At 69.8% G+C, this 115343-nt stretch carries 99 protein-coding genes (1 of these 99 running past the window's edge); 55 read left to right on the plus strand and 44 right to left on the minus strand.

The annotated features are described in order from the left end of the window. Window positions 1–104: 104 nt before the first annotated feature. The 3 genes from ACFVW6_RS26570 to ACFVW6_RS26580 all read right to left on the minus strand — a co-directional run bounded on the left by ACFVW6_RS26570 (window position 105) and on the right by ACFVW6_RS26580 (window position 4414). The gene (locus tag ACFVW6_RS26570) at window positions 105–1931 is read right to left on the minus strand and encodes an AMP-dependent synthetase/ligase (protein ID WP_378825777.1); all 1827 of its coding nucleotides are present in this window, start codon (window positions 1929–1931) and stop codon (window positions 105–107) included. Window positions 1932–2063: 132 nt separating this feature from the next. After that, entirely contained in the window at window positions 2064–2810 is a 747-nt protein-coding gene (locus ACFVW6_RS26575; protein WP_378825780.1) for a GTP cyclohydrolase II, read from the minus strand. Between the two features lie 101 nt (window positions 2811–2911). Continuing rightward, window positions 2912–4414 carry a PfkB family carbohydrate kinase gene (locus ACFVW6_RS26580; RefSeq protein ID WP_378827000.1) on the minus strand — a complete coding sequence of 501 codons (1503 nt, stop codon included), beginning with the start codon at window positions 4412–4414 and terminating at the stop codon, window positions 2912–2914. Window positions 4415–4760: 346 nt separating this feature from the next. Between ACFVW6_RS26580 and ACFVW6_RS26585 the strand changes: the two genes are divergently transcribed. Next, window positions 4761–5147 (plus strand): hypothetical protein, encoded by a 387-nt coding sequence (locus ACFVW6_RS26585; protein ID WP_378825782.1) that lies wholly within the window; start codon window positions 4761–4763, stop codon window positions 5145–5147. Window positions 5148–5151: 4 nt separating this feature from the next. On the opposite strand, the gene ACFVW6_RS26590 is transcribed toward ACFVW6_RS26585, so the two are convergent. The 3 genes from ACFVW6_RS26590 to ACFVW6_RS26600 are packed head-to-tail and all read right to left on the minus strand — an operon-like array spanning window position 5152 to window position 7504. Then, window positions 5152–6231 (minus strand): quinone-dependent dihydroorotate dehydrogenase, encoded by a 1080-nt coding sequence (locus ACFVW6_RS26590; protein ID WP_355273029.1) that lies wholly within the window; start codon window positions 6229–6231, stop codon window positions 5152–5154. A gap of 8 nt (window positions 6232–6239) precedes the next feature. Next, window positions 6240–6485, minus strand: coding sequence for a DUF5703 family protein (locus ACFVW6_RS26595; RefSeq protein ID WP_355273027.1), 246 nt, complete (start codon window positions 6483–6485; stop codon window positions 6240–6242). Between the two features lie 8 nt (window positions 6486–6493). Further along, the gene (locus ACFVW6_RS26600; protein ID WP_378825784.1) at window positions 6494–7504 is read right to left on the minus strand and encodes a YncE family protein; all 1011 of its coding nucleotides are present in this window, start codon (window positions 7502–7504) and stop codon (window positions 6494–6496) included. Between the two features lie 162 nt (window positions 7505–7666). Here ACFVW6_RS26600 and ACFVW6_RS26605 point away from each other — a divergent pair, with 162 nt between their 5' ends. Genes ACFVW6_RS26605 through ACFVW6_RS26615 form a run of 3 tightly spaced genes read left to right on the plus strand, consistent with a single transcriptional unit; the run spans window position 7667 to window position 10662 of the window. Further along, window positions 7667–8023 carry a hypothetical protein gene (locus ACFVW6_RS26605; RefSeq protein ID WP_378825786.1) on the plus strand — a complete coding sequence of 119 codons (357 nt, stop codon included), beginning with the start codon at window positions 7667–7669 and terminating at the stop codon, window positions 8021–8023. Between the two features lie 6 nt (window positions 8024–8029). Then, entirely contained in the window at window positions 8030–8563 is a 534-nt protein-coding gene (locus tag ACFVW6_RS26610) for a hypothetical protein (RefSeq protein ID WP_355272166.1), read from the plus strand. 20 nt (window positions 8564–8583) lie between these two features. Continuing rightward, window positions 8584–10662 (plus strand): MMPL family transporter, encoded by a 2079-nt coding sequence (locus tag ACFVW6_RS26615; protein ID WP_387793028.1) that lies wholly within the window; start codon window positions 8584–8586, stop codon window positions 10660–10662. Window positions 10663–10981: 319 nt separating this feature from the next. On the opposite strand, the gene ACFVW6_RS26620 is transcribed toward ACFVW6_RS26615, so the two are convergent. The 6 genes from ACFVW6_RS26620 to ACFVW6_RS26645 all read right to left on the minus strand — a co-directional run bounded on the left by ACFVW6_RS26620 (window position 10982) and on the right by ACFVW6_RS26645 (window position 16497). Then, complete coding sequence (locus ACFVW6_RS26620; protein WP_378825791.1) at window positions 10982–11770, minus strand: SDR family oxidoreductase; 789 nt, start codon at window positions 11768–11770, stop codon at window positions 10982–10984. 71 nt (window positions 11771–11841) lie between these two features. Beyond that, complete coding sequence (locus ACFVW6_RS26625) at window positions 11842–12417, minus strand: TetR/AcrR family transcriptional regulator (protein WP_378825794.1); 576 nt, start codon at window positions 12415–12417, stop codon at window positions 11842–11844. 57 nt (window positions 12418–12474) lie between these two features. Then, window positions 12475–13374: a heme ABC transporter ATP-binding protein gene (locus ACFVW6_RS26630; RefSeq protein ID WP_378825796.1), complete on the minus strand. Its 900-nt coding sequence runs from the start codon at window positions 13372–13374 to the stop codon at window positions 12475–12477. Then, window positions 13371–14492 (minus strand): iron ABC transporter permease, encoded by a 1122-nt coding sequence (locus tag ACFVW6_RS26635; RefSeq protein ID WP_357346999.1) that lies wholly within the window; start codon window positions 14490–14492, stop codon window positions 13371–13373. The genes ACFVW6_RS26630 and ACFVW6_RS26635 overlap by 4 nt, the downstream gene beginning before the upstream one ends. Continuing rightward, window positions 14489–15502: a hemin ABC transporter substrate-binding protein gene (locus ACFVW6_RS26640; protein WP_378825799.1), complete on the minus strand. Its 1014-nt coding sequence runs from the start codon at window positions 15500–15502 to the stop codon at window positions 14489–14491. Before ACFVW6_RS26640 ends, ACFVW6_RS26635 begins: the two co-directional genes overlap by 4 nt. Window positions 15503–15519: 17 nt before the next feature. Continuing rightward, on the minus strand, window positions 15520–16497 hold the full coding sequence (locus ACFVW6_RS26645; RefSeq protein WP_378825801.1) for an aldo/keto reductase: 978 nt from the start codon (window positions 16495–16497) through the stop codon (window positions 15520–15522). Window positions 16498–16726: 229 nt separating this feature from the next. Between ACFVW6_RS26645 and ACFVW6_RS26650 the strand changes: the two genes are divergently transcribed. Genes ACFVW6_RS26650 through ACFVW6_RS26675 form a run of 6 tightly spaced genes read left to right on the plus strand, consistent with a single transcriptional unit; the run spans window position 16727 to window position 21032 of the window. Next, a complete protein-coding gene (locus ACFVW6_RS26650) occupies window positions 16727–17668 on the plus strand; it encodes an undecaprenyl-diphosphate phosphatase (protein ID WP_378825803.1) in 942 nt (313 codons plus the stop codon). 31 nt (window positions 17669–17699) lie between these two features. Continuing rightward, a complete protein-coding gene (locus ACFVW6_RS26655) occupies window positions 17700–18410 on the plus strand; it encodes a histidine phosphatase family protein (protein ID WP_357347005.1) in 711 nt (236 codons plus the stop codon). 50 nt (window positions 18411–18460) lie between these two features. After that, window positions 18461–19048 (plus strand): DUF3090 domain-containing protein, encoded by a 588-nt coding sequence (locus ACFVW6_RS26660; RefSeq protein WP_355272148.1) that lies wholly within the window; start codon window positions 18461–18463, stop codon window positions 19046–19048. A gap of 4 nt (window positions 19049–19052) precedes the next feature. Beyond that, the gene (locus ACFVW6_RS26665) at window positions 19053–19850 is read left to right on the plus strand and encodes an SCO1664 family protein (RefSeq protein ID WP_378825806.1); all 798 of its coding nucleotides are present in this window, start codon (window positions 19053–19055) and stop codon (window positions 19848–19850) included. A 59-nt stretch (window positions 19851–19909) separates the two neighbouring features. Further along, entirely contained in the window at window positions 19910–20713 is an 804-nt protein-coding gene (locus ACFVW6_RS26670) for an aldo/keto reductase (protein ID WP_378825809.1), read from the plus strand. A gap of 49 nt (window positions 20714–20762) precedes the next feature. Continuing rightward, window positions 20763–21032 carry a hypothetical protein gene (locus ACFVW6_RS26675; protein ID WP_355272142.1) on the plus strand — a complete coding sequence of 90 codons (270 nt, stop codon included), beginning with the start codon at window positions 20763–20765 and terminating at the stop codon, window positions 21030–21032. Between the two features lie 69 nt (window positions 21033–21101). Here the strand turns inward: ACFVW6_RS26675 and ACFVW6_RS26680 are convergent, their stop codons facing one another. Then, window positions 21102–21941, minus strand: a complete 840-nt coding sequence (locus ACFVW6_RS26680; protein WP_378825812.1) for an alpha/beta fold hydrolase — start codon at window positions 21939–21941, stop codon at window positions 21102–21104. Further along, window positions 21938–22366 carry a helix-turn-helix domain-containing protein gene (locus ACFVW6_RS26685; protein WP_355272139.1) on the minus strand — a complete coding sequence of 143 codons (429 nt, stop codon included), beginning with the start codon at window positions 22364–22366 and terminating at the stop codon, window positions 21938–21940. Before ACFVW6_RS26685 ends, ACFVW6_RS26680 begins: the two co-directional genes overlap by 4 nt. Window positions 22367–22661: 295 nt before the next feature. Here ACFVW6_RS26685 and mshC point away from each other — a divergent pair, with 295 nt between their 5' ends. The 6 genes from mshC to ACFVW6_RS26715 all read left to right on the plus strand — a co-directional run bounded on the left by mshC (window position 22662) and on the right by ACFVW6_RS26715 (window position 30393). Next, window positions 22662–23900, plus strand: coding sequence for a cysteine--1-D-myo-inosityl 2-amino-2-deoxy-alpha-D-glucopyranoside ligase (gene mshC / locus ACFVW6_RS26690; protein WP_378825815.1), 1239 nt, complete (start codon window positions 22662–22664; stop codon window positions 23898–23900). A 117-nt stretch (window positions 23901–24017) separates the two neighbouring features. Next, window positions 24018–26423 (plus strand): heavy metal translocating P-type ATPase, encoded by a 2406-nt coding sequence (locus ACFVW6_RS26695; protein WP_378825817.1) that lies wholly within the window; start codon window positions 24018–24020, stop codon window positions 26421–26423. A gap of 9 nt (window positions 26424–26432) precedes the next feature. Continuing rightward, window positions 26433–27131: a dienelactone hydrolase family protein gene (locus ACFVW6_RS26700; protein WP_378825819.1), complete on the plus strand. Its 699-nt coding sequence runs from the start codon at window positions 26433–26435 to the stop codon at window positions 27129–27131. An 84-nt stretch (window positions 27132–27215) separates the two neighbouring features. Further along, window positions 27216–28001, plus strand: a complete 786-nt coding sequence (locus ACFVW6_RS26705; RefSeq protein WP_378825821.1) for a universal stress protein — start codon at window positions 27216–27218, stop codon at window positions 27999–28001. Window positions 28002–28129: 128 nt separating this feature from the next. Continuing rightward, window positions 28130–29548: a hypothetical protein gene (locus ACFVW6_RS26710; protein WP_355272131.1), complete on the plus strand. Its 1419-nt coding sequence runs from the start codon at window positions 28130–28132 to the stop codon at window positions 29546–29548. A gap of 2 nt (window positions 29549–29550) precedes the next feature. Continuing rightward, window positions 29551–30393, plus strand: a complete 843-nt coding sequence (locus ACFVW6_RS26715) for an Abi-alpha family protein (protein ID WP_355273024.1) — start codon at window positions 29551–29553, stop codon at window positions 30391–30393. 6 nt (window positions 30394–30399) lie between these two features. On the opposite strand, the gene ACFVW6_RS26720 is transcribed toward ACFVW6_RS26715, so the two are convergent. Together ACFVW6_RS26720 and ACFVW6_RS26725 are read right to left on the minus strand one after the other, a co-directional pair. Next, the gene (locus ACFVW6_RS26720; RefSeq protein ID WP_378825823.1) at window positions 30400–31056 is read right to left on the minus strand and encodes an enoyl-CoA hydratase-related protein; all 657 of its coding nucleotides are present in this window, start codon (window positions 31054–31056) and stop codon (window positions 30400–30402) included. 13 nt (window positions 31057–31069) lie between these two features. Next, window positions 31070–31678, minus strand: coding sequence for a TetR family transcriptional regulator (locus ACFVW6_RS26725; RefSeq protein ID WP_378825825.1), 609 nt, complete (start codon window positions 31676–31678; stop codon window positions 31070–31072). Between the two features lie 214 nt (window positions 31679–31892). Between ACFVW6_RS26725 and ACFVW6_RS26730 the strand changes: the two genes are divergently transcribed. Beyond that, window positions 31893–32459 (plus strand): TetR/AcrR family transcriptional regulator, encoded by a 567-nt coding sequence (locus ACFVW6_RS26730; RefSeq protein ID WP_378825827.1) that lies wholly within the window; start codon window positions 31893–31895, stop codon window positions 32457–32459. Here the strand turns inward: ACFVW6_RS26730 and ACFVW6_RS26735 are convergent. Then, window positions 32435–34300 (minus strand): Na+/H+ antiporter, encoded by a 1866-nt coding sequence (locus ACFVW6_RS26735; RefSeq protein WP_355272124.1) that lies wholly within the window; start codon window positions 34298–34300, stop codon window positions 32435–32437. The genes ACFVW6_RS26730 and ACFVW6_RS26735 overlap by 25 nt on opposite strands. Window positions 34301–34336: 36 nt before the next feature. Next, window positions 34337–35041, minus strand: coding sequence for a histidine phosphatase family protein (locus ACFVW6_RS26740; RefSeq protein WP_357347030.1), 705 nt, complete (start codon window positions 35039–35041; stop codon window positions 34337–34339). Window positions 35042–35238: 197 nt separating this feature from the next. Here ACFVW6_RS26740 and ACFVW6_RS26745 point away from each other — a divergent pair, with 197 nt between their 5' ends. Next, on the plus strand, window positions 35239–35943 hold the full coding sequence (locus ACFVW6_RS26745; RefSeq protein WP_378825830.1) for a DsbA family oxidoreductase: 705 nt from the start codon (window positions 35239–35241) through the stop codon (window positions 35941–35943). Window positions 35944–35947: 4 nt separating this feature from the next. Here ACFVW6_RS26745 and ACFVW6_RS26750 read toward each other — a convergent pair whose 3' ends face one another. After that, window positions 35948–36997, minus strand: coding sequence for a glucose 1-dehydrogenase (locus ACFVW6_RS26750; RefSeq protein WP_378825832.1), 1050 nt, complete (start codon window positions 36995–36997; stop codon window positions 35948–35950). A gap of 256 nt (window positions 36998–37253) precedes the next feature. On the opposite strand from ACFVW6_RS26750, the gene ACFVW6_RS26755 reads away from it, so the two are divergent. The 8 genes from ACFVW6_RS26755 (at window position 37254) to ACFVW6_RS26790 (ending at window position 44058) form a co-directional block, all read left to right on the plus strand. Then, complete coding sequence (locus tag ACFVW6_RS26755) at window positions 37254–38039, plus strand: N-acetylmuramoyl-L-alanine amidase-like domain-containing protein (protein ID WP_378825834.1); 786 nt, start codon at window positions 37254–37256, stop codon at window positions 38037–38039. 29 nt (window positions 38040–38068) lie between these two features. Continuing rightward, entirely contained in the window at window positions 38069–38626 is a 558-nt protein-coding gene (locus tag ACFVW6_RS26760) for a cysteine hydrolase family protein (protein WP_365011761.1), read from the plus strand. Window positions 38627–38643: 17 nt separating this feature from the next. Further along, window positions 38644–39189, plus strand: coding sequence for a class I SAM-dependent methyltransferase (locus ACFVW6_RS26765; protein ID WP_378825837.1), 546 nt, complete (start codon window positions 38644–38646; stop codon window positions 39187–39189). 9 nt (window positions 39190–39198) lie between these two features. After that, window positions 39199–39678 (plus strand): MerR family transcriptional regulator, encoded by a 480-nt coding sequence (locus tag ACFVW6_RS26770; RefSeq protein WP_378825840.1) that lies wholly within the window; start codon window positions 39199–39201, stop codon window positions 39676–39678. After that, complete coding sequence (locus tag ACFVW6_RS26775; RefSeq protein WP_218720192.1) at window positions 39675–40115, plus strand: helix-turn-helix transcriptional regulator; 441 nt, start codon at window positions 39675–39677, stop codon at window positions 40113–40115. Before ACFVW6_RS26770 ends, ACFVW6_RS26775 begins: the two co-directional genes overlap by 4 nt. A 10-nt stretch (window positions 40116–40125) precedes the next feature. Beyond that, the gene (locus ACFVW6_RS26780; RefSeq protein WP_378825843.1) at window positions 40126–40536 is read left to right on the plus strand and encodes a VOC family protein; all 411 of its coding nucleotides are present in this window, start codon (window positions 40126–40128) and stop codon (window positions 40534–40536) included. 57 nt (window positions 40537–40593) lie between these two features. Further along, a complete protein-coding gene (locus tag ACFVW6_RS26785) occupies window positions 40594–42978 on the plus strand; it encodes an ATP-binding cassette domain-containing protein (RefSeq protein ID WP_378825845.1) in 2385 nt (794 codons plus the stop codon). A 297-nt stretch (window positions 42979–43275) separates the two neighbouring features. Next, entirely contained in the window at window positions 43276–44058 is a 783-nt protein-coding gene (locus ACFVW6_RS26790; RefSeq protein ID WP_378825847.1) for a carbonic anhydrase, read from the plus strand. A 6-nt stretch (window positions 44059–44064) separates the two neighbouring features. On the opposite strand, the gene ACFVW6_RS26795 is transcribed toward ACFVW6_RS26790, so the two are convergent. Next, window positions 44065–44655, minus strand: coding sequence for a TetR/AcrR family transcriptional regulator (locus ACFVW6_RS26795; protein WP_378825849.1), 591 nt, complete (start codon window positions 44653–44655; stop codon window positions 44065–44067). 77 nt (window positions 44656–44732) lie between these two features. Here ACFVW6_RS26795 and ACFVW6_RS26800 point away from each other — a divergent pair, with 77 nt between their 5' ends. Continuing rightward, window positions 44733–46040, plus strand: coding sequence for an ABC transporter permease (locus ACFVW6_RS26800; protein ID WP_378825851.1), 1308 nt, complete (start codon window positions 44733–44735; stop codon window positions 46038–46040). Window positions 46041–46080: 40 nt separating this feature from the next. Continuing rightward, window positions 46081–47859, plus strand: coding sequence for an AMP-dependent synthetase/ligase (locus tag ACFVW6_RS26805; protein WP_378825853.1), 1779 nt, complete (start codon window positions 46081–46083; stop codon window positions 47857–47859). A 445-nt stretch (window positions 47860–48304) separates the two neighbouring features. Here ACFVW6_RS26805 and ACFVW6_RS26810 read toward each other — a convergent pair whose 3' ends face one another. Beyond that, the gene (locus ACFVW6_RS26810) at window positions 48305–48661 is read right to left on the minus strand and encodes a hypothetical protein (RefSeq protein ID WP_378825856.1); all 357 of its coding nucleotides are present in this window, start codon (window positions 48659–48661) and stop codon (window positions 48305–48307) included. 104 nt (window positions 48662–48765) lie between these two features. After that, window positions 48766–50004: a PucR family transcriptional regulator gene (locus tag ACFVW6_RS26815; protein ID WP_378825858.1), complete on the minus strand. Its 1239-nt coding sequence runs from the start codon at window positions 50002–50004 to the stop codon at window positions 48766–48768. A gap of 268 nt (window positions 50005–50272) precedes the next feature. Here ACFVW6_RS26815 and ACFVW6_RS26820 point away from each other — a divergent pair, with 268 nt between their 5' ends. Continuing rightward, on the plus strand, window positions 50273–66469 hold the full coding sequence (locus tag ACFVW6_RS26820; RefSeq protein ID WP_378825860.1) for an amino acid adenylation domain-containing protein: 16197 nt from the start codon (window positions 50273–50275) through the stop codon (window positions 66467–66469). A 122-nt stretch (window positions 66470–66591) separates the two neighbouring features. Then, complete coding sequence (gene fdxA / locus ACFVW6_RS26825; protein ID WP_357347059.1) at window positions 66592–66927, plus strand: ferredoxin; 336 nt, start codon at window positions 66592–66594, stop codon at window positions 66925–66927. 4 nt (window positions 66928–66931) lie between these two features. On the opposite strand, the gene ACFVW6_RS26830 is transcribed toward fdxA, so the two are convergent. Further along, window positions 66932–67822, minus strand: a complete 891-nt coding sequence (locus tag ACFVW6_RS26830; RefSeq protein WP_387793051.1) for a ribonuclease Z — start codon at window positions 67820–67822, stop codon at window positions 66932–66934. 53 nt (window positions 67823–67875) lie between these two features. Then, window positions 67876–68874, minus strand: a complete 999-nt coding sequence (locus ACFVW6_RS26835; RefSeq protein WP_378825866.1) for a hypothetical protein — start codon at window positions 68872–68874, stop codon at window positions 67876–67878. 135 nt (window positions 68875–69009) lie between these two features. On the opposite strand from ACFVW6_RS26835, the gene ACFVW6_RS26840 reads away from it, so the two are divergent. Beyond that, window positions 69010–71205 carry a molybdopterin oxidoreductase family protein gene (locus ACFVW6_RS26840; RefSeq protein ID WP_378825868.1) on the plus strand — a complete coding sequence of 732 codons (2196 nt, stop codon included), beginning with the start codon at window positions 69010–69012 and terminating at the stop codon, window positions 71203–71205. A 47-nt stretch (window positions 71206–71252) separates the two neighbouring features. Here ACFVW6_RS26840 and ACFVW6_RS26845 read toward each other — a convergent pair whose 3' ends face one another. Both ACFVW6_RS26845 and ACFVW6_RS26850 read right to left on the minus strand, forming a co-directional pair. After that, entirely contained in the window at window positions 71253–72293 is a 1041-nt protein-coding gene (locus ACFVW6_RS26845) for a fused (3R)-hydroxyacyl-ACP dehydratase subunits HadA/HadB (protein ID WP_378825870.1), read from the minus strand. Between the two features lie 145 nt (window positions 72294–72438). After that, window positions 72439–72912 (minus strand): winged helix-turn-helix transcriptional regulator, encoded by a 474-nt coding sequence (locus ACFVW6_RS26850; RefSeq protein WP_378825872.1) that lies wholly within the window; start codon window positions 72910–72912, stop codon window positions 72439–72441. Window positions 72913–72965: 53 nt separating this feature from the next. On the opposite strand from ACFVW6_RS26850, the gene ACFVW6_RS26855 reads away from it, so the two are divergent. Then, a complete protein-coding gene (locus ACFVW6_RS26855; protein WP_378825874.1) occupies window positions 72966–73769 on the plus strand; it encodes a thioesterase family protein in 804 nt (267 codons plus the stop codon). A gap of 14 nt (window positions 73770–73783) precedes the next feature. Beyond that, window positions 73784–75205 carry an MFS transporter gene (locus ACFVW6_RS26860; RefSeq protein WP_378825876.1) on the plus strand — a complete coding sequence of 474 codons (1422 nt, stop codon included), beginning with the start codon at window positions 73784–73786 and terminating at the stop codon, window positions 75203–75205. A gap of 194 nt (window positions 75206–75399) precedes the next feature. Here ACFVW6_RS26860 and ACFVW6_RS26865 read toward each other — a convergent pair whose 3' ends face one another. The 6 genes from ACFVW6_RS26865 to ACFVW6_RS26890 are packed head-to-tail and all read right to left on the minus strand — an operon-like array spanning window position 75400 to window position 79394. Then, window positions 75400–75888 carry a hypothetical protein gene (locus ACFVW6_RS26865; RefSeq protein ID WP_378825879.1) on the minus strand — a complete coding sequence of 163 codons (489 nt, stop codon included), beginning with the start codon at window positions 75886–75888 and terminating at the stop codon, window positions 75400–75402. Then, window positions 75885–76298, minus strand: a complete 414-nt coding sequence (locus ACFVW6_RS26870) for an NUDIX domain-containing protein (protein ID WP_378825881.1) — start codon at window positions 76296–76298, stop codon at window positions 75885–75887. The genes ACFVW6_RS26865 and ACFVW6_RS26870 overlap by 4 nt, the downstream gene beginning before the upstream one ends. Window positions 76299–76322: 24 nt before the next feature. Further along, window positions 76323–76802: a carboxymuconolactone decarboxylase family protein gene (locus ACFVW6_RS26875; RefSeq protein WP_355272080.1), complete on the minus strand. Its 480-nt coding sequence runs from the start codon at window positions 76800–76802 to the stop codon at window positions 76323–76325. Continuing rightward, window positions 76799–77878 (minus strand): dihydrodipicolinate reductase, encoded by a 1080-nt coding sequence (locus tag ACFVW6_RS26880; protein WP_357347074.1) that lies wholly within the window; start codon window positions 77876–77878, stop codon window positions 76799–76801. Before ACFVW6_RS26880 ends, ACFVW6_RS26875 begins: the two co-directional genes overlap by 4 nt. Window positions 77879–77937: 59 nt before the next feature. Beyond that, entirely contained in the window at window positions 77938–79017 is a 1080-nt protein-coding gene (locus tag ACFVW6_RS26885) for a winged helix DNA-binding domain-containing protein (protein ID WP_378825884.1), read from the minus strand. Then, window positions 79017–79394: a BlaI/MecI/CopY family transcriptional regulator gene (locus tag ACFVW6_RS26890; protein WP_355272075.1), complete on the minus strand. Its 378-nt coding sequence runs from the start codon at window positions 79392–79394 to the stop codon at window positions 79017–79019. Before ACFVW6_RS26890 ends, ACFVW6_RS26885 begins: the two co-directional genes overlap by 1 nt. A gap of 118 nt (window positions 79395–79512) precedes the next feature. Here ACFVW6_RS26890 and dinB point away from each other — a divergent pair, with 118 nt between their 5' ends. Then, window positions 79513–80748 (plus strand): DNA polymerase IV, encoded by a 1236-nt coding sequence (gene dinB / locus ACFVW6_RS26895; RefSeq protein ID WP_378825888.1) that lies wholly within the window; start codon window positions 79513–79515, stop codon window positions 80746–80748. Between the two features lie 19 nt (window positions 80749–80767). Here the strand turns inward: dinB and ACFVW6_RS26900 are convergent, their stop codons facing one another. The 5 genes from ACFVW6_RS26900 to ACFVW6_RS26920 are packed head-to-tail and all read right to left on the minus strand — an operon-like array spanning window position 80768 to window position 85612. After that, window positions 80768–81646: a phosphoribulokinase gene (locus ACFVW6_RS26900; RefSeq protein ID WP_357347083.1), complete on the minus strand. Its 879-nt coding sequence runs from the start codon at window positions 81644–81646 to the stop codon at window positions 80768–80770. A gap of 9 nt (window positions 81647–81655) precedes the next feature. Further along, a complete protein-coding gene (locus ACFVW6_RS26905) occupies window positions 81656–82744 on the minus strand; it encodes a class 1 fructose-bisphosphatase (RefSeq protein WP_355272070.1) in 1089 nt (362 codons plus the stop codon). Next, window positions 82729–83748: an AAA family ATPase gene (locus ACFVW6_RS26910; protein ID WP_355272069.1), complete on the minus strand. Its 1020-nt coding sequence runs from the start codon at window positions 83746–83748 to the stop codon at window positions 82729–82731. Before ACFVW6_RS26910 ends, ACFVW6_RS26905 begins: the two co-directional genes overlap by 16 nt. Then, a complete protein-coding gene (locus ACFVW6_RS26915) occupies window positions 83738–84160 on the minus strand; it encodes a ribulose bisphosphate carboxylase small subunit (RefSeq protein WP_378825893.1) in 423 nt (140 codons plus the stop codon). Before ACFVW6_RS26915 ends, ACFVW6_RS26910 begins: the two co-directional genes overlap by 11 nt. 9 nt (window positions 84161–84169) lie before the next feature. Further along, a complete protein-coding gene (locus tag ACFVW6_RS26920) occupies window positions 84170–85612 on the minus strand; it encodes a form I ribulose bisphosphate carboxylase large subunit (RefSeq protein WP_378825895.1) in 1443 nt (480 codons plus the stop codon). Between the two features lie 198 nt (window positions 85613–85810). Between ACFVW6_RS26920 and ACFVW6_RS26925 the strand changes: the two genes are divergently transcribed. Further along, window positions 85811–86692 (plus strand): LysR family transcriptional regulator, encoded by an 882-nt coding sequence (locus ACFVW6_RS26925; RefSeq protein ID WP_355272063.1) that lies wholly within the window; start codon window positions 85811–85813, stop codon window positions 86690–86692. A 17-nt stretch (window positions 86693–86709) separates the two neighbouring features. On the opposite strand, the gene ACFVW6_RS26930 is transcribed toward ACFVW6_RS26925, so the two are convergent. Next, window positions 86710–87531 carry a TIGR02452 family protein gene (locus ACFVW6_RS26930; RefSeq protein WP_378825897.1) on the minus strand — a complete coding sequence of 274 codons (822 nt, stop codon included), beginning with the start codon at window positions 87529–87531 and terminating at the stop codon, window positions 86710–86712. A 110-nt stretch (window positions 87532–87641) separates the two neighbouring features. On the opposite strand from ACFVW6_RS26930, the gene ACFVW6_RS26935 reads away from it, so the two are divergent. The 18 genes from ACFVW6_RS26935 to ACFVW6_RS27020 all read left to right on the plus strand — a co-directional run bounded on the left by ACFVW6_RS26935 (window position 87642) and on the right by ACFVW6_RS27020 (window position 107797). After that, on the plus strand, window positions 87642–88847 hold the full coding sequence (locus ACFVW6_RS26935; RefSeq protein ID WP_378825899.1) for a hypothetical protein: 1206 nt from the start codon (window positions 87642–87644) through the stop codon (window positions 88845–88847). A 93-nt stretch (window positions 88848–88940) separates the two neighbouring features. Beyond that, complete coding sequence (locus tag ACFVW6_RS26940) at window positions 88941–90026, plus strand: hypothetical protein (RefSeq protein WP_378825901.1); 1086 nt, start codon at window positions 88941–88943, stop codon at window positions 90024–90026. 174 nt (window positions 90027–90200) lie between these two features. Then, window positions 90201–90527, plus strand: coding sequence for a hypothetical protein (locus tag ACFVW6_RS26945; RefSeq protein WP_355273021.1), 327 nt, complete (start codon window positions 90201–90203; stop codon window positions 90525–90527). Window positions 90528–90898: 371 nt separating this feature from the next. Next, entirely contained in the window at window positions 90899–91279 is a 381-nt protein-coding gene (locus ACFVW6_RS26950; protein ID WP_355272057.1) for an NADH-quinone oxidoreductase subunit A, read from the plus strand. Window positions 91280–91289: 10 nt separating this feature from the next. Further along, the gene (locus ACFVW6_RS26955) at window positions 91290–91844 is read left to right on the plus strand and encodes an NADH-quinone oxidoreductase subunit B family protein (protein ID WP_218720158.1); all 555 of its coding nucleotides are present in this window, start codon (window positions 91290–91292) and stop codon (window positions 91842–91844) included. Next, window positions 91841–92596, plus strand: coding sequence for an NADH-quinone oxidoreductase subunit C (locus tag ACFVW6_RS26960; RefSeq protein WP_355272055.1), 756 nt, complete (start codon window positions 91841–91843; stop codon window positions 92594–92596). Before ACFVW6_RS26955 ends, ACFVW6_RS26960 begins: the two co-directional genes overlap by 4 nt. Then, window positions 92596–93909: an NADH dehydrogenase (quinone) subunit D gene (nuoD, locus tag ACFVW6_RS26965; RefSeq protein WP_355272053.1), complete on the plus strand. Its 1314-nt coding sequence runs from the start codon at window positions 92596–92598 to the stop codon at window positions 93907–93909. Before ACFVW6_RS26960 ends, nuoD begins: the two co-directional genes overlap by 1 nt. Continuing rightward, on the plus strand, window positions 93906–94607 hold the full coding sequence (gene nuoE / locus ACFVW6_RS26970) for an NADH-quinone oxidoreductase subunit NuoE (protein ID WP_378825906.1): 702 nt from the start codon (window positions 93906–93908) through the stop codon (window positions 94605–94607). Before nuoD ends, nuoE begins: the two co-directional genes overlap by 4 nt. A gap of 1 nt (window position 94608) precedes the next feature. Next, window positions 94609–95934 carry an NADH-quinone oxidoreductase subunit NuoF gene (nuoF, locus tag ACFVW6_RS26975; RefSeq protein WP_378825909.1) on the plus strand — a complete coding sequence of 442 codons (1326 nt, stop codon included), beginning with the start codon at window positions 94609–94611 and terminating at the stop codon, window positions 95932–95934. Then, window positions 95931–98390, plus strand: coding sequence for an NADH-quinone oxidoreductase subunit G (locus ACFVW6_RS26980; RefSeq protein ID WP_378825911.1), 2460 nt, complete (start codon window positions 95931–95933; stop codon window positions 98388–98390). The genes nuoF and ACFVW6_RS26980 overlap by 4 nt, the downstream gene beginning before the upstream one ends. Beyond that, window positions 98383–100167 (plus strand): NADH-quinone oxidoreductase subunit NuoH, encoded by a 1785-nt coding sequence (gene nuoH, locus ACFVW6_RS26985; protein WP_378825913.1) that lies wholly within the window; start codon window positions 98383–98385, stop codon window positions 100165–100167. The genes ACFVW6_RS26980 and nuoH overlap by 8 nt, the downstream gene beginning before the upstream one ends. Beyond that, complete coding sequence (locus ACFVW6_RS26990; RefSeq protein ID WP_355272046.1) at window positions 100164–100979, plus strand: NADH-quinone oxidoreductase subunit J; 816 nt, start codon at window positions 100164–100166, stop codon at window positions 100977–100979. The genes nuoH and ACFVW6_RS26990 overlap by 4 nt, the downstream gene beginning before the upstream one ends. Continuing rightward, entirely contained in the window at window positions 100976–101275 is a 300-nt protein-coding gene (gene nuoK / locus ACFVW6_RS26995) for an NADH-quinone oxidoreductase subunit NuoK (protein WP_189028720.1), read from the plus strand. Before ACFVW6_RS26990 ends, nuoK begins: the two co-directional genes overlap by 4 nt. Before the next feature lies 1 nt (window position 101276). Continuing rightward, window positions 101277–103163 carry an NADH-quinone oxidoreductase subunit L gene (nuoL, locus tag ACFVW6_RS27000; RefSeq protein WP_378825916.1) on the plus strand — a complete coding sequence of 629 codons (1887 nt, stop codon included), beginning with the start codon at window positions 101277–101279 and terminating at the stop codon, window positions 103161–103163. Further along, window positions 103160–104782: an NADH-quinone oxidoreductase subunit M gene (locus ACFVW6_RS27005; protein WP_378825918.1), complete on the plus strand. Its 1623-nt coding sequence runs from the start codon at window positions 103160–103162 to the stop codon at window positions 104780–104782. The genes nuoL and ACFVW6_RS27005 overlap by 4 nt, the downstream gene beginning before the upstream one ends. After that, on the plus strand, window positions 104779–106401 hold the full coding sequence (gene nuoN, locus ACFVW6_RS27010) for an NADH-quinone oxidoreductase subunit NuoN (protein WP_378825920.1): 1623 nt from the start codon (window positions 104779–104781) through the stop codon (window positions 106399–106401). The genes ACFVW6_RS27005 and nuoN overlap by 4 nt, the downstream gene beginning before the upstream one ends. 1 nt (window position 106402) lies before the next feature. After that, entirely contained in the window at window positions 106403–107044 is a 642-nt protein-coding gene (locus ACFVW6_RS27015) for a class I SAM-dependent methyltransferase (RefSeq protein WP_378825922.1), read from the plus strand. 9 nt (window positions 107045–107053) lie between these two features. Next, window positions 107054–107797: a VWA domain-containing protein gene (locus tag ACFVW6_RS27020; RefSeq protein ID WP_378825924.1), complete on the plus strand. Its 744-nt coding sequence runs from the start codon at window positions 107054–107056 to the stop codon at window positions 107795–107797. Window positions 107798–107815: 18 nt separating this feature from the next. Here the strand turns inward: ACFVW6_RS27020 and ACFVW6_RS27025 are convergent, their stop codons facing one another. The 4 genes from ACFVW6_RS27025 to ACFVW6_RS27040 all read right to left on the minus strand — a co-directional run bounded on the left by ACFVW6_RS27025 (window position 107816) and on the right by ACFVW6_RS27040 (window position 113093). Beyond that, complete coding sequence (locus ACFVW6_RS27025) at window positions 107816–109339, minus strand: serine hydrolase domain-containing protein (protein WP_378827004.1); 1524 nt, start codon at window positions 109337–109339, stop codon at window positions 107816–107818. Window positions 109340–109344: 5 nt separating this feature from the next. Beyond that, the gene (locus ACFVW6_RS27030; protein ID WP_378825926.1) at window positions 109345–110892 is read right to left on the minus strand and encodes an alpha/beta hydrolase; all 1548 of its coding nucleotides are present in this window, start codon (window positions 110890–110892) and stop codon (window positions 109345–109347) included. A gap of 130 nt (window positions 110893–111022) precedes the next feature. Beyond that, on the minus strand, window positions 111023–112540 hold the full coding sequence (locus tag ACFVW6_RS27035) for an alpha/beta fold hydrolase (RefSeq protein WP_378825928.1): 1518 nt from the start codon (window positions 112538–112540) through the stop codon (window positions 111023–111025). A gap of 91 nt (window positions 112541–112631) precedes the next feature. After that, window positions 112632–113093, minus strand: coding sequence for a MarR family winged helix-turn-helix transcriptional regulator (locus tag ACFVW6_RS27040; protein ID WP_378825931.1), 462 nt, complete (start codon window positions 113091–113093; stop codon window positions 112632–112634). 112 nt (window positions 113094–113205) lie between these two features. Between ACFVW6_RS27040 and ACFVW6_RS27045 the strand changes: the two genes are divergently transcribed. Further along, the gene (locus ACFVW6_RS27045; RefSeq protein WP_378825933.1) at window positions 113206–114330 is read left to right on the plus strand and encodes an epoxide hydrolase family protein; all 1125 of its coding nucleotides are present in this window, start codon (window positions 113206–113208) and stop codon (window positions 114328–114330) included. On the opposite strand, the gene ACFVW6_RS27050 is transcribed toward ACFVW6_RS27045, so the two are convergent. Together ACFVW6_RS27050 and ACFVW6_RS27055 are read right to left on the minus strand one after the other, a co-directional pair. After that, window positions 114300–114635 (minus strand): hypothetical protein, encoded by a 336-nt coding sequence (locus ACFVW6_RS27050; protein WP_378825936.1) that lies wholly within the window; start codon window positions 114633–114635, stop codon window positions 114300–114302. The genes ACFVW6_RS27045 and ACFVW6_RS27050 overlap by 31 nt on opposite strands. A gap of 10 nt (window positions 114636–114645) precedes the next feature. Then, a complete protein-coding gene (locus ACFVW6_RS27055) occupies window positions 114646–115251 on the minus strand; it encodes a TetR/AcrR family transcriptional regulator (protein WP_378825938.1) in 606 nt (201 codons plus the stop codon). Between the two features lie 64 nt (window positions 115252–115315). Between ACFVW6_RS27055 and ACFVW6_RS27060 the strand changes: the two genes are divergently transcribed. Next, a protein-coding gene (locus ACFVW6_RS27060; protein WP_378825941.1) for a saccharopine dehydrogenase crosses the window boundary here: on the plus strand, window positions 115316–115343 show its 5' end (the start). It continues 974 nt past the right edge of the window; the window shows 28 of its 1002 coding nt (coding positions 1–28); the start codon lies at window positions 115316–115318; its stop codon lies beyond the right edge, outside the window.

Genomic DNA, 115343 nt, shown 5'->3' on the forward strand with positions numbered 1-115343 from the left:
ACGCCCGGCCTCCCCACCTACGCCCACCCCTCCCACAATCAATCACCGTCCCGGGGGGGCGCCCCGGGGGGCCTCACCGCCCGGGGCCACCGCCGTTGTCGTAGTTACTTCACGTTGACCACGTGATCGGCCGGGGTCGCGGCGTAGAGCTGCTCGATGTCCCCGGCGTACTTGGCCGCGATCGGGGTGCGCTTGAGCGACATCTTCGGGGTCAGCTCGTCACCGCCCGGCTCCCACAGGGTCTCCACGATCACGAAGCGCTTGATCTGCTCCACCCGCGAGAGTTTGCGGTTGCCCGCCGACACCGCGGCCTTGATCTCCTCGACGATCTCGCTGCGGCGGGCGAGCTCGGCGTGGGTGGCGTCGGTGGCGCCGAATTCCTTGGCGCGCAACGCCGCGACATCGGGGTCGAGCATGATCAGCGCGGTGATGTACGGGCGGGCCTCGCCGATCGCGACGGCCTGACCGATCATCGACGACGCCGCCTTCATCGCGTTCTCGATATTGGAGGGGGCGATGTTCTTGCCCGCCTCGCTGATGATCAGTTCCTTCTTGCGGTCGACGATGCGCAGGTAGCCGTCGGCGTCGAGGGTGCCGATGTCACCGGTGTGCAGCCAGCCCGCGTCGTCGATCGCCTCGGCGGTCTTGTCGGGCATGTTGCGGTAGCCGGGGGTGACGATCGGGCCGCGGATGAGCACCTCGCCGTCGGCGTCCAGCCGCAGCTCGACACCGTCCATGACCCGACCGACCGAGCCGGGGCGCGGCTTGTCCAGATCGGTGAAGGTGCCGACACCGGTGGTCTCGGACATGCCCCACACCTCGCTGACCGCGAAGCCGAGACCCAGGAAGTACTCCAGGGTTTCGGCGGGCACCGGGGCGGCGCCGGACGCGGCGACCTTCAGCTCACCGAAACCGAGCGCCTCGCGCAGCTTAGACAGCACCAGCGCGTCGGCGGCCTTGTGCTGCACGCCGAGCAGCAGCGAACCGCCCTCACCGGACAGCTTCGCCTTGGCCTGCGCGACACCGACGCCGATCGCCCAGTTGGCCAGGGCCTTCTTCACCGGGCTCGGCTCGACCGCGAGCTTGTTCTCGATGCCGGCCTTGATCTTCTGCCACACCCGGGGCACACCGAAGAACACGGTGGGGCGCGCGTCGGGCAGGGCGGCGGCGATCTCGCGCGGGTCGGGCACAGTGGTGATCTGGATGCCGGTGAGCAGGCTCATCGCGTGCGCGGAGATGCGATCGGCGACATGCGCGGCGGGCAGGTACGACACGGCGCGGTCATCGAAGCCGACCGGCAGCGGACCGGAAACCAGGCCGACGACCTGGGCGATCACATTGCCCTGGGTGAGTTCGACGCCCTTGGACGGGCCGGTGGTGCCGGAGGTGTAGATCAGGGTGGCCAGATCGCCCGGCTGCACGGCCTGCCACGCGGCGTCGAAGTCGAAGTCGGGCTCCGGATCCGATTCCAGCTGGGCCAGGCCGAGGGTGCCCTCGGCGGTGCCGTCGACCAGGACGGTGTGCTCGACGTCGGCGCCCGCCTCCCGGATGACGTCCAGGAACGCCTGCTCGGTGATCACGACCTTGTTGCCCGCGTTGGCGAACACGTGCGCGATCTGCTCGGGGGAGCTGGTGTTGTACACCGAGAACGGGGTCGCGCCCAGGTGCAGGGCCGCGGTGTCGATCAGGTTGAACTCGGGGCGGTTGGTGAGCATGATGCCGACCGCGTCACCGTGGCGCACACCGAGTTTCGCCAGGCCGGCGGCCAGCGCCCGCACCCGCGTCGCATACTCCGCCCAGGTGATCTGCTGGGTGCCGCCGACCGTCCGCAAGGCGATCTGGTCGGGCCGCAACGCGGCGGTCTGCTGGAAGGCGGCGGGCACGGTGTGCACCGTGACGCCCGAGGCGTGCGCGAAACCGATGTCTGTCATATCCCTGTTCCCGAATAGGCCGTTCCGGATGCCGAGCCAATGCGAGTGAATCCTTCTCATCGTCTCGAGCGATGGGCGTCACAGTGGCACAGCTCACTCATCGTAACCGGACATACGGGATTGTGGCGTCGGTTACCGCCGACCGAAGAGCCGTTGCCAGCGGCGCCTCGCACGCCGATCGTCGTCCACGGGCCGTTCCGGCGCGGGAAAAGGGGTTGTCTGCGGGGCCCAGGGCGCGAAATCGCGCGGAATCATGTGCTTGCGCCACCGCACTTTCGCATCCAGGTAGCGCCGGCCGCGATCGGTTGCCATGCGCACGGACAGCGGGATCACCTCGACCGCGATGCCGGCGTCGGCGAGCGCGCGCAGCTTGTCGGGATTGTTCGTCAGCAGGCGCACCCGATGGAAGCCGAGCCCGAACAGCGCCTTGGCGACGAGTTCGTAGCGCCGGGTGTCGGGTTCGAGGCCGAGGCGGGCGTAGCTCTCGAAGGTGTCGATGCCGTAGCGCTCGCTGGTGCCGTAGCCGATCGCCTTCCAGATCAGCCCGGCCCCACGGCCTTCCTGCTCGAGATAGACCAGGACGCCCGCGCCCTCGGCCTGGATCAGGTCCATCGACAGGGCCAGTTCGGGTCCGCAATCGCAGTCGTCGGAGCCGAGCGCGTCACCGTAGAGGCAGCGTGAATGCACCCGGACCAGCGGCTGTTCGCCGGGGGCGCCGAAGACCAGCACATAGCCACCGTCGGTGGGGTCGTCGATGGTGTGCACCTGCACGCGCAGCTGGGCGCCGTTGCGGCTGAACTGGTGCTCCGGTCGCGGATCGTCAACGTCTCGTCCGGTCGCCTCACCCGGCGGGAACTGGACGGGCTCGATGATCGTCAAGCGCTCCTCCGAGACAGTGTCGGCACCGGAAAACCCGCTGCGTGGACGGTGTGTGGGCAAGGCAACGGCGCGACTCTACTCCGGCTGTGATGCCAGGCACATCAACCGGGGGTCACGCCGGTGTTACGGGTGGTCGCACCGCCGCGCGCGTAGAGGTGCATGATCCGGTCGACCTCGGTGACGTCGGGGAACACCGCCGACACCGCGCCCAGCTTCTGGGTGGGGATCATCGCCGCCGTCGCCCACACGAAATCGGCTGCGGTGAGCGCGTCTTCGGACTGCACCACCCGGTAGGCCAGGGCCGCCGCGAACGCCGCCGCGGCACCGACCGCCGCCTTGAGGACCTGGGGGAAGTGGTCGACGACGATATCGTCGTCGTCGGAATAGACGGTGCAGCCGAAGCCGTCCACCGCGCACACGGCCGATACCCCGAGGCCGCGCAGGCGTCGCGCCGTGTCCGCCGCCGAGTCGGTGTCGACCTCGGGCAGCAGCGCGTCGAGTTCGACGGTGCTGCCGACGAGATAGTCGACGACGTCGAGATACATGTACAGCCCCTGTGGCACCGCGATACTCGGAGCGGCACAGACGATGACCTGCGGGCGTTCGGGCAGCTCGCGAATGTAGGCGAGCACCTGCTCGATGATCGGCGCCGGTTGCTCGAAGGTCAGCACGACCACCGCCGACCCGGCCAGCGCTGCCCGGACTTCCGGCCGGTTGATGTCGTCGTCGAGCAGTTGCACGCGGGCGTCGCGGCAGGCGATCAGCCGCACCTCACCGCTGTGGTTCATGACCACGGCGGTCACCAGGGTCGAGGCCGCGGGCACCACCTTCACCAGGTCCCGGCTCACCTCGTAGTCGGCGAGTAGGTCGAGGATGCGTCGGCCGTTGGCGTCGTCGCCGACGGCCGCGACCAGCCGCACGTCGAGCCCGAGCAAGGCGGCGGCGACGGCGCGGTTGAGGCCCTTGCCGCCCGGCAGACCCGCGAAGGTGCCGTCGACGGGGGACTGCTTGGCCGGGAAGGTGTCCACCCGGTAGAGATGATCGATCACCGCGTCCCCGATCACGGTGACCGAGCGGCCCGTGGGCGACGATGTCGAGGTCGTGCCGGGCGGGGGACCGGCGGCCGTCACCGGTCCGGCCGTGAGCAGGCCGGCGAGTGCGGTGAGCGCGGCCCGCTCGGCGGTGGTGCGCAAGCGTTTCACCGTGGGTGCCGCCGGGGTGTCGGTGACGCCGAGCGCGGTGTGCAGGGGAATCCACTGCTGCGCCAGGTACTCGCGGCGGGCGCCGAGATTGGCGGCGTAGAGCTGGTCGGGGTCGATGTCGCCGTTCGGCGGTTCGCGGAGGAGGCCGAGAGCCAGCGTGGCATCGGCGATCAGCCGGTCGGCAGGGGGCAATTGCCGGGTCGTCTCCCGGAGCACCGGGAGCACCGCCTCCTCGCGGGAGACGCCTTCGCGCTGCGCGTAACCGGTCACCACCGGGAGTTCGAGGATCGGCGCCGCACCGATCTCGGTGTGCCGCAAACGTTCTGCGCTGAGACCGGAGAACTTGCCGAGCCGCGCGAGGATGCCGCGGACCAGGTCTGTTCGTGCGTCGTGCGGGAGCATCGGCACGCGTTCTGCCCTCCATGGTCGTGACGGCGGTGTTTGAACAACATCTTGTCGGGCAATTACCAATCTACAACGGCAATTGACCGCATAGAAGGGCAAATGCCACACTGGAATTGGCGATCCTTCGCCCACCGGACAACCCGGGAGGTCTGGTGCAGACGACATCCACCCCGAACCGATACCGGACGGTCGTCTGAATATCCGCGCGACGAGTTCACGGATCCACCGGCGAACTCAGGTGTGGTCGGCACCGCCGACGCACTCGCCGAACGCGCCACGTACGCGTTCCGCATCCCAGGAACCGGGAGCTCGCACGGCTCCCCTCGTGGAATCGGAGTATCCGATGACCATTCACATCACACCGGACGACATGCGCAGCACCCGCAGCCCCGAATACGCCGAGCGGGTGGGAACGAACCCCGAGGTCTGGCGGTTGACCTGGCTGCCGGAACGCCGGCTCAGCCGCGACCAGGCCTACGCGGGCATGGAACTCGACGAACTGATCAGCGACCTCACCGCCGCGCACGACCGGCTCGCGCACGCGCAGATCAACGCGCTGGCCGACACCGTGGGCATCGTGTGGGAGCAGGCGATCATCCGGCTCTACAAGCGGATGCTGGCCCGCTTCGACGATCCCGACGAAGCAGCACCGCGCCCGCCGCTGACCAGGCCGCGCACCGCGACGCACCTGTTCGGGCACGGCGGTACGCGGCAGGTCAACTACGGATAGACCCTCAGGCCGAGGGTGTGCGGTGCTCGGCGCCGACCGCGTCGGCCAGCGAGCGGAAACCACCGGCGCGCAGGTTGGCGGCGATGCCGCGGTGGATCCGGGTGGTCCAGAACGGGCCGCCGTAGATGAAGCCGGTGTAGCCCTGCAGCAGGGTGGCGCCGGCGAGGATGCGGGCCCAGGCCTGCTCGGGGGTTTCGATGCCGCCGACGGAGATCAGGACCAGCTGGTCGCCGACGCGCGCGTAGAGGCGGCGCAGGACGTCCAGGGACCGCTCGGCGACCGGGGCACCGGACAGCCCGCCCGCGCCCATCGCCTCGACCTCGGCGGCGGGGGTGGCCAGGCCGTCGCGGCGGATGGTGGTGTTGGTGGCGACGATGCCGGCCAGGCCCAGCTCGACGGCGAGGTCGGCGACGGCGTCGATGTCGTCGTCGGACAGGTCGGGGGCGATCTTCACCAGCACGGGGACGCTGACGCTGTCCAGCACGGCCTGCAGGATCGGGCGCAGCGACTCGACCGCCTGCAGGTCACGCAGACCGGGGGTGTTGGGGGAGGACACGTTGACGACCACGAAATCGGCGAGCGGGCCGAGCAACCGGGCGCTGGTGGCGTAGTCGCCCGCGGCGGCTTCGGGTTCGGTGACCTTCGTCTTGCCGATGTTCGCGCCGATCGGGACTGTGGGGCGCGCGTCGTGCAGGCGGGCGGCGGCCGCGGCGGCACCGTGGTTGTTGAAACCCATCCGGTTGATCAGGCCGTGGTCGGCGGGCAGCCGGAACAGTCGCGGCGCCGGGTTACCCGGCTGCGCGTGCGCGGTGACGGTGCCGATCTCGGCGAACCCGAAGCCGAGCGAACCCCAGGTGTTCGCGCCGTCGGCGTTCTTGTCGAAGCCGGCGGCCAGCCCGAGCGGCGCGGCGAAGTCGACACCGAAGGCGGTCGTCGCCAGGATCGGGTCCTCGACGACGGTCAGCCTGCGCGCGAGCCAGCGGGTCGGCGGGAACCAGGTGGCGAACCGCAGCGCGGAGAACACCAGGTGGTGCACCCGCTCCGGCGGGATCAGGAACATCAGGCGTAGTAGCAGGGCGTACATGGGTCGGCTCACATTCCGGGCTCGGGCACAGGCAGGACGGCATTCTTGCGGCGGCGCAACAACACCCGGCGGCTGCCGTCGGTGTAGGCGCGCACGCGCGACAACTCCCAGCCACCGAATTCGGCCTGGATGGCCAGCCGCATCGAGGCGGTGACCCGGGTGACCTCCGGTGGCAGACGCAGGGGCACGTATTCGTAGTCGTCGTTGCTGGTTTCCCAGCTCGGCGGGATCGCCGAGCGTCCACCGCGAGATATGGCCGCCATCACTGCCCTCTCTTCCGCTCGTCCGCGCCGATCCGCTGCAGACCGTCGCCCGCGGCCGAGGCCACGAACAGGTCGCCGGTGCGGGGGTCGACGGTCACCGCGTCGGGCTGGCGCAGGGTCGGGAACCGCCCCACCTCGACACCGATCCCGGTCGACAGGTCGTAACCGACGACCTCGTTGCTCTGCGTGCAGGTCACCCACACCGTGCTGGACCGCGGATCGTAGGCGAGCGCGTAAGGCGATGATGCTACCGGGAAACGCTGACGCAGCACGAGCGGACCGGCCGAGTAGACCAGCAGTTCACCGCCCGCGGTGTCGGTGACGATGATCCGCCCCTCCGGGTCGGCGATCGCGTTGGTCGCGCCGTCGCCTGCCCGCAGCATCAGCCCGAGCGCGTCGTCGCGCACGCTGACGACGGCGGTCTGCTTGCGGTCGAGGACGGTGATGTTCTCGCCGGTCAGGGCGATCGCGTCGGCCGAGACCAGGCCGGTGACGGTGCGCGCGACGCTGCCGTCGGGCCGCAGTTCGACGATCTTGCCGCCGGCGGTGCCGACCACCAGGTTGCCGTCGGTGCGTATTTGCACGCTGTGCACGTCACCGTCGACGGGAACCTCGCTGACGGTGCCCGCGGCCACATCCACCCGCAGTACCCGGCCCTGCGCGGCGACGAGCACTTCCCCCGGCTTGCCCTGGGCGAGTGCGGCACCCGCGGCGGGCAGGGCGACGGTGCGGGCGGTGGCGGGCGCGGCGGGGTCGATCAGCGACAGTGTGGTGCCCGCGGTGTCGAGCGCCGCGAGGCGTCCGGTCTCGCGTTCGGCCAGCAGGGCTTTCGTCGCGGCGGCGGGGACGACCCGCCCCGCCGGGGTGGTAGCCGTGGCGGGGGAGACGGCCGCGGTGGCGGGTTCCCTGGTCGGCACGTCCGGGGCGCCGTCCTCACCGGCGCAACCGGTCAGCAATACCAGTGCCGCCGCGCCGACCAGCGCTGAGGCGACCGAGTCGCGAGGGCGCATGCACCGAACTCCTAATCTCACGAGGTGACCGCTGATCACCATCTGACCATGATGACTCACCGGTAGCTCCGACCGGGTGGCGCGCGTCGGGCCTGTCGGTGGCGGGGGCTACTGTTGACGTGTCGACAATCCGTTACCGGCGAACGGCAGGAGATCAGCGCGATGACCGACCGGACAACCGCGGGTTTCGGCATCGATGACATCTCCGTCGGCCCCTTCGCCCACGGTTTCGGCACCACCGACGACGGCCGCCCCTTCACCTTCCGCACCCGCCGCGCCACCCTCACGGTGCAGATCTACCGCCCCGACCTGGGCGAAGCCGTGCCGGGCGCCGACGATGTGGTCGCCACCGCGCAGGCTCAGGTCACCGATATCGACCTCGGCGACGAGCGCAGCGTGACCGCGTTCGTGCGCGACCTGATCCACGACGCCGTCCCTGTCCCGGCGGCCGCGCCGCGGGACACCACGACCGTGCGGAGCATCCTGGGCCGGATCAGCGCGGTCATTGATGGTATGTAGATGGTGATGTCTTCCACACTTTTCGCCAGGGCCGCTGCGGCCACCGCCTGCCTCACGGCCCTCGTCGCCCTCACCGCCTGCGGTGGCGGCACCGACGAGGCCTCGGTCGACGCCGCACGGTCCTCGGCCAACGCCTCCCTGTCCTCCTCCATCTCGGTGTCGTCGAGCAAGGCCAACGTGCCGCTGCCGACCGCCGCGGAACTCGACGCGCAGATCAAACGCGCGCTCGACCCGAACCTGCCCGATGTCGAACGCACCGATCTGATCGAGGACGGCGCCGCGTTCAAGGACGCGATCCCCGACATGTACAAGGCGCTGCGGGACAATCCGCACGCGGTGTACGGCGTCGTCGACCCGGTCTTCGACAATCGGGACGGCACCCTGACCGCCACCATGCGCCTGGACAAGGACGGTTCGGGCACCAATATCCGGACCACCATCGTGCATTTCGTGCTGCTCGACGGGAAGTGGAAGATCTCGCGCACCGACCTGTGCGGCATCCTGCGCTCGGCCGACTACCGCACCGCCGCCTGCGGCTGACGATGCGGGAATCGCGTTCGATGCGGTGGGGCCGGTTCGTCCACCGCCACCGCTACCTGGTGCTCGGACTGTTCGTCCTGACGGTGCTGATCTCGGGCTGGTACGGCCGCGATATGGCAGGCCGCTACACCCAGGAGGGCTGGTTCGACGAGTCCAGCGAGTCGGTGGCGGCCTCGAAGCTCGCCGACGACATCTTCGGCCGCGACACCGACGGCGACCTGATCGTCATCTACACCGCGCCGCCGGGCACCACCGTCGACGATCCGCAGGTGCGCGGCCCCGTCGTCGCCGCGCTGGCCGACCTGCGCGAACGCTACGGCGAACGCATCCACAAGATCGACAGCTACTGGGACTCACCGTTCTCGGCCAACGCCTCCGATCCCACCAAGCAGCACGCGTTCGCCAGCATCGGCCTGGCCGGTGGCGGCGGCACGGCGACGGTCGAGAACTACCTGGCCCTGAAACCCCATCTGAACGCCGATGTTCCCGGGGCGGGGCCGGGCGGGACGACCGTGCAGCTGGCCGGGCTGCAGCCGGTGGTCGAGGGCATCAATATCGGGATGCAGCACGACATCCGGCGCGCGGAGCTCATCGCGCTGCCGATCGTGGCGATCCTGCTGTACTTCGTGTTCGGCGGCGTGATCGGGGCCCTGCTGCCGGTGATGATCGGCGGGCTCACCGTGCTCGGCACCTCCGGCATCCTGCGCTTCCTGACCGCCCATATCGAGGTCAACGTCTTCGCCAGCGCGGTGATGACGCTGGTCAGCCTCGGTCTGGCGATCGACTACGGGCTCTTCACCGTCACCCGGTTCCGGGAGGAGCTGGCGGCGGGGCGCAGCGTGGAGGAGGCGACCGCGCGCACCGTCGCGACCGCGGGCCGCACCGTGCTGTTCTCGGCCGCGATCATCGCCATCAGTCTCGGCGCGCTGTTCATCTTCCCCAACGGCGTCCTGCGATCGGTGCCCTACGGCGGTATCTCCGCGGTGATGCTGGCCGCGCTGCTGTCGGTGACGGCCCTGCCCGCCGCGTTGAGCATCGCGGGCAGGCGCATCGACTTCCTGGGCTGGAAGCGGTTCTCCCGCAGCAAGACCGAGGCCGAGATCGATGCCGGGTTCTTCTCCCGGCTGGCCCAGTGGGCGATGCGGCGGCCGTGGGCGGTCGTCATCCCGATCGTGCTCGGCCTGCTGGCCCTGAGTATTCCGCTGCGGCACATCGAGTTCGGCGGGATCAGCGAGAAGTACCTGGCCGCGGACAATCCGGCGCGCGTCGCGCAGGAGGACTTCGACCGCCTGTTCCCCGGGTTCCGCACCGAACCGCTGAAGCTGGTCGTGGTGAACGCGACACCCCAGCAGCTCAGTGACATCCGGTACGAGGCCAATCAGGTCCCTGGGCTGACCGGCAGGTTCGAGCCCGCCGCGCCGACCAAGGACGGCGTCAACGTGCTCTCGGCCGGGCTGGGCGACAAACGCGACGCCGACCAGGTGATCGACACCCTGCGGGCGCTGCCCGAGCCACCGGGCGTGCAGATCATGGTCGCCGGCATCCCGGCATTGGAACGCGACAGCATCAACGGCCTGATCGACGGACTACCGTTGCTGCTGGCGATCCTGATGGCCGCGGCCCTGGCGATGATGGTCATCGCGTTCCGGTCGGTGATCCTGGCGGTCAAGGCCGTCGCGATGAGCGCGCTCAGCCTCGTCTCGACGCTGGGCGTGCTGACCTGGATCTTCGTGGAGGGACACGGGGCCGGGACCTTCCAGTTCACCCCCGGCCCGCTGATGTTCGCGGTGGTGGCGCTGATCGTCACGGTGATCTTCGGCCTGTCGACCGACTACGAGGTGTTCCTGCTGTCCCGGATCGCGGAGAAACGGGCCTCGGGCGCCGACGCACCCGAATCCATCCGCTACGGCGTCGCCCACACCGGTGGCGTCATCACCTCGGCGGCCGCGATCCTCATCGTCGTCACCGGCGCCTTCGGCTTCTCCGACCTGGTCCTGATGAAATACATCGCCTACGGCATGATCGTGGCCCTCGTCATCGACGCGACAATCATCCGCATGGTCCTCACCCCCGCTCTCCTCAAGATCATCTGGCGGTGACCACCGGCCCGCTCCCGCATGTCCTGGGCTTCCTCCCCGGCACCGATACCGCGCGTGCGCCTCTCGTGCTGCTCCACGGCTCGGACGGCACCGAATCCGATCTGCTGCCGCTGGCCGGGGAGGTATCGCCCGGCGCACCGGGAGTGGGTATCCGGGGAACGGACGGCGGGTACGCGTTCTTCCGCCGTTGTCCGGACCGCCGGACACGCTGTCACCGCCGCGGACATCGACATAGCGAGCGAATGGCTTCGGGTGCGCGAGCTGTGACGCCGAGGTTCGGCGGCAGGTCCGGTGTGTGGGGCCTGCCGCCGGGTATCGGTTACGTGGTCTTGATGATGCCGCCGTCGATGACGAGGTCGGCGCCGACGATGTTGGCGGCCTTGCCGGAGGCGACGAAGGCGATCAGGGCGGCTACTTCCTCGGGTTCGGTGATGCGGCGTGAGGCGATGTCGAACTGGGTGGGGAGTGCGTCGAGGAATTGTTCCTGGGAGATGCCTTGGGCGGAGGCGAGTTTGGCGCCGATGCGGTGTTCGTCGCGCCAGATGCGGGTGCCGACGGGGCCGGGGGAGATGGTGTTGACTCGCACGCCCTGGGGGCCGAACTCTTCGCTGAGGCGCTTGCCGAACGATGCCAGGGCGGCCTTGGCCTCGCTGTAGCCGACCGGGCCCGAGCCGGGGACGTGGGCGTTGATCGAGGACACGTTGATGATGGAGCCGCGTCGTTCGAGGAGACTGGGCAGGGCGGCGCGGGTGGTCCAGATCGCGCTGAAGAGGTTCAGGTCCAGATAGTGACGCCACTGCTCGTCGGTGCTGTTGAGGAAGCCGTCGAGGTCGAGCCACTCCGGATCGCCGCCGCCGACGTTGTTGACCAGGATGTCGATGCCGCCGACTGCTTCGAGGGCGGCATCGATGACCGCGACCGCGCCGTCACGGGTACTGAGGTCGGCGGAAACGGTGGCGGCCGAGACCTTGTCGAGTTCCGGGGTGATGGTGCGGGCCGCGCCGACGACCCGGACGCCGGCCTCGGCGAAGGCTTCGGCGACGGCGAGGCCGATGCCCCGGGAGGCGCCGGTGACGACGGCGGTCTTGCCGGTGAGTGCGAGATCCATGGAGATACCTTTCTTGAACTACAGGTCAAATATTCGGGCAGTCGGAAGCCGCTCGACGGCGGGGTGGGAAATCAGAGGACGGTCAGCGCGACGTCGACGAGGCGGTAGAGCTCGGGGGTGTCGTTGGTCTTGGCCATGATGCGCAGGCCGGCGCTGGTGGTGAACAGCAGCGCGGCGATCGCGGCCGGGTCGACGGCGGCGTCGACATCACCGTCGCGCCGCCCCTGATCGATGCGGGCGGTCAACGCCGCGACGATGCGGCGCTCGATCCCCCGCAAGGTCGCGACGATCGTGGGGTCCCGGTCGCCGAACTCGGCGGCGGTATTGACCGCCAGGCAGCCGCGCCGCAGGGGTGTGGTGAAGTCGAGATCCACGGCGGCGCGGAGGTAGGCGCGCAGGCAGTCGCGGGTGGAGCCGGGCCGGGACATGTAGTCCTCGGCCATGGCGACACCGTTGCGGCCGTAGCGTTCGAGGGCCTGCTCGAACAGGGCGCGCTTGCTGCCGAAAGTGTTGTAGAGACTGCCTTTTCCGATGCCGGTGGCATCGGCGAGCTGAGCGGGCGAGGTGTTGGCATAGCCGTAGGACCAGAACTGGTCCATGGCGCGATCGATCACCGTGTCGGCGTCGAAGTTGCGCGGCCTGGCCATGATTCGACCGTATCCGTTCTAGACCTCTGGGTCAATAATTTGATCCGGGCAACCGGATCAGGGGTGCCCACGCTCGGGGAGCACGAGTTGCGCCCCGGTGACCGGATGGTCGAAGACATCGACGGGGTGGCGGTAGACCTCGGTGAGCAGGTCGGGGGTCAGGACGGTGCGGGGCGGGCCGTCGGCGGCGACGCGACCGCCGTCGAGGACGGTGACCCGATCGGCGTAGGCGGCGGCGACACCGAGATCGTGGACGACGACGACCACAGCCGCGCCCTCGGCCGCACGGGTCGCGGCCAGGCGCAGGACGGCTTCCTGGTGGCCGAGGTCCAGGGCGGCGGTGGGCTCATCGAGCAGGAGGGTAGCGGTGTCCTGAGCGAGAACGCGGGCCAGAGCCACCCTGGCGCGTTCACCGCCGGACAGCGACGGGAAGATCCGCTCGGCCAGATGGATGACGTCGGTGGCGGCCAGCGCGGCCGCGATCAGCTCGTCGTCGTGGTCGGCGGCAGGGGTGTGCAGCCAGGGTGCGCGGCCCATCGCGACGACTTCGCGCGCGGTGAACGGGAAGCCGACCGCGTGGGACTGCGGCAGCACCGCGCGGCGGCGGGCCATGTCGGCGTGGGTCCAGTGCGAGAGGGCGTGGCCTTCGAGTTTCACGGTGCCGGAACCGGGTTCGAGTTCCCCGGCGAGCGCGGCGAGCAGGCTCGACTTGCCCGCCCCGTTCGGGCCGACCAGGGCGACGATCTCACCGGCCGCCACCTGGAAGTCGACGTCCTCGAGCACGGTCCGGCTGCCCCGGCGCACGGTCAGGCCAACCGCGCGCAACGTCACGGTCCCGGGTTCCGGCCGTTGCGGGACATCGGGTGTCCTGGTGAACAGGCCGCGCCACGGTCGGGTGCGTCGCGGCGGCGTGACGGGCGGAGCGAGAGCCGGATCGTGGGGTCGGATGTCGGTCATCCCCAGCCTCCCGCGCGTGCCCTGGTGCGGCGCAGCAGCCAGAAGAAGAACGGACCGCCGATGAGCGAGGTCAGCATGCCCAGCGGCAGGTCGGCATTGTCGACGAGGGTGCGCGCGACGACGTCGGCGCCGAGCAGGATCACCGCGCCCACGATCGCGCTCAGCGGTACCAGCACCCGATGGCCCGGCCCGACCAGCATGCGCACCACGTGCGGCACGATCAGCCCGACGAACAGGATGATGCCGCTGAAGGCCACACCCGCGGCGGTCAGCACGGCCACCACCACGATGACCTGCCTGCGCAGCCGTTCGACGTCGACACCGAGGTGCCGGGCCGCCGAATCACCGAGGGCGAGCAGATCCAGGCGCGGCGCGATCAGGACGGCAGCGAGGATCCCGACCGAGGCGAGCACGGCCACGATCGCCACCGACTGCCAGGTGGCGCCGTTGAGGCTGCCCAGCTGCCAGAAGACGATCTGGTCGCGCGCGGCGGGCGTGGCCACGAACAGCAGCAGCGCGATCAGACCGCCCGCGAACGCGTTGATCGCGACACCGGTCAGGATCAACGTCACGACCTCGGTCCGCCCGCCCGATCGCGACAGCAGGTACACGAGCACGGTGGTGAGCAGCCCGGCGACGAACGCGGCCGCGGCCACCGACCAGGCCGCGACGAACGCGCCGCCGACCACGATGACTGTGCCCGCCCCGACCGCCGCGCCCGCCGACACCCCGATCACGCCGGGTTCGGCGAGCGGGTTGGCGAACACGCCCTGCAGCAACGCTCCCGCCGTCGCCAGCGAGGCCCCGACCAGGATCGCCAGCGCCACCCGCGGGAACCGCACCTCCCACAGCGTCACCTCGCCCGCCGGATGGGCGGGCAGCGGGCCGATGTCGAGGCCGATCCGGTGCGCGACGCTGCCGAGTACCTCGGCCGCGGTGGTCGGCACCTGCCCCAGCACCGCCGAGACCAGCGCCAGCACGACCAGAGCGAGCAGCGCGACGGCGAAGACGACGGCCACCCGGGTGGTCCGGTGCCGGGGGTGCGGCAGCGGGTCCGGCGTCGCGTCGTCGATCCGCGGGGCGTTCGCGGATCTCGTCAGGTCCGGGGCATCGCTCATGCCGGCTTGCCGTAGACGGCGTCGGCCAGGGCGGTGATGACGCGGCCGGTGTTGGGGCCGAAGCTGAGCACCACCGCGTCGGCCATGTCGACCACCCGGTGATTGCGACCGGCCGGGGTCTGGGCGATGCCGGGGACCTTCACCAGTCCGTCGACCCCGCCGACGGATTTCAGCCCGTCCGACATGACCAGCAGCACGTCCGGTGCCGCGGCGATCATCGCCTCGCTGGTGATGGCGGTGAACGGTTCCTTCACCCCGGACGCCGTGCCCGCGTCGATCCCGCCGATCGCGGTGACCAGTGAATCCGCGCCAGAGCCGGGTCCCGCGATCATGGTGATCGCGCTGCTGCGCAGGTACAGGAACGCGATCTTGGGCTGCGGGTCCTGCTTCGGTACGCGGGCCGTGGCGGCGGCGATCTCGTCGCGGGTGCGCTGCCCGAGCGCGGTCCCCGCCTCCGGCACGCCGAGCGCGGCGGCGACCGCCTCGATCTGCGGGACCACGCCGTCCATGGTGCGGTCCGGGTCGAAGTAGACGACGTTCACGCCCGCCGCGCGCAGCTGTTCGCGGACCGCGGGGGCAGCGCTGGTGGTGTCGGTGAGGAACACCGACGGGCGCAGCGCGAGTACGGCTTCGACGCTCAGGCTGCCGTTGCCGCCCGCCACGTTCGGCACGTTCGCGACGGCCGGGAAGGACGCGGAGGTACTGCGGCCGACGAGGTTCGCGCCGAGCCCGAGCGCGTACACGGTCTGGGCGAGGGTGCCGTAGCGGTCGACGGCGATGATCCGCGAGGTGTCGGTGACGGTCACCTCGGTGCCGTCGAAGGACCGCGCGGTCACCGGCAGCCGCGGCGTGGGCGCGGTGCCGATCGGGACCGGGTCGAGGTCGGTCAGCTGGGCGGTCACGGGACCGCCGGTGGTGGCAGTCGATGCGGTGTTGCCGCCTGTGCAGGCGACGGCGCCGGTCAGCACCGTCGCCGCGAGCATCGCCGTCAGCACACCACGCAGTCTCATGCAGGTAAGGCTAGCCATCATTCGGAACGGGCGCTCACATCGTCCAGGGCCGCCGCGATCGCGCGCGGCAACTCGAGGGTCTCGGCGGCCAGCACGCCGGTGAGCTGGCCGATGTCACGGGCACCGACGATCATGCTCGCGATGCCGGGCCGGTCCCGGATCCAGGCCAGCGCCACCGCCAGCGGCGAGGTACCGAGGCCGTCGGCCGCGGTGACCAGCGCTTCCACCACGCGCGTCGCCCGATCGTCGTCGAGCCTGCGCCGGATCTCGGCGGCGGTCGCCTCGTCCGCGCCTCGCGAATCCGCGGGCACCCCGTCGCGGTACTTGCCGGTCAGAATGCCCCCGGCCAGCGGGGCCGAGGCGATGATCCCGACCCCGTGGTGGCGGGCGGCCGGGATCACATCGGACTCGGTGCCCCGCGCCAGCAGCGAGTACGGCGTCTGCGCCGCGCTGATCGGTGCGATCGCCGCCAGACTGGCCAGCTGCCAGGCCGCGAAGCCGCGTACCCCGGCATACCGGGTGCGGCCGGTGCGGACCGCGGTCTCCAGGGTCGCCGCGACCTCGTCGAGCGGGGTGTAGGGATCCCAGGCGGCGATGCTCCAGATGTCGAGGTGGTCGGTGCCGAGCTCGCGCAGCGTGCGGTCGAGCTGGGCGAGCAGAGTCCGCCGCGACGCGTCGACCACCGGGCCGGTCGCCGCCGGAGCGGGCACGGAATCACCGACCCCGGCACCGGGCGCGTGCAGCACGACGCCCGCGCTGCCGCTGAGCACCAGCTCGTCGCGGGCGACGAGATCGCCGAGCAGATCGGCCAGGATCCGCTGCGCCGCGCCGTTGCCGTAGACCGGCGAGGTGTCGACGAGCGTGCCACCGGCCTCGGTGAACGCCGCCAGCTGCACGGACGCCTCGTCGGCGTCGGTATGGGTCCCCCAGGTATGGGTCGCCAACCCGATTCGCGACACCCGGAGGCCGCTGCGTCCCACCGTTCGCTGTTCCATCACCGCGCCCGCGTTTTCGTCACGGCGACCAGCCTAATGGGCGGCTCCCCGCCGTCTTCGCCGACGACCCGTGGCGTCGCGCACTCTCAGCAGATCCCTAGGTGGGCGGGCGGCACCGGCGCGGCCGGGCGGGTAGGGTCGCTGCGGGATCGCGGCCCCACCCGGCCGCACGTGAAGCAAAAGCCCAGGAGGACGCGGTCTTTCGGGCGCGAGTAAGCAGGAGGACACGGTGGGCGAGTCGATGACCTGGATACAGGCATTGGTACTCGGGCTTGTGCAAGGACTCACCGAGTTCCTGCCGGTCTCCTCTTCGGGGCATCTGCGCATCGTCTCGGGCGTGTTCTTCGGTGACGACGCGGGCGCCTCGTTCACCGCCGTCACCCAGCTCGGCACCGAGGCCGCCGTCCTGGTGTACTTCGCCAAGGACATCTGGCGGATCATCGTCGCCTGGTTCACCACCCTCGGCATGCGTGTACGCGAACGATCCCAGCGCGAAGTCGCGGTCGCCGACCGGGTCACCACCCGGCTGCCGGTGATGGACCGCAGTGCCCGCGACGCCTACGAACGCGACACCCAGCGCGAACTCGACTACCGCGTCGGCTGGTACGTGATCATCGCCACCATCCCGATCGGCGTGCTCGGATTCCTGTTCAAAGACGAGATTCGCACCGGCGCCCGCAACCTGTGGCTGGTGTCGTTCATGCTGATCGCGTTCGCACTGGTGATCGCCGCCGGTGAGTATTTCGGCAGCAAGACCCGCCCGATCGAGCAGCTGACCACGCGCGACGGCCTGATCATGGGCCTGGCGCAGTGCCTGGCGCTGATTCCCGGTGTCTCGCGCTCCGGCGCCACCTCCACCGCCGGTCTGTTCCTCGGCCTCGAGCGCGAGGCGGCCGTCCGCTTCTCGTTCCTGCTCGCCATTCCCGCCGTCACCGCCTCGGGCCTGTTCAGCCTGCCGGACGCGTTCGAACCCGCCGGTGAGGGCCTCAACGCCAGCGGCCCGCAGTTGCTGGTCGCGACGATCCTGGCGTTCGTCGTCGGCTACGCCTCGGTGGCCTGGTTGCTGAAGTTCGTCGGCAAGCACTCGTTCTACTGGTTCGTCGGGTACCGGATCATCCTCGGCCTGGTCGTGATGGGTCTGCTCGCCGCCGGCGTCGTCTCGGCGACCTGAGCCGCCGGGCACTGATGGTTAGGCTGGTCCCATGACGGTGATCCTGCTCCGGCACGGAGTGTCCACGTCGAACACCGCGCGGACCCTGGCCGGTCGCACTCCCGGTGTCGAACTCACCGACCGCGGTACCGAGCAGGCCGCCGCGGTCGCCGACCGGCTGGCGACGCTACCGATCGAACACATCGCCAGCTCACCGTTGTTGCGGTGTCAGCGCACGGTCGCCCCGCTCGCCGAGAAACTCGGCCTCGAACCCGAGCACGACGAACGGCTCATCGAGGTCGACTACGGCGAGTGGACCGGCCGTCCGCTGGCCGAACTGCTCACCGAACCGCTCTGGAAGGTCGTGCAGCGGCACGCCTCCGGCGCGGTGTTCCCCGGTGGGGAGGGCCTGGCTCAGGTCCAGCAGCGTGCGGTCGCCGCGATCCGCGACACCGAACGCAGGCTGTCCGAGCAGGCCGGCCGTGACGTGCTGTGGGTGGCCTGCGCGCACGGCGACATCATCAAATCGATCCTGGCCGACGCACTCGGCCTGCATCTGGACAGTTTTCAGCGGATCGCGGTGGAACCCGCCTCGATCAGCGTCGTCCGGTACAGCCCGGTCGGGCCGTCGGTGTGGAAGTTCAACGACACCGGCGCCGACCTGTCCGCTCTCGCCGTCACCGCGCCGCCGACTCCCGGTGGAGAGGTGAGCAATGGCGCCGGCGCGGATAATGGGAATGCGGGACACCGCGATTCTCCTTAGAGGGAGGGTGTTCGTGAGTGTCGAACAGGGTCACGTATCAGGAGGTGCATGTGTCACGCGCAATCCATGTATTCCGCACCCCCGATCGTTTCGTCGCCGGTACCGTCGGTGAGCCGGGCGATCGTTCGTTCTACCTGCAGGCCGTGCAGGAACCGCGCGTGGTCAGCGTGCTGCTGGAGAAGCAGCAGGTGAAGGTGCTCGCCGACCGGATGGGACTGCTGCTCGACGAGGTGGCCCGCCGCTTCGGCGCCGAGGTCCCGCCGCAGGGCGAGGACGTGCGCGATGTCGCGCCGCTGGTGACCCCGATCGACACCGAGTTCCGGGTCGGCACCATGGGTCTGGGCTGGGACGCCGACGCGGGTGCCGTGGTGGTGGAACTGCTGGCGATCACCGAGACCGAGGTCGACGAATCGGTGGTGCTCGACGACACCGAGGAGGGCCCCGACGCCGTGCGGGTGTTCCTGACCCCGATCCAGGCCCGCGAGTTCGCGTTGCGCTCGGCGCGGGTGATCGCGGCGGGCAGGCCTCCGTGCCCGCTGTGCGGTGAACCGCTTTCGGCGCGTGGGCACATGTGTGTGCGCACCAACGGCTACAAGCGGGGCGAGATCTTCGGCGCGGCCGAGCTCGAAGAGGAGTGATCCGGTGTCCGCACTCACCGAAGGCGAGCTGGACATCGTCGGCCGGGTCGGCGTCGCCAGCAATCTGACGCTGGTGTGCGAGATCGCCGCGCCCGAGCCCGACGGCGCGCCGCTGCGAGTGGTGTACAAGCCGGTGCGCGGAGAACGTCCGCTGTGGGACTTCCCGGACGGCACGCTCGCCGGCCGGGAAGTCGCCTCCTATCTGATCTCCGAGCAGCTGGGCTGGGGGGTGATCCCGGAAACGGTGCTGCGCGACGGGCCGTTCGGGCCCGGCATGGTGCAGCGCTGGGTCACCTCGGTCGACCATCACACCGAGCCGAAACCGCGCCTGGACCTGGTCGACCTGTGCAGGCCGGGCACCGTGCCGGACGGCTTCTGCGAGGTACTGCGCGCCCTCGACGGCGAGGGCAACGAGGTGTCGCTGATCCACGCCGACGATCCACGCCTGCAACGGATGGCGGTGCTGGACCTGCTGCTCAACAACGCCGACCGCAAGGGCGGACACGCGCTCGAAGGTGTCGACGGACAGGTCTACGGCGTCGACCACGGCATCTGCCTGCACACCGAGCCGAAACTGCGCACGGTGCTGTGGGGCTGGGCCGGGCGTCCGGTGCACGCGTCACTGGTCGCCGACATCACCGCGTTCGCCGCGAACCTGCCGGGCTCGGTGGCCGATTCGCTCGCCGAGCACATCACCGACGCCGAGATCACCGCGCTGACCGAACGCACGAAAGCGCTGCTCGAGCATCCGGTGATGCCGATCCCGAACTCGTCGCGCCCGATTCCCTGGCCCGCGTTCTGATCCCAGGGTGGCCCTGACACGGTCTGTCTGCGCCCGCGCTGCCCGGCCAGACTGATCGCATGCTCCGTTACCGTCTGCTCGGCCACACCGGCCTGCGCGTCTCCGAGTTCGCCCTGGGCACCCTGCGTTTCGACGACCCCGTCGAGGCCGACCGGATCATCGGCGCCTATGCCGAGATGGGCGGCAATTTCCTCGACACCGCCAGCGCCTACGGCGAGAGCGAGGCGATCCTCGGGCAGGTGCTGCGGGATCGCGACCGTTTCGTCCTCGGCACCAAATACACGCTCAGCCGCGACACCACCGATCCCAACGCGGCGGGCAACCACCGCAAGAACCTGGTGCTGTCGCTGGAACGTAGTCTGCGCAGGCTCCGCACCGACTACGTCGACGTGTACTGGGTGCACGTGTGGGACCGGCACACCCCGATCGAGGAGACGATGCGCGCCCTCGACCAGGTGGTGCGGGCGGGCAAGGCACTGGCCATCGGCATCTCCGACGCGCCCGCCTGGGTGATCGCCCGCGCCAACACGCTCGCGCAATGCCGCGACCGGACCCCGTTCGCCGCCGTGCAGGTGCCCTACAGCCTGCTCGAGCGTGGCATCGAACGAGAGGTGCTGCCGATGGCCGAGGCCTTCGGTCTCACCGTCACCGCGTGGTCGCCGCTGGCCGGGGGAGTGCTCGCGCCGGGTTCGGGTCGCGCGCGGACGCCGTCGGAGCTGGCCGCGATTTCGTCGCCGAATGCGATGCCAGCCCGATGGTTTACGGTGACGCGGTGGACCGCGTCGATGTCGGCGATTCCGGCCCACGGATCCGATGACGTCGGGTATCTTGAGGCTGCTTTTCCGGGTCGGGGCCGGTGCTAGTGTGCTCCAAGCACTTTCGTCATTCCAACGCAAGAGTCAGAGGAAATCTATGTCGACCCGATCGATCGTCACCACCTCCGCCGCCGCGCTGCTGCTCACCGGCGCCGTCGCCGCTGTGGCCGCGCCCGCGCAGGCCTTCCCCAGCGGATGGTGGAGCGAGAAGACCTACGTCTGCACCGCGACCGACCGCAACACCGGCGCGCCGCTGCCCGACGTCACCGTGCAGGCCGCCGATCAGGTCGGCGCCTCCTTCTACGCGCTGCCGCAGTTCGGCCCCGAGGTCGACGGCGCCAACGTGCAGTGCTACCTGCAGGCGTGAGGCTTCGATGAGCCCGGTGTCGCCGCTCCCGACGCGCGGCGACACCGGGCTCGTCGCCCCGCACCCGGTTCAGCCGGTGTGCGCGCTGAGGAACCGCTCGATCTCCGCGGTCTGTCCCAGCACCGCGTGACCCACCTCGGGCAGCACGCGAACATCACCCCGGGCGAAGCACGCCCGCGCCCGTTCGGCGGTCCGCGCCGAATCGAAGAGCACGTCACGGCCGCCCACGATCACCAGGACCGGGATGTCCACCGCGCGCAGGTCCGCGTCGGGGAAGATCGGCAGCCGGCCGGTTCGCGGCGAGAAGTGCCGGAACGTCGACTCCACCTCGTCCAGGACCTCCGCGTCGTCGATACCGAGGACGGTGCGCGCGGAGTCGCGCACGGTCTGCCTGCCGATCAGCCGCAGCGCCATCCCCTTGATCAGCCACCCGAAGCGCTGCCCGCCCAGCCCGCCCGGGCACAGCAGGGTCAGCGCGTCGACTCGTCCGGGCCTGCGGAGCACGAAGTCCAGTGCGGTCCAGCTGCCCAGGGACATGCCGACGAGAGCGAAGGTGGTCAGGCCGAGGCCGTCGACGGTCTCCGACAGCCAGCTCGCGGTCTCGTCGCTGGTCAGCGCCAGTCGGCGGGGAGCGCTGAATCCGGGCTCGCCGGGCAGATCCACCGCGTACACGCGATAGCGGGTCGACCAGTCGCCGACATCGCCGCGCCACGCGCTCGCGTTGGCTCCCGATCCGTGCAGCAGGACCAGCGGCGGCGCGTCCACCGGTCCGGAGGCGACGACGAAGGTCTCGCCCGCGGTGGTCGGGATCCGGATCTCCTCGTGCGGGACCGGCCAGGCGTCGAGGTGGGCGCGATAGCGCTCGGCGATGGCCTGGCGGCCCGTCTCGGAGGTGTAGATGCCGGTCATGAGGTGAGTACTCCGTCCATGTAGTCGAGCAGGCGGGCGGTATCGGCGAGACCGCCGAGCAGGATGACCTTGAGGCGCGAGCGCGCCGGGTCGTAGGCGGTGTCCACGCGCAGGGGCGTGCCACCGGGCCCCCGGGTGCCCGCCGCGCTCGTGAGCAAGGTGGTGATCCGGTCGGCGGTCGTGCGGTCGACGGCGTCGATCTCGACGATGCAGGAAGCATCGGCGTGCGTGCCGGTGGTCTCGGGCGTCCGAGGCGCGGTGATCGGCAGGCCGGTGAAGGCCTCGAGGTCGTCGTGCGCGATGCGGTACTGCTTGCCGATGCGCGCCGCGGGGAGCTTGCCGTCGCGGACATAGCTGCGCACGGTGCGTACATGCAGCCCGAGCAAGTCGGCGACCTGCTCGACCGAGTAGAGGCGATCCGTCATAAAACTACCGTAAACGAACCTGCATATAGGTAGCAATAGGGATGTTTGTATACATGTGATGTGTGACAATGATCGCGAAGCGCCCGTTTCGGCAACCAGCGGCGCCGGTGCGGTGCATCATCGTCGGCAATTCGCCCGCCACCGCCGTGACCAGCGGATCCGGCTGAACGCAACCCTTGACGCAACCGCCGGAACACGTTTGTCTGCAGGTGGTGGGCCGCCTGGGCGGCACCGCGGGCAACCGCCTGACCGGCCCGCGGACCGCTCGCCCCGGCGGGGGCTCTACCCTCGAATCATGCAGTCCTGGTCCGATATCGCCCTACCGACCGTCCCCGGAACAGGGCCGCCGTTGCGGTTGTACGACACCGCCGACCGCCAGGTCCGCCCGGTCACCCCCGGCGCGACCGCGAAGATGTACGTCTGTGGCATCACGCCCTACGACGCCACCCACCTCGGGCACGCCGCCACCTATCTGACATTCGACCTGGTCAACCGGCTGTGGCGGGACGCGGGCCACGACGTGCACTACGTGCAGAACGTCACCGACGTCGACGACCCGCTGTTCGAGCGCGCCGCCCGCGACGGCGTCGACTGGCGCGACCTCGGCAGCTCCGAGATCGAGCTGTTCCGCGAGGACATGACCGCCCTGCAGGTGCTGCCCCCGCAGCACTACATCGGCGCCATCGAGTCGGTCGAGGAGGTGGTGGAGCTGGTGCAGAAGCTGCTCGCCGCCGGTGCCGCCTACATCGTCGACGACGCCGAGTTCCCCGACATCTACTTCCGCACCGACGCCACCGAGCAGTTCGGCTACGAGTCCGGCTACGACCGGGCCACCATGGAGCAGCTGTTCGCAGAACGCGGCGGCGACCCCGACCGCCCGGGCAAGCGCGACATCATCGACGCGCTGCTGTGGCGGGCCGAACGTCCGGGTGAGCCGTCCTGGCAGGCGCCGTTCGGCGCGGGCCGCCCCGGCTGGCACATCGAGTGTGCGGCGATCGCGCTCAACCGCATCGGCACCGAGTTCGACGTCCAGGGCGGCGGCTCGGACCTGATCTACCCGCACCACGAGTACTCCGCCGCGCACGCCGAGGCGATCACCGGCGCCCGCCGCTTCGCCCGCCACTACGTGCACGCCGGACTGATCGGCCTCGACGGCGAGAAGATGTCGAAGTCCAAGGGCAATCTGGTGCTGGTGTCGAAGCTGCGCCGCTCCGGCGTCGACCCGGCCGCGATCCGCCTCGGCCTGCTCGCCGGGCACTACCGCCAGGACCGGATGTGGACCGACGAGGTCCTCACCGCCGCCCAGACCCGCCTGGCGCGCTGGCGGGAAGCCGCCGGCCTGGCCACCGGCCCCTCGGCGGCCGACACCGTCGCCCGGTTGCGTCAGCACCTGGCCGACGATCTGGACACTCCGAAGGCGCTCGACGCCGTCGACAACTGGGTCGAGCAGGCGCTCACCTACGGCGGCGCCGACCCCGCCGCGCCCGCGCTGGTGCGCGACGCCGTGGACGCGCTGCTGGGCGTCACGCTCTGACGGTCGCGGGTCACCCCGGCGACCTGCGTCGTCTCGTGACCCGCGCCGGGTACTGTCGCCGGAAGTGAGGCGCGGGGCGCTGTCGCGTCGTGCGTTCGACCGGCGACAGGAGCGTCGATGCCCGACACGCACCATCCCGCCACCACGGTCCTGCACGTCGGCGGACTGCATCGCGCGGGCTCCCGGCAGACCCTGGCCGCCGCGCTGCGCGATCGGCCCGGCGTTCTGGAGGTCGAGGCCAACCCGCTCGCCCAGACCGCCACCGTGACCTACGACCCGGCGCTGACCTCGGTGACCGACCTGCGCGACTGGATCCGGGACTGCGGCTACCACTGCGCGGGCCGCTCGGTGCCCACCCATCTCTGCGATCCGGGCAGTGAACCGCCCTCGCCGGAGCGCGCTCCCGCGGGCACCGGCATGCCGGCCACTGCCGCGGCCCCGCACGACGCGGCGACGGCGGGGCACCACCACGGCGGCCACGCCGCCATGTCCATGGACGACATGGCCCGCGACATGCGCAATCGGTTCCTCGTCGCGCTCGTCTTCTCCACCCTGGTGATGCTGTGGTCGCCGATGGCCACCCACATGCTCGGCCTGCACCTGGCGGTCCCGTTCGGGCTGCGCGTGGACGTGTGGGCGCTGATCCTGAGCCTGCCGGTGATCTTCTACTCCTCGACGATCTTCTTCACTGGCGCGTGGCAGGCGCTGAAGGCGCACACCCTCGACATGATGGTGCTGGTCTCGGTCGGTATCGGCACCGGCTGGCTGTATTCGCTGTACGTGACGCTCACCGGCGGCGGCGAGGTGTTCTACGAGGCGTCGACCATGCTGGCGACCTTCGTGCTGCTGGGGCACTGGTTCGAGATGCGGGCACGCGGCGGCGCCAACGACGCGGTCTCCACGCTGCTGGATCTGTCTCCGCCGAAAGCCGTCGTGCTGCGCGACGGGAACGAGGTCGAGATCCCCACCGCGGACGTGGCGGTCGGTGACGTGCTGCTGGTGCGCCCCGGCGCCAAGATCGCCGTCGACGGCGTCGTGCTCGACGGCTCGGGCGAGGTCGACGAGTCGATGGTCACCGGGGAGAGCCTGCCGGTCCAGAAGGAACCAGGCTCCCCGGTCATCGGCGCGACCATCAACACCACCGGCAGCCTGCGGGTGCGGGCGACCAAGGTCGGCGCCGACACCGCGCTCGCCCAGATCGTGGAACTCGTGCAGCAGGCGCAGAACTCGAAGGCGCCGGGCCAGCGCCTGGCCGACCGGGCCGCGTTCTGGCTGACCCTGGTCGCCCTGATCGGCAGCCTGACCACGCTGGTGGTGTGGCTGCTGGCCGGCGCCTCGCTGAGCCGGGCACTGCTGTTCGCGATCACCGTGGTCGTGGTGACCTGCCCGGACGCGCTGGGTCTCGCGACACCGACCGCGATCCTCGTCGGCACCGGTCTCGGCGCGAAACGCGGTGTGCTGTTCAAGAACGCGACGGCGCTCGAGGACGCGTCGCGCATCGATGTGGTGGTGCTGGACAAGACGGGCACCCTCACCAAGGGCGCGCCGGAGGTCACCGACGTGGTGCCCGCGCCCGGCGTCGACACCGGGCGGATACTCGCCCTGGCCGCGGCGCTGGAACGCGAGTCCGAGCATCCGCTGGCGAAGGCGATCGTCGACTACGCGAAAGACCAGGACGCGCGGGCACTGTCGGCGACGGAATTCCGGAACGTGCCGGGCCGCGGTGCGATCGCCACCGTCGACGGGCATCACGTCGTCGTCGGCAATCGCGGTCTGCTCGAGCAGGAGCACATCGCTCTGGGCGAGCTGGCGACCCGGCGCGACGACCTGGCCGCCTCGGGGCACACCGCCGTCCTGGTCGCCGTCGACGGCACCGCGGCCGCCGTGATCGCCCTCGCCGACGCCCCGCGACCCACCTCCGCCGACGCGGTCGCCGCGCTGCACGAGCTCGGCGTGGACGTGGTCATGCTGACCGGCGACAACCACGCGACCGCGCGGCGCATCGCCGACGACCTCGGCATCGACACCGTGATCGCCGATGTCCTGCCCGGCGACAAGGCCGACCGGATCGCCGAACTGCAGAAGGCGGGCAGGAAAGTCGCGATGGTGGGCGACGGCGTCAACGACGCGCCCGCCCTCGCGCGGGCCGATCTGGGCATCGCCATCGGTGCGGGCACCGACGTCGCCATCCAGACCGCCGACGTCGTGCTCATGCGCTCGGACCCGTTCACCGTGTCGACCGCGCTGCGTATCGGGCGTGGCACCGTCGGCAAGGAACACCAGAACCTGGCCTGGGCGGTCGGCTACAACGGCATCGCGCTGCCGATCGCCGCCGGGGTGTTCGCGCCGTGGGGGCTGACGATGCGCCCGGAGATCGCGGCCATGGCGATGTCGGGGTCGAGCTTGATCGTGGCACTCAACGCGCTGCACCTCAAACGCCTGCCGCTGCCCGAACCGCCCGACCGGCGACGCGCCGGTGCGGTTTCCGGCCGTCGCCCCGCGAACCGTGCGTCGAGGCTCTAGATTCGTGCCATGGAATCGATCGAGATCGATACTCCGACCGGACGAATCGACGCCCTGATCGCCCGCCCGCAGGGGCCGGGCCCGTGGCCGGGCGTGGTCGTCCTCCACGACGCCCTCGGCGTGAACGCCGACCTGCGCCACCAGCTCGAGATCGTCTCCGGCGCGGGCTATCTGGCGATCGCGCCGAACCTGTTCGCGCGCGGCCGGGTGCGCTGCATCCAGCAGGCGTTCCGCGCCGTCGCGTTCACCGGCAAGGGGCCCGCGGTGGGGGAGATCCTCGCCGCGCGTGACCGCCTCGCCGCCGATCCCGACTGCACCGGCCGGATCGCGGTACTCGGTTTCTGCCTCGGCGGCGGTTTCGCGCTGCTCACCGCGCCGCAGGGTTTCCACGCCTCGGCACCGTTCTACGGCAGTCTCTACGGCGATTACAAGACGCTGCTCGACGGCGCGTGCCCGGTGGTTGCCAGCTACGGCAAGCTCGATCCGGGGCTCGTGGGCGCGGCGGGCAAACTCGAGGCGGCGCTGACCGCGGGCGGGGTCGAGCACGACATCAAGACCTACCCGAACGCCACCCACAGCTTCGCCAATGTGCTGCCCGGAAACGCCGTGCTGGAACGCATCGGCATCGGTTATGACGCGGCCGCCACCGACGACGCCTGGCAGCGCATCTTCGCCTTCTTCGACCGGCATCTGCGCACCGGGGCGTGAGCCGCGCACCACGGTAGCCGGGAGTGTGCGGCGTTTATACTGTGGCCAAGCGCAGCTGACCTGCCGTCGATCGGAGAGCGTCACATGGGGTACCAGCGCATCGTGGTGGGGACCAACGGCTCGGAGTCCGCGCAGACGGCGGTCGCCGTCGGCGGCGAACTCGCGGTCAAGCTCGCACTCGGGGTCACCGTCGTGAGCGTCTGGAAGGAAGCGACGCTGAAGGCAGGCACCGACGCCGCCTGGGCCGAGGACAACACCGCGGCCGCCGCCGAGGTGCTCGCCGAGGCGGGTGTCACCGAGGTGCTGCGCAGCGAACTGCCCGGCACGGCGGGCGCGGTCCTGCTCGAGGTCGCCGCCGCCGAACCCGGCACCCTGCTGGTCATCGGTGGGGGCGGGCTGGGCAGTTCGAAGGCGCGCCTGCTCGGGTCGACCGCCAATCACGTGTCCCATCACAGCGAATCCGATGTGGTGTTCACCCACAAGATCCCGAAACGCTGGACCACAGTCGGTCTCACCACCGACGGGTCGGCCAGCTCGATCACCGCGGTGCGCCGCGGCTACGACGTGGCCGTCGCGCTCGGCGCCCGCCCGTTCCTGGTGACCGCCGCCAAGACCGACGACGACGGCGCCGTCACGCTGATCGAGGTGGAAGGCCAGGCCCAGGTCGAGGATCCGGAGCTGTTCGGCCGCGATGTCCTCACCGGCGTGCCGGCGGCCGAGGCGATCTGCAACGCGGCCTGGAAATACGACCTGGTCGTCATCGGCAATCGCGGAATGAGCGGTCCCGCACGCCTGTTGGGCTCGGTCGCCAACAAGGTCACCCACGACATCGACACCAACCTGCTGCTGGTGAACACCACCCATGGCTGAGTTGAAGGTTTTAGTTCAGGTTTGCTCCGGTTTAGCGGGTAACCACGAAAGCTGCCCGAAACCACCTGGTCGGTCACTTATGATGACCCGAACGCGCGAGGTTCGGAACACGACGGAGTGGACGCCGGATGAATGCTGGGATCGAAGCGGCGGGCTTCTTCGGCCTGCTCGACTGGGAGAAGACGACCGGCCTGAGCAAGTTCTGGGTCGACATGATCAGCATTCCGATCTTCAGCGCCATGGCCGGCTTGATCACCAACTGGACCGGCGTGATCATGCTGTTCGCGCCGGTGCGCTTCACCGGGTTCTATGTGCCGGGCCTCAAGACGATCTTCCCGCTGCTGCCGCGCAAGGTGCAGATCCTGCCGACCTTCGCCCCCGGCGGCATCCTCGGCTTCCAGGGCTTCATCCCGGCCCGCGCCGAGAAGATGGCCAGCTTGATGGTCGACAACGCCGTCGCCAAGATCGGCACGGCCAAGGACTTCTTCGACCAGATGGATCCGCGCAAGATCTCCGCGCAGGTCGCCCAGGTGGCGCTGCCGAACGTGCGGTCGATGGTCGACTCGATCATGGTGACCGAGCATCCGCAGCTGTGGGCCGACATGCCGCCGCGCGCACGCGAAGTCGTGTACTCGCGGGTGGAGGCGGAACTGCCCGCGATCACCGATCGCGCCTTCGACTTCATCGGCGCCAATATCGACCAGCTGCTCGATGTGAAACTGATGGTCGTCGGCTATCTGCGGCGGCGCCCGGAACTGCTCAAGGACGTCATCTACGGGCTCGGCGCACCGGAGTTGCGGTTTATGACCCGCAGCGGGGTGATCGGGTTCCCGTTCGGGGTCGTCGTCGCGCTGTGGTTGTCGTTGCTGCACTACAGCACCCCGCACGGGGACACCCCGGCGCTGATCTCGCTGCCCGGCTGGCTCTACGACATCCTGCACTTCCTGCCCGCGTGGGCGTGGGTGCTGTTCGGCGGCGCGGTGGTGGGTGTGCTGGTCAACATCATCGCGATCAAGGTGGTGTTCGAACCGGCCACCCCGCAACCGCGCTACAAATACCCGTGGCGGGTGGCGAAATTCGCCAAACGTCAGCATCAGGCGGCGGCCGATCTCGGGCACGCGATCGGCTATCAGATCGTCACTCTCGATGTCGTCGCCGAGCAGCTCCTGGAGGGGCCGAGCGGCGACAAGACCCGCGCGGTCATCGCCCACTTCCTCAAGGCCGAGATCGACCGGGTGCTGGGGCCGCTGCGGTCGGTGACCCGGCTCGCGGTGGGGCCCCGCCAATTCGACGCCATCCAGGCCACCGCGGGCGCGAGCCTGGCGACGGAGATGAAGCCGTGGCTGGTCGACGATGTCGAGTTCTCCCAGACCACGGCGGCCAGCGTCGACCGCCTGGCCACCGAGAAACTGCGCGAACTGCCGCCGGAGGAGTTCGTCGAAATGCTCTACACCGCCATCGAACAGGACGCCTGGCTGCTCTACGCGCACGGCGGCGCGCTCGGTGTGCTCGTCGGCGCCCTGCACCTACTGGTCTTCGGAGCGTGAGCATGGACGACCGCGAGAACCTGCCCGAACCCACCCCGGAGCCCGGGATCCCGACCGACCTGGTCGGGTTGGCGCGCATCGCGGGACTGTCGTTGCGCCACATCGTCGGCGCGGTCACCAAGGGCGCGCTGCACACCGCGACCGACCTCGCCGACGACATCCGCGCGGGCGAGCCGATGTCGCAGATCATCGACGAGCGTATCGACGCGCTGCGCAAGATCGCCCTGGGCGCGCTCGGGCTCACCAGCACCGCGTCGGGGGTGTACGGGCAGGCCGAAACCAGTGTCGGCGCCGCGGATCTGAAGGCCATGGGCGACGCGATGATCACCGAGGGCTGGGATTCGGCGCAGCAGCCCCGCGACCTGCATCCCTCGTTCGTGCCGATCCTGCACGACCTGACTCCCGACGAGGCACGCATCCTGCGGTTCCTGGCGGTCGCGGGCCCACAACCCGCGATCGACATCCGCACCAAGGCGCCGTTCGGGATCGGCTCGCAGCGCCTGGCCGACGGCATCAACATGATCGCCTACATGGCCGGCTGCGCGCTGCCCGAACGCGATCACCACTACCTGGGCAATCTGAGCAGGCTCGGGTTGGTGCGCTTCTCCACCGAACCGGTCGCCGACTTCCGCCGCTACGCGTTCCTGGAGGCCCAGCCCAGCGCTCAGGCCGCCTACAAGTCGGTGAAGATGCGAGCGATCAGTTCCTACCGCAGCATCTACCTGTCGGTGTTCGGCAAGCAGTTCTGCGACGCGTGTTTCGTGCTCGGCGACTACACCGGGGGCGGCTGGGCCAGCGACGATCGTGGTGACGTCTATCTGGGCAAGGGCCCCCGGCTGCCGTGAGCCGCGTCAGTCCTTGCCGCGCAACGCATCCAGCACGCCGGCGAACATCACCGACTTGATCGCGGTCAGCGTGGGCTGGTCCTTGCCGCCGAACGGGGCGACGGTCGCCAGCGCGGTGTCGAGTACCGCGTCCTCACCGACGGCGGCGTCGACCAGGTCGTAGGCCAGCGCGTCGGTGCCACCGAAGCGGCGGCCGGTGGTCATCGCGGCGACCGCGGTCCGCGGCGGCACCTTGGCCTGGATCAGCGCGGCCATGCCGTTGGTGAACGGGATCCGGATGTCGGCCTCGGGGAAGCAGAAGAAGCCGCGATCGGCTCGCATGATCCGGTAGTCGTGGGCGACGGCGAGCATGGCGCCCGCGCCGAAGGCGTGCCCGCCGATGGCCGCGGCGGTCGGCATCGGCAGCGTGAGCATGCGGCCGAACAGGGTGTGCACGGCTTCGACGTACTCGGCGGCGCGATCGCCGTTGGCGGACAACCAGTCCAGATCCAGACCGTTGGAGTAGATCTTGCCGGTCGCGGTGGTCACCAGCGCGGCCGCGCCCTCGGCGACGGCGGTGTCGAGGTGGGCGTGCACCTCGGTGATGAAATCGGGGGAGAAGCGGTTCTCCCCGTCGCCGAGGTCGAGGATCGCGATCGCGTCGTGGTGGCGCAGGGTGGGCATGGAGGGGTTCCTTTCAGCGGGGGCCGAGTTCGAGCACGGCACGGACAGCGGCGCGCAGATGCCTGCGGGCCAGGGGATCGGTGAGCCGGTCGCGCCGCAACAGCAGCGCGGTCGGCAGGTCGACCAGGCAGGTGGTGACGGTGGCGACGCCGCGCCGGTCGGCCCGACCCCACAGCGCCCGCGCGACGCGCGACAGCGCGGTCAGCAAGGCCTTCTCGGTGTCGGCGATCTGGCGGGTGAGGTCGACCGGCAGATCACCGTCGAGGAGTTCGGTGCGGTCGACGAGCAGCAGCAGGCGTGCCGAGTCGGGGTGGACGTCGGCCAGGCGCGCCGGCGTCTCGGCGGCGTCGACCACCGCGTCGATCCGCGCGTCCGGGTCGGTGGCGGCGACGGCGCGATCGATGTCGGCGGCCTGAAGAGCCAGGAATCGGCGGGCGGCGCGTAACCAGGTGCGCGCCAGCACTTCCTGGCGGGAGCCGAAGGTGTGGTACAGCGCGCCGTTGGACACCCCGGTCGCGGCGGCGACCGCGCGCACGGTCACCGCCGCGGAACCGGAGCGCGCGGCGAGGTGCTCGGCGGCGTCCAGCACGGTCTCCGGGTCGTGAGTTCGCGGTCTCGGCATGAACAAAAGTTTACAGAGCGTCTGCTCTGTTATTCCATCCGGGTGCACTCGTCACCTGGTAGCGCACGGATTTTGTTCCAGCACTTGGTATTTCGATCTCACGTTTCGCGATTCCGCCACAGCGTAGACTTCGTTACGCTCGCGCGAGCCCTCGTTACGATCGGGTACTGTTCGCATTCTTCGGTCCTGTCCGCACGCACAGATCGGCATCGCGATGTCCCGAGTGGTCACCAAGGAGCAGTACTACGACACCGCCGTGGCGGTGCTCGCCGAGTTCGGCTTCAAAGGCCTCAACATCGGTGTGCTGTGCCGTCGCCTCGGGGTCACCAGCGGCTCGTTCTACCACCACTTCGGCTCGTGGCAGGGGTTCGTGGACACCCTGCTCGAGCACTGGGAGAACCGGCAGATGCTCGAGCTACGCGCGCTCGATGTCGGCCACGGCGATCCGGACGCCGACGTGCGCGCCATGTCGGAACTGGCGGGCGGACTCGAACACGGCGCCGAAGCCGCGCTGCGCGCCTGGGCGGCCAACGACGAGTCGGTCCACGTCGCGGTCAAGCGCGTCGACGAATCCCGGCGCCGCACCGTGCATCGCGTGATCGACAGCGTCGTCGGCGACACGGCCACCGCCACCGTCGTCACCGAGTTCGGCATGGCGATGCTGATCGGCTACCAGCAGCTCGCCGCCACCGGCGAACCCACCGAACTCGACCAGCTGCTCGCCGAATACGCGCGGCTGATCTATTCGCACCGGCCTCAGCCGAGCAACTCGTCCACGTAGCACCAGCGCCACACCTCACCGGGCTCCACGCTGCGCATCACCGGATGCGCCGAGGACCGGTAATGAGCGCTCGCGTGATTGCCCAGCGACGACTCACAGCACGCGATGTTGCCGCAGTCGGTGCACATCCGCAGATGCACCCAGGCCAGCCCCTCCGCCACGCACTCCCGGCACACCAGCGCACCGTCCGGCTCCCGCAGCAGCGGCGCGTGTTCGAGGTGGGTGCAGCCGTCGGCGGGCGCGGCGCCCGAGAGCGGTTCGGTGCCGGGTTCGTCGTCGGCTTCGTCGAAGCGGTCGATCATCGATTCCTCGAGGTCCAGGCGCGCGAGAACGTGCTGCAGCACTTCGTAGTCCACCGCGCCCGCGTCCCGGACCGCGAGCACGGCATCGCGTTCGGCGGCCAGCATCGCCAGCCGCAGACGCCGGTACTCGGCTGTCGGGGTCACCAGTTCGGCCTCGGGTCGGCCCAGGCGTTCCCAGGCCGCGTTGGTGCGCCAGATCAGCCGTTGCCGCAGCGACTCGATCACCGGTTCCGGCGTGTCCGGGCCGATCCGCTTGTCCAGCTCGGCCAGCCCCGCGCTCGACGCCTGTTGCAGCAGATCGGCTTTCGCGAGCGCGTCCTCGGCCCGGCTGGGTCCGCGCAGCCGCAGTAGCCGCACCAGCCACGGCAGCGAGGTGCCCTGCACCAGCAGGGTGCCGCCGACGACCACCAGCGCCAGCAGTTCCAGCACCGGCAGCTGCGGGGTCGACTCGGGGAGCAGCAGCACCGCGGCCAGGGTCACCACGCCGCGCATTCCCGCCCACGACACCACCGCGGCATGGCTCAACGGCTCGGTCTCGCGCCCGAACAGCCGGGCCACCAGCACCGGCGTGAACACCCAGATCGGCCGGGCCAGCATCACCGCGGCCAGCACCGCCACTGCGGCGACCAGCAGGGTGCCCCGGTCCAGCCCGCTGTGCCAGGCGGCCTCGACGATCCAGCGCACCTGCAGGCCGATGATCAGGAAGACCGTGCTCTCCAGGATGAACTGGATGGTCCGCCAGTTCGTCGACTCGGCGACCCGGGAGGCCGCGCCCTGCCAGCGTTGCGCGCCGTGCCCGAGGATCATCCCGCAGGTCACCACCGCGATCACCCCGGAGGCGTGGACGTGCTCGGCGGGCAGGTACGCCACGAACGGGGCGAGCAGCGACACCGTGGTGTCGAGGACCGGGTCCTTGATCCGCTTGCGCAGCACCACCAGTGCCGCCGCGACGGCCCCGCCGACGACCGCCCCGCCGACCGCGGCGAGCAGGAAGTCCCCGCCGATCTGCCACACCGTCACCGCGCCCGCCATGGCGGCGATCGCGCCCCGCAGCGACACCAGCGCCGTCGCGTCGTTGAACAGCGATTCGTCCTCGAGGACGGTCACGATGCTGCGCGGCATGCCGGTGCGGCGGGCGATCGCCGTCGCGGCCACCGCGTCCGGCGGCGCGACCACCGCGCCCAGCGCGACCGCGGCCGCGAACGGGATCGGCAGCAGCCACCAGGCCACCAGCGCCACCGCGAAGGTACTGAACAGCACCAGCCCGACCGACAGCGACGCGATCGTGCGCAGATTGTCCTTGAAGTCGACCAGCGAGGTCCGCAGGGCGGCGGTGTAGAGCAGCGGCGGCAGCAGCCCCAGCAGCACCACCTCGGGCTCGAGATGCACCTGCGGCACCATCGGCACATAGGACGCGGCGACGCCGGCGACCGTCAGGACGAGGGGTTCGGACACCCCGAACCGTCGCGCCAGCGCCGCCAGCGCGGTCGCCGAGCCGACGAGAATCACCAGACCGATCGCCACATGCACGACCAGCATTCTTCCATCGCGGTCACTCCGGGGACGCCCCCGCGCTCAGCCGACCTGCTCGGCACCCCCGAGATGACCGACCTCGCCCCACACCCGCAGGCCCAGCCGGCTGCCCTCGCGCCGCCACTGCGACACCGACGCGTTCGGGACCGGTTCGAGCGAGTCGGGCACGGCGGCGCCCATGCCCTCCAGGATGTAGCGCATCGACATCACCACCGCGTCGTGGGTGACCACCAGCACCTGCTCGCCCGCCGCGACGACGTCGAGTTCGTCGAGGAAGCTGCGCACCCGCAGGGCGACATCGGCCAGCGACTCGCCGCCGGGCGGCCGGTAGACCCAGTTGCCGACCCGTTCGCGCCGGGCCGCCTCCTCGGGGGAGCGGCGCCGGATCGCCTTGTACGGGTGCAGTTCGAACACCCCCATCTCGCGGTCGCGCAGCCGCTCGTCGACCAGGGTGCGGATCGGGCGCAGGTGCCGGTTCCGGGTAACGGCGGCCTCCGCCATCACCGCCCAGGTGAGCCGGGTGCGCAGGTAGGGGGAGCAGACCACCAGCCCCGGCCGCTGGACGCCGGCGAGACCGGCCAGCCACTCACCCAGGCACTGCGCCTGCCAGTGCCCGAGCTCGGTCAGTTCGACCTCGGCGTCGGTGCCGCGCATCGGCCGCAATTCGGTCGCCGGGTCCGCGTACCAGGCGTTGGCCGTGCTCTGGGCGTGCCGCACGGCCCACAACCCGTCCAGCGCGCGTGGCACCGTCAATCCTTCGGGCACCTGCACCCACCCCCTCCGCTGGTCGAACCCCATCGATGTCCTTCGTGCTCGTCCCGTCGTGCCCGGACGCGCCAGGGAATAGCGGCTTCGTCGCCGGCGTTGTACCCCGAGAATTGAACGCCTGTCCAGATATTTCCGGCGGATCGCCGCCGGATTTTCGTGTGCCGGAGGAGGCCCGCTTGACCACCAGAGTAGAGATCTGGACCGACATCAACTGCCCGTTCTGCTACCTCGGGAAGGCGCGCTTCGAAGCCGCACTGGCCGACTTCGACCATCGCGACGACGTCGAGGTCGTGCACCGCTCCTACGAACTCGATCCCGGCCTGCCCGCCGACGAGTCCGGCCCCGTGATCCCGCGCATCGCCGCCAAATACGGCATCAGCGTCGACCAGGCCGCCGCCAACGAGCGCGGCATCGGCGCCCAGGCCGCCCAGCTCGGCCTGCCCTACCAGACCTCCGGCCGCGACTACGGCAACAGCTTCGACATGCACCGCCTGCTGCACTTCGCCCTCGACCAGGGCAAGCAGGACGCCCTGCTCGACGCCCTCTACGCGGGCAACTTCGCCGAAGCCGAACCGGTCTTCGCCGACACCGAACGCCTTGTCGCCCTTGCGGTTCGCGCCGGTCTCGACGAGACCGCCGTGCGCGACGTCCTCGCCGACCCGCACGCCTACGCCGACGCCGTCCGCCAGGACGAACGCGAAGCCGCCCAACTCGGCGCCACCGGCGTGCCGTTCTTCGTCTTCGACAACAAGTACGCCGTCTCCGGTGCCCAGCCCACCGAGGTCTTCACCCAGGCCCTGACCACCGCCTGGAACGACCGGCCCGCACCGATCGTGATCGCCGACGCCGACGCGTGCGGCCCGGACGGCTGCAAGATCTGACCCGCTACAGGTCGATGACGACCTTGATATCGGTGTGATCACCCGGCTCGAACGCCTCGAGCGCGCGCTCCAACGGCAGTCGCCGGGTGATCAACCGGGCCAGCCACGCCGGATCGGCCTTCGCCAGCGACTCGGCGGCCAGCTGATAGTGGTGCCGGTTGGCGTTGACCGAACCGAACACGACCGCGTTGTCGAGCACGATATTGCGGTTCAGCGCACCCACGTCGACCGGGGAATCCTTGCCCGCCGCTGTCACCCCGGTCAGGCACACGATCGAGCCCGGAGTGTCGAACTGCATCAGCTGCAGTGTCACCGCCGCCGCACCCGTCGCCTCGATCACCACATCCGGGCTGATCTTCTCGGCCACCGCCGTGGCGGACCCGGTGTGGAAGGTGCCACCGAGATCGGCCACCAGCCCCGGCTTCGGCCCCGCCGTCGACCGGTCGAGCACGTGCACGTCGAGCCCACGCTGCGCGCCGAGCATCGCCGCCAGCAGCCCGATCGGGCCCGCGCCGGTGACCAGCACCGTCTTCGGTTCGAACCAGGCCCGCTGGTTGATCCGCTCGATCTGATCCCACGCCTTGGCGACCACCGTCGTCGGCTCCATCAGCACCCCGACCTCGGCCAGGGACGGATCGAGCCGCACCGTGTAGTCGGCATCGACCACCCACGCGGTGGACCCGTACCCGTCGATCTCCTTGATCCCGCGCTCCACGTACTGCCCGTTGCGGCACATGTCGAATTCCCCACGCGCACACGCCCCGCACGGTTGCGGGTCCGGCCTGCGCACGATCCCCACGACGAGATCGCCCGGCGCGAAATCACTTCCGGCCGGCGCGGTGCGCACCCGACCCAGCGACTCATGCCCGAGGACCAGCCGTTCCCGCCCCGGCGGCGCCCAACCGTAGATGCCCGAGGCGATTTCGCGGTCGGTGCCGCAGATGCCCAGCGACACCCCGTCGACCAGAAGCTCGTTCGGCCCCGCCACCGGATCCGGCACGTCCAGCACACTCAGCGAACCGGCCTGTTCGGGCACCACGGTCAAAGCACGCATGTCGGTTTCCCTTCCGCCACCCCGGGCGACGCTGTCGACAACCTGCACGAGCAACTCACTCGCGAACCCGCGAGCACACGCACCACCTGCGCCAACGGTACGGGAACCCGCCGGGATCCCGCAGTACCGCGATGATCGCGAATTGCTTGCAATCACTCTGTGCGGTCATCGTCCCCAACGGCGGAAGCACCGGTCGCCGGGTCGGCTACGGTGGAGACCGCTCGCACCGATCGACCGCCAGCTGCTGGGAGGCGTCTTGCGCATCATCGTCCGGATCCTGCTCGTGCTCGCCGCCCTGGTCTGCGCCGCCACGCCCGCGCTCGCGGCACCGGCCGTCGACGACACCACCAGCCGCAAGATCGACGAACTGCTCGCCGTGCGCGCCGACGCGGGCGCGATCAGCCGGGCGGACCTGCTCGCGCGCCTGTCCACGCGCCTGCTCGGCACACCGTACGGCGCGAACATGCTCATCGGTTCGGCCACCGAGCCCGAACAGCTCGTCGTCGACCTGCGTCGCGTGGACTGCTTCACCTTCCTCGACTACCTCGAGGCAGCGTCCCGCTCGGCCGACCGGGACCAGTTCCTCAGCAACCTCGTCGCCACCCGCTACGTCGACAGCCGCGTCGAATTCACCCAGCGCAAACACTTCTTCACCGACTGGGCGGCCACCGGGCGCGTCGCCGCCACCGACATCACCGCGAGCCTGAGCCCCGCCGCGGTCACCGTCACCAAACACCTCAACGCCAAAGCCGACGGCGGCACCTATCTGCCGGGTCTGCCCGTCGTCGACCGGGCGATCACCCACATTCCCGCGGCAGCCGTCGACGGGGGAGTCGTGGCCGGGCTGCGCACCGGGGATTTCGTCGGCGCCTACACCCCCGACGCGGGCCTCGACGTCACCCACGTCGGCCTGATCGTCCAGACCGCCGACGGCCCGATGTTCCGCAACGCGTCCTCGCTGGCCGCCTACCAGGTCCTCGACACCCCGCTGGCCGACTACGTCCGCACCACGCCGGGCATCGTCGTGCTGCGCCCGCTCTGACCACCCGCACCACCATCGAGGGATTCGCCGTGACCACCCTGCCCGACCGCCCCCACACCGCACTGCTCGTCGTCGACGTCCAGAACGGGGTCGTCGGCGAAGCGATCCGCCGCGACGAAGTGGTCGCCAATATCGCCGCCCTCGTCGACCGGGCGAGGGCCGCGTCGGTGCCGGTGATCTGGGTCCAGCACTCCGGCGACGACCTCGTCACCGGCACCGAGGCCTGGCAGTACGTCCCCGAACTCACCCGCACCGACGACGAACCCCTCGTGCACAAACGGTACGGCGACTCCTTCGAGGACACCCCGCTCGACGACCTGCTCGCCGACGCGGGCGCCGGGCACCTCGTCGTCGCCGGCGCTGAGTCCGACGCGTGCATCCGATCCACCATCCACGGCGCGTTCGTCCGCGGCTACGACGTCACCCTCGTCGCCGACGCCCACACCACCTTCGACAAAACCCCGTGGGGCGCACCGCAACCCGCCGAGGTCATCGCCCACACCAACCTGTACTGGCAGTATCAGCGGGCACCCGGCCGCACCGCCGCCGTCCGCCCGACCGCGGAACTTGACTTCAGGTCGACCTGAACCGGCACGGTGGTCCCATGACCACCTTCGACCACGCCCGCAGCCTCGGCTACGACCGCCGCGCCACCCAGCTGCTCGGCGGCCTCTACCGCCGCATCGCCGCCGACATCGACACCGCGACCGCACCCGGCGCCACCGTCGCCGACATCGGCACCGGCCCGGGAAAACTGCTGTCTCACGTGGCGACCCGCCGCCCCGATCTGCGCCTGCACGGCATCGACCTGTCCCCGCACATGATCGAGATCGCCCGCCACAACCTGCACGGCCACCCCGTCGACCTCGCCGTCGCCGACGTCACCGACCTCCCGCACCCCGACGCGAGCATCGACCTCGCCGTCTCCAGCCTGAGCATGCACGAATGGCCCGACCTGGACCCGGCCGCCGACGAACTGCACCGCATCCTCCGCCCCGGCGGCACCCTCACCGTCTACGACTTCCGGTTCACCCGCGCCGGGGCCGTCCAGGACACCCTGCGCGCCCGATTCGGCACCGTCGACACCGCCGCCGTCCGGCTGTCCTGGCATCCCGTCGCCGTCGTCACCCGCTACCGTGCCACCGCCTAGGCTCGACGAATGACGGGTGAGCACACCACGATCGGCGCGGCGGCGGCACACTTCGGACTCGCCACCCACGTCCTGCGGCACTGGGAGGACCGCGGGCTGCTCACCCCGGACCGCGACTCGGCGGGGCGGCGCCGCTACCGCGACACCGACCTCGACACCATCGCCATGATCGTCCTCGGCAAGAAAGCCGGACTGTCCCTGGACGACCTGACCCTGCTGTTCACCCGGGCACCCGACCGCGCCACCCGCACGCAAGTCCTGCACGCCCACCGAGCCCGCCTCGCCGACCAGCTCGCCCGCACCCGCGCCGCCCTCGACGCCGTCACCCACGTCCTGGACTGCGACGCCGAGGATTTCCGCACCTGCCCGCACTTCCTCGACCAGGTCGCCGCCGTCCGCCCGGCTACCGCACGTGCCCTCCGAGACCGGCCGATGACACCGTCCCGTGCTGGGAAACCCCGCCCCGACATGAGACGATCGCGCAGGTGACCAGCACGCCGGAGCGGCCCCAGCACCTGCGGGACCTCGCCCTGCTGCGCCGCGTCCGCGACCGGATCGACCGCGAATACGCCCAACCACTCGACGTCGAAGCCCTCGCGCGCGGCGTGCACATGTCCGCCGGGCACCTGAGCAGGCAATTCCGCCTCGCCTACGGTGAATCGCCCTACTCGTACCTGATGACCCGCCGCATCGAACGCGCCATGGCGCTGCTGCGCCGCGGCGACCTCAGCGTCACCGAGGTCTGCTTCGCCGTCGGATCGTCCTCACTGGGCACCTTCAGCACCCGCTTCACCGAACTCGTCGGCGTCCCGCCCAGCGTCTACCGGCAGGAGGCGCTGGCGACCCAGGGCATGCCGTCGTGCGTGGTCAAGAAGGTGACCAGACCGATCAGGAATCGAGAAGCGCCGGTCTCCCGCGACAATTAGCGTGGTCGCCATGAACATCACCATTCACCAGAGCTACCTGCCCCAGGACGACCCCGACGCCGCCCTCGCCTTCTACCGTGACGCGCTCGGCTTCGAGGTCCGCAACGACGTCGGCTACAACGGCATGCGCTGGATCACCGTCGGCCCGCCCGACCAGCCCGGCACCGCCATCGTGCTGCACCCGCCCGCCGCCGACCCCGGCATCACCGACGACGAGCGCCGCGTCATCACCGAGATGATGGCCAAGGGCACCTACGCCGGCATCAACCTCGCCACCGACGACCTCGACGGCCTGTTCGAGAAGCTCCAGGCGGGTGATGCCGAAGTGGTACAGGAACCCACCGATCAGCCCTACGGAATCCGCGACTGCGCGTTCCGTGACCCCGCGGGCAACATGGTTCGCATCCAGCAGACCAAGTAAGCACCACCGCCGGTAGATTCGAGAAACCGGCGACGCCGACCGACCTGAGGGAGATCCATGAGCACGGCCAAGAAGTCCAGTACCGCGACCGTCGAGCCGGCCGACGCCCACGACCTGATCCGGGTGCACGGCGCCCGGGTGAACAACCTGCGCGACATCAGCGTCGAGATCCCCAAACGCAGACTGACGGTCTTCACCGGCGTCTCCGGCTCCGGCAAGAGCTCGCTCGTCTTCGGCACCATCGCCGCCGAATCCCAGCGCCTCATCAACGAGACCTACAGCGCCTTCGTCCAGGGCTTCATGCCCAGCCAGTCGCGCCCCGACGTCGACGTCCTCGAAGGCCTCACCACCGCCATCCTCGTCGACCAGTCCCGCCTCGGCGCCGACCCGCGCTCCACCGTCGGCACCGTCACCGACGCCAACGCCATGCTGCGCATCCTGTTCAGCCGCCTCGGCGACCCGCACATCGGCTCCTCGCAGGCCTTCTCCTTCAACGTCGCCTCGATCAGCGGCTCCGGCGCGGTCGCCGTCGAGAAGCACGGCGTCACCGTCAAGGAACGCCGCAGCTTCAGCATCACCGGCGGCATGTGTCCCACCTGTGAGGGCAAGGGCACCGTCAACGACATCGACCTCACCCAGCTCTACGACGAGAACAAGTCGCTCGACGAGGGCCCGTTCACCATCCCCGGCTACAGCATGGACGGCTGGATGGGCCGCATCTACAAGGGCAGCGGCTTCTTCGACCCGGCCAAGCCGATCAAGAAGTACACCAAGAAGCAGCTCGCCGACCTGCTCTACAAGGAACCGACCAAGATCAAGGTCGACGGCATCAACCTCACCTACGAGGGCCTGATCCCCAAGATCCGCAAATCCATGCTGTCCAAGGACGTCGACGCGCTGCAGCCGCACGTGCGCGCCTTCGTCGAGCGCGCCGTCACCTTCGGCACCTGCCCCGACTGCGACGGCACCCGCCTCAGCGCCGAAGCCCGCTCGTCCAAGATCGACGGCATCAGCATCGCCGACGCCTGCGCCATGCAGATCACCGATCTCGCCGAATGGGTCAAGGGCATCGAGGACCCCTCGGTCGCCCCGCTGCTGGAATCGCTGCGCCAGACCCTGGACTCGTTCGTCGAGATCGGCCTCGGCTACCTGTCGCTGTCGCGCCCCTCGGGCACCCTGTCCGGTGGTGAAGCCCAGCGCGTCAAGATGATCCGCCACCTCGGCTCCTCACTCACCGACGTCACCTACGTCTTCGACGAGCCCACCGCCGGCCTGCACCCGCACGACATCCAGCGCATGAACGATCTGCTGCTGCGCCTGCGCGACAAGGGCAACACCGTCCTGGTCGTCGAACACAAGCCCGAGACCATCGCCATCGCCGACCACATCGTCGACCTCGGCCCCGCCGCGGGCTCCAAGGGCGGCACCATCTGCTTCGAAGGCACCGTCGACGGCCTGCGCGCCAGCAAGACCGTCACCGGCCGCCACTTCGACGACCGGGCCGCCGTCAAGGACACGGTGCGCGAGTCGGGGAGCGCGTTGCAGATCCGCGGCGCCACGGCCAACAACCTGCGCGCGGTCGACGTCGACATCCCGCTCGGCGTGCTCGTGGCGATCACCGGCGTCGCCGGGTCGGGCAAGAGCTCGCTCGTGCACGGCTCGATCCCGATCGACGAGGGCGTCATCTCCATCGACCAGGCGCCCATCAAGGGCTCCCGGCGCAGCAACCCCGCCACCTACACCGGCCTGCTCGACCACATCCGCAAGGCCTTCGCCAAGGCCACCGGCGCCAAACCGGCCCTGTTCAGCGCCAATTCCGAAGGGGCGTGCCCGAACTGCAACGGCGCCGGTGTCGTCTACACCGACCTGGCCATGATGGCCGGTGTCTCCACGGTGTGCGAGGTGTGCGAGGGCAAGCGGTTCATGGCCGAGGTGCTCGACTACACCTTCGCGGGCAAGAACATCAGCGAGGTGCTGTCGATGCCCGTCGACGAGGCCCGTGAGTTCTTCGGCGAGGGGGAGGCCAAGACACCCGCCGCCCACAAGATCCTCACCCATCTCACCGAGGTCGGCCTCGGCTACCTCACCATCGGCCAGCCGCTCACCACGCTGTCCGGCGGTGAACGCCAGCGGCTGAAGCTCGCCACCCACATGTCCGACAAGGGCGGGGTGTACATCCTCGACGAACCGACCACGGGCCTGCACCTGGCCGACGTCGAACAGCTGCTCGGCCTGCTGGACCGGTTGGTCGACGCGGGCAAGTCGGTCATCGTGGTCGAACACCACCAGGCCGTGATGGCCCACTCCGACTGGATCATCGACCTCGGCCCCGGCGCCGGTCACGACGGCGGCCAGATCGTCTTCGAAGGCACCCCGGCCGACCTCGTCGCCGCCCGATCCACCCTCACCGGCGAGCATCTCGCGGACTACGTCGGCGCCTGAGCCGTCGCTATCCTCCCCCGGGACAACGGTTCCCGGGGGAGGAGTCCCACTTCCCGTCGCGTCCGCTGTGACGTATCTCGCCGCCTTCCCCTCTGGTCCGCGCCGCACTCACCGGCCTAGCCTGAGTGTCCGTTGCACGCGAAATCACTTGCACCAGAGGGATATTCGGTACCAATCGGACATTCCTGAGACGTCGGTGACTCGCTGATTTCGGCGTGCGCTCTGATCGCCCCGCCTCCGGACGCGTCGACCGACAGCGCCGGACCGGTGGCCGAATCGTGGCAAGGAGTCGCGCCGGTGACACATCGAGTCGTCCTGAACCGCCGCAAGGCGTTCGCCGCCCTGGCAGTGCTCGCGGTCGCCGGGTGCGGCGCCGCCGACACCACCGCCACCGCACCCCACTGGGACTACGACGCCGAGGGACCCGATCACTGGGCCGATCTCGACAAGCACTACGCCACCTGCCGCAACGGTCACGCCCAGTCACCGATCGACCTCCCCGACGCCGCCGAGGCGCACCCCGCCGATCACATCGAGATCGTCTACGGACCGACCCCGACGGCCACCCTCACCAACACCGGCCACACCATCCAGACCAGCGTGCCCGCCGGCTCGGGCAACCGGATCATCGTCGACGGCACCCCGTTCTCCTTGACCCAGTACCACTTTCACCTGCCCAGCGAACACACCGTCGTCGGTACCGAGACCGCCATGGAACTGCACCTCGTGCACACCGACGCGGCCGGACGGCTGGCCGTCCTCGCCGTGCTGCTGCACGCTCAGCCCGGGCCCGCGCCGGTGAGCAGGGTCCTCACCGCGTCCCCGGATCGCGTCGGCGCCACCCGCACCCTGAGCAATATCGACCCCCGCACATTCCTTCCCGACGATCTCGCCCAGTTCCGCTACGAGGGTTCGCTGACCACGCCGCCGTGCACCGAAGGTGTGGCCTGGATCGTGCTGCGCACCCCGAGTCCCGTCGCGCTCGCCGACGTCGATCGGTATCGCGCCCTGTTCCCGCACAGCAACCGGCCGACACAGCCACGCAACGGCCGCCCGGTCATCCTCGCCGGGACCGACTAGGACCGATCACGGCCGGGGGAGTAGCCCCAGCGTCATGTGCCGGACCAGATCGTCGAGGAGCTGTTCGGCGTCGTAGTCGGCGGTGTACCCCGACCCGACGAAGGTCGCCAGACCCTGCACGGCCGCCAGCGCGGTCACCCCGAGCCGTTTCGGGTCACCGGGCACGATCTCGCCCGCGGCCTGCCCCTCGGCGATCATCGCGATCGGGATGGCGAAGGCGCGATCCGCGGCCGCCTGGATGCCGGTGTCGGTGGAGCTGTGCCTGCGCGCGAACATCAGCGGGAGCAGTTCGGGATTGTCGAGGGCGAAGCGGAGATAGGCCCGCGCGAAGGTTTGCAGTCGCGTCGTGATCGGGCCGGTCGTCACGGCCTGTTCGAAGCAGGCGCCGAGCCGTTCGAGCCCGGTCACGGCCAGCGCGTCGAGCAGCGCCTGTTTGTCCCGGAAGTGCCGGCTCGGAGCCGCGTGACTGACCCCGGTGTCGCGGGCCAGCTGACGCAGCGACAGGCCGTCCGCCCCGACCGTGCGCAGCGCCGCCTCGGCGTGCTGCAGCAGCGCGGCGCGGAGGTCTCCGTGGTGGTAGCGCGAGTGCAAGGACATGGTGGTGGCAGGATATCCGACTGCCACCAAATGTTTGCATTGACTACTTTGTAGTCGCTGACTACATTGACGATGCCATGACTGACAACACCGCGCCGCCGCGCCCGCCGAGCAGCATGCCGATCCGCGAGTGGTTGGCACCGATTACGCTGGTCACCGTGCTGGCCGCACTCCTGGGCACCATGTACCTCGGCTACACCGCCGACCCACAGAAGCACCTGCACGACTTCCCGATCGCCGTCGTCAACCAGGACGTCGGCGACACCCTCGCGGGCACACCCACCAACCTCGGCGCCCAGATCACCACGGCACTGGGGGAGAACATCCCCGCCGACAAGATCGACCTGCGCACCGTCGGCCTCAACGAAGCCCAACGCCAACTGCGCAACGGCGAGGTCTACGGCGCCATCGTCATCCCCGGCGACTTCACCAAACGCGTCGCCGTCCTCGGCGCGTCCTCGATCGTCCCCGGCGACGTCGAACAGCCGATCATCTCCGTCCTGACCAACCCCCGCGCGGGCACCCTCGCCGCCCAGATCATGGCGACGATCGCCGACCAGGCCATGACCCAGGTCAACACCACCGTCGGGACACAGCTCACCGACCAGGTCCGCGGCGCGATCGGCACCGCACCCCTCAGCGGCGCGGCCAAGCTCCAGCTCACCCAGCCCATCGACGTCGTCGTCACCCCGTACCACCCGCTACCCGAAGGCACCGGCCAAGGCCTGGCGGCCTTCTTCTACACCCTCGTCCTGCTGATCGTCGGCTTCAGCGGCGCGATGATGATCAACTCCCTCGTCGACGGCTCCCTCGGCTTCGTCCCCGCCGAGTACGGCCCCTGGCACAAGATCGCCGCCCGCGCCCGGATCAGCCGCTGGCGCACCCTGCTCATCAAATGGGCGATCGCCGCGATCAGCGCACCACTGGCCTCCGGCGTCTTCCTCGGCATCGGCGCCCTGCTCGACATGTCCATCGAGCGACCGCTGATGCTGTTCCTCTACGGCACCCTCGCCATCATCGCCATCGCCGTCACCGGCCTGTCGGTCATGGCCGCCTTCGGCACCGCGGGCCTGATGATCAACCTCATCGTCTTCGTCGTCCTCGGCATCCCGTCGTCCTCGGGCACCATCCCACTCGAAGCCACCCCGCGCTGGATCGCCGACCTGGCCGCCTTCGAACCCATGCACCAGATCTACCTCGCCGTGCGCGCCATCCTGTTCTTCGACGGCAACCTCGAAGCCGGTATGGGCCAGGGTCTCTGGATGACCCTCGTCGGTCTGGCGATCGGACTGGTCCTCGGCGCCGTCGCCACCCACCTCTACGACCTGCGCGGCCTGCACCGGCTCGGCCTCGACCACCGCCAGGAACCAGCCACCGCGCACTAGCGGACACCTCACTCGACACCCCCACGTGGAAGGGCACCTGATGCGCGAGTTCGAAGCCCCCGCTTCCTACACCGTTCCGGAACACGCGAACAACTCCGACAGCGTGTTCCGGCACGCCGAACACTCGCCGGACACGGTGCTGTTCGACGTCGCGACCGGCGACGTCACCGCCGCCGAATTCGCGCGCACCGTCACCGATGTCGCAAAAGGCCTCATCGCCTCCGGCGTCGGGCTCGGCGACCGGGTCGCCATCATGGCCCCCACCCGCTACGAGTGGGTCGTGCTCGACCACGCCATCTGGGCCGCCGGCGGCTGCACCGTCGCCATCTACGACAGCTCCGCCGCCGAGCAGGCCAAATGGATCCTGCAGGACTCCGCGACCCAGCTGCTCGTGGTCGACAGCGACAAGCACCGCCGCGTCATCGACCAGATCGACCGCGCCGCACTGCCCGCGCTCACCGAGATCCTGCGGATCGACCAGGGCGCGGTCGCCGAACTGACCAGGCGCGGCGCCGACCTCGACGACGAGACCGTCCACACCCGGCGCGCACAGGTCTACGCGAACTCCCCGGCCACCCTGATCTACACCTCGGGCACCACGGGACGACCCAAGGGCGTCCTGCTGTCCCACGCGAACCTCTACGCGGAATCGAAGTCCGACCGGATCGAACTGGCGGACTTCGTCGTCGACGGCCACAAGACACTCATGTTCCTGCCGCTCGCGCACGTGTTCGCGCGCGCCGTCACCCTGGCCGCCCTCGATGCCAAAGTCATCGTGGGGTTCAGCGCCGACTGGTCCACCCTCGTCGACCAGTTCGGCAGCTTCCGACCGCACTTCATCCTCGCGGTGCCACGCGTGTTCGAGAAGGTCTTCAACGGCGCCAAGCAGAAAGCGCACGCCGGCGGCAAGGGCCGGATCTTCGACCGAGCCACCGAGACCGCCATCGCCTGGAGCGAGTCGCTGGACAGTGGTGGGCCGGGACTCCTGCTGAAGCTCGAGCACGCCCTGTTCGACAAGCTCGTGTACCGGCAGTTGCGCGGCGCGCTCGGCGGACGCTGCGGAGCGGCCGTCTCCGGCGGGGGACCGCTCGGCGCCCGCCTCGGCCACTTCTTCCGCGGCGCGGGCATTCCCATCTACGAGGGCTACGGACTCACCGAGACCACCGCGGCCATCACCGTGAACACCCCGCAGCACACCAGGGTCGGCACCGTGGGCCGCCCGACCGACGGGCACGCCATCAAGATCGCCGACGACGGCGAACTCCTGCTGCGCGGCCCCGTGGTGTTCCACGAGTACTGGGGCAACCCCGACGCCACCGCGGACGCGTTCACCGACGACTGGTTCCGCACCGGCGACCTCGGCGCCATCGACCGGGACGGCTACCTCACGATCACCGGCCGCAAAAAGGAAATCATCGTCACCGCGGGCGGCAAGAATGTCTCGCCGGGCCTGCTCGAGGATTCCCTGCGCGCACATCCGCTGATCGGTCAGGCAATGGTCGTCGGCGACGGCCGCCCGTTCGTCGGCGCACTGATCACCCTCGATCCCGAGGCGCTTCCCGGCTGGCGGCAACGGCACAACCTGCCCGCCGATACACCGGTCCAGACCCTTGTCGAGAATTCCGATCTCGTCGCCGAGATCGATGCCGCCGTCGCCGACACCAATACGCTGGTGTCACACGCCGAGGCCATCAAGAAGGTCCGGATCCTGCCGTCCGACTGGACCGAGGCGACCGGCGAGCTGACTCCCAAGATGTCGCTGCGGCGTGCGGAGGTCATGAAGAAGTACGCGACCGACGTCGACGCGATCTATTCATGACTTCCCCGGTGCCTTTATTTCGTCACAGTGACGAAATAAAGGCACCGGGGAAGTGGAGGGGGAGTGTGCACCCTGTCGCCATAGACCTGCGAATCCATGATTTCTCGACATCGGGAGCCGTTGACCGGCAGCTGAAGGCATTCATCACGAGCGGTCATGAATTGACCATCCGGTGGCGAACGCGGAATTCGACGTCACATATCGAAGCCGTCGATACGCGGCGTTGTGAATGCGAAGAAGTTCTGGCGGACCAATGTGGAACAGCGTGGGCGCCCCGGCCATCGGTCGGCACGCAATGCATGTCGGCAGACGCTGCATCCAATAATGCAAAACACCCACCCGACCGGCGCCGTTCAAACGCCGATAATGCACATTATGTCAACTAGAACGTTACGTGCAGCGCCAGCCGAAACGTCGATCGTTCCCCCGCCGTTGTTGTCCGGGGTCAACGCTTGGGCGTCAGAGTGATGGAACCGATCACCACGTCACCGAAATATGCCGGACCCGCGTACCCGCCCTGTCCGTCGCTGATCAGCACGACCCGGTGGCCGGGAAACAGGTCCACGTAACCACCGTCGGGCGTCGGATGAATCGGATAACGCCCTATCAAGACCAGGTTCCCGTCTTCCACTCGCCCGTCGCGTTGCAGGAGCACGATGCCGGCCGACCATGTCGTCGAGGTGTATGTGCCGGGTTCGACATCGGCGACTGCTTGACCGACCGCACCGACGAGCGTGGCCGCGCCCACGGCCACAGCTATCGCAGCGGTCCGGACTATCACCGGTATGGCGCGTATGGACATCGTCTACTCCTGAGGCCCCGGGGTTACCAACTCTACGCCCGCCGACCATCACCGTCGAAGAGATCACCGCCCCGCACTGTGCGTCGGGCACAAACTGTTCGGAGTCAGAATGTCCGAAAAATGATGTGACGATACCAGCGGCAGACACCGAGGGCGAACCGTAGACGGAAGTTGTCCCCTTCCACCGTGATTCCGTAGCGGCCGGTGATCTGCTGGATGCGGTACTGGACGGTGTTGCGGTGGACGTCGAGGAGGCGGGCGGTGCCCGAGTAGCTGCCGCCCTCGGCCAGGAAGACCTCCAGGGTGTGGCGGAGCATGGCCATCTTGGCGCCGTCGTCGGCGAGCGGTCCGAGGACGCGGCGGACCAGTCCGGCGAGCTCGTCGGGTTCGTCGGACAGCAGCGCGAACGGAGCGACGGTGTCGAAGTCGACCACCGGTGGGGCGTCGGGCCCGGCGGTCACGGCGAGGTTCTTGGCGCGGGCCGCGCTGCGGGCGGAGTTCCGGAATCCCGGGAGCCCGTCACCGACGGTGCCGATGGCGACCCGGACGGGCAGCCCGGAGGCCGTGATCTGGTTCGCGAGGTCTTCGGGTGCGAGGTGGTGGTCACCGGTCGACGGAAACCAGATGCGCAGCGCGCGTTCGCCGGTCGCGGCCGCCAGCTCCGCTCCCCTGGCGCCCATCGCCGTCGACAGGAGCTGGCGGGCCTGGTCGAGCGCGCGGGCCGCGTCGGCTCCCGGGGTGTCCGGTGGGGTCCAGACCTCCGCGGCGCGGTGGGACTGGTCGAGCCGGTAGTCGAGTGCTTCCTCGGCGGCCGGGACGTCGACGTCGTCGCTGTCGAGCAGGCGGGCGATCCACTGCTGGCGCGCGGCTTGGCGGCTGCTGAGCCAGCGGTCCCGTTCGGTCTCGTAGATCCGGCCCATGGACGAGTTGAGCCGGTCCAGGTAGGTGCCGGCGAAGCGGAGCAGTTCGGCGATCCTGGTGGCCTGGTCGGGGCCGGGGACGGCGAGGATCAGGCCGATGGCCGCGTCGAGGAGGCGATACTGGCCCAGGCCGTACGCGCGCAGGAGCACGGTCAGCGGCACGCCGCGCCGGGCCAGGCGCTGGGCGTAGGCGGCGGCGCCCGCGGGTGGGCTGACGGTGGCCGGGTCGATGTTGTTGGCCAGGACGTACTGCACGACGGCGATGTTCTCGGCGATGCTGGCGGCGCGCAGGTCGGCCAGGTCGAAGGCGATGTCGGTCACCGGGATCATCTGTTCGGTGACGCGGATCAGGTCCTCGGTGATCGCGTCGGTGAGTGGACCCAGGGCCTGGCCGACCCAGACGAGGGATCCGTACGCCGCCACCGTCCACTCCGTCCGCTGTACAAAAACTACCGCCGATATTGTGCCATGCGCACAAATTCCCGCCTGACAAGGCGTCAGAGGTGGTTGTCGGGGGCGGTTGTGTGGTCGTGACAGCGTGACGTGTGGTGTCATGGTCGCCGAACGCCCCGATATCGACTCCTTCTTGCTTGTTCGACACTGGTCCGCCGCCCGGTAGGCCCAGAATCCGACAGGGTTCGTGGGTCATCGCAGAGCTGTGGGCCGGACGGATGAAGGATGTTGTACAAGGATGGGTGAGGTTCGTCGTGCGGCGCGAGGTCGAGGCAATCGCAAGGCGAGCACTCCCCTCTTCGCGCAGCTGCTGACGGCGGCGGTCGACACGGCGGGCGAGACGATCGCCCTGACCTCCTCCCCCGTCGACGGCGACCGGATCGACCTCACCTACACCCAGCTCGACGAGTCGTCCTCGCGGCTGGCCAGGGAGCTGCTGGACCGCGGTATCGGGCCCGGTGATGTGGTCGCGCTCGGTTTCACCCGGTCGATCGAGTCGGTGCTGGCCGTGTGGGCGGTCGCCAAGACCGGTGCGGCCTATGTCCCGGTCGATCCCGGATTGCCCGCGGAACGGATCGCCTATCTGGTGGCCGACTCGGGCGCGGTCCTCGGGCTCACCGCGACGGCGCACCGGGCCGCCCTGGCCGACGCGCTGGAGTGGGTCGAGGTCGACGCGCCCGGGCAGCGGGAGCGGATCGCGGCGTGGCCGTCGCATCCGATCTCCTATCTCGATCGGGTGCGTCCGCTGACCGATCAGCACCCGGCCTATGTCATCTACACCTCGGGGTCGACAGGCATGCCGAAGGGTGTGGTGGTCACCCACACCGGTCTGGGCGCGCTGGTCACGGCGGCGCGGGACCGGTATGCCGTGCAGGCGGGCGACCGGGTCCTGCACGTGTGTTCGCCGAACTTCGACGTGTCGGTGCTCGAGTTGCTGGTGGCATTCGGGGCCGGTGCCACGGTGGTGGTGTCGCCGCCGACGGTGTTCGGCGGCGAGGAGCTGGCGGCGTTGCTGCGCCGGGAGCGGGTGACCCACCTGCTGATCACGCCGGCCGCGCTCGAGTCGGTCGACGCCGAGGGGCTCGACGAGCTGCGGGTGGTGGTCGTGGCCGGTGACGCGTTCGGTCCTGGCCTGGTGGAGCGGTGGGCGGTCGGCGGGCGCGCGTTCTTCAACGGGTACGGCCCGACCGAGGCGACGATTCTGGCTACCGGCAGCGCCGGATTGGTGCCGGGCGAGCTGATCACGATCGGTTCCGCGTTCCCCGGCATCGGGGCGATGGTGTTGGACGGGCGGCTGCGTCCGGTGCCCGCGGGGGTGGCCGGTGAGTTGTATCTGTCGGGTCCGGCGCTGGCCCAGAGCTATCTGGGCAGGCCGGGGCTGACGGCGGAGCGGTTCGTCGCCGCGCCGTTCGCTGGCGTGGCGGGGGCCAGGATGTATCGGACCGGTGATCTGGTCCGGCGCACGATCGAGGGCGATTTCGAGTATCTGGGCCGGTCCGATTTCCAGGTGAAGATCCGGGGTTTCCGGGTCGAGCTCGGGGAGATCGATGCCGCGCTGACGGCACATCCGGACGTCGAGTACGCGGTCACGCTGGGGGTGAAGGCCGACTCGGGTGCGACGGTGCTGGTCTCCTATGTACTCCCCCGCCAGGGTGTTTCGGTCGATACCGAGGAGGTGTCGCGGTTCGTCGGCGTCTCGCTGCCGGGTCATATGGTGCCGACCGTGCTTGTCGTGCTGGACGAGATCCCGTTGACGCCGAACGGCAAACTGGATCGCGCGGCGTTGCCCGCTCCGGTGTTCGGCACGGCCGGGTCCCGGGCGCCGGAGGGCCCGCTCGAGACCGCGATCGCCGCGTTGTTCACGCAGGTGCTGGGTGTGCGGGAGATCGGTGCGGAGGATTCGTTCTTCGCCTCGGGTGGCGACAGCATTCTGTCCATCCAGCTGGTGTCGCGGGCGCGGACGGCCGGTATCTCGTTCACCCCGCAGGAGGTGTTCGAGCATCGGACCGTGGCGGGGTTGGCCCGGGTCGCGGTGGTCGGCGCGGAGTCGGTTCCGACGTTGGCCGAGCTGCCCGGTGGTGGCGTGGGGACGATGCCGCTGACGCCGGTGCTGGCGGCGTCGGTGGCGGGTGGCCGGGTTTTCGGGCGGTTCAGCCAGCAGATGGTGTTGGCGCTGCCGTCCGGTATCGACCGGATCGGTGTGCTGGACACGCTCACGGCGGTGCTGAATCATCACGACATGCTCCGCGCCTGTGTGCGGCAGGTGGACGGTCGCTGGGAGCTGAACGCGCTGCCCGCGGGCGCGGTGGAGGCGCACCAGCTGCTCACCCGGGTCGATGTGCCCGCGGGCCGGTCCGAGGACGAGCTGGCCGAGATCGCGAGCGCGGCGCTGGATGCGGCGTTGGCGTCGCTGGATCCGCTGGCGTCCCGGATGGTCGCGTTCGTGTGGCTGTGCCGTGCGGACGGCCCGGACGGTCTGGTGGTGGCGGCCAATCATGCCGTGATCGATGGCGTGTCCTGGCGAATTCTGTTGTCGGACTTGGTGACCGCGTGGGCGCAGCTCGCGGCCGGACAGCGGGTCGAGTTGCCCGCGGTCGGTACGTCGTTCCGCCGGTGGGCGCATGGTGTGGTCGAGGCGGCGCCGCAGCGTCGGGGCGAGCTGGAGTACTGGCGGCGGATTCTCGCGGTTCCCGACCCCTTGCTGGGCGAGCGTCCGCTCGACAGCTCGGTCGATACGGCCTCGACCGTGCGGACTTTCAGTGTCACGGTGCCCGCCGAGGTCAGCGAGGCGGTGCTGACCGACCTGCCGGCGATGTATCGCACGGGCGCCGAGGACGGACTGCTCGCCGCGCTGGCGCTGGCGGTGCGGACGTGGCGCGCTCGCCGCGGCGTGACGGCCGCGGCGACGCGTCTGCGGTTGGAGGGTCATGGCCGGGAGGAATCGGCGGTCGAGGGTGCCGATCTGACCCGGACGGTCGGCTGGTTCACCACCATGTATCCGGTCGCGCTCGATCTGGACGGGATCGAGACCGAGGCAGCGTGGCGTGGTGGTGCGGCGACGGCGGCGCTGGTGAAGGCGGTCAAGGAGCAGCTGCTCGCGGTGCCGGACAAGGGCATCGGTTTCGGCATGCTCCGGCATCTGGACGCGGAGTCGGGCCCGCTGCTCGATGGTGCGCTGGGGCAGGTCGGTTTCAACTACCTGGGCCGGGTGTCGGCCGGTGACGTGCCGGAGGCGTTGGCCGAGCACGGCTGGCTGCCGACCGACGCGTGGGGTGAGCCGGTCGCCGAGCAGGATCCGGCGTTGCCCGCGGCCGCCGTGATCGATATCAACGCGCTGGCGGCCGGTTCCGCGGAGGGTGTGCTGCTGCGGGCGTCGTTCTCGTATGCCTCGGCGATCATCGACGAGGCGTCGGTGCGCGAGCTGGCCGAGTGCTGGACCGAGGCGTTGGCGTTGCTGGCCGAGCATCTTCGTGATCCGGCGGCCGGTGGCCTCTCCCCTGCCGATGTCGCGCTGGTGCGGGTGTCGCAGGGCGAATTGGATCGGTGGCATCGGGAGTTGCCGGGGCTGAGTGATGTGGTGCCGTTGGCGCCGTTGCAGCTCGGTCTGCTGTATCTGGCGCAGGCCGCGCCGGAGGCGGATCCGTATCTGGTGCAGCTGGCCGTCGAGTTGGCAGGTGCGGTGGATTTGGCGCGGCTGCGGCGGGCCGCGCAGGTGGTGCTGGATCGGCATGCCATCCTGCGCACGTCGTTCGGGTCGGCGGCGTCGGGTTCGCCGGTGGGTTTCGTGGCGGAGGGTGTCGCGGTGCCGTGGCGGATCGTCGACACCGAGGTGCGTGATCCGCGGGAGTTCCTGGCGGCCGAGGCGCGGGTCGGTTTCGATCTGTCGGCGCCGCCGCTGTTGCGGTTCACGGTGTATCGCCGGGGTTCCGGTGATCTGCATCTGGTGCTGACCGCGCATCATCTGCTGGTGGACGGCTGGTCGATGCCGTTGCTGATGACCGAGTTGCTCGTCTCCTACGCCACCGACGGTGGCCCGTCGATGCTGCCGCGGGTGCGGCCGTATCGGGACTATCTCGCGTGGCTGGCGGGCCGGGATCGTTCGGCGGCGCTGGACGCGTGGGGTGCGGCGTTGTCGGGGCACGTGCCGACCGTGCTCACGGCCGCGGCCGCGGTCGCACCGCCTGCCGAGGTGGCGGCGGGTTACGGGATGTGCGCGGTCGATCTGTCGGCGGACGAGGCGGAGGTGTTGTCGGCGGCCGCCGCGGCGCACGAAGTCACCTTGAACACGGTGTTCCAGGCGGCGTGGGGTCTGGTGCTGGCCGGTGTCGTCGGCCGCGACGACGTGGTGTTCGGTGCGGTGGTGTCGGGGCGGCCGCCGCAGCTGGACGGGATCGACGGCATGGTCGGTCTTTTCGCGAACACGATCCCGGTGCGGGTGCGGCTCGACGGTGCCGCGTCGCTGCGCGCGGTGCTGTCGCGGGTGCAGGCCGAGCAGGTCGCGTTGCTCGACGGCCACTATCTGGGGCTGGCCGAGATCCAGCGGGCAGCCGGCGCGGGTGAGCTGTTCGACACGCTGATGGCTTATGAGTCGTATCCGGTGGATACCGAGGGGATGCGGCGCGCGCACGGTGCCATCGACGGTCTGGAGATCGTGGCTGTCGAGGCGGCCAACGCGACGCACTATCCGGTGGCGGTCGGGGTCGAGGTGGGCGACGGTATCCGGGTGGGCCTGCAGTATCGGCTCGATGTCGTGGGTGCCGAGGTCGCCGCGGCGCTGGCGCACCGGCTGCGGGTGGTGCTCGATGCCCTGCGGGAGGCACCGGATCGTCCGGTGCGTGACCTGCTCGAGGTGCTCGCTCATCAGGATGACGCGGTCGCGCGGTTCGCGTACTGGCGGGCGGTGCTCGCGGATCTGCCCGAGGAGCTGGATCTCCCGGCGGATCGCTCCCGGCCCGCGGAGCCGGTGGTCGTCGATGATCACGTGCGGTTCGAGATTCCCGCCGGTCTGTCGGCGCGGATGCGTGAGGTCGCGGAGTCGCGGCAGACGTCGGTGCGCACCGTCGTCCATGCCGGGTTCGCGGTGCTGTTGGCGCGGCTGTCCGGGAGCGCGGATATCGCGATCGACGCGTTCGGCCCCCACGATCCGGTGTTGCTTCGACTACCGGTGCCGGGCGAGCGGACCGTTGCCGCGTTACTCACCGAGGCGGCCGGTCTCGCCCGGCAGGCTGTCGCGCATGCGGAATTGTCCGTGGCGGAGTCGGCGGCGCTGGGTCTCGGCGGGCGAGCGTCGAGCCGGGTCGCGCTGCTGACGGAACCCCGGTCCGACGTCACCGGGTACGACCTGGTACTCAGCGTCCCGACGGACGCGGCGGACGCCCTCGCCGCTGAGTTCGCTTTCGCCGGTGTCCTGTTCGACCGCGAGACGGTCTCGGTCTTCGCCGAACGTCTCGTCCGGCTGCTGACCGCGATCACCGAGTTTCCGGAGTCCCCGGTCGGTGACCTGGCCATTCTCAGTGCCGCCGAGCTGCGCACCGAACGTGCGACCGATCCCGGCGGGCCCGCGGTGCTGTTCCCGGATCTGGTTTCGCGCGGGGTCGCAATCGGTCCGGACCGGGTGGCGATCCGGCACCGGGGACGGTCGATCAGCTATGGCGAGCTCGACGCGCAGACCTCCCGTTTGGCGCGTGCGTTGATCGCGCGGGGTGTCGGCCCGGAAGTCGCTGTCGCGGTGGCGTTCCCGCGGTCGTCGGACATGGTGGTCGCGGCGCTCGCGGTCGCCAAGGCGGGCGGGCATTTCGTGCCGATGGACCCCGCCCTGCCCGCACAGCGTCTCGAGCACCTGGTCGCCGACTCCGGTGCGGTGGTGGGTATCACCGCGCCCGAGCAGCGCGAGCGGGTGCCCGCGGGCGTGGATTGGCTCACCGTCGACGATGCCGCGTCCTTTGCCGCGACCGCGGTCACCGACGCGGATCGCCGGGCGCCGCTGCGGGTGGAGCACCCCGCGTATGTCATCTACACGTCCGGTTCGACCGGCGTCCCCAAGGGTGTCACGGTGACGCACGCCGGGCTGAGCGTCCTGGTCGACGAGGCCGTCCGCCGCTACGACCTGACCTGGAATCACCGGTTCCTGCACATCTGCGCGCCCTGGTTCGATCCGTCGGTCCTGGAGTGGCTGTGCGCGTTCAGCACGGGGACGACGCTCGTGGTCGTGCCGTCGGAGATCATCGGCGGTGTCGAGCTGGCCGAGTTGCTGGCGGCCGAAGCCGTCACTCACGCCATCATCACCCCGGCCGTGCTGGGCACTCTCGATCCGGCGGGTCTCGACGCGCTGGAGGTGTTGTCGGTCGGCGGTGATGTGACGACGCCGGAACTGCTGGCGACGTGGCAGCCGGGTCGCCGCTATCTCAATGGCTACGGCCCGACCGAGACCACGATCATCTCCGCCTACGCCGAGCTCACCGCGGGCCGTCCGGTCTCGATCGGCGGGCCGGTGCGTGGCACGGACGCGATGGTCCTGGACGCGCGGTTGCGTCCGGTGCCGCCGGGAGTGACCGGTGAGCTGTATCTGGCCGGTCGTGGGCTGGCGCGCGGCTACCGTGGTCAGCCGGGGACGACCTCGGCCCGGTTCGTCCCCGATCCCTGGGGTGCGCCGGGGGCACGGATGTATCGCACCGGCGATCTCGTGCGCCTGCGCGCGGGGGAACTGCACTATGTGGGTCGCGCGGACACCCAGTTGAAGGTGCGGGGGTTCCGGATCGAACCGGGTGAGGTCGACGCGGTGCTCGCCGGTCGCGCCGAGGTCGCTGCCGCGGTGACGGTGGGCCGGTCGACCGCGTCCGGGTCCACCGTCCTGGTCAGCTATGTGGTCGCCGCCCAGGGCCGGACCGCCGATCCGGGTGCGCTCACCGACTACGCGGCGCAGCGTCTGCCGTCGTATCTGGTGCCCTCGGCGATCGTCGTGCTCGACGCGCTGCCGTTGACGTCCAACGGCAAGCTCGACCGTGCCGCTCTCCCGGAGCCGGTGGCCGCGACGGCGGTCGACCGGGCGCCGTCGTCGCCGAGGGAGACCGTGCTGTGCGAGTTGTTCGCGCGGGTGCTCGGGGTCGAGTCGGTGGGGGTGAACGAGTCGTTCTTCGCCGTGGGTGGCGACAGCATCCTGTCGATCCAGCTGGTGTCGCTGGCTCGTGCGGCGGGCATCGTGTTCACGACGAGGGAGGTGTTCGAGCACCGGACCGTGGCGAAGCTGGCTGCGATCGCCGCGGTCGACAGTCCCGCGGTCACGCTCGCCGAGCTGCCCGGTGGCGGGATCGGTGAGGTGGCGCTGACCCCGGTGCTGGCGGAGTTCCTGGCTACCGGTTCGAGTGATCGTTTCGCGCAGACGATGGTCTTGGCGCTGCCGGACGGTATCGATCGCACCGGCCTGGTCACGACCGTGGCCGCCGTGCTGCGTCACCACGACATGCTGCGCTCGCGGTTGCGTCACGACGGCGTCCGGTGGCGGTTCGAGGTCCTCGACCCCGAGACCGTGGACGCGGGCTCGCTGATCACCGAGGTCGACGCGGCCGCTGCCGACGGCGAGGATCTCACCCGGCTCGGTAGCGCCGCCATGGATTCGGCGCTGTCGGCGCTCGATCCGGGCGAGGGCCGGATGATCACGTTTGCCTGGGTGCGTCGTGACGGTGCCCGGGATGTGCTGGTGGTGGCGGCGCACCACTATGCGATCGATGGTGTGTCGTGGCGGATTCTGCTGCCCGATCTGGTCGTCGCGTGGGCCCGGTACACCGCGGGGCAGGAGGTCGTGTTGCCGCCGGTGGGTACGTCGTTCCGGCGGTGGGCGCACGGTCTCGTCGCGGCCGACCGGACGGGTGAACTCGACTACTGGCGGCAGTTGCTGGCCACCCCGGATCCGCTGCTCGGCGCGCGAGCGGTGGACTGCGCGGTCGACACCGAGGCGACGACGCGCTCGATCACGGTGCAGGTGCCCGCCGAGATCACCGAGCCGCTGCTCACCACGTTGCCCGCGCAGTACCGGGCGGGCGCCGACCACGCCCTGCTGGCCGCGCTCGCGCTGGCCGTGCGCGACTGGCGCGCACGCCGTGGCGTGGACGCCGATACTCTGCGGATCAGACTGGAAGCGCACGGTCGCTCGGAAGATGTCGTCCCCGGCGCCGATCTGACCCGGACCGTCGGCTGGTTCACCAGCGTCTACCCGGTCGTGCTCGACCTGTCCGGAGTCCTGGGGCAGGTCGATGACGCCGCCCTCGCGACGGCGGTGCGGTCGGTGAAGGAACAGCTGCTGGCCGTGCCGGACAACGGCATCGGCTTCGGAGTGCTGCGCCTGGACGCGGCACACCAGCTCACCGGTGGTCTCGGCCAGGTCGGCTTCAACTATCTCGGCCGTGCGACGACCGGGCACGGACCCGCCGATGACACCGCCTGGCTGCCCGCCGCCGATCTCGGCGACCTCGAGGTCGACTACGACCCAGCACTGCCCGCGACCACCGTCGTGGACATCAACGCGATCGCCGTCCCCACCGACACCGGTCTCCAGCTGCGCGCCGACTTCCGGTATGCCACCGGCATTCTCGACGCGGACGAGGTGCTGGAACTGGCCGACGACTGGCGCAGGCACCTCACCGCGCTCGCCGAGCACACCCGGCACGCGGACGCGGGCGGTCTGACACCGTCGGACGTTGCGCTGGTGCGGGTGTCGCAGGCGGATCTGGATCTCTGGCACCGCACCCACCCCGGTCTGACCGAGGTGCTGCCGTTGTCGCCGCTGCAGCGTTCGCTGCTGGCGCTGGGTGAGCTGCTCGACGAATCGGTGCACGCCTATGTCATCCAGCTCGTCGCCGAACTCACGGGTGATCTGGACACCGAGCGGCTGCGTTGCGCGGCCCGTACGGTCCTGGAACGGCACGCGAATCTGCGTTCGGCGTTCGTCACCGCCGCTGACGGCACGCCGGTGCAGGTGGTGGCCGACGCGGTCGAGGCGCCGTTCCGGATCGTCGGCGATCTCGACGACGCCGACCTGCCCGCGCTGCTGGCCGCCGACCAGCAGGCCGGATTCGATCCGGCGATCGCGCCGCTGCTGCGATTCACCGTGTACACCACCGGTTCCGGGCGCAGCCGGCTCGTGCTGACCGGTCATCACATCCTGCTCGACGGCTGGTCGATGCCGCTGCTGATGAAGGAACTGCTGGTCCTGTACGCGACGCACGGTGACGCGACGCCGCTGCCGCCGGTGCGGCCCTACCGCGACTACCTCGAGTGGCTGAGCCGTCAGGATCGCGCGGTCGCCGAGCACGCGTGGGCGACGGTGCTGGCCGGGGTGGAACCGAGCGTGCTCGCGCCGGAGCTGACCTGGCCGCCGGCCACCCAGACCGGATTCGGGCTGTGCGAGTTCGACCTCGACGCCGACCGCACGGCCGAGCTGACCGCGTTCGCCGCGCACACCGAGGTCACCGCGAACACCGTGTTCCAGGCGGCGTGGGGGTTGGTCGTCGCCGGCACCACGGGCCGTGACGACATCGTCTTCGGTGCCACGGTGTCCGGTCGTCCGCCGCAGCTGGACGGTGTCGGTGACATGATCGGCCTGTTCGTCGACGCGGTCCCGGTGCGGGTCCGGCTCGATCCCTCCGCCACGGTCACCGACCTGGTGCGTGCGGTGCAGGCCGAGCAGGCCTCGGTGCTCGATCACCACCATCTGGGTCTCGGCGCGATCCAGCGGGTGGCCGGGCGCGGTGAATTGTTCGACACCATGCTGGCTTTCGAGTCCTACCCGGTCGACGCCGAAGGACTCCAGCAGGCCGGTGGCGCGCTGGACGGCCTCAGCATCGACGGGTTGCGCGGTGCCGACTTCACCCACTACCCGCTGACCATCCTGGTTTTCCTGGGTGCCCGCACCCAGGTGCAGATCAAGTACCGGCGTGATCTCGTCGCCGACGCCACCGCGCAGGCGGTGACCGATCGGCTGCGCACCGCTCTGACCGAGGTGATCGCCGCCCCGGACAGCCCCGCCGCGGAGGTCGCGCTGCGGCTCACGGCCGAGCCCACCGACCCGATCACGCAGGCCCGCTTCTGGCGCCGCACCCTGGCGGATCCGCCGGGGCGGCTCACGCTCCCCACGGCCGGGCGCGGCACCACGGACGCTCCAGGACGCGCGCGGCTGCCGATCCCGGCGGCGGTGCACGACGACCTGCGCCGGCTCGCCGAGGCGGCGGGTGTGAGTTGGTCGGCGCTGATCCGCAGCGCGGTCGCGGTGCTGCTGGCCCGGCTCACCGGGACCGACGACATCGTGATCGCCGCACCCGAGCAGAACATGGTGGTCCGCACCCGGATCGACGCCGCCCAGCCGTTCCTGGCCCTGCTGCCCCACGCGCACCACAGCGAGACGCAGGCTCTTGCGCACGCCGGAATTCCCCCGGCTGATCTGGCCGCCCTGCTCGGGACCGATCACCTCGCTCAGGTGTGTCTGGGCTTCGATCACCTCCCCGCCGGCGAGCTGGCCCTCGCCGTGGTCGACGACGCGGCGGGCTCGACGCTCGACATCGCCTTCGCCCGAACGCTTTTCGACGACGATGACGCGCTGACGTTCGGTCGGCGTCTGGTGCGGATCCTGGCCGCCCTCGCCCAGCGTCCGGGGACCCCGGTCGGTGACCTGGCGCTGTCGGACCGCGACGAGGACCTGTTCCTGACCCGGCTCGGCGACGGCGGCACCCCGTCGACCATCGCCACCCTGCCGCAGCTGCTGGTCCGTGGCACCGACTACGGCCAGCACCGGATCGCGGTGCGCGACAACGGCCGCGGCCACACCTACGGCGAGCTGGACGCCGACTCCTCGCGCCTGGCGCGGGTCCTGATCGCCGACGGGGTCGGGCCGGAAACCGTGGTCGCCTCGGCGATCCCGCGCGGCTACCGGTCGATCCTGGCGTTCTGGGCGATCGCGAAAGCCGGTGGCGTGTATCTGCCGGTCGACCCGAACTATCCCGCCGACCGGGTGCGGCACATGCTCGAGGATTCCGGTGCCGCCGTTGGCCTCACCGTCGCCGGACACGCACGGGAGCTCGGCGAGGCGGTGCGCTGGCTCGTGCTCGACGATCCAGCCGTGCGCTCCCGCATCGCGGGCCGTCCCGCCACCGCGGTGCGCGACCGGGACCGCCGGGCGCCGCTGCGGCGCGACCACGCGGCCTACGTCATCTACACCTCCGGCTCCACCGGGCGGCCCAAGGGCGTCAGCGTCACCCACGCGGGCCTGGCCGCCCTGGTCACGCACTCGGCCACCATCATGGGCCTGCGGCACGACCATCGGATGCTGCACGTCTGCTCGCCCAGCTTCGACCAGTCGATCGAGGAGATCGGCACCGCCTTCCATCGCGGTGCCACCCTGGTGATCGCGCCACCGGACACCGTGGGCGGCGTCGATCTCGACGACCTGCTGCGCCGGGAACGCGTGTCCCACACGATCATCACCCCGGCCCTGCTGGGCACCCTCGATCCGGCGGGTCTGCCCGATCTGGTGTGTGTCTCGGCCGGCGGCGAGGCGTGCACCGCCGAGCTGCTGGCCACCTGGCAGCGCGGCCGCCGGTTCCTCAACGGGTACGGACCGACCGAGGCGACGATCGGCGCGACCTACGCGCGGTTGCGCGCCGGTGACCGGGTCACGATCGGTCGCCCGGTGCCCGGACTGCGCGCGGTGGTCCTCGACAACCGGCTGCATCCGGTACCCGTCGGAGTCACCGGCGAGCTGTATCTGGCCGGTCCGGGGCTGGCCCGCGGCTATCACGGTCGTGGCGCCGTGACCGCCGACCGGTTCGTCGCCTGCCCGTGGGGTGCGGCGGGTGAACGCATGTACCGCACCGGCGATCTCGTGCGCTGGGTGCGCGGCACCGACGACGCCGACGAGCTGGAGTATCTGGGCCGCACCGATTTCCAGGTCAAGATCCGCGGCTTCCGGATCGAGCTCGGCGAGATCGATGCCGTGCTGGGGCGGCATCCGCAGGTCACGTTCGCGGTGACGGTCGGGGCCGAGAATCCGGCGGGCGAGACCACGGTCGTGTCGTATGTGACCGGCCGCGACCTCGACCCCGCCGCGGTGGCCCGGTGGTCGTCGTCGATGCTGCCCGCGCACATGGTTCCGGCCGCCGTGGTGGTGCTCGAGCGGATTCCGTTGACCGCCTCCGGCAAACTCGACCGCCAGGCGCTGCCCGCGCCCGTCTTCGCGGCCCGCCCCTACCGGCGGCCCGCGAGCGGGCTGGAACGGACCGTGGCCGAAATCTTCGCGGAGGTGCTCGGCGTCGACCGGATCGGCGCCGACGACAACTTCTTCGAACGCGGCGGCAACTCGCTGCTCGCCACCCGGCTCACCGCCCGTCTCAGCGCGGCCGTGGACCTGCGGGTCCCGGTGCGGGTGCTGTTCGCGGCACCGACGGTCGCCGAGTGCGCCGCGGAGGTGTCCCGGCTGACCAGGGCGGGCCGCCGCCCGGCGCTGCGGGCACAGCCACGGCCCGAACGGGTGCCGCTCTCGCCCGCCCAGCAGCGCATGTGGTTCCTCAACCGCTTCGACACCCGCACCTCGGCCTACACGATTCCGGTCGTGTTGCGCCTGTCCGGCGCGCTCGATGTCGCCGCGTTGCAGGCGGCGTTCGGCGATGTGGTGGCCCGGCACGAGATCCTGCGCACGGTGTATCCGGTCGCCGATCACGCGCCGGTGCAGGTGGTGCTGCCCGCCGACCATCCCGACCTGCCCCGGTTGACCGCGCAGGCGTCGGCCGAGGTGGAATCCGCTGTGTCGCAGCTTGTTTCGACGGTCTTCGATGTGACCACCGAGGTGCCGTTGCGGGCGACGCTGTTCGAGGTCGGCCCCGAGGACTTCGTCCTGGCCATGGCGATCCATCACATCGCCGGTGACGGCTTCTCCGGCGGACCTCTCACCCGCGATCTGGTGACCGCCTACGGTGCCCGCGTCGCCGGGCACGCGCCGACGTGGAGCCCGCTGGCGGTGCAGTACGCCGACTACGCGGTGTGGCAGCAGACGCTGCTGGGCGAGGACACCGATCCGTCCTCGGTGGGCGCCGAGCAGATCGGCTACTGGCGCCGGGCCCTGGCCGGGCTGCCCGACCAGCTCGACCTGCCCCGGGACCGCCCGCGACCGCCCGTCCAGTCCTACGCCGGTGGCCGGGTGCCGTTCACCGTGGACGACGCCACCCATGCCGCGCTCACCGAACTGGCCCGCACGCAGGGCGCGACCCTGTTCATGGCCGTGCACACCGCGCTGGCGGTGCTGCTGGCCGGGCTGTCGGGCACGACCGACATCGCCATCGGCACTCCGGTCGCCGGGCGCGGTGAGGCCGAGCTGGACGATCTGATCGGCATGTTCGTCAACACGCTGGTGTTCCGCACCGAGGTCGACGGCGACGCGAGCTTCGCCGAACTCCTCGGCCGCCAGCGCGAGATCGACCTGCGAGCCTTCGCGCACAGCGACGTCCCGTTCGAGCGACTCGTCGAGGTGCTCAACCCGGCCCGCTCCACGGCCCGTCATCCGCTGTTCCAGGTCGGCCTGTCGTTCCAGAACCTCGCCGAGGTGCGGATGGACCTGCCCGGCGTCACGGTCTCCTCGGTGGAGACCGATCGCGAACTGTCCCAGTTCGACCTGCACCTGATCCTGGCCGACCGGTACACCGCCGACGGCTCCGCGGCCGGGATCGGCGGCTACTGCACCTTCGCCACCGACCTGTTCGACGCGTCGACGGTGCGCGGCTTCCTCGAGCGGTTCAGCCGGATCATCGCCGCCGTGGTCGCCGCGCCCGGCGCCCCGCTGCACACGATCGATCTGCTCGCCCCGGCGGAGCGGACCCGCATCGTGGAACGGTGGAATCGCACCGCGCGCCACACCGATCCGGCCGCGACCCTGGTGTCGCTGCTCGACGAGACCGTCGCCGCCGACCCGAACGCGGTGGCCCTCGTCGCCGACGGCCGACAGTGGACCTTCGCCGAGCTCGACGCGCGGGTGAACCGGCTGGCCCGGTATCTGGTCGCCGCGGGTGTGGGACCGGAGACCCGGGTGGCGCTGGCCCTGCGGCGCTCGGTCGACCTGGTGGTCGCGATGTACGCGGTCGCCACCGCCGGTGGCGCCTATGTGCCGATCGATCCCGATCAGCCGGTCGCGCGCACCGAGTACATCCTGGACACGGCACTGCCGATCCTCGTCCTCACCGACACCGCCACCGGATTCACGGCCACCGGAACCCGGGTCGTCGCCGTCGATCAGCTCGAGCTGTCGACACTCGGCGCCGCCCCGCTCACCGATCGGGATCGGCGTGCACCGTTGCGGGCTGCCAATACCGCGTACGTGATCTTCACCTCCGGCTCGACGGGCAGGCCCAAGGGTGTGGTGGTGTCGCATGCGGCGGTGGTCAACCAGTTGCGCTGGAAGGCCGAGCGATTCGGTCTCACCGCCGAGGACGTCGTGCTGCTGAAGACGGCGGCGACCTTCGACCTGTCGGTGTGGGAGTTCTGGTCGACGGCGGTCTCGGGCGGACGCCTGGTCATCGCCGCCCCCGACGGCCACCGCGATCCGGCCTACCTCGCCGACCTGATGCGTCGCGAGGGCGTCACCACGCTGCACGCGGTGCCCTCGATGCTCGACGCGCTGCCCGCCGACGCCCTGCCCAGCTCGCTGCGCCGGGTCCTGGCCATCGGCGAGACCCTGCCCGCGGCCTCGGCCCGCCGATTCGAGTCCGCGGCACCGCACGCCACCCTGTTCAACGTGTACGGGCCGACCGAGGCGGCGGTCTCGATCACCAGTCACCAGGTCGGCGCCGCGGACACCGCGACGGTCCCGATCGGCAAGCCGGTCTGGAACAGTCAGGTCTACGTGCTCGACGCGCGCCTGCGCCCGGTGCCGGTCGGTGTGCCGGGTGAGCTGTACCTGGCCGGCGCGCAGCTGGCAGGCGGCTACCTCGGCAGGCCAGATCTGACCGCGGAGCGGTTCGTGGCCAACCCGTTCCACGCGGGCACCCGCCTGTACCGCACCGGTGACCTGGCGGCGTGGAATGCCGACGGGGCGCTGGAGTATCGCGGGCGCACCGACTTCCAGCTGAAGATCCGCGGTTTCCGCATCGAACTCGAGGAGATCGACGCGGTGCTCGCCGGGCATGCCGATGTCGGCTATGCCGTCACGGTGGGGCGGGAGAACCAGACCGGCGCGACGGTGCTGGTGTCCTATGTGGTCGCCGCGCCGGATCGCGCGGTTGCCGTGGCGGACCTGCTCGAGTGGGCGGCGCGGTCGCTGCCCTCGCACATGGTGCCCGCCACGATCATGGTCATCGATCAGGTGCCGCTCACCCATGTCGGCAAGCTCGACCGGTCGGCGCTGCCCGCGCCCGAGCTGGCGGTCCGCGCCTACCGGGCCCCCGATTCCGCGATCGAGCAGACGGTGTGCGAGATCTTCGCCGATGTCCTGCGGCTGGACCGGGTCGGCCTGGACGACCACTTCTTCGAACTGGGCGGCACCTCGCTCAGCGCCACCCGCCTGGCGACGCAGCTGAGCGACGCGGTGGCCGCGACCATCCCGGTCACCTGGCTGTTCACCACGCCGACGCCGGCGGGCATCCTCGCGGCCCTGCGCGCCGACGGGGCCGACAGCACGGGTGCCGACGCCGCGTTCGAGGTCCTGTTGCCGTTGCGGACCGGCGGAACCAGGGAACCGCTGTTCTGTATCCACCCCATCAGCGGTGTCGCCTGGTCGTTCGGCGGGCTCGCCGCCCACCTGCACCCCGACCGGCCCGTCTACGGTCTGCAGTCACCGGCGCTGAGTTCGGCCGAGCCGCTGCCGGATTCGATCGAGGAATGGGCGCTGCTCTACCTCAAGCAGATCCGCGAGGTCCAGGCCGAAGGGCCCTACCACCTGCTCGGCTGGTCCCTGGGCGGGGTGATCGCGCACGCGATGGCCGTGCAGTTGCAGGAGGACGGTGAGGAGGTCGCGCTGCTCGCCATGCTGGACAGCACGCTGACCGCCGCGGCACCGGCCACGGCGAGCCCGGTCACGGCGGCCGATCTGCTCGGCGGTTTCGCCGGTGATCTCGCCACCGACGGCGCCCTCGATGAGGTCGCCGATGCTCAGGGGCTGGCGCAGGTCCTCGGTCAGCTCGCGTCGCCGCTGGCCTCGCTGGATCCCGCGCGGATCGAGCGCGTCGTCGAGGCGGCGATCACCTCGGCGGCACTGGACGCGGCCTACCGGCCACACCGATTCGACGGTGCCATCACCTATTTCACCGCGGGCCAGGACGATCCCACCGGCGCCACCGGCGCCGCGTCCTGGACCGAGGCCGCCACCCGGCCCGTGCGCAACCATGTCGTCGACACGACGCACTGGCGGATGACGGAGGGCCGCGCACTGGAGGCGATCGCGAAGGTGTTGCGCGAGTGGCTGTGACGACCACGAACCCATAAGCGGTGCTGATGGGGTGGTAGGCACCGGCCTACTACCCACCGCGCCGAACGGGCACCAGGATCGTAGGTGTCCCGTGTCGCGGGTCAGGATCGGAGGAGACCACTGTGACGTTCGTGATCGGCGCCGACTGCGTCGACGTCCTGGATCGGGCCTGTGTCGAGGAGTGCCCGATCGACTGCATCTTCGTCGGTGACCGGATGGCCTACATCCAGCCCGTCGAGTGCATCGACTGCGGGGCGTGCGAACCGGTCTGTCCGGTCGAGGCGATCCACTACGAGGACGACCTCCCGGCCGGGCAGGAACAGTTCCGCGCCGAGAACGCCCGCTTCTTCGCCGAGCCGTTGCCAGGGCGGGACGCGCCACTCGGGGAACCCGGTGGCGCGACCGCGCTCGGCCCGCTCGGCGTCGACACGCCGTTCGTGCGCGACTACCAGCGGTGACGGATCATCGGACCAGGCGCCGGGCGGGCAGCGGGACCCGGTCGAGATCGTGCGCGAGCACGGCCCCGGGAAAGTCCGCCTGCTCCAGGAACAGCGGATCGTCGGATTCGCCGTAGCGTTCCGAGAAATGGGTCAAGACCAGGGTTCGGACCCCACACGACCGGGCCACCACACCCGCCTGCCGGGCGGTGAGGTGGCCCCGCTCGTTGGCCTGGTCGGTCTCGGAGTCCAGGAACGTGGATTCGATGATGAGCATGTCCACCCCGTCGGCGAGGGCGTAGACGTTGTCGCACAGGCGGGTGTCCATCACGAACGCGACCTTCTGCCCCGGCCGGGGCACCGTGCATTCCTCGAGCAGCGCGCCGGACAGTTCCCGGACCGCCGCACCGGAGATCCCGTGGGCGCGTAGGCGTTCGGGCAGGAAGGTCCGGCCGTCGGGTTCGGCGAGGCGGTAACCGAAGGTGGTGATGCTGTGGTCCAGCGGCAGGGCGGTGAGGGTGAAACCGTCGGCCTGGAGCGTCTCGCCGGGCCCGCTGAGCGGATGTTCCACCAGATGCGGTTCGTCGTAGTAGCTGGTCGCGTGCTTCAACCGCTCCCAGTAGGCGGCGCCGTCGGCGGGAAACACCGCGTGCACATCATGCGGGACACCATCACGGCCCAGCCGCTGCACGATGCCGGGAACCCCGAGGGAGTGGTCGCCGTGGAAGTGGGTGACACACAGCCAGTGCAGCTCGGTCGCCGACGCCCCCGCCTGCGACATCTGCCGCTGCGTCCCCTCCCCGGGATCGAACAGCACACCCCGCCCGTCCCAGCGCAGCAGATACCCGTTGTGGTTCCGCCGCCGCGTCGGCACAGCACCCGCTGTCCCGAGCACGACCAGTTCACGTGTCGACATCGGCCCATCCTCGCCGCAACAGCGCACCGTGTCGAGAATCAGCAGGCTGCCCGTCAACCACCACTACGGACCACGGTGATCATCCCCGGCGAAGCCACCGCGAAACGATCACCCGACGGATGCACGGCGACCGCAGGAACCCGCGCATGGCAGATGCTGAACTCCCGCTCGCCGGTGTCCAGCTCCGGCCACGCCGCGATCACCGCACCGGTCGCCGGGTCGATCACCTTCGGGTGCCCGTAGAGCCCGAGCACACCACCGAGCACCGAATGCACGGTGCCGACCCGCACGTCGGGACGGCAGCGACTCACCCACTGCCCCTGGCTGATCGACCACACGCCGAGCTGACCGTCACCCAGCACAGCGGCCTCGGATTCGGTACCGCCGTTCGCGTCGGGGCTCGACGCGACCGCGACCCGGTCGGCATCGAGCCAGCACGCCGACTCCACTTCGCCGAAGATCTCGGATGCTCCGAAAAGACCGGCCTCATCGAGCGAACTCGCGTCTCCCAGGGCCACTTCGACGTCGTACACCTGGGCGATGCTCCAGGGATGCCACACCCACCCGGCTGAGATCAGCCGCCGACCGTCCGGGCTGAACGCGAGCCGCGAGTGGAAGAAGCTGGGAGCTCCCTCGTGTGGCCCGGTGAGCCGGACACCATCGGCCACCGTCTCGAGGTGGAGCTGGTTGTACTCGTCGGGACAATGCGCGATCACCTCACGACCGTCCGGCAGTGTCCCCAGCGCGACCGGGTATTCGTAGTCCTCGGCGCAGTAGTAGCTGCGGTCGATCTCGCGCACGATCCGCCCGTCGCGGTCGAGGACCAGCCCTTTCGTGCCGAGTTCGGCGTAGATCACGGTGTAGGCGCCCGAGGGAGACCGGATGGCCCGGTCGAACATGGATCCGTAGGTGAAGCAGCGCCCGGTCTCGGCTCCGGCGGCATCCCACCGTCGATGGCCGCCGACCGGATCGACGAGATCGTCGCCGTCCCACACCAGCGACTCGGCCGGATACCCGATCGGTATCCGCTGCACGCTTGCCTCCCCGAACACGTCGGCGAGCGTAACAACGAACCATCGCCCGGTTGAGACAGCCCCACGAAGGAAAATCTCCACCCGTAGACGGATCTGTGGGGCCTGGGGCCGGGTTAGCGTGGATCGAGCGGTTCGGCGAAAGGTGGGGAAGCTGTGGACGGCAAGACGATCGCGCGGCAGTGCACGCTGTGTGAGGCACACTGCGGAATTCTGGTGACGGTGGAGGGCGAGCAGGTCACGCGGATCGAGGGTAATCCCGATGACGTGCTGTCGAAGGGCTACATCTGTCCCAAGGCGACGGCGATGGGCGGGCTGCACCACGATCCCGACCGATTGCGCACTCCCGTCCGCCGGGTGGGGGACAGCTTCGAACCGATCGGCTGGGACGAGGCGTTCCGCGAGATCGGGCAGCGGCTGCGGGCGGTGCGCGCGGCACACGGTCCCAGCGCGATCGGGATGTACATGGGCAACCCGGCCGCCCACAGTTCCTCGGTGATCTACGGCGTCGCGTTGCGGACCGCGCTGCTGACCCGCAATTTCTTCTCCGCGTCCTCGATCGACCAGTTCCCGCAGGAATTCGTCGCCTGGCGGATGTTCGGCGCCAATGTGCTGATGCCGGTCACCGACATCGACCGCACCGACCGGCTGGTGATCCTCGGCGCCAACCCGGCGGTGTCCAACGGGTCGATCACGACCATGCCCGGCGCGAAACTGCGCATCCGGGACGTCCGCAAGCGCGGCGGCACCGTCGTCGTGATCGACCCCCGCCGCACCGAGACCGCCCGGCTGGCCGACGAGCACGTCGCGGTGCGCCCCGGCGGCGACGTCTACCTGCTGCTGGGGATGCTGCACGTGCTCGTCACCGAGGGGCTGTGCGACGAGCGCGCCGTCCGTGCGCAGTGCGCGGGGTGGGATCAGCTGAGCGAGCTGGTCGCCACGACGACACCGGACCGGATGGCAGTCCACGCGGGCGTCGACGCCGACACCATCCGCCGCCTGGCCCGCGATCACGCCGCAGCCCCCTCGGCGGTGCTGTACGCGCGGATCGGGGTCTGCCTGCAGACCACCGGCGCGCTGACCCACTGGCTGGTGAACACGATCAACGCCGTCACCGGCAATCTCGACCGCGTGGGCGGGCAGATGTTCGCGACCCCGCCGGTCGACGTCGCCCGCTACGGCAAATACCTGCCGATGGGCTACGGCGCCTGGACCGATCGCTCCGGCACCCAGAAATCCTTCCGCGGCGAACTACCGGTCTCGGTGCTGGCCCAGGACATCCTCGCCGAAGGCCCGGACCGCATCCGGGCGATGATCACCTACGCGGGCAATCCGGTGCTGTCCACACCTCAAGGCGGACGCCTCGACGAGGCCCTGGAGTCCCTGGACTTCTACGTCGCGGTCGACATGTATGTCACCGAGACCACCCGCCACGCCGACATCATCCTGCCGCCGGTCTCGCCGCTGGAACGCGAGGACCTCAATCTGGTGTTCCCGGTGTTCAGCGTCCGCAACAACGTGCGCTTCGACGCGCCCGTGTTCGAACCGCCGGCCGACGGGCTCGAGGACTGGCAGATCCTGGCCCGGCTGCTCACCGAGGTGGTGCCGCTGCCCGCACGGCGTGTCACCGGCCGCGCGCTCACCGGTGTGCTCGCACAGCTCAGCCCGCTGCGATTGACGGCCGCCGCCATCGCCACCGGCCCGTACGGCATCCTGCGCAAGGGACGGAAGGGGTTGACGGTCAACAGGATTCGGTCCACAGCGGGCGGTGTCGACCTGGGACCGCTGGTGCCCCGATTGCGCGAGCTCATCGGAACCAAGGATCGCAAGGTCCAGCTGACGCCGCCGGACCTGCTGGCCGCGCTCCGCACGGTCCTCGACGAGGCCGACACCGCGACGAGCGCGGGCTACGACCTGCAACTCATCGGCCGACGCCACCTGCGCAGCAACAACTCCTGGCTGCACAACATCCCGTCCATGATGAAGGGCCGCGATCGCTGCACCGTACTGGTGCATCCCGACGACGCCGCCACCCGCGGCCTCGCCGACGGCGATCCGGCCCGCGTCGAGTCCTCGGTCGGGACGATCGTCGTGCCGGTGGAGGTCAGCGACGACATCCGCCCCGGCGTGGTGGCCATCCCGCACGGCTGGGGCCATCGGGAACCCGGCGTCGGCTGGCAGGTGGCCGCGGCCCAGCCGGGCGTCAATGTCAACCTGCTGCACGATCCGACCCGCACCGATCCGCTCACCGGGACCGCGGCGGTCAACAACACCTGGGTGCGCGTGAGCCCGGTCGTGACCGAGCGGGACGCGGCCGACAGCGACCGGATCGGCGTGCCCGCGGCAGGCTGAACCGGCGATGGTGGTGAACCCGGGCGGCCGGGTCCACCACCATCGGATCAGCGGAAGCGCAGCGTGGTGGTGGCGAGACCGAAGATCTTGCGGCCGCCGGACTTGGCGACGATGGCGATCACCGCGGACTTGGTGTCGGCGTCGAGCGACTTCACCCGGCCGGTGAACTCCACCTCGCCGCCGCTCTGGAAGTCGACGATGGTGTAGTTCGACAGCCGCACGCCGTAGCGGGTCACCGCGCCCGGGTCACCGGACCACGCCGAGACGAAACCGGCGCCCAGACCCATGGTGAGCATGCCGTGCGCGATCACATTGGGCAGGCCGGCGAGGCGGGCGATGCTCTCGTCCCAGTGGATCGGGTTGCCGTCGCCGGAGACACCCGCGTAGTTGACCAGGTCACCACGGGACAGGTGCGCATCGCGCAGCGGGAGCTCGGCACCGACGGTCAGCTCCTCGAACGACAGCGTCGTGCTGGGGACGCGGGCCGCGCCGGCCACGGAGAGCCGGAGCTCGCCTTCCGGGCGCAGCGGCGTCTCGCCCGCTTCTTCGGCGGTGGCGTCACTGTTGCCGAACACCTTGACGCCGTGCACCATCACGTTCTCCACCGCGCTGGTGATCTCGGGATCGACGCCCTCGCCGGTGATACCGACGACCGTGGTGTGCATGATGTGCACCGTCTCGCCGGATTCGTCGGCGAAGGTGTTGGTGACGGTGATCAGGTCCTTGCCCGCGATGCGGCGCACCGAGGACAGCTCGACGTCGACGACCAGCCGGTCACCGGCGACGATCGGCTTGTGCTGCTCGAAGACCTGCTCGGTCTGCACGAACATGTCGTAGCCGACGACGACCGACTCGAACAGCGGCCGGTTGGCGGCCATGGCCGGGATGGAGACGAAGGTCAGCGGCGCTACCAGGCCCGGGTAGCCGAGCGCGGTCGCCGCGTCCTCGTCCCAGTGCGCGGGGTGGAAATCCTGTACCGCGCGGGCATATTCGCGGATCTTCTCGCGGCCGACCTCGTAGACGTCGTCGACCCGGTAGTAATGCCCAACCTTCGACGCGATATCAGGGGCATCGACCACGGAAGTCACTTTTCGATCACCTTCGTTCGGGGAACGGACACCCGGCAGGCTAGCGGACTCCTCGCACGACCGCGCACACCTTGGCACACTTCACAGTGGCGTCGCCCGGTGTGCACGCCCTACGCGGGGCCGAGCCGAACCGGCGCGGGCGTGGTCAGCGCGTCGGCAGCATCGACACCGGACCGGCCCCCGGACCGTCGATCGGCGTCAGGTCCCGGCCCAGCACCCGCTCGCCGCAGTGTGAACACACCGGTTCGACGGTGGCGACCTGACCGCAGCCGCGATGCACGGCCACGACCGGCGCGCCGTTGGGCGCCGCCCACTCATCGCCCCACTGCCGCATCGCGGTGACGACCTGCCACAGCGAGCGCCCCTTGGGGGTGAGCAGGTAGTCGTAGCGGACCGGGTTGTCCTGGTAGGGCTCCTTGGTCATGATCCCGTGCTCGACCAGGCCGTCGAGGCGTTGGGTGAGCACATTGCGCGCGATGCCGAGTCGCTCGCGGAACTCGTCGAAGCGGGTCACGCCGAACAGAGCGTCGCGCACGATCAGCAGCGTCCACCACTCCCCGACCACCTCCAGGCATTGGGCCAGGGAGCAGTTCATGTCCTCGAAGCTGGTGCGGCGCATGCCCCGAGTCTAGTCGGTTGCATGAACGAACTCACCCATCTACCGTAAGTTTCATGATGAAACTCACTGGGCGGCTGGGCGCGGAATTCGCCCTCACCGCCACCGCACCCGGGCACTGGCAGGCCGTCGTCGACGATTCCTGGCGAGGCTGGACCGGCCCGCACGGTGGCGCGCTCGCCGGACTCCTGATCGACACCGCCCAGCGCGCGAGCACCCGTGACCAGCCCGTGCGCGCCGCCGACATCCGCTTCCTCGGCCGCCCGGCCACCGGCGCGTTCACGCTGCGCACCGCCGAACACGTCGTCGGACGCAGCACGACGATCCTCGATGTGGTCGCCGAGCAGGACGGCGCGCCCGTCGCCGCCGCCTCGGTCACCCTCGGCGCGGCGGGGGTCACCGCGATCGCCGCCCACTCGGCCCGGCCCGCGCCCGCTGTTCCCGCGCCGCAGGAGTGCGCGCTGTTCCAGTTGCCGCCGGAGATCGTTCCGGTGGGAGCGCATTTCGTCATCCGGCCCGCCGCAGGCCCGCTGCCGCTCAGTGGCGCGGACGAGGCGATGATGTGCGCCTGGATCGCGCTCGATCCCGCGCTGCCGCTGGACGCGCCCAGCCTGGCCGTCCTCGCCGACGCGCTGCCGCCCGGACTGTTCCCGCTGCTCACCGCGCCGGTCGCGGTGCCGACTGTCACACTGTCGCTGCAACTGCACGCCGATCCCACCCGGCTCGCTGAGGCACCCGTCCTGGTGCGCGCCGCCGCGATCAGCGCCGGGGACGGCTGGTCCGTCGACGGCACCGACATCTGGGACCGCGACGGGGTCCTGCTCGCCACCGCCCGCCAGACCCGCCGCGTTCTCGGCTGATCGGGAGTCTTCGCATGAATTCCGTCGTCACCGCGCGCACCACCGATCCCCGGGTGGTGCTCGCCGTCGTCTCCACCGGCGTCCTGCTGTCGAGCCTGGACCTGTTCATCGTCAATGTCGCCATGCCCGCCATGGCCACCGATTTCGGCGCCGGGCTCACCGGGCTGTCGTGGGTGCTCAACCTCTACGCGATCGTCTTCGCCGCGCTGCTCGTTCCCGCGGGGCGCCTCGGCGACCGCAACGGCAATCGCGCGACCTTCCTGCTCGGTCTCGCCGTCTTCGTGCTGGGTTCGGCACTGTGCGCGGTGGCCTGGGATGTGGCCTCGCTCGTGGGATTCCGCGTCGTACAGGCCGTCGGGTGCGCGCTGCTGACGCCGTCCTCCCTGGCTCTGGTGCTGGCCGCGACACCGCCCGAGCGGCGGGCGGGCGCGGTGCGGCTGTGGGTCGCCTTCGGCGGTCTCGGCGCGGCGCTGGGACCGGTGATCGGCGGGCTGCTGGTCGAACTCGATTGGCGCTGGGTGTTTCTGGTGAACGTGCCGATCGGGTTGGTCGCCCTGGCGGTCGGTGCGCGCACGCTGCCACGCCCGCCTGCCGATTGCGGTCCGCTGCCGGACCTGGTGGGTGCGGTGGCCCTGATCGGTGCGGTCGGGTCGTTCATCCTGGCCGTGGTGCAGGGGCCGGACTGGGGCTGGACGTCGACCGGGGTGCTGGCCGCGTTCGCGGTCGCGCTCGTCCTGGGGGTGGTCTTCGTCGTGTCGTCGGCACGGCATCCCAGTCCGGTGGTGGATCCGGCCCTGCTGCGGGCCCCGAATTTCACCCTGGCGAGCGCCAATTCGCTGGTGTTCCAGATCGCGTTCGCGGGCATGTTGCTGTCGGTCACCCTGTGGGCGCAGAACGTGTGGGGATGGTCGGCCCTGCGCACCGGGCTGGCGATCGCGCCGGGACCGCTGGTCGTCCCGTTCGTCGCGATCGCCGCGGGCCGCATCATCGCCCGCGTCGGCGCCGGTCCGGTGATCGCCGCGGGCGGGCTGGCTTTCGGCGGCGGGTTGCTGTGGTGGGCCCGGGCCGCCGAACTGACCCCGGACTACCCGTCCGGCCTGCTCGGCGGCATGCTGCTGACCGGCCTCGGCGTCGGCCTCACCCTGCCCACCGCCTTCGCCGCCGGCGCGGGAACCCTGCCCCCGCACCGCTTCGCGACCGGCTCGGCCGTCCTGAGCATGTCCCGCCAACTCGGCCTCGCCGTCGGCGTCGCCCTCCTGGTCGCCCTCCTCGGCAACCCCACCACTCCCACCGCCACCCTCGACGCCTTCCACCGCGCCTGGTACGTCACCGCCGCCGTCGCCGTCCTCGCCGGCCTGCTCGGCCTCGGCATCCGCTCGACACCGACGGCGTCCGAGCACCAGGACGCCGAGCCAGCCAAGGTTTCGCGCGGGTAGGTGTACCGCCCGAACGTTCGCCCGGTGCTGATCGACACCATCAGCACCGGGCGTTCGCCAGGGAATAGCGGCAACGGATCGTCGAGTCGTCCACCCACCGAAGTCTCTGCTGTATCCCTCGATCCGCGGCTGTGCGGTATCCGGCGATGATGCCGGTGGACTCGCCGAGGGATCGTGAATTCGGCTGAGCCCGTTCAGATCTGGTGGGTCCAGGCGATGAAGAACAGGGTGCCCGCCGTGGTGAGGGCGATGCTGATCGGGATGGTCCACCAGGTGGTGTCGCGGCCGAGGACGGTGCGGGCCAGGCGCAGCTGGAGGTGGCCGAGGAGGGCGACGATGCCGAGGAAGGCTGGGGCCAGGAGTAGGCCGAGTGCGGCGTGGACCAGCCAGGCGCCGACGAGAGTGGGTCCGCCCCAGGCGGTTTCGTAGGCGTTCGCGGCGACCACGGGGTAGGCGAGGCCGCGGATCAGGACCAGGCCGGCGAGCAGGGTGAGGAACCAGGCGACCAGACCGGTACCCGCGGACAGCACGGAGCGGACCAGGCAGCGCAGAGCCGGGACGCGGCGGGCGGAGACAGGCTCGTGCAGGAGCAGGCGCGGCACCCGCAGCCTGGTGCGGACCGGGGACAGGGCCAGGGGCAGCGCGAGCAGGGCATAGCCGATCGTCCGCCCGACCCCGCTCACCGTAGGGAACCCGCCGCCGCCAGATCGTCGAAGAGCAACTGGTCGACCGGCGGCACGAGATCGCGATCGCGGTAGCCGAACCAGGCCAGGGCCTCGATCTCGCTGCTGGCGGTCAGGACGCCGCGGTACTCGGCGGTGTAGCAGGCCATCCGCACGACGGTGGCGTGACCGTCGGCGATCGCGGCCTCGTAGGTGCCGACATGGGCCGCGCTCTCCGGCGCGAGGTCGACGCTCAGTTCCTCGGCGACCTCCCGCACCAGCGTCTGCACATCGGTCTCGGCGCCTTCGCGTTTCCCGCCGGGGATGAAGAAGACGTCCTTGCCCCGGGGGCGGGCGCACAGGATGCGCCCGTCCTCGATCAGTACCCAGGCCACCGTGTCGATCAGCTGCTGTACCGGAGAGTCCACCACGGCCCGCAGCCTACTGCGCCCGCGTCAGTGGCCGGGCAGGACGCAGACGGTGTCCAGGCCGAGCACCCGGTTGAGCCGGCCGAAAGCGAGCCACGATCCGATGCTCATGCTCAGCTCGACCACCTCGGTCTGGGTGTAGTGCTCGAACATCCTGGCCCAGAACTCGTCGTCGAGGCTGTGATGGTCGGTGGCGTAGCGCTCGGCGTATTCGGCGGCCAGGCGAGCCCGGTCGTCGAAGAGTTCGGTGGTGCGCCAGTTCGTGACGGCGTCGGCGAACTCGGCCTCGACCTTCTGCCCGTCGCGTTCGGTGCGCCAGTCCTGACAGAACAGGCACCCGTTGATCTGCGCGATCCGCAGCCGGGCCGCCTCGAACTCGCGCAGCCCCAGCGTCGAGTGCTCGTAGACCGACAGCGAGAACGCGGCGGCGGCGACCCCGATGCCGGGCACCATCTCGCCCCAGACGTAGCCGATCGGGTCCTTGCCCTCGGGAATGTCGATGATCATGGTGTCTTCCTTCCGAGTTTGCCGACCGCGGCCCGCAGCGGCACATCGAGTGCGTCGTAGAGGCCGGGTTCGGCCTCGACCAGCCAGTCGACGGCGTTCACCAACCGGCCCACCGCCGTGGCGTTTCCGCCCGCCGACCGGTTGCCGCCCTCGTCCGCGGCTTCCACGCTGACCTCGATTCGGGGCGTGCCCTCGATGATCACGCGGTGCGCGCCGACGCCGTCGGGCGGTGTCGGCCAGTCCGGCGCGCAGCTGGGATGGATCCGGGTGACGTGCTCGATGACGATGCGCGGCTCACCCTCCACGATGCCCTGCACCTCGAACCGCACCGCACCCTGGGTGCCCGCCTCGAATTCGCCCATCTGCGTGGTCTGCACCGTCGCATCGAGTGCACGCCGATCCAGGGTCTCGCGGATCTCGTCGAGCTCCACGCCCAGCGCCCTGGCCATGAGCCGGACCTGCCCGCCCCACACCATCGACGGCACCGAGGGCAGCAGCATCGGCGGCTGGTAGTCCATCGGCTGTCCCATGCCGACCAGGTAGCGCACCGAGTCGGGTTGGTCGTAGGTGGAGTAGTCGAAGATCTCCTGGCAGCGCACCACGTCGAGGGTGCTGGAGAGCCCGCTGATCAACAGCGGCAGCACATCGTTGCCCCAGCCGGGATCGACACCGGAGACGAACAGCGAACCGCCGCCCTCGGCGATCGCGGCCAGCACCGGGTCGCGCATCTCGGCGGGCGCGTTGCTGGGGTCGTAGAGCGCGTAGAGGGCGGGCGTGACGACGACGGCGCCGACGCGGATCGCGCGCACGATGTCGGCGAGGGCGTCATCGGGGCGGATCTCGCCGGAGGCCGCGTAGACGACCGCGCGTGGCCCGGTGGCGAGCAGCGCGTCGATGTCGTCGGTGGCCGCCACCCCCAGCCCGTAGTCGAGTCCGGCCAGGTCACCGGCGTCGCGGCCGACCTTGTCGGGGTTGTGCACCAGCACCCCGGTGAGTTCCAGGGCCGGGTGGGCAGCCACGGCACGAATGGCCGCTCGGCCTACGTTGCCGGTGCCCCAAACGATCGTGGGGATCATCGCGCGAGCGTAGCAAGCGCTTGGTTCGGTGTCCGGAATATCCGGAATACGGTCTCCGATCAGCCTTCTCGCACCGCGGCCACCGCCGTCGACAGCGCCCGGGACGGCGGTTGTCGACCGTCGAACATCGTCACCGCGACCTCGCCGTCGACCCGGTCCCAGGTCCCCGCGATCCGCCCGTCGACCACGACCAGCGGCGAAATCCAGCCCGCCGTGCGGCTGACCCCCGCGCGATGCTCGGCGGGCAGCAGCACGGTGTCGGCGGTGCCGGGTCCGAGCACGTACTGATCGAACGGGCCGAGCAGATGCACGGCGCCGTCGAGTCGCGCGGCGGCCAGTTCGTCGGCGAATTCGCTCGGAATCCAACCGCGCCGGCCCTCGACATCGACCTCGGTCAGCGTGTCGCCCAGCGCGGCGAACCAGCCGCGCACCAGGGTCTTGCGCAGGCTGTTGCGGCTGAGCCAGGCATCGAAGACCTCCGGCGTCGCCGGACCGTACGCGCCGAGGTAGGCGTTGATCAGCGTCGGGGCGGCGAGCTCGGGGTCGGGCACACCCGTCCAGCCGGGAACCAGATGCCCGGGACTGGTGAAGGTGACCTTCGTGCCACGCGCCGGACCATGGCACAGCGCGCCCTGCCAGGCCAGCGGCTTGAGCACCGCGCCCCAGCCGGAGCGCAACTGCTCACCCAGGTGCGCGAAGCCGGGCTCGGCCAGCACGGCATCGACGAGTTCGTCGCGCGTGAGGACCTGCTCGGCGAGTACCGCCGAGACCACCTCCACCAGCGCCGCCACCTGATCGGGGGTCGCGCCGAAGGTCTTCTGCCACGACGGCTTCTCCCACGTCCGGGCCGCGCCGATCAGCGCCAGGGCCGCGGCGGCCTGATCGGGCACCATCGCGTGCAGCGTGCCGCGCATCGCCCAGGTCTTGACGAGGGTGCCCGCCGCCAGCGCGTCGGCCACCGCGTTCGGCGCCGCGTCCCGGCTCCGGATCGCGACGGCCGTCTCCGCCGCCGACGCGACCTGCGCCTGCACCCCGGCCAGCCTGCCCGCGATCGTCGCGACGCCGCCCGCGGCGGGCTCGGTGACGAACTGCCTGCGCAACCGCCAGGCGAAAACCTGATCCCACCCGACTTCGAGCACTAGTTCTCCTCGGCGCGCTTGGACACGACCCGCCGGAGCGCGGCCCGTAATCCGGCGAACTCGTCGTCACTGATCCGGTCGACGAAATGACTCAGGACGAGATCGGACCGACCGCCGAGCCCGAGCGCCTCGTGCATGAGCTGGGCGCTGTGCTCCTCGCGGGTCATCGTCGGCCAGTACCGGTAGGCGCGACCGTCGCGTTCCCTGGCCAGCCAGCCCTTGCGGTGCAGGTTGTCCATGGTCGACATGACCGTGGTGTAGGCGATGTCACGTTCGGCGGCGAGTTCGTCGAACAGTTCGCGCACGGTGGTCGAGTCCACGTCGCGATCCCACAGGCGGTCCATCAGCACCGCTTCGAGATCGCCGAAACCACGCACCGCCTACCGTCTCCCTCATCATCGCCGACTCGCCGAAACCGGCTTCACACTACCGGCTGGGCCGCGGTGAGACCGCTATCGCGCGGCAACCCTTTCTGTCGGACCCCGATGCGAACATATGTTCGTGTCCGACTCCGTTCCCGCCCGCCGCCCGCGCATCCAGACCCGCGCCGAGGCGTCGATCCTGCATGCCGACCTGGATTCCTTCTACGCCTCGGTCGAGCAACGCGATCAACCGTGGTTGCGGGGCAAACCCGTCATCGTGGGTGGCGGGGTGGTGCTGGCCGCGAGCTACGAGGCCAAGGCCTTCGGCATCCGGACCCCGATGAACGCGGGCCAGGCCTTGCGCCTGTGCCCGCACGCGGTGGTCGTGCCGCCGCGGATGTCGGCCTATGCCGCGGCGAGCAAGGCGGTGTTCGCGGTCTTCCACGACACCACCCCGATCGTGGAGGGCATCTCGATCGATGAGGCGTTCCTCGACGTCGGCGGGCTGCGGCGGATCAGCGGCGAGCCGATCGAGATCGCGCACGCCCTGCGGGCCCGGATCAGCAGCGAGGTCGGGCTGCCGATCTCGGTCGGTATCGCCCGCAACAAGTTCCTGGCCAAGGTGGCCTCGGCGGTGGCCAAACCCGACGGCTTGCGGCTGGTGGAGCCCGGCCGTGAACTCGACTTCCTGCACCCGCTGCCGGTCGAACGATTGTGGGGCGTCGGCGCGGTGACCGCCACGACCCTGCACGAGAACGGCATCACCCGGGTCGGGCAGCTCGCCGAACTCGGCGAACCGCACCTGCGCGCCATCCTCGGACCGGGCGCGGCACGGCACCTGTTCGCATTGTCGTGGGGTCGCGATCCCCGGCGCGTGGAGACCGGGAAACGTCGGCGCTCGATCGGCGCGCAGCGCGCGCTGGGCCGCCGCCACCGCACCCCGGAGGAGATCGCCGCCTACCTCGACGGTCTCACCGACCGGCTGGGCCGCCGGCTGCGCGCTGCGGATCGCGTGTGCCGCACCGTCATCCTGCGATTACGCTTCGACGACTTCACCCGCGCGACCCGCTCGCACACCCTGGTCGAGGCCACCGACGCCACCGCGTCACTGCGCCATGCCGCCCGCCTGCTGCTCGACACCGCCCAGCCCCTGATCACCGAACGCGGCATCACCCTCATCGGCCTGTCACTGACCAACCTCGACGACGCCGACACCATGCAACTCACCCTCCCCCTGGAACCCCGCGCCGAGAACACCCTCGACGCCACCCTCGACGACCTGCGCCGCCGGTTCGGCTCGGCCGCCGTCACCCGCGCCGCACTGCTCACAAGCGGTGAGGGCCTGTCGGTCCCGATGCTCCCGGACTGACAGGCACTCACCCTCGATCTCACACGAACCGTTTGGGCCGCTTGTCCATCAAGCGCAGGATGAGCGGGGTGAAGATCAACTGCATCGCCAGTTCCATCTTGCCGCCGGGTACCACGATGCAATTCGGCCGCGACATGAACGAGTCGTGCAGCATCGACAGCAGGTACGGGAAATCGATCACCTTCGGGTCGGCGAAGCGGATCACCACGAAACTCTCGTCGGCCGTGGGAATGCTGCGCGCGATGAACGGATTGGACGTGTCGACGGTCGGTACCCGCTGGAAGTTCACATAGGTCCGCGAGAACTGCGGACAGATGTATTTCACGTAGTCCGGCATCCGGCGCAGGATCGTATCGATCACCGCCTCACTGGAATACCCGCGATGGGTCTTGTCCCGGTACACCTTCTGAATCCACTCGAGGTTGATGATCGGCACCACCCCCACCAGCAGATCGGTGTATTGGGCGACATCGACGGCGTCGGTGACGGCCGCGCCGTGCAATCCCTCGTAGAACAACAGGTCGCTGCCGGGCGCCAGGTCCTCCCACGGGGTGAAGGTGCCCGCCGGCTGCCCGTAGGGTTTCGCCTCCTCGTCGTCGTGCAGGTATCTGCGCACCTGCCCGACCCCCGATTCACCGTATTCGCGGAACAGTGCCTCCAATTCGGGCAGCAGATTGGCGTCCTCGCCGAAATGCGAGAACGTCGTATTGCGTTGCTGCTCGGCCTCGGCCATCGCGATCTTCATTTCCGAGCGGTCGTACCGGTGGAACGAATCACCCTCCACCACGACGGCGCTGATCCCCTCGCGGCGGAAGATCTCCTCGAACGTGCGGGTGACGCTGGTCGTTCCCGCGCCGGAGGACCCGGTGATCGCGACAACGGGATGCTTGACCGACATGGGCTACTCCTAAGTGCGCTGGTCGTGCTTGGCCGGACGGAACAGTGACCGCGTGCCGAACAGCGAACTGTCGAAGCTCGGGCCCGCGTCCGGCTCGGAGTGGTAGCGCTCGATGCGCAGGACCTCGGTGCGGGAACCGAAGATGAACGGCACCCGCTGATGCACCTCCGCGGGCGGCACGAGCATCACCCGGTCGTGCCCGGTGGTGGCCGCCCCGCCCGCCTGCTCGACGATGAACGCGATCGGATTCGCCCCGTACAGCAGGGAAACCCGCCCTGGGCGGGCGGGATTGCGGGTGTCGCGCGGATAGAGGTACACCCCGCCCCTGGTCAGGATGTGGAACGTGTCGGCCACCAGCGACGCGACCCAGCGCATATTGAAGTCCCGGCCCCGCGGTCCGTCCATCCCCTGCAGGCATTCCTGCACGTAGCGGCGCACCGGCCGCTCCCAGAACCGCTCGTTGGCGGCATTGATCGCGAACCCCGCGGTGTCCTCGGGGATGCGCATGCGCGGGTGGGTCAGCACGAACGCGCCGATCTCCCGATCGAGGGTGAACCCGTCCACGCCGCTGCCGGTGGTGAGCACCAGCATGGTCGCGGGCCCGTAGAGGGTGAACCCGGCACAGACCTGGCGCACCCCCGGCTGCAGGAAATCCGCGTCGACCGGTTCCGCCGTCCCGTCGAGCACCTCCTGCGGCGCGCGCAGAATGCTGAAGATCGAACCGACGGGCAGGTTCACATCGATATTGCTCGACCCGTCCAGCGCGTCGTAGGCCAGCAGATACTTGCCGCGCCGCTGCGTGGCGGGCACCGGCAGCGCCGTGGCGCGCCGCTCGGACAGCAGCCCCGACAGATGCCCGGTCCACTGCGTCTGCGCGACCATGATCTCGTCGGTCAGCACATCCAGGCGCGCGCTCACCGACAGCGGCTCCGCGTCGCTGGTCGAGCTGATGATCGCGCCACGGGTCACCTGATTGGCGATGATCTTCGTCGCCGTGGCCACCACGTTGACCAGCGCCGAGAACTCCCCCGACGAGCCGGGATGCCGATGTTCCTCCTCGATCGTGTAGCGGGTGAGCGTCTTCAATCCGTTCGGCATGGCGTCGTGGCCACCTCCTGCACCGTCTCGTCGAACACGCTGCTGCCGTAGACATCCCGGTCACACAGGGTGATCAGGTCGGTCCTCGACAGCGGCCGTGCCGCCTCCACCAGTCGCTTGGCCTGCCGCAACCGGCACCGATCGATCGCGTTGCGCACACTGCGCGCGTTGGAGAACCGCGGCCTGGTCATCCGCACCGTCAGGTACTCCGAGAACGCCACGTGCGCGGCGGCGTCGAACCGGAAGTTCTCGCCCGCCACCATGAGTTCGGCGATGCCCATCAGCTCGTCGTGGGTGTAGTCGGCGAACTCCAGGTGATGGGGCACCCGGGAGGACAGCCCCGGATTGGCGGAGAAGAACCGGTCCATCCGGTCGGGATAGCCGGCGAAGATGACGACCAGACTCGCCCGCTCGCTCTCCATCTCCTGCAGCAGGATCTCGATCACCTCCTGCCCGTAGTCGCGCTCGTTCTCCGGCCGGAACAGGTAGTAGGCCTCATCGATGAACAGCACCCCGCCCGCGGCCTTGGCGATCGCCTCCTTGGTCTTGGGCGCGGTGTGGCCGATGAACTGACCGACCAGGTCGTCCCGGGTCACCGTGTGCACCTTGGGTTTGCGGATGTAGCCCAGCGCGTGCAGCATCTGGGCCATCCGCAACGCCACCGTCGTCTTGCCGGTGCCCGGCCCGCCGGTGAAGCTCATGTGCATGGTCGGGCGCGACGATTCGAGCCCGAACCGCCGCCGCGCCCGATCGATCATCAGCAGCGCGGCGATCTCGCGCACCCGTTCCTTCACATTCGCCAGGCCGATCAGCTCGGCGTCCAGCGCGGCCAGCGTCTCGGCCACATCGTGCCCGGCCACATCGAGGGAAAGGTCCAACAGCGCGTCCTCGCTCAGCAGTTCCTCGGTCGCGGTGGCGCCCTCGGCGGGCGGGCGCGACGGCCGGGCGTCACCGACGCCCGGCCGCGGCAACCGGAATCCGGCAGCGGACCCGTCAGCCGCCATACCGCTGTCCCTGCGGACGATCGGTGGCGTAGGACCGCACGCTGTAGATCTGGCGCCGGTCCGGTCCCTCGGTGCGTGCCAGCTCGAAACCGGGCTCGTCCGCGGGACGCTGCACCAGGAAGCTCAGCGCCGTCGTCTGTTTCGTGTAGGTCGCGTCGTAGGCGGTGACCCGCACGTAGTGCCGGGGGAAGGTCGCCCGGCAGGCGTTGATCTCGGCCATCACCCCGTCGGGTTCGTCGAGGTCGAACAGCGGCAACCCCCACATCTCCCAGTAGGTGTTGCGCGGGTGCGGGTCGTCGGTGTATTCGACCGAGATCGGCCAGTTGTTGAGCAGCGCGTAGCGCACCTGGGCGGCGATCTCGGTGTCGGTGAGCTCGGGCAGATACGAGAACGTCCCGTGTCGCAGATACATGGTTGCTCCCTACAGGCTCGGCGTCGGCACCGCGTCGGGTGCGTCGGTGGACGTGTAATCGAAGGTGACATCACCCCAGGTCGACAGCGCGACCTCCAGCGGACGGCAGGTCGAGGCCGCGGCGCGCAGCACGTCCGGGCCCTCCTTGAGCAGGTCGCGACCCTCGTTGCGGGCCTTGACGACCGCCTCCAGCGCCACCCTGTTGGCCTCGGCCCCCGCCGCGATGCCCAGCGGATGACCGATGGTGCCGCCACCGAACTGCAGGATCACGTCGTCGCCGAACAGATCGAGCAGCTGATGCATCTGCCCGGCGTGGATGCCGCCCGAAGCCACCGGCATGACACCGGGCAGGCTGGCCCAGTCCTGGTCGAAGAAGATGCCGTTGCCGAGATCGGTGGGAATGTGGTTCTCCCGCAACGTGTCGTAGAACCCCCGCGTGGTCGCCGGATCGCCCTCCAGCTTGCCCACCACGGTGCCCGCGTGGACGTGGTCGACGCCGATCAGCCGGCACCACTTGGCCAGCACCCGGAAGCTCACGCCGTGCGTCTTCTGCCGGGTGAACGTCGAGTGCCCGGCCCGGTGCAGGTGCAGCAGCACCCCGTTGCGCCGCGCCCACTTCGACATCGACTGCATGGCGGTGTAGCCGACGGTGAGGTCCATCATGATGACCACCGACCCGAGTTCCTTGGCGAACTCGGCCCGCTCGTACATGTCCTCCATGGACGCGGCGGTGACGTTGAGGTAGTGGCCCTTGATCTCGCCGGTCTCGGCCATCGCCCGGTTCACGCCCTCCATCGCGAACAGGTACCGGTCGCGCCAGCGCATGAACGGCTGGGAGTTGATGTTCTCGTCGTCCTTGGTGAAGTCGAGACCCCCCTTGCAGGCCTCGTAGATCACCCGGCCGTAATTCCGGGCGGACAAACCGAGTTTCGGTTTCACCGTCGCACCCAGCAGCGGCCTGCCGTATTTGTTGAGATATTCGCGTTCCATCACCGTGCCGTGCGGCGGGCCCTGGAAGGTCTTGACATAGGCCACCGGAATACGCATGTCCTCGAGCCGCAGCGCGAGCAGCGGTTTGAATCCGAACACATTGCCGATGATCGAGGAGGTCAGGTTGGTGATCGACCCTTCCTCGAAAAGATCCAGATCGTAGGCGATGTAGGCGAAGTACTCACCCGGCCTGCCCGGCACCTCGTCGATCCGGTAACACTTGGCCTGATACTTCGAATGCGCCGTGAGGCGGTCGGTCCACACGACAGTCCATGTCGCCGTGGAGGATTCACCCGCGACAGCGGCCGCCGCTTCGATCGGGTCGACTCCGCGCTGTGGCGTCACCCGGAACACCGCGAGCACATCGGTGTCCGAGGGCACGTAGTCGGGCGCGTAATATCCCATCGACGCGTAGGACTGTACGCCCGGATCCCAACGGTCCCGTTCGGTTTCTTCCGCCATCGTTCCTCCTGTACCTGATTCGCCGGTTCAGGGGCCCGCCATGGTGACGCAAGCTACCGCCTCCGGGCCCTGACTTCACCGGCGGTGGAATCCGGTGTACGCCTTGCGAATTCCAGGATGAGGCCCGGCCGGGCAGCAAACAATGTGAATGTTTCTGGGAACGCTCAACCGAAACGTTGAGTTTGCTACCGTCGGGTAATGGGCAGGGTGAGCGCGGGACGGATGGAAACTTTCCTCGCGGTGGCCCGGCTCGGCAGCGTGCGCCGCGCGGCCGCTCAGCTGCACGTCACCGAGGCGGCCGTCTCCGCCGCCGTCGCCCATGTCGAGAAGCAGCTCGGCGCCAAACTGATCACCCGATCGGGGCGTGGGATCGCGCTGACCGAGGCGGGCCGGGTCTACGCCGAGTACTGCCGCGGAATCCTGGGTCTGATGAAGGAGGCGCACGCCGCGGTCCGCCAGGCCGAGGCGGGTCGGCTCCGCATCGGCGTCGTCGCCACGGCGGGCGAATCGGTGGTGCTGCGCCCGCTGGCCTCGTTCCGGCACCGCTATCCCGATGTGGAACTGAGCCTGTCGATTCAGCCCCGTGACGTGCTGTTTCTCGAATTGCAGCACCACGAGACCGATCTCGTCATCGCGGGCCGTCCCCCGCACGCGGCGAATCTGGTCATCCAGGCCCGGCGGCCGAGCACGCTCGTCGTCGTCGGCGCGAACGATGCCAACGATCCACGCCACGACACCTGGCTGCTGCGTGGCAACGGCTCGGGCACCCGGGAAGCGACCCTCGCGCTACTCGACCGGCTCCAGATCGATCCCCCCACCCTGACACTGGGTTCGCACGGCGCGGTCATCGCCGCCGCCCGTGAGGGTCTTGGCATCACCCTCATCCATTCCGATGCCGTCGGCGAGCATCTGGAATCCGGTGCGCTGCACACGATCGACGTGCCCGGGACACCGCTGGACCGGGCCTGGCACGCGGTCACGACACCGACCCCCACCCCGGCTACCCGCTTGTTCCTGGCGCACCTGATCGACCCGCTCGAGACCGGAACCGACGCCTTCCACGCCGCGATCGGGCCCTAGCGGGCTGTTTTCAGGCGTTATCGCGCAGCGAAGCGGGCCTCGAAGGCTGTGCGATTGGCCGATACCGCCGCCCGATCCCACACGGCGAACACCACCCGATCGAACGCCGCGCCCCACTTCTCCAGCCCCGCGGCGAAGGCGTCAGCCACCTGGACGGGATCGTTGCGGAACACGCCGCAGCCCCACGCGCCGAGCACCAGGGTGCGCACCTCGTGCCGCGCCGCGGCGGCGACCACCCGTTCGGCTCGCTCGGCCAACAGCAGGGGCAGGTCGGCAGTCACCGCCCGACGGGCCAGCTCGCCGGCGTTGGGGGCGGGCGAGGTCAGGAAGGTCACCGGAAACGGCTCGGCCAGCGCGCCCTCGTCGTCGCGGATGACCGGCACATCCGGCGAGACGATCACCCGGTGGGTGTAGGCCAGGTCCGACGACGCGCGGTGCGCCGCATAGTAATCCGTCGCCTCGATCAGGCAGGTGTAGAGCAGCGCGCTCCGGCACAGGTCCTCCTCCTGGGCTCGCGCGCCCCTGAGGTAGCCACCTCCAGGATTCCGCGCCGAGGCGAAGTTGAGTATTCCGATCCGCCCGCCGTTGTCCTCGCCGTGCAGTCGCCGAGCCGCCGCCACGCTGCCTTCGCCGGTCACGTCGATGGTCGTCGGGCCGGAACCGGGTGCCGGCGTCCGGATCAGCTCGTCCAAGAGCGTCGGCGTGTAGGACACCGTTGCGCGTCGCGCCGCCGCCAGTTCCGGACCGATGTCGACGGCCACTCCCGCGGCGGTTCGGTAGGTGCCTCGTTCGGCGATTTCCTCGTTCACCACGGCCACGTGGTGCCATTTCTTCGTCATCGTCGTGACCGTAACCGGCGAGACCGTCGGCCCGCCACTGGTTTTTGTCTCGATAACAACAACTATGTCGAACGGCTGGCCGGAGCAGGGTGTCGGTACACCGTGTCACGATGCCGCTCATGACCCGCGACCCGGAACCCGCGCTGGAACACCGACTGGAATTGGCCCTCGACTACGGCCAATTCGTGCTCCACGGCGGCGAGGGCGAGGAGGACACCGAGCTGGCCCTGCTGGAAGCGGCGCTCGCCACCGGTCCGTCCGCCGGTGACGGGCACACCGTCGTGGTGTGCAGTCCGCACCAGAACAACTTCGAGATGCCCGTGGTGGTGCAGGTGTGGGCGACACGTCCACCGGCCGACGAGGACGACTGGCAACAGATCAGCGAAGCCCGGCTGCATATCGGCGAGTACGGACTGAACATCAGCTCGCCGGTGGACACCTGGGAGTCCGCGCCGGTGCCGCCGGGCGACTACATCGTCGAGATCGCGGGCACCGGCTTCGTCGGATACGGCTGGCCGGGCACCACCACCCCGGGCGATCACTGGCGGATTCGCTGCTGGCCCGACGATGGGAGCGAGCTGCGAGCACCACGGGTCTGGGTCGACCCCGAACTCGCGGCCGACTCGACCAGCGCGCTGCCACGCATCGATACCGGCATCACACTCCCGAGCGGAACGACGGCCGCGGCCGCGCATCTCGTGATCCCGTTCGCCACCGAGGGTTCCGCGCCGGACGACCAGGCACGGCAGCGGGAGCAGGAGGCGGCGGAGCGTGCCAGGGAAGAATGGGGCGGCGAGCCGATCGCCGCGCTCGCCGACATCTACTGCGCCCGCGATCTGGGCGGATACGACCGTGCGCTCGCCGAGTCGATCGCCGGGATGGATGTCGCGGAACTCCGCGCGTTGAGCGTGTTCTGCGCCGAGCGGGCCTACGAGTACGCCGGGCTCGCCGACCGCCCGTGGGTCCGTCCCGCGCTCACCGCCCTGCGTTCCGGCGACCCGTTCCCCGAACACTTCCAGGACGCGGCCGCGACGTTCGCCCGGCTGGACGAGGACGAGTACAGCCCCGGCGCGACGCAGTTCCGGTCCGTCCTCCGGGTGGACGGCGACGTGCCGGCGCGTCGCCGAAATCCCTACGACCGCGGCAATATCAGCCGACCGCATTTCGCCGTCAACACCCTGTTCCACGCGCGCCTCGCCGATCCGCTGCAGGGCGCGCTCGCGGGCCTGAACGAAGCCGCGATCACCTTCGGCGACCGGGTCGAGGTCTTGTTCGCGGGCATCCGCGCCGAGTTCGGACTGCCACCGAGGTACTGACGACAACGCCGTGGACGGCCATGGTCACCGCGGGTACCGTCGTCGCCAGGGGCGGGTCCATCGTCTGCGCACAATCGAACGAAGGGGTGGGGCATGGCAACGGAAGTGACGCTGTCGGGAGACGCGCTCGAACTGCCGGGCGGCGTCCGGGTGACATTCATCCGTACCTTGCGCTTGCCCGAGATGGGCACCTATCCGCTGCCACCCGGACTCGGCAGCTTTCCGCTGCGCCGCGTCGCCGACTACCCCGACACCGTGCCCGAGGAGTGGCGCACGCGCGGCGGGGTCATGCTGCCGGTGTATCAGCGTGAGGCCCTGTGGCTGCGCTTCTCCGCGACCGCGCCCACCGCGCTCAAGGTCGGCGTCGGCAAGGTCTGCGCCGTCTCCGGGAAACCGTGGAGCGACACCATCGGCCAGGACCCGCAGAACTATCTCGCCCTGCCCGAGCAGCCGTGGATGGACGGCATCAACTCCGGCGACGGCACCGTCCGCCAGTTCGTCGCGGTGCCGCTCGGGCTCGGCGCGACCGTCGAAGGTCAGGTCACCGGGGTCGAGCAGTGGGGTGGCGTGCAACTGGCCGTCCACGGGCTCACCGACGCCGCCCGCGCCGCTTGGCTTGCCGCCGAGGAAGCCCGGCAGCGCGCCGCGCGCCCCGCCCCGATCCCGCCCTGGCAGTCCGGTGAACCGGTGTACGGCGCGCCGATGCCGGTGAGCGCACCGCCGGACGGGGTGGCGTATTCCGGTCCGGCGCCGGGTGGGCCGCCGCCCGCGGCACCCGCAGGGGCCGCCCGGATGCGTGGAGCGGCCAGGAAGATGGGACTCGGTGCGGGTGGCACCATGCGGCAGGAGATCTTCGCCGACCGCAGGCCGGTCGAGGACTATCACGCCGAGGCCGACGGCCGCGTCTTCGTCCACCTCGCCTCAGCGGCCGAATGGCAGCAGATCACGGGTGAACCGGCCCCGCCGACGCCGATCACAGCCCAGGCCTACGCCGAGCACAATCTGCCCTGGTTCGACTATTACGCCGCCGACGCCGAAGACCTGGCCCCCTCGACCGAGCTCGCCGGGGTGAAGCCCACCGGTGAGTGGCTGGCCGACGAGCAGCCCAATCCGCCGCTCGAGCAACCACTTCCGGTGATCCCGCTGGGCGGCAAGAAGGTCGAGGACGGCGACTGGTAGCTGCCGCGGGCCCGCGCTGGACTCGCTTGCCCCGCAGGCCAACCGGCCGATCCGGCGAACCTGCCACGCCGCGCGCCCGCGCGGACGTACGATCCGAGCGTGGCCGAATCGAATGGTTCCACCCCGCTGCGTGTGCTGGTCTACAGCAACGATGCCGACACCAGGCAACAGGTGATGCTGGCGCTGGGCCGTAAGCCGCGCCCCGATCTGCCGGAGCTCGACTTCTTCGAGGTGGCCACGGCACCTGTGGTCATCGAGCAGATGGACGCGGGCGGGATCGATCTGGCGATCCTGGACGGGGAGTCCGCGCCCGCGGGCGGCCTCGGCATCGCCAAACAGCTCAAGGACGAGATCGACGAGTGCCCGCCGGTGGTCGTGCTGACCGGCAGGCCCGACGACGCCTGGCTGGCGAACTGGTCGCGCGCCGAGGCCGCGGTCTCGCACCCGATCGACCCCATGCAGCTCACCCACGCGGTCACCAGCATCCTGCTCGCCCGCTGATCGGCGACCTCCGGGCATCGTCCCGGTCCTGCGGATAGTCCCACGCCCCACAGTTCTGCCTATTACCACTGGTAACACCAGTGGTTACGTGGCGTGCGCCGATCCGGGATTACCCCCGGATCGCTCATGAATCGCTGTATCGAAATCAATCAAAGCCCACCCCGGAAACGCGCGGCGCGCCCCCGCAACGGCGGTAGTCTGTGCTCTAGCTCACACGAGCGCGGGCTCCTGTATAACGCTCCGCCATCGCTGCACAGCCTTGCGCGAGCCCCGTATCGGCGGACAACGTTGTCGGCCCCGTCTCGCCAAAGCTGCCGTCCGCGGCCGGGCCACACGGCTCGACCTGCTCCAGCGAGGAGGGGAAAGCAGTCGTGAATATCGAGGTGCCCGCGCTCGTACTCGGCGCCATCGCCGCCGCGTTCGCGGTGTTCTCCGTCATCATGGCGGCGCTGATCGGCCCGAAGCGACGCAACCGGGCCAAGCTGGAACCCTACGAATGCGGCATCGAGCCGACCCCGCACGCCATCGCGGGTGGCCCCGGAAACGCCACGGGACAGCGCTTTCCGGTGAAGTACTACCTCACCGCGATGTTGTTCATCATCTTCGACATCGAGATCGTGTTCCTCTACCCGTGGGCCGTGCACTTCGATGCGCTCGGGCTCTTCGGTCTCGCCGCGATGGCGCTGTTCATCGTCAATGTGTCGGTCGCCTACGCCTACGAGTGGCGGCGCGGCGGCCTCAGCTGGGAATGAGTGGGAAATAATGGGTCTCGAAGAGAAACTGCCCAGCGGGTTCCTGCTGAGCACCGTGGAAGATTTCGCCGGCTACCTGCGTAAGGGCTCGGTCTGGCCCGCGACGTTCGGCCTGGCCTGCTGCGCGATCGAGATGATGGCCACCGGCGCAGGACGATTCGATATCGCCCGCTTCGGCATGGAGGCGTTCCGCGCCTCCCCGCGCCAGGCCGATCTGATGATCGTGGCGGGCCGGGTGAGCCAGAAGATGGCCCCGGTCCTGCGCCAGGTCTACGACCAGATGACCGAGCCGAAATGGGTACTGGCCATGGGCGTGTGCGCCTCCTCGGGCGGCATGTTCAACAACTACGCGATCGTGCAGGGCGTCGACCACATCGTCCCGGTCGACATCTACCTGCCCGGCTGCCCGCCGCGCCCGGAGATGCTGCTCAACGCGATCCTCGCGCTGCACGCCAAGATCGCCGAGACGCCGATGGGCGTCAACCGCGAGGAGGCGATCCGCGCCGCCGAGCAGGCCGCGCTGGCCAGCACGCCGACCATCCGGATGGAGGGCCTGCTGCGATGACCTTCGACGCTCCCGACAACGCCGACAGCACTGCGGGACAAGACATTCCGGACGAGACACCCGCCACGCCGAGGCCGCCCGCGGCACCCGAGGACGAGGTGATCGGCACCCGCCGCGGCATGTTCGGTGTCACCGGTACCGGCGACACCTCCGGCTACGGCGGCCTGGTCACGCCCGTCGCGCTGCCAGCGGGCACCCCGCCGCCCTACGGCGGCTGGTTCGACGCGTTCGTCGGCACCCTGCGCGCCGCGCTGACCCACCGGGTGATCGCGTTCGACACCGTGATCGAGAAGATCGTCGTCTTCCGCGACGAGATCACCCTGCACGTCCGGCGTGAGCACCTGGTCGCCGTCGCGAGCGCGCTGCGCGACGACACCTCGCTGCGCTTCGAACTGTGCCTGGGCGTCAACGGCGTGCACTACCCCGACGACGAGGGCCGCGAGCTGCACGCGGTCTACCACCTCATGTCGATCACCCACAACCGGCGGATCCGGCTGGAAGTGTCGGCCCCCGACGCCGATCCGCACATCCCCTCGCTGTTCGCGGTGTATCCGACCACCGACTGGCACGAACGCGAGACCTACGACTTCTTCGGCATCCTCTTCGACGGGCATCCCTCCCTCACCCGTATCACCATGCCCGACGACTGGCGCGGCCATCCGCAGCGCAAGGACTACCCGCTCGGCGGGATCCCGGTGGAGTACAAGGGCGCGCGGATACCGCCGCCCGACGAGCGGAGGACCTACAGCTGATGACCGACACCGATTTCCGCCGCGACGAACCGCAGGTCGTCACCGTCGCAGGCCAGGACTGGGACCAGGTCAGCGAAGTGATCGAGGGCGGCGGCGAAGAACGCATCGTCGTCAACATGGGCCCGCAGCACCCGTCGACGCACGGCGTGCTGCGCCTGATCCTCGAGATCGAAGGCGAGACCGTCACCGAGGCCCGCTGCGGCATCGGCTACCTGCACACCGGGATCGAGAAGAACCTGGAGTTCCGCACCTGGACCCAGGGCGTCACCTTCGTGACCCGGATGGACTACCTGTCGCCCTTCTTCAACGAGACCGCCTACTGCCTCGGCGTGGAGAAACTGCTCGACATCACCGAGCAGATCCCCGAGCGCGCCACCGTCGTGCGCGTCATGCTGATGGAGCTCAACCGGATCTCCTCGCACCTGGTCGCCCTCGCGACCGGCGGCATGGAACTCGGCGCGCTCACCCCGATGCTGTTCGGCTTCCGCGAACGCGAACTGATCCTCGACGTGTTCGAGACCATCACCGGCCTGCGGATGAACCACGCGTTCATCCGTCCCGGCGGCCTCGCCCAGGACCTGCCCGACGACGGCGTCACCAAGGTGCGCGAGCTCCTGGAGATCATGCCGGGCCGGTTGCGCGACATGGAGCACCTGCTCAGCGCCAACCCGATCTGGAAGAAGCGCACCCAGGACATCGGCTACCTCGACCTCACCGGCTGCATGGCGCTCGGCATCACCGGCCCCGTCCTGCGTGCCACCGGTCTGCCGCACGACCTGCGCAAGTCAGCGCCCTACTGCGGTTACGAGAACTACGAATTCGACATCCCGACGACCACCGGGTGCGACTGCTACGGCCGCTACCTGATCCGGGTCGCCGAGATGCGCGAGTCGCTCAAGATCGTCGAGCAGTGCCTGGACCGGCTGCGGCCCGGCCCGGTCATGGTCGACGACAAGAAGATCGCCTGGCCCGCCGACCTGCAACTCGGTCCCGACGGACTGGGCAACTCGCCCAAGCACATCGGCAAGATCATGGGCACCTCGATGGAGTCGTTGATCCATCACTTCAAGCTCGTCACCGAAGGCATGCGGGTTCCCGCGGGCCAGGTGTACGCGGCGGTGGAGTCGCCCCGCGGTGAGCTCGGCGTGCACATGGTCAGCGACGGCAGCACCCGGCCGTACCGGGTGCACTACCGCGATCCCTCGTTCACCAATCTGCAAGCGGTGGCCGCGATGTGCGAAGGCGGCATGGTCGCCGACGTCATCGCCTCGGTCGCCAGCATCGACCCCGTGATGGGCGGAGTGGACCGATGAAGATCGAACTGAAACTCACCACCAGGCCGGAACCGTACCCGCCGCACGTGCGGCAGCGACTCGAAGTCGACGCCAAGGAGATCATCGCCCGGTACCCGCACCCCCGCTCGGCGCTGCTGCCGCTGCTGCACCTGGTGCAGGCCGAAGAGGGATACGTGACCGGCACCGGCATCGACTTCTGCGCCGACCATCTCGGTCTCACCGGCGCCGAGGTGACCGCCGTCGCGACCTTCTACTCGATGTACCGGCGCACCCCGACCGGCGACTACCACGTTGGCGTGTGCACCAACACGCTGTGCGCCGTCCTCGGCGGCGACGCCATCTACGAAGCGCTGCAACACCATCTGGGCATCCACCACGGCGAGACCACCGCCGACGGCGCCATCACCCTCGAACACGTCGAGTGCAACGCCGCCTGTGACTACGCGCCGGTGATGATGGTCAACTGGGAGTTCTTCGACAACCAGACTCCCGAGTCGGCGCGCGCGATCACCGATGCCCTGCGCGCGGGACACCAGGTGCGTCCCACCCGGGGAGCGCCGCTGTGCACCTTCCGGGAGACCGCCCGCATCCTCGCCGGCTTCCCCGACGAACGTCCCGGCGCGCTCGACGGCGCCCCTGGCGCGGCCACCCTCGCCGGGTTGCACACCGCGGAAACCACTGCCGCAGAAGGCGATTCCCTCGGACAGGGGGAATGAGATGACCACCCTCACCCCTGTTCTCAGCGAACACTGGGATCGCCCACGATCCTGGACCCTCGACAGCTACCGCGCCACCGGCGGCTACGAAGGACTCCGCGCCGCCCTGCGGATGGCACCCGACGACGTCATCCAGACGGTGAAGGACGCCGGCCTGCGCGGTCGCGGCGGCGCGGGCTTCCCGACCGGGATGAAATGGTCGTTCATCCCGCAGGGACCCGGTCCCGACGGCACGACCACACCGCACTACCTGGTCGTCAACGCCGACGAGTCCGAACCCGGGACCTGCAAAGACATTCCGCTGATGCTGGCCACCCCGCACACCCTGATCGAAGGAGTGGTGATCGCCGCCTACGCGATCCGGGCGGCCACCGCGTTCATCTACGTGCGCGGCGAGGTGGTGCCGGTGCTGCGCAGGCTCCAGGCCGCGGTCGCGGAGGCCTACGACGCGGGCTACCTCGGGCGCGACATCCTGGGTTCCGGGTTCGGCCTGGAACTGATCGTGCACGCCGGAGCGGGCGCCTACATCTGTGGCGAGGAGACCGCGCTGCTCGATTCGCTCGAAGGCCGGCGTGGTCAGCCGCGGCTGCGGCCGCCGTTCCCGGCCGTGGCCGGGCTCTACGCCTGCCCGACGGTCGTCAACAATGTGGAGTCCATCGCCTCCGTACCGTCGATCCTGCGCAAGGGCACCGAATGGTTCCGGTCCATGGGCAGCGAGAAGTCACCCGGGTTCACGCTGTACTCGCTGTCGGGCCATGTCGCCCGGCCGGGCCAGTACGAGGCGCCCCTGGGGATCACCCTGCGCGAACTGCTCGGCTACGCCGGTGGCGTGCGGGCAGGTCACACCCTGAAGTTCTGGACACCGGGCGGTTCGTCGACACCGCTGTTCACCGCCGAGCACCTCGACGTCCCGCTCGACTACGAGGGTGTCGCCGCCGCCGGATCCATGTTGGGCACCAAGGCCCTGCAGATCTTCGACGACACCACCTGCGTCGTGCGTGCCGTCCTGCGCTGGACCGAGTTCTACGCCCACGAATCCTGCGGCAAGTGCACACCGTGCCGCGAGGGCACCTACTGGCTCGTGCAACTGCTGCGCAGGCTCGAAGCAGGGCAGGGCACCGAGGCCGACCTCGACAAACTCGCCGACATCGCCGACAACATCAACGGGAAATCGTTCTGCGCGCTCGGCGACGGCGCGGCCAGCCCGATCTTCTCCTCGCTGAAGTACTTCCGCGACGAGTACCTCGAGCATCAGCGCCGCGGTGGCTGCCCGTTCGATCCGGCCCGCGCCACGGTGTGGGCCTCGGCAGGGAATGAGGACCGATGACAGCGATCGCGCCCGGCAACAGCAGCGGCGTAGTCCCCGCGGATCTGGTGAGCGTCACCATCGACGACACCACCGTCCAGGTGCCCGCGGGTACGTTGCTGATCCGCGCCGCCGAATTGGTCGGCGTGCAGATTCCCCGCTTCTGCGATCATCCGCTGCTCGACCCGGTCGGCGCCTGCCGGCAGTGCCTGGTCGAGGTGGAGGGGCAGCGCAAGCCGGTGGCGTCCTGCACGATTCCGGTCACCGACGGCATGATCGTGCGCACCCAGGTCAGCTCGCCCGTCGCCGAGAAGGCACAGCGCGGGGTGATGGAGCTGCTGCTGATCAACCATCCGCTCGACTGCCCGGTCTGCGACAAGGGCGGCGAGTGCCCGCTGCAGAACCAGGCGATGTCCACCGGCAGCGCCGAGTCCCGGTTCGACGGGGAGAAGCGCACCTATCCGAAACCGATCCCGCTCTCCTCGGCCGTCCTGCTCGACCGCGAACGGTGCGTCCTGTGCGCACGGTGCACACGGTTCTCCCAGCAGGTCGCCGGTGATCCGTTCATCGAACTGATGGATCGCGGTGCGCTGCAACAGGTCGGCATCGCCCAGGCCGAACCACTGGACTCCTATTTCTCCGGCAACACGGTGCAGATCTGTCCGGTGGGCGCGCTCACCGGCACCTCCTATCGCTTCCGGGCCCGCCCGTTCGACCTGGTGTCCACTCCGAGCGTGTGCGAGCACTGCGCCTCCGGATGCGCCCAGCGCACCGACCATCGGCGCGGAAAAGTGCTGCGCCGCTTGGCCGGTGACGATCCCCAGGTCAACGAGGAATGGAACTGCGACAAGGGCCGCTGGGCCTTCACCTACGCGACCGAACGCGATCGGCTCACCACGCCGCTGGTCCGGGGTTGGGACGGCGTGCTGGCCCCGGCGTCCTGGTCGGAGGCACTGGCCGCCGCGGCGACCGGGCTGCGGGCCGCGATCGGTAACGCCGGCGTGCTCGTCGGTGGGCGGGTCACCGAGGAAGACGCCTACGCCTACAGCAAGTTCGCGCGCATGGTGCTCGCCACCAACGACATCGACTTCCGCAGCCGCGTGCACTCCGAGGAGGAGGAACGCTTCCTCGCCGCCCGCGTCGCCGGACACGGCGTCGAGGTCGACTACGCGGCGCTGGCCGCCGCACCGGTCGTGCTGCTGGTGGGATTCGAACCCGAAGAGGAATCCCCGATCGTCTACCTGCGCCTGCGCAAGGCCGCCCGGACCCGCGGGCTGCGCGTGGTGTCGCTGGCGCCGTTCGCCTCCCGCGGGCTCGAACGGATGTCGGGCGCGCTCATCCAGACCCCGCCGTGCGGCGAGGCCGACGTTCTCGACGCCATCGCCGCCGAGACCTCGGCGGACGCGGCCGAACTCATGGCACTGCTGCGCAGCCCGGGTGCGGTCGTCCTGGCGGGCGAACGGCTCGCGGGCAGCCCCGGCGCGCTGTCGGCCGTGGTCCGGCTGGTCGACGCCACCGGCGCCGGGCTCGCCTGGGTACCCCGACGGGCAGGCGAACGCGGTGCGCTGGAAGCGGGAGCCCTGCCCGGACTGCTGCCCGGTGGCAGGCCCGTGGTCGATCCGGCCGCGCGGCAACAGGTTCGGCACCGCTGGCAGGCCGACGATCTGCCCGTCACGCTCGGCCGCGATACCGCGGGCATCCTGGCGAGCGCCGCTCAGCTCGGCGCGCTCGTCATCGGTGGTGTCGACCCCGACGACCTGCCCGACCCGGCGGCCGCGCTGGCCGCGATCGACGCCGCGCGGTTCGTGGTCAGCCTGGAGTTGCGGCACAGCGCCGTGACCGAGCGCGCCGACGTCGTCTTCCCGATCGCGCCCGTCATGGAGAAGTCCGGCACCTTCCGCACCTGGGAGGGCAGGCCGCGCCCGTTCGCCGCCGCCCCGCTCGACACCACCCGCCGCGTCGCCGCTCCGCTGTCGGACCTGCGGGTGCTGCACTCGCTCGCCGCCGAGATGGGGACACCGATCAACCTGCCCGACATCGCGTCTGCCCGCAGCGAACTCGACCTGCTCGGCGCGTGGAACGGCACACCGATCGCCGCACCCGAGCTGAGCAGCCAGACCCGCCCGGCGCCCGGTATCGGTACCGCGGTGCTGGCCGGCTGGCGGATGCTGCTCGACGCCGGGCGCATGCAGGACGGTGAAGCCAACCTCGCCGGCGTCGCCCGCCCACCGGTCGCCCGGCTCTCGGCCGCCACCGCCGCCGAGATCGAAGCGGCCGACGCGGACCACGTCATCGTCTACACCGACCGCGGCGAGATCACCGTGCCGCTGATGATCACGGACCTGCCCGACCGGGTGGTGTGGCTGCCGCTGCACTCCCCCGGCTCGACGGTCGCCGCCACGCTCGGCGTGACACCCGGCGCCGTGGTGCGCCTGCGCCGCGCCGACGACAGGATGAAGGAACACCGCCATGAGTGATCCCGTGCTGCACCTGGCAGCCGACACCGCCCCTGTCTTCGGCACCGACCCGCTCTGGCTGGTGATCGTCAAGGCGCTCGGCGTGTTCATCTACCTGATGCTGGTGCCGCTCATCGCGGTCTACGCCGAACGCAAGGTCGTCGCGTGGATGCAGATGCGCGTCGGCCCCAACCGGATCGGCCCCGGCGGCATGTTCCAGTCCATCGCCGACGGCGTGAAGATGGCGCTCAAGGAAGACATCATCCCGGCGATCGTGGACAAGCCGATCTTCGTGCTCGCCCCGATCATCTCGGTGATCCCGGCGTTCATGGCGTTCGCGGTGATCCCGTTCGGCCCCGAGGTGTCGATCTTCGGCCAGCAGACCGCCCTGCAACTCACCGACATGCCCGTCGGTGTCCTCTACATCCTGGCCATCACCTCCATCGGCGTCTACGGCATCGTGCTCGCCGGCTGGTCGTCGGGCTCGACGTATCCGCTGCTCGGCGGCCTGCGCTCGACCGCGCAGGTGATCTCCTACGAGATCGCGATGGCGCTGACCTTCGCGACGGTGTTCCTGCTCTCGGGCACCATGGCCACCTCCGGCATCGTCACCGCGCAGGAGGGCACCTGGTACGTCTTCCTGCTGCTGCCCTCCTTCCTCATCTACTGCGTGTCCATGGTCGGCGAGACCAACCGCGCGCCGTTCGATCTGCCCGAAGCCGAAGGCGAACTCGTCGGTGGTTTCCACACCGAGTACTCCTCGCTCAAGTTCGCGATGTTCATGCTCGCCGAGTACGTCAACATGGCCACGGTGTCCGCGCTGGCGACGACGCTGTTCCTCGGTGGCTGGCGGGCGCCGTTCCCGATCAGCCTGTGGGAGGGCGCGAATTCCGGCTGGTGGCCGCTGCTGTGGTTCACCCTCAAGGTGTGGACGTTCCTGTTCGTCTTCGTCTGGTTGCGCGGCACCCTGCCCCGTCTGCGCTACGACCAGTTCATGAATCTGGGCTGGAAACTGCTCATTCCGACCTCGCTGGTGTGGGTGATGATCGTGGCGACGGCCCGGGTCCTCGATATCGAGGGCGTCACCGGCCAGACGCCGATCCTGGTGACCGTCGGCATCGTCATCACCGCGGCGATGATCGCGATGTTCCTGCGCGCGGGCCGGGCCCAGGGCCTGCCGCCGCTGCCGGAGGAGCCGACGAAATCACCGGTGTTCCTCGGCTTCCCGGTTCCGCCGATGCCTCCGCGTACGGCCGACGAGCAGCCCGAGATCGGCCTGTTCGAACCGCTCGCCGGTTTCGCGGTCACCGCGGCGACGATGTTCAAGAAGCCCAACACTGAGTCCTATCCCGAGCAGAAGGTGCCGACCGCCCCGCGCTATCACGGCCGCCACCAGCTCAACCGGTACGAGGACGGCCTGGAGAAGTGCATCGGCTGCGAACTGTGCGCCTGGGCCTGCCCCGCCGACGCCATCTTCGTCGAAGGCGCCGACAACACCGAGGACGAACGTTTCTCCCCCGGTGAACGTTACGGCCGCGTCTACCAGATCAACTATCTGCGCTGCATCGGCTGCGGCCTGTGCATCGAAGCGTGCCCGACCCGCGCGCTGACGATGACCAACGAATACGAACTCACGGACGACAACCGCGCCGACCTCATCTACGAGAAGGACCGCCTGCTCGCCCCGCTGCAGGATGGCATGGTCGCCCCGCCGCACGCCATGGCGCCCGGCACCGACGAGGCCGACTACTACCTGGGCCGGGTCCGTCCCACCACGTCGGAAGAGGTGCTGCGATGACCGCACTGCTGGCCGCCGAAGTCGCGTCGACCTCCACCGGGGAGGCGGTGTTGTTCTGGGTGCTCGCCCCGATCGCGGTGCTCGGCGCGCTCGGGATGGTGACCGCGGCCAAGGCCGTGCACTCGGCACTGTGCCTGGCCGCCACCATGATCGCGCTGGCGGTGTTCTACATCGCCCAGGGGGCGCTGTTCCTCGGTGTCGTCCAGATCGTCGTCTACACCGGCGCGGTGATGATGCTGTTCCTGTTCGTGCTGATGCTGGTCGGCGTCGATTCTGCGGAATCGCTGCGCGAGACGTTGCGCGGCCAGCGGATCGCGGCCGCCGTCGTCGGTGTCGGGTTCGGGTTCCTGCTCATCGGCGGAATCGGCGCGGCCCTGCGCGACAGCGGGATCAGCTTCCCCGGGCGGGGTTTCGGTGGCCGCGACGTCATCGCCGAACTGGCCGAACTGATCTTCCTGCGCTACGTGTGGGCCTTCGAGCTGACCGGTGCGCTGCTGATCACCGCCACCATCGGCGCGATGGTCCTCGCGCACCGCGAACAGTTCACGCCGCGGCGCGGGCAGCGCGAGATGTCGCGGGACCGGTTCCGGACGGCGGGCGAACGCGCCACTCCGCTCCCGACCCCGGGCGTCTACGCCAGGCACAACGCCGTCGACAGCCCCGCTCAGCTCCCCGACGGCAGCTTCGCCGAACTCTCGGTGAGCACGATCCTGCGTCACCGCCGCACCCGCGCGCACACCGAGGCCGCCGCGCTCTCGGTCGGCGCGGGCAGCGACGTCACCCCGACGGCCGACGAGGAAGGCAACCGGTGAACCCCCAGAACTACCTGTTCCTGTCCGCCCTGCTGTTCACTATCGGCGCGGCGGGAGTGCTGTTGCGCCGCAACGCCATCGTGGTGTTCATGTGCATCGAGCTGATGCTCAACGCGGTGAACCTGGCCTTCGTCACCTTCGCCCGCCTGCACAGCAACCTCGACGGTCAGGTGATCGCCTTCTTCACCATGGTCGTCGCCGCCGCCGAGGTCGTCGTCGGCCTGGCCATCATCATGACGATCTTCCGTGCCCGCCGGTCGACCTCGGTCGACGACGCCAACCTGCTGAAGTTCTGACATGGGCACCGCAACGTTGTGGCTGCTGCCCGCCTTCCCGCTCGCCGGCGCGATCCTGCTGCTCCTGCTCGGCCGGTTCGCCGACCGCTGGGGTGTGTATCTGGGCACCGCCGCGGCGGTGGCCTCGTTCGTCGTCGCCGTGATCGCGTTCATCGGCATGCTCGGCCGATCCGACGCCGACCGCGCCATCCACGAGCAGCTGTTCGAGTGGGTGCCGGTCGGTGATCTGCAGGTCGGGTTCGGACTGCAACTCGACCAGCTCTCGGTGTGCTTCGCGCTGCTCATCACCGGCGTCGGCTCGCTGATCCACGTCTATTCGATCGGCTACATGAGCCACGACCCGGGCAAGCGCCGGTTCTTCGGCTACCTCAATCTGTTCCTGGCCGCCATGCTGGTGCTGGTCCTGGCCGACAACTACCTGGTGCTCTACCTGGGCTGGGAAGGCGTCGGTCTGGCGTCCTACCTGCTGATCGGGTTCTGGTACGAGAAGCCGTCGGCCGCGACGGCGGCCAAGAAGGCCTTCATCGTCAACCGGGTCGGGGACATGGGCCTGGCCATCGCCATGATGACGATGTTCGCCACGTTCGGATCGTTCGACTTCCGCACCGTGTTCGCGGCCTCCCCGGGCGCGAGCGAGGGCACGCTCACCGCGATCGGCCTGCTGCTGTTGCTCGCCGCGTGCGGCAAATCGGCCCAGGTGCCGCTGCAGTCCTGGCTCGGTGACGCCATGGAGGGCCCCACCCCGGTCTCGGCGCTCATCCACGCCGCCACCATGGTGACCGCGGGCGTCTACCTGATCGCCCGCTCCAACCCGATCTACGACCTCGCGCCCGACGCCCGGACCGCGGTCCTCGCCGTCGGTGCGGTGACGCTGCTGTTCGGCGCGATCGTCGGCTGCGCCAAGGACGACATCAAGAAGGCGCTGGCCGCCTCGACGATGAGCCAGATCGGCTACATGATCCTGGCCGTCGGTCTCGGCCCGGCCGGCTACGCGGTCGCGATCATGCACCTGCTCACCCACGGCTTCTTCAAGGCCGGGCTGTTCCTCGGTGCCGGTTCGGTGATGCACGCGATGGACGACGAGACCGATATGCGGCGCTACGGCGGTCTGCGCACCCTGCTGCCGATCACCTTCGCCACCTTCGGTCTGGGCTACCTCGCCATCATCGGGGTGCCGCCGTTCTCCGGGTTCTTCTCCAAGGACAAGATCATCGAGGCCGCGTTCGACCACGGCGGCACCACCGGAATCCTGCTCGGCGTGGTCACGCTCGTCGGCGCCGGGCTCACCGCGTTCTACATGACCCGCGTCATGCTGATGACCTTCTTCGGCGAACGCCGCTGGAAGCCCGACACCCACCCGCACGAGGCGCCCGCGGTGATGACCGGGCCGATGATCCTGCTCGCGTTCGGCTCGGTGTTCGCGGGCGGGTTGTTCGTGTGGGGGTCGTCGTTGCAGAACTGGCTCGCCCCGGTCGTCGGCTCGCACCACGGTGAGCCGGTCGTGCCCGCGGGTGTGGTCACCGGGCTGGCCCTGACCTCGGTCGCCATCGGTGTCGCGATCGCCTACCGCAAGTACGCCGAGAGCCCGGTCCCCGAGACCGCGCCCGAGCCGGTCACGGTGTTCACGACGGCCGCGCGCAAGGATCTCTACGGTGACGCGATCAACGAGGCCGCCTTCGAGCGTCCCGGCCGTCATCTCACCCGCGCGCTGGTGTTCCTCGACGCGCGCGGCATCGACGGGATCGTCAACGGCACGGCCGCCGGCATCGGCGGACTGTCCGCACGGGTCCGGCGGATTCAGACCGGTTTCGTGCGCTCCTACGCCCTGTCCATGTTCACCGGCGCGGCCCTGGTGGCCGCTGCCCTGCTGGCGGTGAGGTTCTGGTGAACTCGTTTCCCTGGTTGACGACGCTCTGGCTCGCCCCCGCGGTCGGCGCGGCGGTGGTGCTCGCCGTGCCCGCCGCGCGCCGGAATGTGGCCCGCGTGCTGGCGTTGGCGGTATCGATCGGCGTGCTCGTGCTGGCGGTGAGCCTGGCGCTGCGGTTCCATCCCGGTGGCGACCAGTACCAGTTCGTCGAAGCGCACGAATGGATTCCGGCGTTCGGCGTCGGCTACACCCTCGGCCTCGACGGCATCGCCACCGTGCTGGTGCTGCTGACCGCCGTGCTGATGCCGCTGCTGATCCTGGCCGGCTGGCACGACGACACCGCGGCGGGCGACGGCCGCAAGACCGCGCACATCTACCTGGCGTTGATGCTGCTGGTCGAGTCGATGGTGCTGATCTCCTTCCTCGCCCTCGACATCCTGCTGTTCTACGTGTTCTTCGAGGCCATGCTCATCCCGATGTACTTCCTCATCGGTGGCTTCGGACCGCGCACCAGCGACGCCGCCGTGCGCGCCCAGCGCTCGCGGGCCGCGGTGAAGTTCCTGCTGTACAACCTGTTCGGCGGCCTGATCATGCTGGCGGCGGTCATCGGGCTCTACGTGCTCACCGCGCAGGCGGGCCTGGGCGACGGCGGCACGGGCACCTTCGATCTGCGGACCGTCGTCGCCGCGGCCAACGACGGACAGCTCGGCGGCAGCACCGCGGTCGTCAACGCGCTGTTCCTCGGGTTCATGTTCGCCTTCGCGGTGAAGGCGCCGCTGTGGCCGCTGCACACCTGGCTGCCCGACGCCGCGGTCTCGGCCACCCCGTCGAGCGCGGTGCTGATGATGGCGGTGGTCGACAAGGTCGGCACGTTCGGCATGCTCCGGTACTGCCTGCTGCTGTTCCCGCTGGCCTCGGACACGTTCGCGCCGTTGGTGATCACTCTCGCGGTGATCGGCATCCTCTACGGCGCGCTGCTGGCCATCGGCCAGACCGATGTGATGCGGCTGATCGCCTACACCTCGATCTCGCACTTCGGGTTCATCATCCTCGGCATCTTCGCGATGACCACCCAGGCGCAAGCCGGTGCGACGCTGTACATGGTCAACCACGGACTGTCCACGGCCGCACTGTTCCTCATCGCCGGGTTCCTCGTCTCGCGGCGCGGCACCCGGATGATCGCCGAGTTCGGTGGCGTGCAGAAGGTCGCGCCGATCCTGGCGGGCACCTTCTTCATCGCCGGTCTGGCCACCCTGTCGCTGCCCGGTCTCGCGCCGTTCGTCAGCGAATTCCTGGTGCTGGTCGGCACCTTCGCCAAGTACAAGGTGGCCGCCGTCATCGCCACCGGCGCACTGGTGCTGGCCGCGATCTACGTGCTGTGGATGTACCAGCGCATGATGACCGGCCCGGTGAAGCAGGGCAACGAGCACCTGCGTGACCTGGTGCCACGGGAACTGGCCGTGGTGGTGCCGCTGCTGGCCGCGCTGCTGGTGCTCGGCTTCTACCCGAAACCGATCCTCGACCTGGTGGATCCCGCGGTGGGACACACCCTCTCGACGATCGGTAAGCACGATCCCGCTCCGACGGTTCCCGCTCCCGAAGCAGGTGCGGCCACCCCGCCCGCGGGCGGACACAAATGAGGACGGACTCCGTGACCATCAACGAGCTCGCGGCCACTCTGCCCGCACCGAGCATCGAATACCACCTGCTCGCACCGATGTTGATCGTGTTCGCGGTCGGCGTCGTCGGTGTGCTGGTCGAGGCGTTCGTGCCGCGACCGTATCGGTACCTCACACAGCTGACTCTCGGGCTGGCCGGTGTGGTCGGCGCGCTGGTCACCGTCGTGCTGCTCGCGGGGACGACGGGCACCGCGGTGGCCGGTGCGGTCGCCGTCGACGGGGTGACGCTGTTCCTGCAGGGCACGATCCTGGCGGTCGCGGTGCTCGGTCTGCTGTTGATCGCCGAGCGTGGCGCGGTGCCCCGGGCCCGCAGCGGGCCGGGCACCTGGAGCCGGGCGGCCGCCGTGCTCGATCGTGGCGTCGACGCGTTCACCCCGCAGGCGTCCGCGGTGCCGGGGAGCGCGCACGAGCTCGCCGCCGTGCGGGCGAGGGTGTCGACGACCGAGGTGTTCCCGCTGACCATGCTCGCGGTCGGTGGTCTGCTGCTGTTCCCCGCGTCGAACGATCTGCTGACGATGTTCGTCGCGCTGGAAGTGCTGTCGCTGCCGCTGTATCTGCTGTGTGGGCTGGCGCGGCGCAGGCGCCTGCTCTCGCAGGAGGCGGCGCTGAAGTACTTCCTGCTCGGCGCGTTCTCCTCCGCGTTCTTCCTCTACGGTGTCGCGCTGCTGTACGGGCAGACCGGGACGGTGTCGCTGCCGGGTATCGGTGCGGCGCTGGACAAGCAGCCAGAGAACGCGACGCTGGCCCTGCTCGGTATCGGGATGCTGGCCGTCGGCCTGCTGTTCAAGATCGGCGCGGTTCCGTTCCAGGCGTGGGTGCCCGATGTCTACCAGGGTGCCCCGACGCCGATCACCGCGTTCATGGCCGCGGCCACCAAGATCGCCGCGGTGGGCGCGACCATGCGGGTGCTGATGGTGGCCGTCGGTGCGCTGCGCGACGATTGGCGACCGGTCCTGGCCGCGGTCGCGGTGGCGACGATGGTCGTCGGCGCGATCATGGCGATCACCCAGACCGATGTGAAGCGGATGCTGGCGTACTCCTCGATCGCGCACGCGGGCTTCCTGCTGGTCGGGCTCGTCGCCGCCGACGACGCCGGTGTCGCCGCGGTCCTGTTCTATCTGCTGGCCTACGGTCTGGGGACGGTCGGCGCGTTCGCGGTCGTGAGTCTCGTGCGGGACTCCTCCGGCGACGAGGCGACCCAGCTGTCGCAGTGGGCGGGCTTGGGCCGCCGTTCCCCGTGGCTGGCCTCGGTGTTCGCGCTGCTGCTGCTCTCGTTCGCTGGTCTGCCGCTGACCAGCGGTTTCGTCAGCAAGTTCGCGGTGTTCGCCGCCGCGTCGGGCGCGGGTTACACGTTCCTGGTGATCGTCGGCGTCCTGTGCAGCGCGATCGCGGCGTTCTTCTACATCCGGGTGATCGTGCTGATGTTCTTCACCGACCCACCGGCCGATGCCCCGACCGTCACCGCCCCGTTCGCGACGACCCTGGTGGTGGCGTTCAGCGCGGGGGCCACGCTCATCCTCGGTGTCTTCCCGCAGCCGCTGCTCGACCTGGCCGAGCGCGCCGCGGTCTTCCTGCGCTGACATGAGTTCGTTCGCGGACGACCCGCTGCCCGACCGGCTGCCGACCAGTCACGAGCGGCAGTCGGGTCGATCGTGGGACGCGTCCTATCGCGACGGGCCCGCGCCGTGGGACATCGGTCAGCCGCAACCGGCGGTGGTGCGGCTGGCCGCGGCGGGCGGTATCGCCGGCGACGTCCTCGACGTGGGCTGCGGCACCGGTGACAACGCGCTCCACCTCGCCGCGCTCGGTTTCCCGGTGCACGGCGTCGACGTGGCGGCGACGGCGGTGGCGATCGCCCGGCGCACCGCCGAGAACCGTGGCCTCGCAGCCACCTTCGACGTGGCCGACGCGCTCCACCTGGAACGGCTGGAGCGCCGGTTCCGGACCGTGCTGGACAGCGGACTGTTCCACACCTTCGACCACACCGAACAAGCCGTCTACGCCAGGAGTCTCGGCGCGGTCGTCGCTCGAGGCGGGACCCTGTACGTCCTGTGCTTCGCCGACTTCGGTGCCGACCCCGGACCGCACCCGGTCAGCCGGGCCGAGCTCACCGCGGCCTTCGATCCGGCCGAATGGGAGATCGCCGCCATCGACGAGGAGAGCCTGCGCACCCGGTTCAGCGAGTCCACGCCCGCCTGGCTGGCGACCGTCCACCGCAGGTAACGTGACGGGGTGCCGCGACGCCCCGGGATCCGAATCGCCGTGTCCGCGATGCTGACCGGTGTCGGTGTCCTCGTCGCGGCCTGCGGACAATCCGTGTCCGGGACACCGATCCCGCAGGCCGATGGCGCCGCGGCCTGTCCCACGATGGTGCTGTTCGTCCTGGATGTCTCGCTGTCCATGGAAGCCACCGATGTCGCGCCGAGTCGATGGACCGTCGCGCGGCGGGCGGCGACGGATTTCGCGTACCGGCAGCCCGCTCGAACGACCCTGGGGTTGGTCACCTTTGCAGGCACTGCCTCGGTGCAGGTGCTGCCGACGACCGACCGTGGCGCGTTCACCGACGCGCTCGACAACGCGGCACTGGCTGAGCGGACAGCGACCGGCGAGGGCATCTTCAGCGCCCTGAGCGCGATCGATACCGCGAAGAAGCTCGCTCCCGCGACAGGACCACAACGGATCGTCCTGCTGTCGGACGGCAAACAGACCCTGCCCGCCGATCTGGACGCGCCACGCGGCGCCTACACCGCCGCCCGCGCGGCGAAGGCCGCCGGCGTCACGGTGTCCACGATTTCCCTCGGCACCGCGAGCGGTGTCGTCGACATCCCCGACTCGGCGGGTGCCGCGCGGGTCCCGGTGCCGACCGACCCCGATTCGCTGCGGGCGATCGCTGCGCTCGCCGACGGCGAGTTCCACTCCGCGGCCAGTCTTCCCGAGCTCGATGCCGTGCTGACCGGCCTCACCTGCCACTCGTAGCGGATCGCTCGCCACGACTCATTGCCGTCGATACAGCCGCCCATGGCTGCGGAACCACGCGACGCCGCCATCAGCTCCGCGCACGAAATCCGATCGGGTGCCCACCGGTTCGAGGTCGGCGTCCAGGTCGAGGCCGTAGTCGGGCTTGTAGAAGGCGAGGCCCGATGCCGGTGGCTGCCCGGGTGGGGTGCTCGCGTCCGGGCTATCGGCCGTCGTGCCGATCAGTCGCCCGTCATCGCCGCGGAAGTCGATGACCGCGTGGTCCCACGCGCCCGTCTCGGTGATCAGGTCGGCGACGTAGCGCCCTTCGTACGGCGCGAGCTCTGCGGCACCGAGCCGCCGCGGTGTCGCGGGGAGGTTGCTGAGCCCGGCGAAGGTCCGCAGCGACCAGTCGTCGGCGAAGAGTTCGGACAGCAGGTGCCCGCCCCCTTCGGAATTCGTGAGCACGGTCATCGCGAAATCGCGCGTCGGCACCAGGAAGAACCCCGATCGCTGTCCTGACCAGGTCCCGCCGTGCTGAACGATCGTCTCGTTCTCCGCCGACGGCCGCAGCATCCAGGCCACGCCCATTCCGGTGAGTTCGACCTGCAGCGTGCCGCCTGGCCCCGGGACCGAGCGCATGGCGATCAGCGCCTGCTCGCTCATCAGCCCGGTGCCGTCGCCGAGGTGGAATCTCGCGTACCGCAGCTGATCACGGGCGGTGGAGATCAGCGAGCCGGTCGGGTTGCAGCTGCGCGGGAAGTGCCAGAAGCCGGTGTCGACGACGGCCTTCTCGCCGACGACGTCGTGCGAGGCCGCGACGTTGAGTCCGATGATCTGGTCGGAGAAGAACCGGGTGTCGGTGAGGGCGAGCGGGTCCAGCAGCAGGTTCTGCACGGCGGTCTCGTAGGTCGCTCCGGTGACCACTTCGATGATGCGCCCGGCCACCACCAGTCCCGCGTTGTTGTAGGCGAAGACGGCACCCGGTGGGGTCAGTTGCGGGAGCCGGGTCATCGCCGCGACATACCGGGCGATGGCATCGTCGCCGCGCCCGAAGTCCTGGACGAAATCGCCGAGCCACCCGGAGGTGTGGTCGAGCAGTTGACGCACCGTGACGATGGCGCCGGCGTCCGCGTCGGCGACCGCGAAGTCCGGCAGGTAGCGGCGCACCGGCGCGTCGAGTTCGACTCTGCCTTCGTCGACCAGCCGCATCATCGCGGTTCCGGTGAATGTCTTCGTCGTGGAGCCGATCCGGAACAGGGTGTCGCCGTCGACGGGCACCGGCCGGTCCACATTGGTGACCCCGTATCCCTTGATGTATTCCTCGCCGTCGGTCAGCACACCGACCGCGACGCCCGGAATCCGATACGCCCGCATGGCCGTCTCGATCTTGGCGTCCAGTTCGGCGAACGCGGCTGCCCTTCCGGCCGGGGTGCTCGTCGCGAGCGTGTTCGTCGGCTGGTCCGACGAGCAGGCCTGCAGGCCGAGGATCGCCAGCCCGGCGACCGCGCCGCCCAGCACCGATCGCCGCGACACCACCGCACGGTCCTGGCCAGGGGGCATGGTGGTCACGACCCTGGTGGACGGATGTCGTATGCGGGTGGTCGAGTGGTGTCCGCGCAGCTCGTGTCCGGATTGCCCGGGTTGTCGAAGAACGAGGCGATGATCTCGGCGCCGCACGGCTCGGCGTACACGCCGTGGGCGGCTCCGGGAACGACCGCGACGGTGGACCGCGACAGGTTCTTCGCGATGTAGTCTCCCCACACCGCGCCGGTCTGCCCGTCATAGCTGCCCGACAGCACCAGTGCGGGAACGTCACTGGTAGTGGTGTCGCGAATCGAGTCGGGAGCCTTCGGCACGTTCCATGCCGCGCATCCTTCGCGCAGGAACGGCAGTTGCGGCGCCTGGGCCAGCACGGAGTCGGGGAACTCGGGGAAGGCCGCGTTCGCCGCGGTCAGCTGATCCTCGACGGTCTCGAACGGGACCCATTCGCGGCACCAGATGCTCAGCGTCAGACCCCACGCCAGAAAGCCGACCTTCTCCGGATTGGTCCACGCCGCGGCCCACTGGCTCGCGACAAGGTCCGGATTCCCGTGGGCGAGTTCGTCGATCGCCGCCGGGAAGTCGGCGGGCAGGTGGGTGGCCACGGGAACGAACCAGTTCAGCAGCATGCCACCGTCGACGACCACCGTCGTGGGTCCGAGGCCGGGAACGTCGACCGTCGTGGTGAGGGGATTCGCCTCGAGATCGCCGACGAGCCGGAGAAATGTCGCGTCCAGGTCGGGGTAGCGCTGCGCGCAGGCCGGTTGCGCCGCACACGCCTCGATCATGTTGTCGAACGCTTCCTCGGCGCTGGCCCAGGTCCAGCCCAGCGCGGCGACCGAGGGCGGGGTGACCCCGTCGAAGGCGATCGAGGCGATGGCGTCGGCGTCGTGGCGCAGGTAGATGAGGCCGAGGTCGGTGCCGTAGGAATGGGAGAACACATTCCACTTCGCGATGCCGAGAGCCTTTCTGAGATCGATCAGATCGTAGGTGCTCTCGGTCGAGTTGAATGCCGACAGGTCGGTGGTGGGGGCGAGGCGGTCGTGGCATTCCCGCACCGCGGCCACGTACTCCGCACCGGTGGACGGCGCGTTGTACGGCAATCCGACCCGGCGGGCGTAGAACCGGTCGATCTCCGGGCAGGCCATCGGCGTGCTCGACGTCAGGTTGCCGCGCTGCCCCATCAGGATCAGATCGCGCGTGCGGTTCAGCGGATAGTCGGGGTTGATCGGGGGATCCGCGATCGCGTCCTGCCCGGGGCCGCCCATCAGGAACACCAGCGGATCCGAGGTCGGCGGCTGAATCTGCGACGGAATCACAGCGACCGCCAGGCGCAGGGTCGCGCCGTTGGGTTCGGTGCGGTTCACGGGCACCACCAATTCCCCGCAGCGCGCCCCGTCCAGGATCGGCGCCGGATGTGGTGTCGTCGCACAGGGCCCGTCGAGGAATTCCGCCGGTGGAGCGGCCACCGTCGATGGCGCGCCCGCATCGGGCGGGGTATTCGGCGTCCCGCACGCCGCGCCGACGAGCAGTAGCACGAACGCGTAGACCGTCAGTTGGTTCCCGTACCGCATATCGATCACCCGACCATGTGGATGCCCGGAAGAATCGGGGCGGATATCGCCACCGGATTTATCGTCACACACATCGCGTGTCACCGGAAGATCATCTGTCCGCGCACCGCGATAGGGCCGCCTTTCGGTGTCAGGGTCGTGGCGGGAGAATGTCGAACGGCGGTGGCTCCGTTTCCTCGACACAGCGCGTATCGGGATGTTCGGGATTGTCGAAGAACGAGGCGATCACTGCGGCTCCGCAGGGGTCGGCGTACAGGCCGTGCGCGGCTCCGGGCACCACGACCACCGTGGACTGCGAGAAGTTCTTCGCGATTTCGGCTCCCCAGTGTGCGCCGGTCTGGGCGTCGAAACTGCCCGACAGAACAAGCGCGGGAATATCGCTGGTGACCACCGCACGCGCGGATCGCGGGCCCGCCGGGACATCCCATACCGCGCACGCTTCCCGGATGAACGGCAGCTGCGGAGTGTGTGCCTGCACCGACGCCGGGAATTCCGGGAACGATTCCCGCGCCTGGCGCAGCTGTTCCGCCGGGGTTTCGAACGCGACCCATTCCTGGCACACGACACTCAGCAGCAGCCCCCAGGCCAGGACACCGGCCTTGTCGGCATTCGACCAGATTTCGGCCCAGCGCGCGGCGATCGGTTGCGGATTCCCGTGGTCGAGTTCGTCGAGCCCGGCGGCGAATTCGGTGGGGAAATGCGTGGCCGACACCGCCCAGTTCAGCAGCGCGCCGCCGTCGAGGACCACCTGCGCCGCACCGATCCCGGGGACGTCGACGGTGGTGGTGACGGGATTCGCCGCGAGCTCACCGACCAGCCTGGTGAAGGTCGCGCCCAGGTCGGGATAGCGCTGCAGGCAGGCGGGCTGCACCGCGCACGCCGCGATCATCGCGTCGATCCCTTCCCGTGCGCTGGTCCCCAGAATCGAGACGTCGACGGCGGAATTCGGGAGTACGCCGTCGAACGCGATCGATCGGACAGCGCGAGCGTCGTGCGCCAGGTAGCTGAGCGCGAGCTGGGTGCCGTACGAGTGGGAATAAACATTCCACGTATCGATACCGAGCGCCTTGCGCAGGTCCATCAGGTCGTAGACGCTCTCGTGTGTGTTGAATGCCGCCAGGTCCACGTCGGCGGAAAGCCGGTCGCGGCACGCCCGGACCGCCTGCACGTACTGTTCGCCGGTGGCGGGAGCGTCGTACGGCAAGCCGACTCGACGGGCGTAGAAATCGTAGATTTCCGGACAGGTCAATGCCGGCGTCGACGAGGGGGTGCCGCGCTGGGACAGCAGGATCAGATCGCGGTCGCGATTCAGCACGATATCGTCCGGAATCGGTGGGTTCGTGACGCCGTCCTGGCCGGGTCCGCCCATGAGAAAGACCAGCGGATCCGAGGTCGGTGGCTGAATTCGCGACGGGATGACGGCTACCGCCAAGCGCAGCGTCGTGCCGCCGTCTTCGGTGCGGTCGGCAGGCACGATCAATTCCCCGCAGCGGGCCCCGTCCAGGATCGGTACCGGATGTGAGGTGGTCGCGCAGGGACCATCGATGAATTCCGGCGGCGGATGAGCCACCGTGGTCGGCCTGGCACAGGCGGTGCCGAGGAGAAGCAAGACGAGCGTGTACATCGCGAACTGGTTCACCGACCGCATATCGATCACCCGATTGCGTGAATGCTCCGAATAGCGTCCATCGTCGCACAGGTGGAAACGGCCCGAAAGGCCATCCGCGTGCCCGGCGCGCTCAGGCTTCCGGTCGCTGGGTGTGGTGATCCAGGAGCTGGGTCAGCAGCGTGGTCAGCTGCGCGCGTTCGTCGGCTGACAGCGGGGCGAGCAGTTCGTCCTGGCTTGCGGCGAGTTGCTTCTCCAGGCGCCGGAGCTGACGTGTGCCCGCGGCGGTCAGGGTGATGACGTTGCGGCGCCGGTCGTCGGGATCGGGGGCGCGCTCGACGAGATCGTTGTCGGCCAGTTCGTTGATCGTCGCGACCATGTCGCTGACGTGGATGCCGCTGCGCCTGCCCAGCTCGGCCTGACTGGCCGGGCCGAACTCCGCCAGTGTGGCCAGCAGCCGGTAGTGGTAGCCGCGGGCGCCGACGGCCGCGAACCCGTCGGACACCAGGCGATGCGCGTGGTGGGCGGTCTGGGTGAGCAACCAGCTGGGCAGGCGCTCCCAGCCGGTTCGGGTCCGCTCCGCGGGGTTCTCCATGGGAGAAGTGTAGCGAATCGTTGGTGCGACAAATGATTGTGCTATCGTTGGCCACACAAACGTTTGTACGACAAACATTTATCGACCGAATGAACCCGCTGGAGTTGAGACCATGATCGCGCCGTTCCACATCGACATCCCGCAGGCCGACCTCGACGACCTGAACGACCGCCTCGCCCGCACCCGCTGGCCCAACGAGATCATCGACGCCGGAACGGACTACGGGTTCCCGCTCGCCCGGCTGAAGGAGCTGGCCGAGTACTGGCGCACGAGCTACGACTGGCGCGCGCACGAGGCGAAGCTCAACGAGCTTCCGCACTTCACCACCGAGATCGAGGGCCAGAACATCCACTTCGTCCACGTCCGGTCACCGAAGCCGGATGCGCTCGCCCTGGTCCTGACGCACGGCTGGCCCGGGTCGTTCCTCGAATTCCTCGACGTCATCGAGCCGCTGTCTCGCGATTTTCATCTGGTGATCCCGTCGATTCCGGGCTACGGCTTCTCGGGCCCCACTCACGAACGCGGCTGGGATGTCACCCGGATCGCGCGCGCCTGGGCCGAGCTCATGCACCGGCTCGGCTACGAGCGCTACGGCGCGCAGGGCGGCGACTTCGGTTCAGGCGTCTCCCAGGCGCTGGGCGCGGTGGCGCCCGATCGGGTGGTCGGCGTCCACGTGAACTACCTGCCGACACGGCCCGATCCGACCGCCGATGTGGTGCTGTCCGCCACCGACGAGGCCCGCCTCGACAAGATCAAGTACCTGATGGCGAATCGTCCACCCTACCAGGCGCTGCAGGCCACCACGCCACAGACCATCGGCTACGCGCTCACCGACTCCCCCGTCGGCCAGCTCGCCTGGATCGCCGAACGCTTCGCGCAGTGGACCGACCCGCGCTCCCCCATCGACGACGACCGCATGCTCACCGATATCTCGCTGTACTGGCTCACCGCCACCGCGGCGTCCTCGGCACGGCTGCATCGCGAAACTACCCGCGGGGTCACGGCGTGCCCGGTCCCGCTCGGCGTCGCGGTGTTCCCCCGCGACATCACCCAGTCGGTGCGACCACTGGCCGAGCGGCTCTACGACATCCGGCACTGGTCGGAATTCGATCGCGGCGGCCACTTCGCGGCGATGGAAGTGCCCGAGCTGCTGGCCGAGGACATCCGGACGTTCTTCCTGGGCATGCTGAGCGGCCAGCTGGTCGATCAGGGGCGTTCGGTGGGTATTTCGCCGTAGAGCTGGCGGGCGCGGGTGGTCAGCAGCGGGAGCAGAATGGTGCGCCAGGTCGGCAGGTGAACCGCTTCCGAGGTGCCTTCGACGACGAAGGACGGCTTGGGAATGGCTTCGGGATCGTCGAGCTCGACGCCTGCCACGAGGGCGAATTCGTCGCGCAACAGCACGGCGAACTCCGTCGCCGTCGCGGGCGGCGCGGCCGCACAGACCCTGTCCCGCACCGCATTCCACGCGATCGGATCCGCGGGCGAACCCCACTGGCGCGGTCGCTTGTCGAAGAGCCGGGCGATGTCGGCAGAATCTGGCACGCGCCGAATCCTACCGAGGAGCGGTGCGGTGACGGTCGCCGCCGATGCTGCCGACGAGGAGGTCGGCGAGTGCGTCGATCGCGTCGCCGGCGGTGGTGGTGCCCCGATTGAGTTCGGCGCCCAGGGTTTCCGCGGCACCCAGGACGGCGACGCAGCGCAGCCGCAGCGCGGTGTCGGTGAGATCCGAATACGGCAGCAGCGTGGTGGCCATCCAGTCGCGGTAGCTGTCGAGCATGGCGTGCTGAATCGCCAGCACCTCCGGATTGCCTTTCAGCGCCGCCGAGATCGCGTCGAATTCGGGCATGTCGGTGGCACAGGCGAAGTAGGCGGCACTCATCACGCGCGCGATCTCCTTCGCGTCGGCCGGGGCCGCGAGGACGGCCTGTTCGGCGGCGAGCCGGTGCCGTTCGTCGAGTCGCCGGTACAGGGCGAGCAGCAGGTCGGGGCGGGTGCCGAAGTGGTCGTAGACGATCGGCCTGCTCACGCCCGCGGCCTCGGCGAGCGTGACGAGGGTGAGACCGTCGGTGCCGTGGTCGCGCACCATCGTCAGCGCGGTGTCGAGCAGCTGCTCACGCCGGGCCGCCTTGGGCATGCGGGCCGTCCTGCCTTGCGTCATGGGAACAGTTTAGCTACAAAGAGTAGGTTACAAAATGTAGCTTGTGTGGCGAGAGGAAAACACCATGTCGACTGCACCATCCGTCCTGATCC

Origin of the sequence: Nocardia sp. NPDC058244 (assembly GCF_042882065.1) — a bacterium.
Taxonomy (GTDB): domain Bacteria; phylum Actinomycetota; class Actinomycetes; order Mycobacteriales; family Mycobacteriaceae; genus Nocardia.

What these genes read in the sequence shown, in the direction of transcription:
- ACFVW6_RS26955 (WP_218720158.1), top strand. Translation starts at nt 91,290, where the DNA reads ATGGGTCTCGAAGAGAAACTGCCCAGCGGGTTCCTGCTGAGCACCGTG.
- ACFVW6_RS26705 (WP_378825821.1), top strand. Translation starts at nt 27,216, where the DNA reads ATGGGGTACCAGCGCATCGTGGTGGGGACCAACGGCTCGGAGTCCGCG.
- nuoN (WP_378825920.1), top strand. Translation starts at nt 104,779, where the DNA reads ATGAGGACGGACTCCGTGACCATCAACGAGCTCGCGGCCACTCTGCCC.
- ACFVW6_RS26855 (WP_378825874.1), top strand. Translation starts at nt 72,966, where the DNA reads ATGATGAAACTCACTGGGCGGCTGGGCGCGGAATTCGCCCTCACCGCC.
- ACFVW6_RS26640 (WP_378825799.1), bottom strand. Translation starts at nt 15,502, where the DNA reads ATGAGACTGCGTGGTGTGCTGACGGCGATGCTCGCGGCGACGGTGCTG.
- ACFVW6_RS26830 (WP_387793051.1), bottom strand. Translation starts at nt 67,822, where the DNA reads ATGTCGACACGTGAACTGGTCGTGCTCGGGACAGCGGGTGCTGTGCCG.
- ACFVW6_RS26710 (WP_355272131.1), top strand. Translation starts at nt 28,130, where the DNA reads ATGAATGCTGGGATCGAAGCGGCGGGCTTCTTCGGCCTGCTCGACTGG.
- ACFVW6_RS26600 (WP_378825784.1), bottom strand. Translation starts at nt 7,504, where the DNA reads ATGCGCCCTCGCGACTCGGTCGCCTCAGCGCTGGTCGGCGCGGCGGCA.
- ACFVW6_RS27030 (WP_378825926.1), bottom strand. Translation starts at nt 110,892, where the DNA reads ATGCGGTACGGGAACCAACTGACGGTCTACGCGTTCGTGCTACTGCTC.
- ACFVW6_RS26590 (WP_355273029.1), bottom strand. Translation starts at nt 6,231, where the DNA reads ATGTACGCCCTGCTACTACGCCTGATGTTCCTGATCCCGCCGGAGCGG.
- ACFVW6_RS26900 (WP_357347083.1), bottom strand. Translation starts at nt 81,646, where the DNA reads ATGTCGGTCAAGCATCCCGTTGTCGCGATCACCGGGTCCTCCGGCGCG.
- ACFVW6_RS27025 (WP_378827004.1), bottom strand. Translation starts at nt 109,339, where the DNA reads ATGCCCCCTGGCCAGGACCGTGCGGTGGTGTCGCGGCGATCGGTGCTG.
- ACFVW6_RS26805 (WP_378825853.1), top strand. Translation starts at nt 46,081, where the DNA reads ATGCGCGAGTTCGAAGCCCCCGCTTCCTACACCGTTCCGGAACACGCG.
- ACFVW6_RS26725 (WP_378825825.1), bottom strand. Translation starts at nt 31,678, where the DNA reads ATGCCGAGACCGCGAACTCACGACCCGGAGACCGTGCTGGACGCCGCC.
- ACFVW6_RS26655 (WP_357347005.1), top strand. Translation starts at nt 17,700, where the DNA reads ATGACGGTGATCCTGCTCCGGCACGGAGTGTCCACGTCGAACACCGCG.
- ACFVW6_RS26765 (WP_378825837.1), top strand. Translation starts at nt 38,644, where the DNA reads ATGACCACCTTCGACCACGCCCGCAGCCTCGGCTACGACCGCCGCGCC.
- dinB (WP_378825888.1), top strand. Translation starts at nt 79,513, where the DNA reads ATGTTCGTGTCCGACTCCGTTCCCGCCCGCCGCCCGCGCATCCAGACC.
- ACFVW6_RS26945 (WP_355273021.1), top strand. Translation starts at nt 90,201, where the DNA reads ATGCTGGCGCTGGGCCGTAAGCCGCGCCCCGATCTGCCGGAGCTCGAC.
- ACFVW6_RS26630 (WP_378825796.1), bottom strand. Translation starts at nt 13,374, where the DNA reads ATGACCGACATCCGACCCCACGATCCGGCTCTCGCTCCGCCCGTCACG.
- ACFVW6_RS26940 (WP_378825901.1), top strand. Translation starts at nt 88,941, where the DNA reads ATGGCAACGGAAGTGACGCTGTCGGGAGACGCGCTCGAACTGCCGGGC.
- ACFVW6_RS26925 (WP_355272063.1), top strand. Translation starts at nt 85,811, where the DNA reads ATGGGCAGGGTGAGCGCGGGACGGATGGAAACTTTCCTCGCGGTGGCC.
- ACFVW6_RS27045 (WP_378825933.1), top strand. Translation starts at nt 113,206, where the DNA reads ATGATCGCGCCGTTCCACATCGACATCCCGCAGGCCGACCTCGACGAC.
- nuoD (WP_355272053.1), top strand. Translation starts at nt 92,596, where the DNA reads ATGACCGACACCGATTTCCGCCGCGACGAACCGCAGGTCGTCACCGTC.
- ACFVW6_RS26585 (WP_378825782.1), top strand. Translation starts at nt 4,761, where the DNA reads ATGACCATTCACATCACACCGGACGACATGCGCAGCACCCGCAGCCCC.
- ACFVW6_RS27055 (WP_378825938.1), bottom strand. Translation starts at nt 115,251, where the DNA reads ATGACGCAAGGCAGGACGGCCCGCATGCCCAAGGCGGCCCGGCGTGAG.
- ACFVW6_RS26810 (WP_378825856.1), bottom strand. Translation starts at nt 48,661, where the DNA reads ATGTCCATACGCGCCATACCGGTGATAGTCCGGACCGCTGCGATAGCT.
- ACFVW6_RS26785 (WP_378825845.1), top strand. Translation starts at nt 40,594, where the DNA reads ATGAGCACGGCCAAGAAGTCCAGTACCGCGACCGTCGAGCCGGCCGAC.
- nuoF (WP_378825909.1), top strand. Translation starts at nt 94,609, where the DNA reads ATGACCACCCTCACCCCTGTTCTCAGCGAACACTGGGATCGCCCACGA.
- ACFVW6_RS26930 (WP_378825897.1), bottom strand. Translation starts at nt 87,531, where the DNA reads ATGACGAAGAAATGGCACCACGTGGCCGTGGTGAACGAGGAAATCGCC.
- ACFVW6_RS26615 (WP_387793028.1), top strand. Translation starts at nt 8,584, where the DNA reads ATGCGGTGGGGCCGGTTCGTCCACCGCCACCGCTACCTGGTGCTCGGA.
- ACFVW6_RS26800 (WP_378825851.1), top strand. Translation starts at nt 44,733, where the DNA reads ATGACTGACAACACCGCGCCGCCGCGCCCGCCGAGCAGCATGCCGATC.
- nuoL (WP_378825916.1), top strand. Translation starts at nt 101,277, where the DNA reads ATGGGCACCGCAACGTTGTGGCTGCTGCCCGCCTTCCCGCTCGCCGGC.
- ACFVW6_RS26670 (WP_378825809.1), top strand. Translation starts at nt 19,910, where the DNA reads ATGCTCCGTTACCGTCTGCTCGGCCACACCGGCCTGCGCGTCTCCGAG.
- ACFVW6_RS26795 (WP_378825849.1), bottom strand. Translation starts at nt 44,655, where the DNA reads ATGTCCTTGCACTCGCGCTACCACCACGGAGACCTCCGCGCCGCGCTG.
- ACFVW6_RS26715 (WP_355273024.1), top strand. Translation starts at nt 29,551, where the DNA reads ATGGACGACCGCGAGAACCTGCCCGAACCCACCCCGGAGCCCGGGATC.
- ACFVW6_RS26750 (WP_378825832.1), bottom strand. Translation starts at nt 36,997, where the DNA reads ATGCGTGCTTTGACCGTGGTGCCCGAACAGGCCGGTTCGCTGAGTGTG.
- ACFVW6_RS26580 (WP_378827000.1), bottom strand. Translation starts at nt 4,414, where the DNA reads ATGCTCCCGCACGACGCACGAACAGACCTGGTCCGCGGCATCCTCGCG.
- ACFVW6_RS26635 (WP_357346999.1), bottom strand. Translation starts at nt 14,492, where the DNA reads ATGAGCGATGCCCCGGACCTGACGAGATCCGCGAACGCCCCGCGGATC.
- ACFVW6_RS26980 (WP_378825911.1), top strand. Translation starts at nt 95,931, where the DNA reads ATGACAGCGATCGCGCCCGGCAACAGCAGCGGCGTAGTCCCCGCGGAT.
- ACFVW6_RS26820 (WP_378825860.1), top strand. Translation starts at nt 50,273, where the DNA reads ATGGGTGAGGTTCGTCGTGCGGCGCGAGGTCGAGGCAATCGCAAGGCG.
- ACFVW6_RS26610 (WP_355272166.1), top strand. Translation starts at nt 8,030, where the DNA reads ATGTCTTCCACACTTTTCGCCAGGGCCGCTGCGGCCACCGCCTGCCTC.
- ACFVW6_RS26780 (WP_378825843.1), top strand. Translation starts at nt 40,126, where the DNA reads ATGAACATCACCATTCACCAGAGCTACCTGCCCCAGGACGACCCCGAC.
- ACFVW6_RS26905 (WP_355272070.1), bottom strand. Translation starts at nt 82,744, where the DNA reads ATGCCGAACGGATTGAAGACGCTCACCCGCTACACGATCGAGGAGGAA.
- mshC (WP_378825815.1), top strand. Translation starts at nt 22,662, where the DNA reads ATGCAGTCCTGGTCCGATATCGCCCTACCGACCGTCCCCGGAACAGGG.
- ACFVW6_RS26570 (WP_378825777.1), bottom strand. Translation starts at nt 1,931, where the DNA reads ATGACAGACATCGGTTTCGCGCACGCCTCGGGCGTCACGGTGCACACC.
- nuoE (WP_378825906.1), top strand. Translation starts at nt 93,906, where the DNA reads ATGAAGATCGAACTGAAACTCACCACCAGGCCGGAACCGTACCCGCCG.
- ACFVW6_RS26645 (WP_378825801.1), bottom strand. Translation starts at nt 16,497, where the DNA reads ATGGAACAGCGAACGGTGGGACGCAGCGGCCTCCGGGTGTCGCGAATC.
- ACFVW6_RS26920 (WP_378825895.1), bottom strand. Translation starts at nt 85,612, where the DNA reads ATGGCGGAAGAAACCGAACGGGACCGTTGGGATCCGGGCGTACAGTCC.
- ACFVW6_RS26675 (WP_355272142.1), top strand. Translation starts at nt 20,763, where the DNA reads ATGTCGACCCGATCGATCGTCACCACCTCCGCCGCCGCGCTGCTGCTC.
- ACFVW6_RS26770 (WP_378825840.1), top strand. Translation starts at nt 39,199, where the DNA reads ATGACGGGTGAGCACACCACGATCGGCGCGGCGGCGGCACACTTCGGA.
- ACFVW6_RS26720 (WP_378825823.1), bottom strand. Translation starts at nt 31,056, where the DNA reads ATGCCCACCCTGCGCCACCACGACGCGATCGCGATCCTCGACCTCGGC.
- ACFVW6_RS26695 (WP_378825817.1), top strand. Translation starts at nt 24,018, where the DNA reads ATGCCCGACACGCACCATCCCGCCACCACGGTCCTGCACGTCGGCGGA.
- ACFVW6_RS26730 (WP_378825827.1), top strand. Translation starts at nt 31,893, where the DNA reads ATGTCCCGAGTGGTCACCAAGGAGCAGTACTACGACACCGCCGTGGCG.
- ACFVW6_RS26935 (WP_378825899.1), top strand. Translation starts at nt 87,642, where the DNA reads ATGCCGCTCATGACCCGCGACCCGGAACCCGCGCTGGAACACCGACTG.
- ACFVW6_RS26880 (WP_357347074.1), bottom strand. Translation starts at nt 77,878, where the DNA reads ATGATCCCCACGATCGTTTGGGGCACCGGCAACGTAGGCCGAGCGGCC.
- ACFVW6_RS26680 (WP_378825812.1), bottom strand. Translation starts at nt 21,941, where the DNA reads ATGACCGGCATCTACACCTCCGAGACGGGCCGCCAGGCCATCGCCGAG.
- nuoH (WP_378825913.1), top strand. Translation starts at nt 98,383, where the DNA reads ATGAGTGATCCCGTGCTGCACCTGGCAGCCGACACCGCCCCTGTCTTC.
- ACFVW6_RS26910 (WP_355272069.1), bottom strand. Translation starts at nt 83,748, where the DNA reads ATGGCGGCTGACGGGTCCGCTGCCGGATTCCGGTTGCCGCGGCCGGGC.
- ACFVW6_RS26735 (WP_355272124.1), bottom strand. Translation starts at nt 34,300, where the DNA reads ATGCTGGTCGTGCATGTGGCGATCGGTCTGGTGATTCTCGTCGGCTCG.
- ACFVW6_RS26605 (WP_378825786.1), top strand. Translation starts at nt 7,667, where the DNA reads ATGACCGACCGGACAACCGCGGGTTTCGGCATCGATGACATCTCCGTC.
- ACFVW6_RS26625 (WP_378825794.1), bottom strand. Translation starts at nt 12,417, where the DNA reads ATGGCCAGGCCGCGCAACTTCGACGCCGACACGGTGATCGATCGCGCC.
- ACFVW6_RS26850 (WP_378825872.1), bottom strand. Translation starts at nt 72,912, where the DNA reads ATGCGCCGCACCAGCTTCGAGGACATGAACTGCTCCCTGGCCCAATGC.
- ACFVW6_RS26620 (WP_378825791.1), bottom strand. Translation starts at nt 11,770, where the DNA reads ATGGATCTCGCACTCACCGGCAAGACCGCCGTCGTCACCGGCGCCTCC.
- ACFVW6_RS27035 (WP_378825928.1), bottom strand. Translation starts at nt 112,540, where the DNA reads ATGCGGTCGGTGAACCAGTTCGCGATGTACACGCTCGTCTTGCTTCTC.
- ACFVW6_RS27015 (WP_378825922.1), top strand. Translation starts at nt 106,403, where the DNA reads ATGAGTTCGTTCGCGGACGACCCGCTGCCCGACCGGCTGCCGACCAGT.
- ACFVW6_RS26960 (WP_355272055.1), top strand. Translation starts at nt 91,841, where the DNA reads ATGACCTTCGACGCTCCCGACAACGCCGACAGCACTGCGGGACAAGAC.
- ACFVW6_RS26990 (WP_355272046.1), top strand. Translation starts at nt 100,164, where the DNA reads ATGACCGCACTGCTGGCCGCCGAAGTCGCGTCGACCTCCACCGGGGAG.
- ACFVW6_RS26685 (WP_355272139.1), bottom strand. Translation starts at nt 22,366, where the DNA reads ATGACGGATCGCCTCTACTCGGTCGAGCAGGTCGCCGACTTGCTCGGG.
- ACFVW6_RS27040 (WP_378825931.1), bottom strand. Translation starts at nt 113,093, where the DNA reads ATGGAGAACCCCGCGGAGCGGACCCGAACCGGCTGGGAGCGCCTGCCC.
- ACFVW6_RS26700 (WP_378825819.1), top strand. Translation starts at nt 26,433, where the DNA reads ATGGAATCGATCGAGATCGATACTCCGACCGGACGAATCGACGCCCTG.
- ACFVW6_RS26875 (WP_355272080.1), bottom strand. Translation starts at nt 76,802, where the DNA reads ATGATCATCGACATTCCCGAGGGCAAGGACCCGATCGGCTACGTCTGG.
- ACFVW6_RS26915 (WP_378825893.1), bottom strand. Translation starts at nt 84,160, where the DNA reads ATGTATCTGCGACACGGGACGTTCTCGTATCTGCCCGAGCTCACCGAC.
- ACFVW6_RS26860 (WP_378825876.1), top strand. Translation starts at nt 73,784, where the DNA reads ATGAATTCCGTCGTCACCGCGCGCACCACCGATCCCCGGGTGGTGCTC.